The 112,815-nt window shown below is 70.3% G+C and carries 104 protein-coding genes, 1 pseudogene and 2 riboswitches (1 of these 107 only partly in view); of the genes and pseudogenes, 66 read left to right on the top strand and 39 right to left on the bottom strand.

Annotation, left to right across the window (positions count from 1 at the left end):
• The first annotated feature begins 148 nt into the window (after positions 1-148).
• From ABZ707_RS23265 to ABZ707_RS23300, 8 genes are all read left to right on the top strand, one after another.
• Positions 149-799 (top strand): HAD family hydrolase, encoded by a 651-nt coding sequence (locus ABZ707_RS23265; RefSeq protein WP_360178205.1) that lies wholly within the window; start codon positions 149-151, stop codon positions 797-799.
• 70 nt (positions 800-869) lie between these two features.
• The gene (locus ABZ707_RS23270) at positions 870-2,084 is read left to right on the top strand and encodes an MFS transporter (RefSeq protein ID WP_360178208.1); all 1,215 of its coding nucleotides are present in this window, start codon (positions 870-872) and stop codon (positions 2,082-2,084) included.
• Positions 2,053-3,225, top strand: a complete 1,173-nt coding sequence (locus ABZ707_RS23275; protein ID WP_360178211.1) for an acetoin utilization protein AcuC — start codon at positions 2,053-2,055, stop codon at positions 3,223-3,225. The genes ABZ707_RS23270 and ABZ707_RS23275 overlap by 32 nt, the downstream gene beginning before the upstream one ends.
• A 154-nt stretch (positions 3,226-3,379) precedes the next feature.
• Positions 3,380-4,195, top strand: a complete 816-nt coding sequence (locus tag ABZ707_RS23280) for a phosphatase (RefSeq protein ID WP_360178214.1) — start codon at positions 3,380-3,382, stop codon at positions 4,193-4,195.
• 128 nt (positions 4,196-4,323) lie between these two features.
• A complete protein-coding gene (locus ABZ707_RS23285; RefSeq protein WP_014046653.1) occupies positions 4,324-4,536 on the top strand; it encodes a helix-turn-helix domain-containing protein in 213 nt (70 codons plus the stop codon).
• A 275-nt stretch (positions 4,537-4,811) separates the two neighbouring features.
• Positions 4,812-4,910, top strand: coding sequence for an AURKAIP1/COX24 domain-containing protein (locus ABZ707_RS23290; RefSeq protein ID WP_003948845.1), 99 nt, complete (start codon positions 4,812-4,814; stop codon positions 4,908-4,910).
• A 322-nt stretch (positions 4,911-5,232) separates the two neighbouring features.
• On the top strand, positions 5,233-6,270 hold the full coding sequence (locus tag ABZ707_RS23295) for an NAD-dependent epimerase/dehydratase family protein (protein ID WP_360178217.1): 1,038 nt from the start codon (positions 5,233-5,235) through the stop codon (positions 6,268-6,270).
• Position 6,271: 1 nt separating this feature from the next.
• Positions 6,272-7,432 (top strand): lysophospholipid acyltransferase family protein, encoded by a 1,161-nt coding sequence (locus ABZ707_RS23300; RefSeq protein ID WP_360178220.1) that lies wholly within the window; start codon positions 6,272-6,274, stop codon positions 7,430-7,432.
• Between the two features lie 163 nt (positions 7,433-7,595).
• Here the strand turns inward: ABZ707_RS23300 and ABZ707_RS23305 are convergent, their stop codons facing one another.
• The 3 genes from ABZ707_RS23305 to ABZ707_RS23315 all read right to left on the bottom strand — a co-directional run bounded on the left by ABZ707_RS23305 (position 7,596) and on the right by ABZ707_RS23315 (position 11,191).
• A complete protein-coding gene (locus ABZ707_RS23305; RefSeq protein ID WP_360178223.1) occupies positions 7,596-8,801 on the bottom strand; it encodes a DUF5667 domain-containing protein in 1,206 nt (401 codons plus the stop codon).
• Positions 8,802-9,087: 286 nt separating this feature from the next.
• A complete protein-coding gene (locus ABZ707_RS23310; RefSeq protein ID WP_319679882.1) occupies positions 9,088-9,882 on the bottom strand; it encodes an ECF subfamily RNA polymerase sigma factor, BldN family in 795 nt (264 codons plus the stop codon).
• Between the two features lie 367 nt (positions 9,883-10,249).
• Complete coding sequence (locus ABZ707_RS23315; RefSeq protein ID WP_360178226.1) at positions 10,250-11,191, bottom strand: HAD-IB family hydrolase; 942 nt, start codon at positions 11,189-11,191, stop codon at positions 10,250-10,252.
• Positions 11,192-11,341: 150 nt separating this feature from the next.
• On the opposite strand from ABZ707_RS23315, the gene ABZ707_RS23320 reads away from it, so the two are divergent.
• The 6 genes from ABZ707_RS23320 (at position 11,342) to hemB (ending at position 17,756) form a co-directional block, all read left to right on the top strand.
• On the top strand, positions 11,342-11,629 hold the full coding sequence (locus ABZ707_RS23320; protein ID WP_360178229.1) for a glutaredoxin family protein: 288 nt from the start codon (positions 11,342-11,344) through the stop codon (positions 11,627-11,629).
• A 365-nt stretch (positions 11,630-11,994) separates the two neighbouring features.
• Positions 11,995-12,783 (top strand): redox-sensing transcriptional repressor Rex, encoded by a 789-nt coding sequence (locus tag ABZ707_RS23325; protein ID WP_360178232.1) that lies wholly within the window; start codon positions 11,995-11,997, stop codon positions 12,781-12,783.
• Positions 12,780-14,135 carry a glutamyl-tRNA reductase gene (locus ABZ707_RS23330; RefSeq protein ID WP_360178235.1) on the top strand — a complete coding sequence of 452 codons (1,356 nt, stop codon included), beginning with the start codon at positions 12,780-12,782 and terminating at the stop codon, positions 14,133-14,135. Before ABZ707_RS23325 ends, ABZ707_RS23330 begins: the two co-directional genes overlap by 4 nt.
• Entirely contained in the window at positions 14,132-15,109 is a 978-nt protein-coding gene (gene hemC / locus ABZ707_RS23335; protein WP_360178238.1) for a hydroxymethylbilane synthase, read from the top strand. The genes ABZ707_RS23330 and hemC overlap by 4 nt, the downstream gene beginning before the upstream one ends.
• Positions 15,106-16,761 carry a bifunctional uroporphyrinogen-III C-methyltransferase/uroporphyrinogen-III synthase gene (locus tag ABZ707_RS23340; protein ID WP_360178241.1) on the top strand — a complete coding sequence of 552 codons (1,656 nt, stop codon included), beginning with the start codon at positions 15,106-15,108 and terminating at the stop codon, positions 16,759-16,761. Before hemC ends, ABZ707_RS23340 begins: the two co-directional genes overlap by 4 nt.
• Entirely contained in the window at positions 16,758-17,756 is a 999-nt protein-coding gene (gene hemB / locus ABZ707_RS23345) for a porphobilinogen synthase (protein ID WP_360178244.1), read from the top strand. The genes ABZ707_RS23340 and hemB overlap by 4 nt, the downstream gene beginning before the upstream one ends.
• Before the next feature lie 100 nt (positions 17,757-17,856).
• Here hemB and ABZ707_RS23350 read toward each other — a convergent pair whose 3' ends face one another.
• Positions 17,857-19,635 carry an FG-GAP-like repeat-containing protein gene (locus tag ABZ707_RS23350; RefSeq protein WP_360178247.1) on the bottom strand — a complete coding sequence of 593 codons (1,779 nt, stop codon included), beginning with the start codon at positions 19,633-19,635 and terminating at the stop codon, positions 17,857-17,859.
• A gap of 380 nt (positions 19,636-20,015) precedes the next feature.
• Positions 20,016-21,779 (bottom strand): arginine--tRNA ligase, encoded by a 1,764-nt coding sequence (gene argS / locus ABZ707_RS23355; RefSeq protein WP_360178249.1) that lies wholly within the window; start codon positions 21,777-21,779, stop codon positions 20,016-20,018.
• A 164-nt stretch (positions 21,780-21,943) separates the two neighbouring features.
• Here argS and lysS point away from each other — a divergent pair, with 164 nt between their 5' ends.
• Entirely contained in the window at positions 21,944-23,689 is a 1,746-nt protein-coding gene (gene lysS, locus ABZ707_RS23360; RefSeq protein WP_360178252.1) for a lysine--tRNA ligase, read from the top strand.
• 76 nt (positions 23,690-23,765) lie between these two features.
• Here lysS and ABZ707_RS23365 read toward each other — a convergent pair whose 3' ends face one another.
• The 3 genes from ABZ707_RS23365 to ABZ707_RS23375 form a co-directional block, all read right to left on the bottom strand.
• Complete coding sequence (locus tag ABZ707_RS23365; protein WP_360178255.1) at positions 23,766-25,232, bottom strand: DUF2637 domain-containing protein; 1,467 nt, start codon at positions 25,230-25,232, stop codon at positions 23,766-23,768.
• A 250-nt stretch (positions 25,233-25,482) separates the two neighbouring features.
• Positions 25,483-26,229 (bottom strand): DUF3558 domain-containing protein, encoded by a 747-nt coding sequence (locus ABZ707_RS23370; protein WP_360178258.1) that lies wholly within the window; start codon positions 26,227-26,229, stop codon positions 25,483-25,485.
• A 124-nt stretch (positions 26,230-26,353) separates the two neighbouring features.
• Positions 26,354-27,136 carry a DUF3558 domain-containing protein gene (locus ABZ707_RS23375; RefSeq protein ID WP_360178701.1) on the bottom strand — a complete coding sequence of 261 codons (783 nt, stop codon included), beginning with the start codon at positions 27,134-27,136 and terminating at the stop codon, positions 26,354-26,356.
• Positions 27,137-27,377: 241 nt separating this feature from the next.
• Here ABZ707_RS23375 and ABZ707_RS23380 point away from each other — a divergent pair, with 241 nt between their 5' ends.
• Positions 27,378-28,571 carry an RtcB family protein gene (locus ABZ707_RS23380; protein ID WP_360178261.1) on the top strand — a complete coding sequence of 398 codons (1,194 nt, stop codon included), beginning with the start codon at positions 27,378-27,380 and terminating at the stop codon, positions 28,569-28,571.
• Between the two features lie 127 nt (positions 28,572-28,698).
• Here the strand turns inward: ABZ707_RS23380 and ABZ707_RS23385 are convergent, their stop codons facing one another.
• The 4 genes from ABZ707_RS23385 to ABZ707_RS23400 form a co-directional block, all read right to left on the bottom strand.
• On the bottom strand, positions 28,699-29,472 hold the full coding sequence (locus ABZ707_RS23385; RefSeq protein WP_360178264.1) for an SDR family oxidoreductase: 774 nt from the start codon (positions 29,470-29,472) through the stop codon (positions 28,699-28,701).
• A 126-nt stretch (positions 29,473-29,598) separates the two neighbouring features.
• Positions 29,599-29,949: a YnfA family protein gene (locus tag ABZ707_RS23390; protein ID WP_360178267.1), complete on the bottom strand. Its 351-nt coding sequence runs from the start codon at positions 29,947-29,949 to the stop codon at positions 29,599-29,601.
• Positions 29,950-30,032: 83 nt separating this feature from the next.
• Entirely contained in the window at positions 30,033-30,767 is a 735-nt protein-coding gene (locus ABZ707_RS23395; RefSeq protein ID WP_360178269.1) for a Mut7-C RNAse domain-containing protein, read from the bottom strand.
• Between the two features lie 64 nt (positions 30,768-30,831).
• On the bottom strand, positions 30,832-31,392 hold the full coding sequence (locus tag ABZ707_RS23400) for a GNAT family N-acetyltransferase (RefSeq protein WP_360178271.1): 561 nt from the start codon (positions 31,390-31,392) through the stop codon (positions 30,832-30,834).
• Positions 31,393-31,635: 243 nt separating this feature from the next.
• Between ABZ707_RS23400 and ABZ707_RS23405 the strand changes: the two genes are divergently transcribed.
• Complete coding sequence (locus tag ABZ707_RS23405; protein ID WP_360178274.1) at positions 31,636-31,899, top strand: GlsB/YeaQ/YmgE family stress response membrane protein; 264 nt, start codon at positions 31,636-31,638, stop codon at positions 31,897-31,899.
• A 37-nt stretch (positions 31,900-31,936) separates the two neighbouring features.
• Here the strand turns inward: ABZ707_RS23405 and ABZ707_RS23410 are convergent, their stop codons facing one another.
• Positions 31,937-32,596, bottom strand: a complete 660-nt coding sequence (locus tag ABZ707_RS23410) for a histidine phosphatase family protein (RefSeq protein ID WP_360178277.1) — start codon at positions 32,594-32,596, stop codon at positions 31,937-31,939.
• 192 nt (positions 32,597-32,788) lie between these two features.
• Positions 32,789-32,876, top strand: a riboswitch (cobalamin riboswitch).
• Positions 32,877-32,936: 60 nt separating this feature from the next.
• On the opposite strand from ABZ707_RS23410, the gene ABZ707_RS23415 reads away from it, so the two are divergent.
• The 4 genes from ABZ707_RS23415 to cobM all read left to right on the top strand — a co-directional run bounded on the left by ABZ707_RS23415 (position 32,937) and on the right by cobM (position 36,454).
• The gene (locus tag ABZ707_RS23415) at positions 32,937-33,161 is read left to right on the top strand and encodes a CbtB-domain containing protein (protein WP_360178280.1); all 225 of its coding nucleotides are present in this window, start codon (positions 32,937-32,939) and stop codon (positions 33,159-33,161) included.
• A gap of 13 nt (positions 33,162-33,174) precedes the next feature.
• Positions 33,175-33,984, top strand: coding sequence for a CbtA family protein (locus ABZ707_RS23420; RefSeq protein WP_360178283.1), 810 nt, complete (start codon positions 33,175-33,177; stop codon positions 33,982-33,984).
• A 440-nt stretch (positions 33,985-34,424) separates the two neighbouring features.
• Positions 34,425-35,705, top strand: coding sequence for a precorrin-6y C5,15-methyltransferase (decarboxylating) subunit CbiE (gene cbiE / locus ABZ707_RS23425; protein ID WP_360178286.1), 1,281 nt, complete (start codon positions 34,425-34,427; stop codon positions 35,703-35,705).
• Positions 35,702-36,454, top strand: coding sequence for a precorrin-4 C(11)-methyltransferase (gene cobM / locus ABZ707_RS23430; RefSeq protein ID WP_360178289.1), 753 nt, complete (start codon positions 35,702-35,704; stop codon positions 36,452-36,454). The genes cbiE and cobM overlap by 4 nt, the downstream gene beginning before the upstream one ends.
• Before the next feature lie 241 nt (positions 36,455-36,695).
• Here cobM and ABZ707_RS23435 read toward each other — a convergent pair whose 3' ends face one another.
• Positions 36,696-36,950 (bottom strand): hypothetical protein, encoded by a 255-nt coding sequence (locus tag ABZ707_RS23435; protein WP_360178292.1) that lies wholly within the window; start codon positions 36,948-36,950, stop codon positions 36,696-36,698.
• A gap of 343 nt (positions 36,951-37,293) precedes the next feature.
• Here ABZ707_RS23435 and ABZ707_RS23440 point away from each other — a divergent pair, with 343 nt between their 5' ends.
• Complete coding sequence (locus ABZ707_RS23440) at positions 37,294-38,061, top strand: helix-turn-helix transcriptional regulator (RefSeq protein WP_360178295.1); 768 nt, start codon at positions 37,294-37,296, stop codon at positions 38,059-38,061.
• Positions 38,058-38,276, top strand: coding sequence for a DUF397 domain-containing protein (locus ABZ707_RS23445; RefSeq protein WP_360178298.1), 219 nt, complete (start codon positions 38,058-38,060; stop codon positions 38,274-38,276). Before ABZ707_RS23440 ends, ABZ707_RS23445 begins: the two co-directional genes overlap by 4 nt.
• Positions 38,277-38,300: 24 nt before the next feature.
• On the opposite strand, the gene ABZ707_RS23450 is transcribed toward ABZ707_RS23445, so the two are convergent.
• The gene (locus ABZ707_RS23450; RefSeq protein ID WP_360178301.1) at positions 38,301-39,434 is read right to left on the bottom strand and encodes a cobalt-precorrin-5B (C(1))-methyltransferase; all 1,134 of its coding nucleotides are present in this window, start codon (positions 39,432-39,434) and stop codon (positions 38,301-38,303) included.
• 80 nt (positions 39,435-39,514) lie between these two features.
• Between ABZ707_RS23450 and ABZ707_RS23455 the strand changes: the two genes are divergently transcribed.
• Positions 39,515-40,333, top strand: a complete 819-nt coding sequence (locus ABZ707_RS23455) for a cobalt-precorrin-6A reductase (RefSeq protein ID WP_360178304.1) — start codon at positions 39,515-39,517, stop codon at positions 40,331-40,333.
• Here the strand turns inward: ABZ707_RS23455 and ABZ707_RS23460 are convergent.
• Genes ABZ707_RS23460 through cobG form a run of 3 tightly spaced genes read right to left on the bottom strand, consistent with a single transcriptional unit; the run spans position 40,303 to position 43,813 of the window.
• Entirely contained in the window at positions 40,303-41,838 is a 1,536-nt protein-coding gene (locus tag ABZ707_RS23460; protein WP_360178307.1) for a precorrin-2 C(20)-methyltransferase, read from the bottom strand. The two genes, ABZ707_RS23455 and ABZ707_RS23460, sit on opposite strands and share 31 nt — an antisense overlap.
• Positions 41,835-42,461 carry a precorrin-8X methylmutase gene (locus tag ABZ707_RS23465; protein ID WP_360178704.1) on the bottom strand — a complete coding sequence of 209 codons (627 nt, stop codon included), beginning with the start codon at positions 42,459-42,461 and terminating at the stop codon, positions 41,835-41,837. Before ABZ707_RS23465 ends, ABZ707_RS23460 begins: the two co-directional genes overlap by 4 nt.
• A 20-nt stretch (positions 42,462-42,481) precedes the next feature.
• Positions 42,482-43,813 carry a precorrin-3B synthase gene (cobG, locus tag ABZ707_RS23470; RefSeq protein WP_360178310.1) on the bottom strand — a complete coding sequence of 444 codons (1,332 nt, stop codon included), beginning with the start codon at positions 43,811-43,813 and terminating at the stop codon, positions 42,482-42,484.
• A gap of 143 nt (positions 43,814-43,956) precedes the next feature.
• Positions 43,957-44,029: riboswitch (cobalamin riboswitch) on the top strand.
• A gap of 54 nt (positions 44,030-44,083) precedes the next feature.
• On the opposite strand from cobG, the gene cobN reads away from it, so the two are divergent.
• On the top strand, positions 44,084-47,701 hold the full coding sequence (gene cobN, locus ABZ707_RS23475) for a cobaltochelatase subunit CobN (RefSeq protein ID WP_360178313.1): 3,618 nt from the start codon (positions 44,084-44,086) through the stop codon (positions 47,699-47,701).
• 264 nt (positions 47,702-47,965) lie between these two features.
• Here the strand turns inward: cobN and ABZ707_RS23480 are convergent.
• The 3 genes and pseudogenes from ABZ707_RS23480 to ABZ707_RS23490 all read right to left on the bottom strand — a co-directional run.
• Positions 47,966-48,082, bottom strand: a pseudogene (locus ABZ707_RS23480) (transcriptional regulator); the annotation flags it as partial.
• A gap of 11 nt (positions 48,083-48,093) precedes the next feature.
• A complete protein-coding gene (locus tag ABZ707_RS23485) occupies positions 48,094-48,621 on the bottom strand; it encodes a DUF6879 family protein (protein WP_360178316.1) in 528 nt (175 codons plus the stop codon).
• Between the two features lie 119 nt (positions 48,622-48,740).
• Positions 48,741-49,301 carry a hypothetical protein gene (locus ABZ707_RS23490; protein ID WP_319680056.1) on the bottom strand — a complete coding sequence of 187 codons (561 nt, stop codon included), beginning with the start codon at positions 49,299-49,301 and terminating at the stop codon, positions 48,741-48,743.
• A gap of 116 nt (positions 49,302-49,417) precedes the next feature.
• Here ABZ707_RS23490 and hemL point away from each other — a divergent pair, with 116 nt between their 5' ends.
• From hemL to ccsB, 7 genes are all read left to right on the top strand, one after another.
• Positions 49,418-50,749: a glutamate-1-semialdehyde 2,1-aminomutase gene (gene hemL / locus ABZ707_RS23495; protein ID WP_360178320.1), complete on the top strand. Its 1,332-nt coding sequence runs from the start codon at positions 49,418-49,420 to the stop codon at positions 50,747-50,749.
• Complete coding sequence (locus tag ABZ707_RS23500; protein WP_360178323.1) at positions 50,746-51,438, top strand: histidine phosphatase family protein; 693 nt, start codon at positions 50,746-50,748, stop codon at positions 51,436-51,438. Before hemL ends, ABZ707_RS23500 begins: the two co-directional genes overlap by 4 nt.
• Before the next feature lie 245 nt (positions 51,439-51,683).
• A complete protein-coding gene (locus ABZ707_RS23505; RefSeq protein ID WP_360178326.1) occupies positions 51,684-52,949 on the top strand; it encodes a hypothetical protein in 1,266 nt (421 codons plus the stop codon).
• Between the two features lie 67 nt (positions 52,950-53,016).
• Positions 53,017-53,637 (top strand): TlpA disulfide reductase family protein, encoded by a 621-nt coding sequence (locus ABZ707_RS23510; protein WP_360178329.1) that lies wholly within the window; start codon positions 53,017-53,019, stop codon positions 53,635-53,637.
• 31 nt (positions 53,638-53,668) lie between these two features.
• On the top strand, positions 53,669-54,406 hold the full coding sequence (locus tag ABZ707_RS23515) for a cytochrome c biogenesis protein CcdA (protein WP_360178332.1): 738 nt from the start codon (positions 53,669-53,671) through the stop codon (positions 54,404-54,406).
• A gap of 4 nt (positions 54,407-54,410) precedes the next feature.
• Positions 54,411-56,132, top strand: coding sequence for a cytochrome c biogenesis protein ResB (locus ABZ707_RS23520; protein ID WP_360178335.1), 1,722 nt, complete (start codon positions 54,411-54,413; stop codon positions 56,130-56,132).
• Entirely contained in the window at positions 56,129-57,220 is a 1,092-nt protein-coding gene (gene ccsB, locus ABZ707_RS23525) for a c-type cytochrome biogenesis protein CcsB (protein WP_360178338.1), read from the top strand. Before ABZ707_RS23520 ends, ccsB begins: the two co-directional genes overlap by 4 nt.
• 149 nt (positions 57,221-57,369) lie before the next feature.
• Here the strand turns inward: ccsB and ABZ707_RS23530 are convergent, their stop codons facing one another.
• On the bottom strand, positions 57,370-57,846 hold the full coding sequence (locus ABZ707_RS23530; protein WP_360178341.1) for a PLD nuclease N-terminal domain-containing protein: 477 nt from the start codon (positions 57,844-57,846) through the stop codon (positions 57,370-57,372).
• A 206-nt stretch (positions 57,847-58,052) separates the two neighbouring features.
• Between ABZ707_RS23530 and ABZ707_RS23535 the strand changes: the two genes are divergently transcribed.
• Positions 58,053-59,504 carry a menaquinone biosynthesis decarboxylase gene (locus ABZ707_RS23535; RefSeq protein WP_360178344.1) on the top strand — a complete coding sequence of 484 codons (1,452 nt, stop codon included), beginning with the start codon at positions 58,053-58,055 and terminating at the stop codon, positions 59,502-59,504.
• A complete protein-coding gene (mqnP, locus tag ABZ707_RS23540; protein WP_360178347.1) occupies positions 59,501-60,430 on the top strand; it encodes a menaquinone biosynthesis prenyltransferase MqnP in 930 nt (309 codons plus the stop codon). Before ABZ707_RS23535 ends, mqnP begins: the two co-directional genes overlap by 4 nt.
• A 25-nt stretch (positions 60,431-60,455) precedes the next feature.
• On the opposite strand, the gene ABZ707_RS23545 is transcribed toward mqnP, so the two are convergent.
• Positions 60,456-60,995, bottom strand: a complete 540-nt coding sequence (locus ABZ707_RS23545) for a rhomboid family intramembrane serine protease (protein WP_360178707.1) — start codon at positions 60,993-60,995, stop codon at positions 60,456-60,458.
• A 250-nt stretch (positions 60,996-61,245) separates the two neighbouring features.
• On the opposite strand from ABZ707_RS23545, the gene ABZ707_RS23550 reads away from it, so the two are divergent.
• A complete protein-coding gene (locus ABZ707_RS23550) occupies positions 61,246-62,025 on the top strand; it encodes a UbiX family flavin prenyltransferase (RefSeq protein ID WP_360178350.1) in 780 nt (259 codons plus the stop codon).
• 42 nt (positions 62,026-62,067) lie between these two features.
• Here the strand turns inward: ABZ707_RS23550 and ABZ707_RS23555 are convergent, their stop codons facing one another.
• A complete protein-coding gene (locus tag ABZ707_RS23555; RefSeq protein WP_360178353.1) occupies positions 62,068-62,217 on the bottom strand; it encodes a hypothetical protein in 150 nt (49 codons plus the stop codon).
• Between the two features lie 121 nt (positions 62,218-62,338).
• On the opposite strand from ABZ707_RS23555, the gene ABZ707_RS23560 reads away from it, so the two are divergent.
• The 7 genes from ABZ707_RS23560 (at position 62,339) to ABZ707_RS23590 (ending at position 69,882) form a co-directional block, all read left to right on the top strand.
• Entirely contained in the window at positions 62,339-62,791 is a 453-nt protein-coding gene (locus ABZ707_RS23560) for an Lrp/AsnC family transcriptional regulator (RefSeq protein WP_319679941.1), read from the top strand.
• Between the two features lie 107 nt (positions 62,792-62,898).
• Positions 62,899-64,062, top strand: coding sequence for an aminofutalosine synthase MqnE (gene mqnE / locus ABZ707_RS23565; RefSeq protein ID WP_360178357.1), 1,164 nt, complete (start codon positions 62,899-62,901; stop codon positions 64,060-64,062).
• A gap of 12 nt (positions 64,063-64,074) precedes the next feature.
• Positions 64,075-64,605 (top strand): GNAT family N-acetyltransferase, encoded by a 531-nt coding sequence (locus ABZ707_RS23570; RefSeq protein WP_360178360.1) that lies wholly within the window; start codon positions 64,075-64,077, stop codon positions 64,603-64,605.
• A 106-nt stretch (positions 64,606-64,711) separates the two neighbouring features.
• Positions 64,712-65,008, top strand: a complete 297-nt coding sequence (locus tag ABZ707_RS23575) for a DUF4229 domain-containing protein (protein WP_360178363.1) — start codon at positions 64,712-64,714, stop codon at positions 65,006-65,008.
• Positions 65,009-65,409: 401 nt separating this feature from the next.
• The gene (locus ABZ707_RS23580) at positions 65,410-66,765 is read left to right on the top strand and encodes a dicarboxylate/amino acid:cation symporter (protein WP_360178366.1); all 1,356 of its coding nucleotides are present in this window, start codon (positions 65,410-65,412) and stop codon (positions 66,763-66,765) included.
• Between the two features lie 206 nt (positions 66,766-66,971).
• Positions 66,972-67,637 carry a TetR/AcrR family transcriptional regulator gene (locus ABZ707_RS23585; RefSeq protein WP_360178369.1) on the top strand — a complete coding sequence of 222 codons (666 nt, stop codon included), beginning with the start codon at positions 66,972-66,974 and terminating at the stop codon, positions 67,635-67,637.
• A 292-nt stretch (positions 67,638-67,929) separates the two neighbouring features.
• On the top strand, positions 67,930-69,882 hold the full coding sequence (locus ABZ707_RS23590; protein WP_360178372.1) for an AMP-binding protein: 1,953 nt from the start codon (positions 67,930-67,932) through the stop codon (positions 69,880-69,882).
• 137 nt (positions 69,883-70,019) lie between these two features.
• Here ABZ707_RS23590 and ABZ707_RS23595 read toward each other — a convergent pair whose 3' ends face one another.
• A complete protein-coding gene (locus ABZ707_RS23595; RefSeq protein ID WP_017948713.1) occupies positions 70,020-70,223 on the bottom strand; it encodes a cold-shock protein in 204 nt (67 codons plus the stop codon).
• Between the two features lie 417 nt (positions 70,224-70,640).
• On the opposite strand from ABZ707_RS23595, the gene ABZ707_RS23600 reads away from it, so the two are divergent.
• From ABZ707_RS23600 to ABZ707_RS23615, 4 genes are all read left to right on the top strand, one after another.
• On the top strand, positions 70,641-71,453 hold the full coding sequence (locus ABZ707_RS23600) for a menaquinone biosynthesis protein (RefSeq protein ID WP_360178710.1): 813 nt from the start codon (positions 70,641-70,643) through the stop codon (positions 71,451-71,453).
• Positions 71,454-71,630: 177 nt separating this feature from the next.
• Entirely contained in the window at positions 71,631-72,845 is a 1,215-nt protein-coding gene (gene mqnC / locus ABZ707_RS23605) for a cyclic dehypoxanthinyl futalosine synthase (protein ID WP_360178375.1), read from the top strand.
• 7 nt (positions 72,846-72,852) lie between these two features.
• Positions 72,853-73,509 (top strand): hypothetical protein, encoded by a 657-nt coding sequence (locus ABZ707_RS23610; protein ID WP_360178378.1) that lies wholly within the window; start codon positions 72,853-72,855, stop codon positions 73,507-73,509.
• 103 nt (positions 73,510-73,612) lie between these two features.
• Positions 73,613-74,305 (top strand): demethylmenaquinone methyltransferase, encoded by a 693-nt coding sequence (locus tag ABZ707_RS23615; protein WP_360178381.1) that lies wholly within the window; start codon positions 73,613-73,615, stop codon positions 74,303-74,305.
• A gap of 54 nt (positions 74,306-74,359) precedes the next feature.
• On the opposite strand, the gene ABZ707_RS23620 is transcribed toward ABZ707_RS23615, so the two are convergent.
• Positions 74,360-74,869: a GNAT family N-acetyltransferase gene (locus ABZ707_RS23620; protein ID WP_360178713.1), complete on the bottom strand. Its 510-nt coding sequence runs from the start codon at positions 74,867-74,869 to the stop codon at positions 74,360-74,362.
• Positions 74,870-74,976: 107 nt separating this feature from the next.
• Between ABZ707_RS23620 and ABZ707_RS23625 the strand changes: the two genes are divergently transcribed.
• Positions 74,977-76,263 (top strand): geranylgeranyl reductase family protein, encoded by a 1,287-nt coding sequence (locus ABZ707_RS23625; RefSeq protein ID WP_319679949.1) that lies wholly within the window; start codon positions 74,977-74,979, stop codon positions 76,261-76,263.
• A gap of 60 nt (positions 76,264-76,323) precedes the next feature.
• On the opposite strand, the gene ABZ707_RS23630 is transcribed toward ABZ707_RS23625, so the two are convergent.
• Both ABZ707_RS23630 and ABZ707_RS23635 read right to left on the bottom strand, forming a co-directional pair.
• Complete coding sequence (locus ABZ707_RS23630) at positions 76,324-76,872, bottom strand: glycoside hydrolase family 25 protein (RefSeq protein WP_360178384.1); 549 nt, start codon at positions 76,870-76,872, stop codon at positions 76,324-76,326.
• A gap of 254 nt (positions 76,873-77,126) precedes the next feature.
• Positions 77,127-77,969, bottom strand: coding sequence for a C40 family peptidase (locus ABZ707_RS23635; protein ID WP_360178387.1), 843 nt, complete (start codon positions 77,967-77,969; stop codon positions 77,127-77,129).
• A gap of 803 nt (positions 77,970-78,772) precedes the next feature.
• Here ABZ707_RS23635 and ABZ707_RS23640 point away from each other — a divergent pair.
• Genes ABZ707_RS23640 through nuoN form a run of 14 tightly spaced genes read left to right on the top strand, consistent with a single transcriptional unit; the run spans position 78,773 to position 94,850 of the window.
• Positions 78,773-79,132 carry an NADH-quinone oxidoreductase subunit A gene (locus tag ABZ707_RS23640; protein WP_030379754.1) on the top strand — a complete coding sequence of 120 codons (360 nt, stop codon included), beginning with the start codon at positions 78,773-78,775 and terminating at the stop codon, positions 79,130-79,132.
• A 19-nt stretch (positions 79,133-79,151) separates the two neighbouring features.
• The gene (locus tag ABZ707_RS23645) at positions 79,152-79,706 is read left to right on the top strand and encodes an NADH-quinone oxidoreductase subunit B family protein (RefSeq protein ID WP_319679952.1); all 555 of its coding nucleotides are present in this window, start codon (positions 79,152-79,154) and stop codon (positions 79,704-79,706) included.
• Positions 79,703-80,425 (top strand): NADH-quinone oxidoreductase subunit C, encoded by a 723-nt coding sequence (locus ABZ707_RS23650; protein ID WP_360178392.1) that lies wholly within the window; start codon positions 79,703-79,705, stop codon positions 80,423-80,425. The genes ABZ707_RS23645 and ABZ707_RS23650 overlap by 4 nt, the downstream gene beginning before the upstream one ends.
• Positions 80,425-81,747 carry an NADH-quinone oxidoreductase subunit D gene (locus tag ABZ707_RS23655; protein ID WP_360178395.1) on the top strand — a complete coding sequence of 441 codons (1,323 nt, stop codon included), beginning with the start codon at positions 80,425-80,427 and terminating at the stop codon, positions 81,745-81,747. Before ABZ707_RS23650 ends, ABZ707_RS23655 begins: the two co-directional genes overlap by 1 nt.
• Positions 81,748-81,782: 35 nt before the next feature.
• A complete protein-coding gene (nuoE, locus tag ABZ707_RS23660; RefSeq protein ID WP_360178716.1) occupies positions 81,783-82,598 on the top strand; it encodes an NADH-quinone oxidoreductase subunit NuoE in 816 nt (271 codons plus the stop codon).
• Positions 82,598-83,959 carry an NADH-quinone oxidoreductase subunit NuoF gene (gene nuoF, locus ABZ707_RS23665; RefSeq protein WP_360178398.1) on the top strand — a complete coding sequence of 454 codons (1,362 nt, stop codon included), beginning with the start codon at positions 82,598-82,600 and terminating at the stop codon, positions 83,957-83,959. The genes nuoE and nuoF overlap by 1 nt, the downstream gene beginning before the upstream one ends.
• A complete protein-coding gene (locus ABZ707_RS23670) occupies positions 83,956-86,466 on the top strand; it encodes an NADH-quinone oxidoreductase subunit G (protein ID WP_360178401.1) in 2,511 nt (836 codons plus the stop codon). The genes nuoF and ABZ707_RS23670 overlap by 4 nt, the downstream gene beginning before the upstream one ends.
• Positions 86,463-87,863 carry an NADH-quinone oxidoreductase subunit NuoH gene (gene nuoH / locus ABZ707_RS23675; RefSeq protein ID WP_360178404.1) on the top strand — a complete coding sequence of 467 codons (1,401 nt, stop codon included), beginning with the start codon at positions 86,463-86,465 and terminating at the stop codon, positions 87,861-87,863. The genes ABZ707_RS23670 and nuoH overlap by 4 nt, the downstream gene beginning before the upstream one ends.
• Positions 87,856-88,500 (top strand): NADH-quinone oxidoreductase subunit NuoI, encoded by a 645-nt coding sequence (gene nuoI, locus ABZ707_RS23680; RefSeq protein ID WP_360178407.1) that lies wholly within the window; start codon positions 87,856-87,858, stop codon positions 88,498-88,500. Before nuoH ends, nuoI begins: the two co-directional genes overlap by 8 nt.
• The gene (locus ABZ707_RS23685; protein WP_360178410.1) at positions 88,497-89,309 is read left to right on the top strand and encodes an NADH-quinone oxidoreductase subunit J; all 813 of its coding nucleotides are present in this window, start codon (positions 88,497-88,499) and stop codon (positions 89,307-89,309) included. Before nuoI ends, ABZ707_RS23685 begins: the two co-directional genes overlap by 4 nt.
• Positions 89,306-89,605, top strand: coding sequence for an NADH-quinone oxidoreductase subunit NuoK (nuoK, locus tag ABZ707_RS23690; RefSeq protein ID WP_319679961.1), 300 nt, complete (start codon positions 89,306-89,308; stop codon positions 89,603-89,605). The genes ABZ707_RS23685 and nuoK overlap by 4 nt, the downstream gene beginning before the upstream one ends.
• Before the next feature lie 14 nt (positions 89,606-89,619).
• Positions 89,620-91,566 carry an NADH-quinone oxidoreductase subunit L gene (nuoL, locus tag ABZ707_RS23695; protein WP_360178413.1) on the top strand — a complete coding sequence of 649 codons (1,947 nt, stop codon included), beginning with the start codon at positions 89,620-89,622 and terminating at the stop codon, positions 91,564-91,566.
• Between the two features lie 6 nt (positions 91,567-91,572).
• Complete coding sequence (locus ABZ707_RS23700) at positions 91,573-93,201, top strand: NADH-quinone oxidoreductase subunit M (protein ID WP_360178416.1); 1,629 nt, start codon at positions 91,573-91,575, stop codon at positions 93,199-93,201.
• The gene (gene nuoN / locus ABZ707_RS23705; protein WP_360178419.1) at positions 93,198-94,850 is read left to right on the top strand and encodes an NADH-quinone oxidoreductase subunit NuoN; all 1,653 of its coding nucleotides are present in this window, start codon (positions 93,198-93,200) and stop codon (positions 94,848-94,850) included. The genes ABZ707_RS23700 and nuoN overlap by 4 nt, the downstream gene beginning before the upstream one ends.
• A 242-nt stretch (positions 94,851-95,092) precedes the next feature.
• Here nuoN and ABZ707_RS23710 read toward each other — a convergent pair whose 3' ends face one another.
• Both ABZ707_RS23710 and fahA read right to left on the bottom strand, forming a co-directional pair.
• Positions 95,093-95,392, bottom strand: a complete 300-nt coding sequence (locus ABZ707_RS23710) for a hypothetical protein (protein WP_360178422.1) — start codon at positions 95,390-95,392, stop codon at positions 95,093-95,095.
• Complete coding sequence (fahA, locus tag ABZ707_RS23715; protein WP_360178425.1) at positions 95,389-96,612, bottom strand: fumarylacetoacetase; 1,224 nt, start codon at positions 96,610-96,612, stop codon at positions 95,389-95,391. The genes ABZ707_RS23710 and fahA overlap by 4 nt, the downstream gene beginning before the upstream one ends.
• Positions 96,613-97,035: 423 nt before the next feature.
• Here fahA and ABZ707_RS23720 point away from each other — a divergent pair, with 423 nt between their 5' ends.
• From ABZ707_RS23720 to ABZ707_RS23735, 4 genes are all read left to right on the top strand, one after another.
• Entirely contained in the window at positions 97,036-98,046 is a 1,011-nt protein-coding gene (locus ABZ707_RS23720; protein ID WP_360178428.1) for a polyprenyl synthetase family protein, read from the top strand.
• 324 nt (positions 98,047-98,370) lie between these two features.
• Complete coding sequence (locus tag ABZ707_RS23725) at positions 98,371-99,600, top strand: DUF2092 domain-containing protein (protein WP_360178431.1); 1,230 nt, start codon at positions 98,371-98,373, stop codon at positions 99,598-99,600.
• A 174-nt stretch (positions 99,601-99,774) separates the two neighbouring features.
• The gene (locus tag ABZ707_RS23730; RefSeq protein ID WP_360178434.1) at positions 99,775-100,752 is read left to right on the top strand and encodes an ABC transporter ATP-binding protein; all 978 of its coding nucleotides are present in this window, start codon (positions 99,775-99,777) and stop codon (positions 100,750-100,752) included.
• Positions 100,739-101,644, top strand: a complete 906-nt coding sequence (locus tag ABZ707_RS23735; RefSeq protein ID WP_360178437.1) for an ABC transporter permease — start codon at positions 100,739-100,741, stop codon at positions 101,642-101,644. The genes ABZ707_RS23730 and ABZ707_RS23735 overlap by 14 nt, the downstream gene beginning before the upstream one ends.
• 127 nt (positions 101,645-101,771) lie before the next feature.
• Here the strand turns inward: ABZ707_RS23735 and ABZ707_RS23740 are convergent, their stop codons facing one another.
• From ABZ707_RS23740 to ABZ707_RS23755, 4 genes are all read right to left on the bottom strand, one after another.
• Positions 101,772-103,133 carry a M28 family metallopeptidase gene (locus tag ABZ707_RS23740; protein ID WP_360178440.1) on the bottom strand — a complete coding sequence of 454 codons (1,362 nt, stop codon included), beginning with the start codon at positions 103,131-103,133 and terminating at the stop codon, positions 101,772-101,774.
• A gap of 319 nt (positions 103,134-103,452) precedes the next feature.
• On the bottom strand, positions 103,453-103,677 hold the full coding sequence (locus ABZ707_RS23745; RefSeq protein WP_360178443.1) for a hypothetical protein: 225 nt from the start codon (positions 103,675-103,677) through the stop codon (positions 103,453-103,455).
• 261 nt (positions 103,678-103,938) lie between these two features.
• Complete coding sequence (gene rarD / locus ABZ707_RS23750) at positions 103,939-104,886, bottom strand: EamA family transporter RarD (RefSeq protein WP_360178719.1); 948 nt, start codon at positions 104,884-104,886, stop codon at positions 103,939-103,941.
• A gap of 255 nt (positions 104,887-105,141) precedes the next feature.
• Positions 105,142-106,002 carry an SDR family oxidoreductase gene (locus ABZ707_RS23755; RefSeq protein ID WP_360178446.1) on the bottom strand — a complete coding sequence of 287 codons (861 nt, stop codon included), beginning with the start codon at positions 106,000-106,002 and terminating at the stop codon, positions 105,142-105,144.
• Between the two features lie 158 nt (positions 106,003-106,160).
• On the opposite strand from ABZ707_RS23755, the gene ABZ707_RS23760 reads away from it, so the two are divergent.
• Complete coding sequence (locus ABZ707_RS23760; RefSeq protein ID WP_360178722.1) at positions 106,161-106,565, top strand: helix-turn-helix domain-containing protein; 405 nt, start codon at positions 106,161-106,163, stop codon at positions 106,563-106,565.
• A gap of 31 nt (positions 106,566-106,596) precedes the next feature.
• Here the strand turns inward: ABZ707_RS23760 and ABZ707_RS23765 are convergent, their stop codons facing one another.
• From ABZ707_RS23765 to ABZ707_RS23785, 5 genes are all read right to left on the bottom strand, one after another.
• Positions 106,597-107,655, bottom strand: a complete 1,059-nt coding sequence (locus ABZ707_RS23765) for a 2-oxoacid:ferredoxin oxidoreductase subunit beta (RefSeq protein ID WP_360178449.1) — start codon at positions 107,653-107,655, stop codon at positions 106,597-106,599.
• Entirely contained in the window at positions 107,648-109,612 is a 1,965-nt protein-coding gene (locus ABZ707_RS23770) for a 2-oxoacid:acceptor oxidoreductase subunit alpha (RefSeq protein ID WP_360178452.1), read from the bottom strand. The genes ABZ707_RS23765 and ABZ707_RS23770 overlap by 8 nt, the downstream gene beginning before the upstream one ends.
• 352 nt (positions 109,613-109,964) lie before the next feature.
• On the bottom strand, positions 109,965-110,624 hold the full coding sequence (locus ABZ707_RS23775; RefSeq protein ID WP_360178725.1) for a response regulator transcription factor: 660 nt from the start codon (positions 110,622-110,624) through the stop codon (positions 109,965-109,967).
• 175 nt (positions 110,625-110,799) lie between these two features.
• Positions 110,800-112,113, bottom strand: a complete 1,314-nt coding sequence (locus ABZ707_RS23780) for a sensor domain-containing protein (protein WP_360178455.1) — start codon at positions 112,111-112,113, stop codon at positions 110,800-110,802.
• Positions 112,114-112,273: 160 nt separating this feature from the next.
• A protein-coding gene (locus ABZ707_RS23785) for a sensor domain-containing protein (RefSeq protein ID WP_360178458.1) crosses the window boundary here: on the bottom strand, positions 112,274-112,815 show its end. Its footprint extends 637 nt past the window's final position; only the last 542 of its 1,179 coding nucleotides appear in the window; its start codon lies off the right edge, out of view — the gene reads right to left on this strand; the stop codon is at positions 112,274-112,276.

The following is a 112,815-nucleotide window of genomic DNA, read 5'->3' on the forward strand; positions in this document are numbered from 1 at the left end:
GCCTCACAGCGCCGATGGTACTGCAGGGGGGACCCTGTGGGAGAGTAGGACGCCGCCGAACTTTTGTTGTGGGAATGCCCTGTGCCTTTAGGTACGGGGCATTCCTGCGTTCAAAGCCAGTTTTTCAGGGCCGGTTTAGGGTCGAGGTATGCGCTACGAGCTGATCATTTTTGACAATGACGGTGTCCTCGTCGACAGCGAGCCCCTCTCCAACACGATCCTGGCCGGCTATCTCACCGAGCTCGGACATCCCACGTCCTACGAGGACTCCCTGCGGGACTACATGGGAGCCGCCGTACATCGCGTGCATGACTTCGTGGAGGCGCGGACCGGGCAGCGGCTGCCCGCCGACTTCGACGACACGCTGCACGCCAGGGTCTTCGCCGCTTTCGAAAGGGAATTGGAGCCGGTCGCCGGCGTGGTCGAGGTGCTGGAGAAGCTGGCCGCCGAAGGGGTGCCGTACTGCGTCGCCTCGTCCGGCAGCCATGAGCGGATCAGGGTCGGGCATCGGAAAACCGGCCTGGACCGCTGGTTCGGGGACGACATTGTCTTCAGCGCGCAGGACGTCGGACGCGGCAAGCCGGCACCGGATCTCTTCCTCCATGCCGCCGCGCGGATGGGGGTGGCCCCGGAGCGCTGTGCGGTCGTGGAGGACAGCCCGCTCGGGGTCGCGGCCGCCAGGGCCGCGGGCATGGATGTGTACGCGTTCACCGCGATGACGCCCGTGGAGAAGCTGACCGGGGCGACCGGTTACTTCTCCAGGATGGCGCACCTGCCGGAACTCCTGAGCCCTGTCTGAGACGGCATGGGCGGATCCGTTGCCCGATCCGTCTACCCACGAGTAGCGAGGCGCCCTACGCTGTCCGGCCATGACGGATGCGCGTGTACGGCACGGCAGGGTCTCGCTTGCGCTCAGTTTCCTTGTCCAGGGGGTGACCTTCGCCCTGCTGGTGACCCGTATCCCCGCCATCCAGGACCGGTACGGCATATCCGACGGGCTTCTCCCGGCGTTTCTCGCCGTGGTGCCGGTCCTGGCCGGGATCGGCAGCGTTCTCACCGAAAAGCTGGTGGCGCGGGTGCGGCCCGGAGTGCTGCTGCGATGGGCGCAGCCCCTCGTGCTGCTGGCTCTTCTCGGCGTCGGAGCGGGGAACCGGCTGTGGCATGTCGCCCTGGCCCTGGGGGTGTTCGGGCTCGCGGTCGGCGTGCTGGACGCGTCGATGAACATGCTCGGAGTGAGCCTTCAGCGGGCGTACGGCCGCAGCATCATGCTTGGCTTCCACGCGGCGTACAGCCTGGGCGGGATCATCGGGGCCTCGCTGGCCTGGGCGGGTGCGCACGGGGACTGGTCGTTGCCGCTGTCCTATCTGCCCCCGGTGGCGGTGCTGTTGGCGGCCGTGCTGGTGGGGAGCCGCTGGTATGTGGAGGCCGAACGTGAACAGGTAGGCGATGCCGCCGACAGCGAGGGGCAGAGCGACGGTGGGGGGCCGGTGGCGTTCAGGCTTCTGCTGCCGCTCTGCCTGGTGATGGCCTTCGCGTACATCGGTGATTCCACGGTGTCGAACTGGAGCGCGAAATATCTTCAGGATGTGCTGGGCGGTTCGGAGGAGCTGGCGACCGTCCCGTACAACGCCTATATGGTCACCACACTGCTGGGGCGGGCGGTCGGGGATCTCGGGGTGCGGCGGTTCGGGGCGGTGGCCGTTGTGCGGGGCGGGGCTCTGCTGGCGGCGGCCGGGTTCGCGGTGGTGGCGCTGGCGCCAGGGGCGTGGGTGGGGATCGCCGGATTCACGATGCTGGGGCTCGGGCTGTGTGTGATCGTGCCGGCGACTTTCGCGGCAGCCGGGCGGCTCTTTCCCGGTGCCAGCGACGCAGCCGTGGCCCGGCTCAATATCTTCAACTATGTGGGTTTTCTGATCGGGGCCCCGCTGGTGGGGGCGCTCGGGGACGTGTGGAGCTATCGGGGCGCGATGCTGGTGCCGATGGTGATGGTCCTGGTGACCCTGGTGTACGCCCGCTCGTTCGGGGCGGGTCCGGCCCGATACGGTGGCGGACATGAGCGGCCGTACACGGTTGATGTGGGATGACGCAGTAACGGGTTATGACTTCGGGGCCGGCCATCCGATGGACCCGGTCCGGTTGGCGCTGACCATGGGGTTGGTGCGGGCGTACGGGCTCGACAGAGCGGTCGACGTGGTGTCCGCGCCGGCCGCCGGGGATTCGACGCTCCGGCTCGTGCATCACCAGGACTATGTGGACGCGGTGCGGCGGGTCTCGCTGGATCCGCGGGTCGCCGACGGTTCGTACGGCCTGGGCACCATGGACGATCCGGCCTTCGCGGGGATGCATGAGGCGTCGGCGCTGATCGCCGGGGGATCAGTCGGCGCGGCCGAGGCGGTGTGGCGCGGTGAGGCCGCCCACGCCGTGAACTTCGCGGGCGGGCTGCATCATGCGATGCCGGGCTCCGCCTCCGGGTTCTGTGTCTACAACGACGCCGCCTTGGCCGTCGCGCGCCTGCTTGAGCTGGGTGCGGAGCGGGTCGCCTACATCGATGTGGATGTGCACCACGGGGATGGTGTGCAGGCGGTGTTCTGGGAGGATCCGCGCGTTCTGACGGTCTCGTTGCACGAGCATCCACGGACGCTTTTCCCGGGCACCGGCCGGCCGGAGGAGACCGGCGCCGGTGCGGGCGAGGGCAGCGCGGTCAATGTGGCGCTGCCGGCCGGGACGGGGGACGAGGGCTGGCTGCGGGCCTTCCACGCGGTGGTGCCCGAGCTGCTGGCGGACTTCCGGCCGCAGGTGCTGGTGACCCAGCACGGCGCGGACACGCATGTTGAGGACCCGCTGGCGCATCTGGCGGTGTCGCTGGACGCGCAGCGTGCGGTGCAGGCGGCCTGCCACGATCTGGCGCACGAGCACGCCGACGGCGGCAGGTGGGTCGCGCTCGGCGGCGGCGGTTACGCGGTGGTGGATGTGGTGCCCCGGTCCTGGACGCATCTGGTGGGCATCGCGGCGCACGAGCCGGTCGATCCGGAGTCGGTGATACCGGCGTCGTGGCGGGACGAGGTGTACGCACGGACACGCCAGTTGGGCCCCGGGCGGATGACGGACGGCCGGACGCCGGCCTGGCGGTCGTGGGAGAGCGGTTATGACCCTGCGGACCGGCTGGACCAGGCGATCCTGGCCACGCGGAAGGCGGTCTTCCCGCTGCGGGGGCTGCTGGCCTGAGGGCCCTCCCCTGACAGCCTCCGCGGCGGGAGGCCCGCCGGGGCAGGCGCGGGGCCTTCTGCGCGGGCCCCGGGACCGCCGGCTGTTACGCCAACTGTGCGGAGAATCCGGGGTTCCGCCCCGGAGAGACGCCGGAACCGGGAGCATCGGCAGGGTGTTGAGCACCGGAGCGCTGCGGGCGCATCTGCTGGCGGCCAGGCTGGCCGGTCCCGTGGCCACGTCGCGGGAGGAGAGCCTGCGCAGCTACCGTCTCTTCGCTGCCCGCGATCCCCGGGTGACGCTCGGGCTTGATCCCGAATGGGCATGGGCCGAAAGGGACTTGCTCCAGCTCATGGCCGAGAAGTGCGGGGTTTCGAGCGATCCCGATCATGTGTCGGGTCCGGATGTGATCGATCCGGAGCGGACGCTCAGCGCGCTGGACGCGTTCGCCGGGCGGCTGCGCCAAGCCGCGGCGCACCGGGTTCCGGTGTTGTTCGGAACGGGGCATCCGCACCGGTTGCTGGGGTTCTACGCAGGTCTCGCAGACGCTTTGTCGGCGGCGGGATGTCTCGTCCTCACCCCGGCGCAGGGGAGATGTATCGACATAACGACCCGGTTCGGCGTACGCACGTACCACCTCGGCTACGTAGGGGGTGTGGCGTTGGTGCGGGAACCAGGAGCCGGGTGCGCCGGGAGTGAGCCCGGCGCACACACCCATTCGCCGCTGCCGCTTCGGGTGGCGCTGGACGGGCTGGCCGAGGCCGGAGGGCCGCTTCCCGAGCTGGTCGTCGGGGACCATGGCTGGGTCTGCGGTGCAGGTCAGCTCGGGATTGAGGCCATTGGCCTGGCCGATACGGACGATCCCGCGCTGTTCGTCGGCGAGGCCGAGGGGCGAGTGTCCGTCGCTGTTCCGCTTGATGATGCGGTGCGATCTGCTTACTACCGGCCGCTTACTCGCTATGTACTCAATCGAGCGTGTCTGTCACAGTAGGCGGCCGAAGGCTACTCCTCTTCCCCACTCGTATCACCCGCCCCTAGTCTGGGGTGTGAGCGCACAGCGACGAAGAGTTACCGGAGGGGAAGCCGGTGGCCGTCGTGTGCGGAAGGTACAGGTGGGTCATGGCTGCTGGCAGCGAGAGGCCTCTCAACGAGGTCAAGTTCCTTACCGTGGCGGAGGTCGCCTCGGTGATGCGTGTGTCGAAGATGACCGTGTACCGGTTGGTGCACAGTGGTCATCTGCCGGCGATCCGGGTGGGCAGGTCTTTCCGGGTTCCGGAGCAAGCGGTTCACGAGTACCTCCGCGAGTCCTTTGTGGGGGTTGAGTCCGCCTGAGGGTTGTCCCGTAATCCCTGGTGGATCAGCGAGCGGCGCCGGATGCGGTCCGCCGCACGGCGGAGGGGCGCCCGCATACTGGATGTATTCGGGCGCTCCGACAACGCGGCGAGGTGCCGTAGCCGTCGTCGCGGGCCGGGCGAGACTTTCGCAACAGGCCCTGGGGTGTGCCCTCGGATTACGTCCCTCACTCGGCGACGGGTAGGCTAGGCCGACGTAGGTCGTGTGGGCCCAGACGCCCCGCACCGAGTGAAGAGAAGTGAGCGAGGGTAGTCGTGGGCTCTGTTATTAAGAAGCGGCGTAAGCGGATGGCCAAGAAGAAGCACCGCAAGCTGCTCAAGCGCACCCGCGTTCAGCGTCGCAACAAGAAGTAAGCGGCGGCTGTTCGTGTATTTCGCGGCCCTTCCACCGATCTGGTGGAGGGGCCGCGGTCTTTGTTCGGCCAATAAGCCGTCAAGCGTGCCGCGTGGTCATGCCCGTGCAATGCCGACCGGCTACGGTGACGCTCAGGCCCTGTCCGGTCGATCCTCACGGGCCGGCGAAGCCCGGTAGTGCCCGCTGTGTTGTCGGAGTCGTCCATGTACGTCCAGTACGAGGACGTTCTTTCGCCTTTCGCCGCGCCGCGCCGGACGCCGAGGGCTCATCCACGAACATCGGTCGATCAGGACCTGGAAGACCTAGGGGAAGGCGCGGATCTTGGGCAAGGTCGTGCTCGTGACCGGAGCGGCCCGGCAGCTCGGAGGCCGTTTTGTGCGGCGCGTTCAGCGCGATTCCGACGTGGACCGGGTGATCGCTGTGGACGCGGTCCCTCCTGAGCACCAGCTCGGTGCCGCGGAATTCATTCAGGCCGATATCCGCCAGCCCGCGATAGCGCGCGTCCTGGCGCAGCATCATGTCGACACCGTCGTCCATATGGATGTGACGGGTACTCCGCTGGGGACCGGCGGCCGTGCCACGGTCAAGGAGACCAATGTCATCGGCACGATGCAGCTCCTCGGCGCCTGCCAGAAGTCGCCCGCCGTGAAGCGTGTGGTGGTCAAGTCCAGTACGAGCGTGTACGGCGCGGCGCCCCGTGACCCGGCGGTTTTCACCGAGACCACGTCGCCCAAAGCGCTGCCGAGCGGCGGTTTCGCCAAGGACGCCGTGGAGGTCGAGGGATATGTACGCGGCTTCGCGCGCCGCAGGCCGGATGTGGCCGTCTGTGTGCTGAGGTTCGCGAACATCCTCGGGCCCGCGGCGGATTCTCCGTTCGCCGAATACCTCTCGCTGCCGGTTCTGCCGACGGTCTTCGGATTTGACCCGCGCCTGCAGTTCGTCCATGAGGACGATGTCATCGATGTGCTGCTGATCGCCTCGGACGAACCCCGGCGCGGGACGCTGAACAGCGGAACATTCAATGTCGCCGGTGCGGGCGTGCTGCTGCTCTCGCAGTGTTCACGGCGGCTGGGGCGGCCCACGGTGCCCGTCCCGCTGCCCGCCGTGACCTGGGTCGGCTCGGCGCTGCGCACGATCGGGATGACGGACTTCTCGCCGGAGCAGATCCGGCTGCTGACGCACGGCCGAGTTGTCAGTACGGACCAGATGCGCGAGACACTGGGTTTTGTGCCCACGTATACGACGGCGGAGACTTTCGCGGACTTCGCGCGCGGCCGGGGCGCCGGGCTGCTGCCGCCGGAGGCGGTGGCTCGTACGGTCGACCGGCTCTCCACTCTTGTCAGCAAGGAGCGCACCTGACATGGCCGATGCCAAGGTCATTCCCTTCGGTGACGAACCGAGGTCGAGGCGTGCCTCCGCCGGTGGCCGGCCCAAACAGGCCAAGGACGGTGCCGCGAAGCGTTCGCTGGGGCAGGGGCAGGGGCAGGGCCGCAAACAGGGTCCGCTGACGCCCGTACCGGAGCCCTCACCGGAGGAGCGGCCGGCGGACCGGGCCGCGGAGGACCGTACCGCGGGGGACCGGGCGGCCGACGAGCGGCCGCCGGAGGATGCCGGGGCCGGGGCTCCCGGCGGCCCCGAGGTCCCCGCGGAGACCGGCGAGGCCGGACCACGGGGCAAGGGGAGCGGCTGGGAGCGGCGGATCGCCGGCGGGCTGGCTTTTCTGCGCCGCCGGGTCACCGGTGATTACGAGGTCGACGAGTTCGGGTACGACAAGGAACTCACCGACCAGGTCCTGATGTCGTTGATCCGGCCGCTCTACGAGAACTACTTCCGGGTCGGGGTCAAGGGCATCGAGAACATCCCGTCGGACGGCGGGGCGCTGGTGGTGGCCAATCACTCCGGGACGCTGCCGCTGGACGGGCTGATGATGCAGGTCGCCGTCCATGACAACCATCCGGCGGGCCGGCATCTGCGGCTGCTGGCCGCGGACCTGGTCTTCCTGCTGCCCGTGGTCAACGAGCTGGCGCGGAAGGCCGGCCATACCCTGGCGTGCGCGGAGGATGCGGAAAGGCTTCTGCAGCGGGGTGAGGTCGTCGGGGTGATGCCGGAGGGCTTCAAGGGCCTCGGGAAACCGTTCGGCGAGCGCTACAAGCTTCAGCGCTTCGGCCGGGGCGGATTCGTCTCGACGGCTCTGCGGGCGGGGGTGCCGATCGTGCCCTGTTCGATCGTGGGGGCCGAGGAGATCTATCCGATGATCGGCAACGCGAGGACGCTGGCGCGGTTGCTGGGCATTCCGTACTTCCCGATCACTCCGACGTTTCCCTGGCTGGGTCCGCTCGGAGTGCTCCCGCTGCCGACGAAGTGGACGATCCAGTTCGGCGAGCCGATCTCCACGGACAACTATCCGCCGGAGGCGGCGGAGGACCCGATGCTCATGTTCAACCTGACGGATCAGGTACGGGAGCAGATCCAGCACACGCTCTACAAGCTGCTGGTGCAGCGGCGGTCCGTGTTCTTCTGACGTCCGTTTCTTCTGATGTCCGGCCGTCGGCATCCGGCGTGAGAAAAGGCCGAGGCGCGGTACTCCCCCGAGGAGTACCGCGCCTCAGCCATGTCTCTCGACCGGAGCCATGTCTCTTGACCGGACGACATCCGAACGGAAGCCCCGATCTGGAAGCCCCGATCTAGTTGTCGTCCTCTGCGTCGAAGCTCAGCCCGGGCAGCAGGTCGGGCAGCAGGGGCGGGATGGTGACGTCGGGACCGGGCTGGGCGGAGCCGTTTTCCGACGGCGACGGGGTGACGCTGTTCAGCGGCGGGTCGAGCAGACCGCCGGAGCCGTCGAAGAAACCGTCTCCGGCCGAGCTGTCCGAGCCCGTCCCCGACGGGTTCGGTCCGTCGCTGGCATGCGAGTGGCCGTCGTGTCCGCTCGGTGACGAGGGCGAGGGGCCGTTCGTACGGCCGGCGCCGGAGGTGTCCTGGGTGGAGCCGGGACGGGTGGCGCCCCGGGTCTCGCGGGCGGGCGGCAGCAGGGACTGCAGCGGAGCGACCTCTTGGTCTATGGCGTCGAACACCGAGTTGACCTCGTTGCCCACGTCCGTCAACTGGACCGGAAGCCGGTCGCGGAGCCCGTTCCACGCCTGGCGGTGTGAGGCGGAGAACGACGAGAGGGTGGCGATCGGGCCGAGCGAGCCGTCCCGTTCGTACGCCTGGTGGAGCAGGCGGTGGCCCTCGGTGGCGTCGTGCTTCATACCGCTCAGAGTGCGTCTGATCTCGCCCAGGGATTCATGGTCCAACTGGCCGGAACGGCCGCGCTCCATCAGTCGGCGGGCTTCGCTGAGCCGGGTCGAGGCGTGGTCGAGATACAGCTCGCCGCGGTCGGACTCGTCGTTTGCCAGATTGAGCTTGAAGTCCTCCATGCCGCGCTTCAGCCCGTACAGCGAGTCACCCGGCAGGGCGTCGGAGCTGGCGGCCGCCACCCCGCCGAACGCTCCGGCCGCGACACCGACCGTGAGTCCGCCGGCCGCGAGGCTCTTGGACCAGCGCGTTCTGGGGCGCAGTTTGCGGAGCGGGGAGGCCCGGTGGGCGCCCCGGCCCGGTTTCCGTTGCTCGGGCACGGCGGGGCCCGACGACGCGCCCCCGGTGGCTGCGCCCTCCAGCAGCATGGCCTCCATGGCTGCCACGAGCTGGGCCCGTTGCACCACTTTGACCTCGGGGTCCAGCGTGGGTTTCGGCAGCTCGCCGAGACCACTCGCCAGGGCCAACAGCCGCCCCTGTTCGGCCGGTTCGGCCGACTCGGCGGGCTGTTCGGCCGCCGCGCCCTGGACCGTCTGGTCTTCCAGGGCCTGGGCGAAGGCGTTCGCCCGCCGGTGTGCCGAAATGTTCGCGATCACTGGCGGCACCTCCTCTCGTCATGACGATCGACTCCCCTGGGGGTCCGGAAGGTTGCACGCCTTGAGCACATCCACACGATTGAGTGAGTGGGGGCGGGCATGGCGTGACCGCAGGGAGCCTGCATCCCGCACAACGAGCGGCGCGGCACATGGGTTACGCGCGACGGATGATCGGACCAGCGCGTCATCGAGGCGTCACCGACTGTGAGTTGAGTCCGTGGTGGAAGTGGACCGGGATACACGGAGGCGGACGGAGCGGGGCGGCGGTACGGGGGTGAGTGGGCGGTCAGCGGGCGTCTTCCGGGAGCAGCCGGGCGAGCGTGCGGACAGCCCGGTACTGCAAGGTTTTGATCGCTCCTTCGTTCTTCCCCATGACCCGGGCCGTTTCGGCGACCGAGAGTCCCTGCAGGAAGCGCAGAGTGACGCACTCCTGCTGCTGGGGGTTGAGTTTCCGTACGGCTTCCAGCAGGGCCGCGTTCGAAAGGGACTCCAGGACGGAGTCCTCGGGGCTGCGCTCGACCTCGTTGGCGTCGAGCATTTCGCCTGTGGTCACTTCCAGTCGGAAACGGCTCGACTTGAAGTGGTCGGCGACCAGATTCCTTGCGATCGTGACCAGCCAGGCACCGAAGTCGCGCCCCTGCCAGGTGAAGGTGGAGATCCGGCGCAGCGCGCGCAGGAACGTCTCGCTGGTGAGGTCCTCCGCGGTCGCCTTCCCGCCCACGCGGTAGTAGATGTAGCGGTAGACGGTGTCGCTGTACTGGTCGTACAGCCGGCCGAAGGCCTCGGCCTCACCGGCCTGGGCGCGCTCGACGAGTTCCATCATGCGGGCGCTGTCGCTGTCGGCGGTGGGCCGGCGAGCGGTGGTCGAGGCGGCGGCGCTGCTTCGGCTTCCCCGTCTGCCGACCGCCGCACCGCCGTTCGCCAGGGCATAGCAAGATCCGATAGGGCCGCTCACGGCAGGGGCCGGTGCGGCGAAGGCGGGTACGGCGTACGCGGTGGGGACGAAGCCGCGCAAGTGGTCGAGGACCGTTGCGCGCAGCGTAGCCAGGCCCGAGGCGTCAACCCCGACGTGTGGGTACACGGGACTCCCAGAGGCAGAGCTTCCATCACGTGCAGTGCGGGACCGTTCACTCGTCGTGGCGACGTGTGGGGTCCGGTATGCGTCTGAGGAGAATAACGCTTCGTACAGGCAGCGCTACACCCAGTTGCTCAAATCATCGATTACGTCGCTTCCGTGCCGCCTCGGCGACGCATCAAGTCGCACATGGTGACCGTTTATTAGTCAGATAGCGTCAAGATCTGTCTGGTCGCGTGATGGGTTGTGCCTGAGTGGGTGCGTCGGGAGTGTCGCGGGGGTCGTACGAGTAGAACGTCCTGACGGTCCGCGCGCACATGCGTACGGCCCCGGAACCGGGGCCGTACGGGGCGAGGGGTGGTGGCCGGCGGCGCTACCTGCGGCGGCGGTGCAGGGCCACGGCGGCGACGGTGCCCCCGGCGAGCGCGCCCACTCCGGCCGCCGCCGGGATGCCGACCTTGGCGGCCTTGCGGCCGGTCCGGTAGTCGCGCAGGCGCCATTCCAGCCGGCGCGCGTGCTTGCGCAGCTTGGCGTCCGGATTGATGGCGTAGGGGTGTCCGACCAGCGAGAGCATCGGGATGTCGTTGTGCGAGTCGCTGTACGCGGCGCAGCGGTCCAGGTCGAAGTCCTCGGCCGCGGCCAGGGCCCGGACGGCCTCGGCCTTGGCCGGGCCGTGCAGCGGTTCGCCGACGAGCTTGCCGGTGTACACGCCGTCGACCGATTCGGCGACGGTGCCGAGGGCGCCGGTCAGGCCGAGGCGGCGGGCGATGATCGTCGCGGTCTCCACCGGCGCGGCCGTGACCAGCCAGACCTGCTGGCCCGCGTCGAGGTGGGCCTGGGCGAGGGCGCGGGTGCCGGGCCAGATGCGGTCGGCCATGTATTCGTCGTAGATCTCCTCGCCGATCGACATCAGCTCGGAGACGCGATGGCCCTTGACGATGGACAGGGCGCTGTCGCGGGCGTCCTGCATGTGCTCGGGGTCCTCGACGCCGGCCAGCCTGAACCAGGCCTGCTGCCAGGCGAACCGGGCGAGCTCGCGGCGCTGGAAGAACTTCCTCTTGTACAGGCCGCGGCCGAAGTGGAAGATCGCCGCGCCCTGCATCACGGTGTTGTCGAGATCGAAGAAGGCGGCGGCGCGGGCGTCCCCGAACACGGGGAAGTCCGGCACCACGGCGGCCACGGCGGCGGCAGCGGTGTCGGTCTTGTGGGGCTCCTGTGTCGACTTGAGCCCGGCTTCGGCTGCGGCCTCGCCCGCGAGAACGCTCCTGGCTGTGGCGGAGCGCCTGCGGGGGGTGAGCCATCCCAGTGCGGCCATGTCGTGAGCATAGCCAGTCTGTTCGGGACTTCCTGACGGGCGGGGACGCGGTGGGGTGAACTCTCCGCGACCGGTACGTTAATCGGGCTATAGCGGCCGGGCTGTGGAGGACCGGCGACCCCGGGCCGCGCGGAGGCGGAGAATGGCTGTATGAGTCCTCTGTTGCGGCGTACGACGAAGAAGACCGGGAGAACGGCTGCCGAGCGGGTGGTGACGCTCCTCTCGAAGCCGGGGTGTCACCTCTGTGACGACGCCCGTGCGGTGGTCGAGGCGGTGTGCGCGGAGACCGGCGCGTCCTGGGAGGAGAAGGACATCACCCAGGACGAGGCGCTGAACCGCGCGTACTGGGAGCAGATCCCGGTGGTGCTGGTGGACGGGGAGCAGCACACGTTCTGGCGGGTGGACGCCGGCCGGCTCCGCCGGGAACTGGGGGCCTGACCGAAAAGACGGTTACCATCGTGGGCGCTTCGCCGGGTCTCTCCGGGAGGTCGCGGTCCGGATCCCGACGCGGTCCGGCAGTCGCCGCCGGAGATGCCGGGGCCGGTCCCGGAAGGACGCGGAGAGCGGTCGCGGGGGCGTATTCGTAAGGAGTGTGTACGGCTTTGCCCCCTTCGTATGTGCAACGGGACGATCCGGTCGCCGGTTCCGCGATCACGAGATCCGGACGCGTGACGCCGGTCACTTTGCACGGACAAAACGGACACAATCTTTGTGCACGCGTTCACAAAGACATAGCCTGCATTCGACGGGGCGGTCCTGGGACATACGGCCGCCTGCAGCCCCGCTCATCCCGCAGGAGCACCGTGGCAACTGGCCGAACTCACCGACCGGCGACCCGTAGCCGAGGAATCCCCGAGGCCACCGTCGCCAGGCTTCCGCTGTACCTGCGGGCGCTGACCGCTCTTTCGGAGCGGTCCGTCCCCACTGTCTCGTCCGAGGAACTCGCGACCGCGGCCGGGGTCAATTCCGCGAAACTGCGGAAGGACTTCTCGTACCTCGGTTCCTACGGGACCCGGGGCGTGGGCTACGACGTCGAGTATCTCGTCTACCAGATCTCCCGCGAACTGGGGCTCACCCAGGACTGGCCGGTTGTGATCGTCGGCATCGGTAATCTCGGCGCCGCCCTGGCCAACTACGGCGGTTTCGCGTCCCGCGGTTTCCGGGTGGCGGCACTGATAGACGCCGACCCCGCGATGGCCGGCAAGCCGGTCGCCGGAATGCCGGTCCAGCACACGGACGAGCTGGAGAGGATCATCAGCGACAACGGCGTCTCCATCGGCGTCATCGCCACCCCGGCGGGCGCCGCCCAGCAGGTCTGTGAGCGGCTGGTCGCCGCCGGTGTCACCTCGATCCTCAACTTCGCGCCGACCGTGCTCTCCGTGCCGGACGGTGTGGACGTGCGGAAGGTCGACCTCTCCATCGAGCTCCAGATCCTCGCCTTCCACGAGCAGCGCAAGGCCGGTGAGGAAGCCGCCACAGAGGTGGTCCCGCCGCCCGTCGAGCGGGACAGCGCCGTGGAGAGCGCGACGGACGCCGTCGCCGCGACCCGGAAGGGACCCGACGGGGACGTTCCCGCGGTGATGCCGGCATGAGTCTTCTGGTCGTCGGACTGAGCCATCGCACCGCACCGGTGAGTGTGCTGGAGCGTGCGTCGCTGCCCACCGACACGCAGGTCAAGCTGTTGCAGGACTCGCTCGCGGCGGAGCCCGCGACGGAGGCCGCCGTGCTCGCCACCTGCAATCGCATCGAGCTGTACGCCGACGTCGACAAGTTCCACGCCGGAGTGGCCGAGCTGTCCACGCTGCTCGCGCAGCACAGCGGTGTCGGCCTGGAGGAGCTCACTCCCTATCTTTATGTGCACTACGAGGACCGGGCCGTCCACCATCTCTTCTCGGTGGCCTGCGGCCTGGACTCGATGGTCGTCGGCGAGGGGCAGATCCTCGCGCAGATCAAGGACGCGCTGGCGCAGGGGCAGGAGCTGCACACCGCCGGCCGGCTGCTCAACGATCTGTTCCAGCAGTCGCTGCGGGTGGGGAAGCGCGCCCACAGCGAGACCGGCATCGACCGGGCCGGGCAGTCGCTCGTCACCTTCGGTCTGGAGCAGCTCGCCGCCGGTGCGGCCGTGGACGCCTGGGCCAAGCGCAAGCGGGCCCTGGTGATCGGCGCGGGCTCGATGTCCTCGCTGGCCGCCGCGACCCTCGCACGGGCCGGCGTGGACGAGATCGTCATCGCCAACCGCACGGCGGCGCGCGCCGACCGGCTCGTCCAGATCCTCACGGAGCCCGGCGGCACGGGCGTGACCGCGCGCGCCGTGGACATGGGCGCTGTCGCCGACGAGCTGGCGCGGGCCGATGTGGTGGTGTCCTGTACGGGCGCGACCGGTCTGGTACTGACCGCCGCCGACGTCGAGGCGGCGCTGTACGGGCGCAAGGCGCCGCTGGCGCTGCTCGATCTGGCCATGCCCCGGGACATAGACGCCGCCGTGCACCGCCTCGGCGGGGTCCGGCTCGTGGACATCGAGTCGCTGGCGGAGGCGTCGGCCGACGCGCCCATGGCCGCCGATGTCGACCAGGTGCGCACGATCGTCTCCGACGAGGTGGCCGCCTTCGGCGCCGCCCAGCGCGCCGCGCACATCACGCCGACCGTGGTCGCGCTGCGCGCGATGGCCGCCGATGTGGTGAGCAGCGAGGTCGCGCGGCTCGAAGGGCGGCTCCCCGATCTGGACGAGAAGCAGCGGGCCGAGGTCACCAGGACCGTGCGCCGCGTCGTCGACAAACTCCTGCACGCGCCCACCGTGCGGGTCAAGCAGCTCGCCAGCGAGCCCGGCGGCGCCGGATACGCGGACGCGCTGCGAGAACTCTTCGACCTCGACCCGCAGACGGTCGCCGCCGTCAGCCGGGCCGACCTGAATGACACCGACGGTGTAGGCAGAGGGCGAGTATGACCGAGAAGTCACTGAGGCCCGAGAAGCCATGGAGACTGGGAACCAGACGCAGCAAGCTCGCCATGGCCCAGTCCGGGCTTGTGGCGGAGGCGGTGCGCGAGCTGACCGGCCGGCCGGTGGAGCTGGTGGAGATCACCACGTACGGCGACAGGTCGCGCGAGGATCTCACGCAGATCGGCGGTACGGGCGTCTTCGTCACGGCTCTGCGCGAGGCGGTGCTGCGCGGCGAGGTGGACTTCGCCGTGCACTCCCTCAAGGACCTGCCGACGGCCCACCCCGACGAGCTGACGCTGGCCGCCGTGCCGCGCCGGGAGGACCCGAGGGACGTCCTGGTCGCACGGGACGGGCTGGCGCTGGACCGGCTGCCCCGGGGGGCCCGGGTGGGTACGGGGTCGCCGCGCCGGGCGGCGCAGCTCAACGCGTACGCCCGCGACCACGGCCTCGCCTTCGAGACCGTCCCGATCCGGGGAAACATAGACACCCGGATCGGTCATGTCCGCAGCGGGGAGTTCGACGCCGTCGTGCTCGCCGCGGCGGGGCTTCACCGGATCGGCAGGATCGGTGAGGTAACCGACTTCCTGCCGGTCGACACCGTCCTGCCCGCCCCCGGCCAGGGGGCCCTCGCAGTGGAGTGCGCCGCGGTCAACGCCGACCTCGCCGCCGTGCTCGCCGAGCTCGACGACCCGGGCACCCGGGCCGCCGTGACCGCCGAGCGTTCCCTGCTCGCCGCCCTGGAGGCCGGCTGCAGCGCACCTGTGGGTGCGCTGGCCGACCTGCTGGCCGACGGACAGGTTGTCAACGAAATGCGCCTGCGCGGCGTCGTCGGCACCACCGACGGCTCGACGCTGGTGCAGCTGTCCACCACCGGTCCCGTACCCACGTCGCTCGGCGACGCCGTCGCGCTCGGTCGCGAACTCGCGTCCGAGATGCTCGCCAAGGGTGCGGCCGGTCTTATGGGGGAGCGAGCACATTGAGCCCCACCACCTCTGACCTTTCGGCCTACTCCGCATCGGGGCACGTCACCTTCCTCGGTGCCGGACCCGGGGATCCGGGCCTGCTGACACTGCGCGCCGTAGAGGCGCTCGCGGGGGCGGATGTACTGATCGCCGAGCCGGATGTGCTCGACGTCGTACGCAGCCATGCCAGGGCGGGTGTGAGCACGCCTGCACTGACGGTTGTTGACGATGCGTCAAAAACCGCCGGGATCCCCGCGATCCGGGATGCGGTCAATCTTGTCATGGAGGCCGCGAGGGGCGGCAAGCGGGTGGTCCGTGCGGTCTCCGGGGACCCGGGGCTGGACGGCGACGCGGGCTCGGAGATGCTCGCCTGCGCCACCGCGGGCATCGCCTTCGAGGTCGTCCCCGGCATCGCGGCCGCGGTCGGTGTGCCCGCGTACGCCGGGGTCCCGCTGCGTGACGCGCAGGGCACGGACGTGCGTCTCGTGGACGCCAGGACCGCCAGCGACCGCTGCTGGGCCGAGGTCGGCGCGAGCGACGGCACGGTCGTCGTCTCCGCCACCCTGGAGTCGGTGGCCGGCGCCGCCGGTGAGCTGGTCGCGGCGGGCCGCAAGCCGGACACCCCGATGAGCGTCACCGTCGCCGGGACGACGACGCGGCAGCGCACCTGGACCACCACCCTCGGCACCGTCGCGCAGACACTCAAGCAGGCCAAGGTGCTGCCGTCGCCGGACGGGCACCAGCCCGTCATAGCCGTGGTGGGTGAGCGCAGCGCCGCCGCCCAGCGCGACCAGCTCGCGTGGTTCGAGTCCAAGCCGCTGTTCGGCTGGAACGTCCTTGTGCCGCGGACCAAGGAGCAGGCCGCCTCGCTCTCCGATCAGCTCAGATCGTACGGCGCGGTCCCGCACGAGGTCCCGACGATCGCGGTCGAGCCGCCGCGCACGCCCCAGCAGATGGAGCGCGCGGTCAAGGGCCTGGTCACAGGCCGGTACGAGTGGATCGCCTTCACCTCGGTGAACGCGGTGAAGGCGGTACGGGAGAAGTTCGAGGAGTACGGGCTCGACGCCCGTGCCTTCGCCGGGATCAAGGTCGCCGCGGTGGGCGAGCAGACCGCGGCCGCCCTGGTCGACTTCGGGGTGAAGCCCGACCTGGTGCCGTCGGGCGAACAGTCCGCCGCCGGGCTGCTGGAGGACTGGCCGCCGTACGACCCGGTGTTCGACCCGATCGACCGGGTGTTCCTGCCGCGCGCGGACATCGCCACCGAGACCCTGGTGGCGGGCCTGATCGAGCTGGGCTGGGAGGTCGACGACGTCACGGCGTACCGGACGGTGCGCGCTTCGCCGCCGCCCGCCGAGACCCGTGAGGCCATCAAGGGCGGCGGCTTCGACGCCGTCATGTTCACCTCGTCGTCGACCGTGCGGAACCTGGTCGGGATCGCGGGCAAGCCGCACAATGTGACGGTGATCGCGTGCATCGGCCCCGCGACGGCGAAGACCGCCGAGGAGCACGGTCTGCGCGTCGACGTTCTCTCGCCCGAGCCGTCGGTGCACAAGCTGGCCGAGGCGCTCGCCGCGTTCGGCGCGGCGCGCCGGGCCGCGGCGGTCGAAGCGGGGGAACACGTCACCAGGCCGAGCGAGCGCCGGCCCGGATCGCGCAGGAGGCGCACGTGATCACGCACGGTTCTTTCCCCGGTTCGCGGCCCCGGCGGCTGCGGGTCAATCCGGTGATGCGGCGGATGGTCGCGGAGACGCGGCTGCACGCGGCGGATCTGATCCTTCCCGCGTTCGTACGGGAGGGGATCGCCGAGCCCGTTCCCGTCTCCACGATGCCCGGGGTGGTCCAGCACACGCTGGACACCCTGCGCAAGGCGGCGGTGGAGGCAGCCTCCGCCGGGGTCTCCGGGATCATGCTCTTCGGGGTCCCCGAGGAGGCCAAGAAGGACGGTGCGGGGACGGCGGGCACGGACCCGGACGGCATCCTCCAGGTCGCTGTCCGCGCGGTGAAGGCGGAGGTCGGCGACGAGCTGGTCATCATGTCCGACCTGTGCCTGGACGAGTTCACGGACCACGGCCACTGCGGAGTGCTGGACGACCAGGGGCGCGTCGACAACGACGTGACGCTGGAGCGCTACGCCGAGATGGCGCAGGTCCAGGCCGACGCGGGCGTCCATGTGGTGGGCCCGAGCGGGATGATGGACGGCCAGGTCGGTGTGATCCGCGACGCGCTGGACACGATCGGCAAGGAGGATGTGTCGATCCTGGCCTACACGGCGAAGTACTCGTCGGCGTTCTACGGCCCCTTCCGGGAGGCCGTGGGCTCCTCGCTGAAGGGCGACCGCAAGACGTATCAGCAGGACCCGGCCAATGTGCGCGAGTCCCTGCGGGAGCTGGCGCTCGACCTGGCCGAGGGCGCCGACATGGTGATGGTCAAGCCGGCGCTGCCGTATCTGGACGTGCTGGCGCGCATCGCGGCCGAGGTGGACGTGCCGGTCGCGGCGTACCAGATCTCCGGTGAGTACGCGATGGTCGAGGCGGCGGCGGAGAAGGGCTGGATCGACCGCGACGCGGCGATCCTGGAGACCCTGACCGGCGTCAAGCGGGCGGGCGCGGGCATGATCCTCACCTACTGGGCGACGGAGGTCGCCCAGAAACTGCGCGGGCTCTGAGCGAGCCGCGGCGAGAGTCCTACGGCAGGGCGGCCGGCTTCCGTGCGGAAGCCGGCCGCCTTCGTACGCCCGGAGCCGGGCCCCGGCCGTACGAGAGGGCTCAGACCAGGTCCGGGTACTGGTTCCAGCCGCCCGTGCCGATCTTCACGCGCTCCTCGAACGGTGTGGCCGCCAGGCCGGTGCCCGCGTAGAAGTACAGCTCGCCCGCGGAGTTCGAGGCCAGCAGATCGGCGATGCCGTCGCCGTTGAGGTCGCCGGGCGCGGCGAGATTCGTGTACTGGCTCCAGCCGGTGCCGCCGACCTGTGCCTTGGCGCCGAAGGGCGAGGCCGCGTTGCCGGTGCCGGCGTAGAGGAAGAGACCGCTGGTGCTGCGGGCCACGAGGTCCGCGCGGCCGTCGCCGGTGAGGTCCCCGGCGCCGACGATCGTGTTGAACTGCATCCAGCCGCTGCCGCCGATCTCGACGCGGCCCTGTACCGACATGCCGTTGCCGTTGCCCGCGTAGAAGTACAGGTCGGTGGAGCTGCGGGCCAGCAGGTCGCTCTTGCCGTCGCCGTTGAGGTCGCCGGGGCCGAGGACGAGGTTGTAGAGCGTCGAGCCGCCCGCGATCTCCGGGTCGGACAGGGCGTAGGAGCCGGTGTTGTACAGGTGGCCGTCGTACGTGCTGTGCTCCAGCAGGTCGGAGATGCCGTTCGCGCGCAGCGACACCGCGTGGACGAGCTGTGAGCGTGAGCGGTCCCAGCCCCCGCTGATCAGGTATTTCGAGGAGAGGCGGCCGGTGCCGGTCGCCTCGTAGTAGTAGAGGGTGCCGTCGGCGGTGCGGGCGAAGACGCCGCTCTTGCCGAAGTTCGGCTGGTTGCCGGAGCCCGCGAACTGCGTCACCGTGCCCCAGTCCGTGCCCATCTCCGCCCGGGCGGCAAGGGTGCCGTCGCCGTTGCCCTGGTAGAAGTAGAGCGTGCCGTCGTACGAGCGGGCCACCAGGTCGGCGGTGCCGTTGCCGTCGTAGTCCGCGCCGCCGAGGAGCTGGTTGTACTGGAGCCAGCCGGTGCCGCCGATCTGGGTCCGGTCCCGGAACGGGTAGCCGGTGGCGCTGCCGTTGCCCGGGTAGACGAAGAGCCCGGTGGAGTTGCGCGCGACCAGGTCGGCCAGGCCGTCGCCGGTGAGGTCGTCGACGCCGACGAGCTGGTCGAACTGGCTCCAGCCGGCGCCGCCGACCTGGATCCCGGCGGCGAATCCGGTGCCCGTGCCCGGGAAGAGGAAGAGTCCCGCGGTGCTGCGGGCGAGCAGGTCGGGCGCGCCGTCACCGGTCAGATCGCCGGGGACGACCAGTTTGTTGTACGCCTGCCAGCCGGTGCTGAGCGTGGTGTACGACGTCATCCCGCCGTCGACGGTGGCGTCGGCCCCGCTGTGCAGCCGCAGTGCGCCGGTGGGCGTCAGGGTGAGGAGGTCGGGCCTGCCGTCGCCGGTCAGATCGCCCGGCAGCATCAGGTCCTTGACCTCGGAGTCGTCGGCGCCGATCGCCGCCACGGCGCCGTAGCCCCAGTCGGCGACCACATCGCCGTAGTTGAGGCGGTACACCAGGTCGCCGGAGCCGTCGCCGTTCAGGTCGGCGCGCTGGGCGGCGCTGTCCGCGGCGGCCCGCCCGGCGGCGAGGCGCCCGGACGCGGGTACTCCGGAGGTGGCGCGGCCCGGGACGGTGAAGGTGGGCCGGTCGGCGGCCGACGGAGCGGGAAGGGTGACGGTGCCCTGGGGCCCGCCCGGCTCGTCGGCGGAGGCCGGGACCGCCAGTGAGCCGCTGACCAGCAGCCCGGCGCAGCTCAGCGCGGCCGTGAGCGCGATCCGGCGGGACCACGGGGCCCCGGGTCTTGACTGGGTGGGCATGCTGCCTCCTGTGAGGACGTGAAGGAACCCGGGATCAGGAGCGGCTCATGCCGAGCACGGCGGTGCGCGTGGTCGCGTCGTGGAAAACCGCCGGCTCGGGGCACGGCGGGAACTGCCCCCCCCACAGCGTGGCGTCCCTCCCCAGGTCGTGAGGCAGGTGTATCCGGCCGGGCCTTCTGAGGGCAAGTCAATTGTGAACCTGGGGTGGATTTTTTGTTAACAGAGGGGGATGAATCGGTGGATGGCCGGGGCGATTCGCGGTGCCGTGCGGATGCCTCCGGGCGGCGGGGCGGGCCCTGACACCGACCGGGACGGGGACGGCGGCAGAAAGGCCCCCCGCCGGTCGGACCGGCGGGGGGCCTTCGGGGACCGGGGACCACTCAGAGGCGCTCGGGGGCCCGGATTCCCAGCAGGGCCAGGCCCTGCCGGAGGGTGCGGGCCGTGATGTCGCACAGGAAGAGGCGGTTCTCGACCAGCTCCGCCGGGTTGTTCTCGTCCAGCACCTTGCACTGGTCGTAGAACGTCGTGAAGAGCGAGGAGAGCTGGTAGAGGTACGCGGCCAGCTTGTGCGGCTCGTACCCGGACGAGACCTCGGCGAGCACCTCGCCGAACTGGTCCACATGGAGGCCCAGCGCCCGCTCCGCGGTGGCCAGGGGGAGTTCCGGGTGTGCGACGGGCACCGTGCCGCCCGCCTTGCGGAGGATGGACTGGATACGGGCGTGCGCGTACTGGATGTAGACGGAGGTGTCGCCGTGCAGCGAGACCATCTGGTCCAGGTCGAACTTGTAGTCGCGGGCCGCCGACGTGGACAGGTCCGCGTACTTGACCGCGCCGATGCCGACCTGCGTACCGCGCTCGGCGATCTCTTCCTCGCTGAGGTCCTTCGCCTTTTCCCGGACGACCGCGGTCGCCCGCTCGACCGCCTCGTCGAGCAGGTCCGCCAGCCGGACGGTCTCGCCCTCGCGGGTCTTGAACGGCTTGCCGTCCTTGCCGAGCACCGTGCCGAACGCGAGCTGGACGGCCTGGACGCCGTCGTTCAGCCAGCCGGCCCGGCGCGCGGTCTCGAAGACCATCTTGAAGTGCAGCGACTGGCGCGCGTCGACCACGTACAGCAGGGTCGTCGCGTCGAGGTTGCTCACCCGGTCGCGGATCGCGGAGAGGTCGGTGGCCGCGTAGCCGTAGCCGCCGTTGGACTTCTTGACGATCAGCGGTACCCGGTTGCCGTCGGGCCCCAGGACGTCGTCGAAGAAGACACAGAGCGCGCCCTCGGAACGGACCGCGACGCCGGAGTCCTCCAGCAGCCGGCAGGTCTCCTCAAGCATGTCGTTGTAGCCGGACTCGCCGACGATGTCGGGATCGTGGATCTCCATGTCCAGCTTGTCGAAGACGGAGTAGAAGTAGATCTTCGACTCGTCGACGAACCGCTGCCAGAGGCCGAGGGTCTCCTTGTCGCCCGCCTGGAGCGCGACGACCCGCTGCCGGGCGCGGGCCTTGAACTCCTCGTCGGAGTCGAAGACCGCCCGCGACGCCTTGTAGAGGCGGTTGAGATTCGACATGGCGGTCTCGCCCCCGAGATCCGCGCCGTCCTGGTGGTCCAGCTCGTGCGGGTGCTCGATCAGATACTGGATGAGCATGCCGAACTGGGTGCCCCAGTCGCCGATGTGATGGCGCCGCACCACCTTCTCGCCGGTGAACTCCAGGATCTCGACCATCGCGGCGCCGATCACGGCGGACCGCAGGTGCCCGACGTGCATCTCCTTGGCGACGTTGGGCTGCGCGTAGTCGATGACGGTCGTGCCCGGCTGCTCCGCGTACGGCACCCCGAGCCGGCTGTCCGCCGCGCGGGCCGCGAGGGTTTCGGTGATCGCCCGGTCCGAGACGGTGATGTTGAGGAAGCCGGGCCCGGAGACCTCGATGTCCTTGATCACGTCATTGGCCGGGAGCGCGGCGACAACCCGGGTGGCCAGCTCGCGCGGATTGCCCTTGAGCTTCTTGGCGAGCGCCAGGATGCCATTGGCCTGGAAATCGGCCCGGTCGCTGCGTCGCAGCAGCGGGTCCGCGGAACCGGCCTCCGGCAGAGCTGCCGAGAGGGCGTCCGCGATGCGCTGATCGACGGTCGAAGCGAGGGAGGTGACCGGGGCCATGGGCTGGTGCCGTTCCTGTCGGGTGCGGGGATCGTCCCCCAGTATCCCACGGGGTTCTCAACCGTTTTCGCTCTGTCGCGGGGACCTGGGAGAATGGCTGTCGTCAGACTTCGCCGGATGTGCCGGGCGTAAGAAAAGCCCTTGGGCGTACGAGAAAGAAGGACGTGCCGATCGTGGCTCAGAGCACCGAGACCGACTGGGTCTCCCGTTTCGCGGACGATGTCATCGCCGAGTCGGAGCGACGTGCGCCTGGCAAACCGGTCGTCGTCGCCTCCGGTCTGTCGCCCTCGGGCCCGATCCACCTGGGCAATCTGCGCGAGGTCATGACCCCGCACCTGGTCGCCGACGAGATCCGCAGGCGCGGCCACGAGGTCCGGCATCTGATCTCCTGGGACGACTACGACCGGTACCGCAAGGTGCCCGCGGGTGTCGCCGGTACGGACGAGTCCTGGGCCGAGCACATCGGCAAGCCGCTCACCTCGGTGCCCGCGCCCGCCGGATCCGCGTATCCGAACTGGGCCGAGCACTTCAAGGCCGCCATGACCGAGTCGCTGGCCGAGCTGGGTGTCGAGTACGACGGGATCAGCCAGACCGCGCAGTACACGTCGGGGGTCTACCGCGAGCAGATCCTGCACGCGATGAGACATCGCGCGGACATCGACGCGATCCTCGACCGCTACCGGACGAAGGACAAGCCCGCCCAGGCCAAGGGCGGGGCGCGGCAGCAGAAGAAGCCAGAGGAGGCCGAGCTGGAGGCCGCCGAGGGCTCCGGCGCGGCGGCGGAGGACGACGGCAGCGGCGGTTCCGCGGGTTACTTCCCGTACAAGCCCTACTGCGGTGGCTGCGGCAAGGACCTGACCACCGTCACCTCGTACGACGACGAGACGACGGAGCTGACCTACACCTGCGCGGCCTGCGGCTTCTCCGAGACGGTGCTGCTGAGCGAGTTCAACCGCGGCAAGCTGGTCTGGAAGGTCGACTGGCCGATGCGCTGGGCGTTCGAGGGCGTGATCTTCGAGCCGTCCGGGGTCGACCACTCCTCGCCCGGCTCCTCGTTCGTCGTCGGCGGACAGATCGTGCGCGAGATCTTCGACGGCGCCCAGCCGATCGGCCCGATGTACGCCTTTGTGGGCATCTCCGGGATGGCGAAGATGTCGTCGAGCAAGGGCGGTGTGCCGACCCCGGCCGACGCACTGAAGATCATGGAGGCGCCGCTGCTGCGCTGGCTGTACGCGCGGCGCAGGCCCAACCAGTCGTTCAAGATCGCCTTCGACCAGGAGATCCAGCGGCTGTACGACGAGTGGGACGCGCTGGAGCGCAAGGTCGCCGACGGCTCGGTCCTGCCGGCCGACGCCGCCGCGTACGCGCGCGCCACCGGCACGGCCGCCGGTGAGCTGCCGCGCACGCCGCGCCCGCTGCCCTACCGCACGCTCGCCTCGGTCGCGGACATCACCGCCGGTGCCGAGGAGCAGACACTGCGGATCCTGAGCGAGCTGGATCCGGAGCGTCCGCTGGCCTCGCTGGACGAGGTCCGCCCCCGGCTCGACCGGGCGGAGAACTGGATCACCAGCCAGGTGCCCGCGGAGGCGCGGACGATCGTGCGCGCGGAGCCGGACCAGGAGCTGCTCGGCTCGCTGGACGAGCGGGCGGGTGAGTCGCTGCGGCTGCTGCTGAAGGGGCTGGACAGCCACTGGTCGCTGGACGGGCTGACGACCCTGGTCTACGGCGTGCCCAAGATGATGGAGGGGCTGGCGCCGGACGCCAGGCCGACGGCGGAGCTGAAGGTCGCGCAGCGGACCTTCTTCGCTCTCCTGTACCGGCTGCTGGTGGGCCGGGACACCGGGCCGCGGCTGCCCACCCTGCTGCTGGCGGTGGGTGCGGAGCGGGTGCGCCGGCTGCTCGGCGCCTGACCGGCCGGTCCGTTCCGCTTGGGGGTTCTGGGCCCTCACCCGCTGAGCCGGGTGGGGGCCCGTCGCCGTCCGGCGGTCAGGCGATGTGTTCGGCGTCCAGCTCCGACTGGTAGCGGTAGCGGAAGTCGCGCAGATAGGTCCGGAGCGAACTCTCGCTCAGCGGGCCGCCGGTGCGCCCGGTGATGCCGTACAGGTCCATCAGGTACAGGCCGAACTGGCGGGCGTTGGGGAAGTCGCCGTGCTCACTCACGTACTTCCGGAAGGCGTTGAAATACGCCTCCTCGCGGGAGAGGTCGTCGGGCAGGCCGGGGACGGGCAGTTCCTCGGACGGGTCCTGGCCCGGAAGGTCACCGGGGACGGCCATGTCGGCGAGGTCGGTGATGTCGGTCCCGGGGCCGGTCCGGCCCTGGGGCCCCTGGCCGGACTCGGCGTACTGCGACGTCTGCTGCGGTCCCTGTCCGACGCCGCCGAGCGGGCGGCTGCGGCCGGGGCCCGAGGGGATCATCACCGGCGTGGGCTCCAGGCCCTCGACATAGGTCGGGTTGTACGCGCCCTCGTAGGCGCCCTCCGGCACCTGCGGCGCCGCGAACCAGGGGCTCACCTGGGGGGCGGGCGCGGCCTCCGGCTGGTCGGGCTGCTGGGGCCCGCCGTCCCGGCCCGGCTCGGCGGCCTGCGGCTGCTCACCGGTGCGCTGGGCCGGAATCTGGGGCTGGGCCGGTGTCGGGGCCTGCGGCGGTAGCTGTGCCTGCGGCTGTTCCTCGGGCCGGGGCGGTGTGCGCTGCTCGGCGGGGTCCGGCAGCGCGCCCTGTCCGCTGGGCAGTTCGGCCAGGACGGGCGCGGCCGGCAGCGACACCGGGTCGATACCGGCGGCGGCCAGGCCGGCCGGGGCGGTGTCGGCGAGCGGTACGCCGTACTTGGCGAGCCGCAGCGGCATCAGCGCCTCGACGGGCGCCTTGCGGCGCCAGTTGCGGCCGAAGCGGGCCTGGAGGCGCGACTGGTAGATCAGCCGGTCCTGTTCGAGCTTGATGACCTGCTCGTACGACCGCAGCTCCCACAGCTTCATCCGGCGCCACAGCTTGAACGTGGGCACCGGCGAGAGCAGCCAGCGGGTGAGGCGTACGCCTTCCATGTGCTTGTCGGCGGTGATGTCCGCGATCCGGCCGACCGCGTGGCGCGCGGCCTCGACGGAGACGATGAAGAGCAGCGGGATCACCGCGTGCATGCCGACGCCCAGCGGGTCCGGCCAGGCGGCCGCGCCGTTGAAGGCGATGGTGGCGGCCGTGAGGATCCATGCCGACTGGCGCAGCAGCGGGAAGGGGATACGGATCCAGGTCAGCAGGAGGTCGAGCGCGAGCAGGACGCAGATACCCGCGTCGATGCCGATCGGGAACACCAGCGAGAACCTGCCGAAGCCCTTCTCCTCGGCCAGCTCGCGTACGGCGGCGTACGACCCCGCGAAACCGATCGCGGCGATGATCACCGCTCCGGTGACCACCACCCCGATGAGTATTCGGTGCGTGCGTGTCAGCTGCATCGCGGCCACCCGCGATCCCCTCCCCGTATTCGACCCGTACTCGACCCGTTTTCGACCGGTACTCGACTCGTATTCGGTCCTGTGTGCGACATCAGGTACGCGGCCACGGGTACTCGCCGGCCCGACATCTGGCGGGCACAGCCTGGCACATGTGCGCGCACGGCGTGGCGCGGGGAGCGGAGCCGGACCCCCGGGAGAGGGCCCGGCTCATGGGAAAACGGGAGAAAACGGCTGCCCGCCGGAGACCGCCCGACGGGCCTCAGCTCGCCTTGGGGGTGTCCTCGGCGGTGGGCACCTGCCCGGCGCCGTCGGCGATCGCCGTCACCGCCTCCTTGGCCGCCTTCACAGCGCCCTCCGACATCTCGCCGACGCCGGGGGACTTCGCACCCGCGTAGCCCGTGCCGTTGTAGGTGAGCGTCACGACGACGTTCTCGGTGCGGGCCACGACGGTGGCGTACGCGAAGTCCTCACCGGTCTTCTTGAGCGTGTACGTGACCGTGGTCGCCTGGTCGCCGATGCCGCTTGCCGCAGCGGTCTTGACGTCCTTGGCACCCTCGGTGCCCCGCGCGGACGCGATCTCCTTCGTGTAGTACTCGCCGGCGCGCGCGGCACCGCTGCCGAGCGAGGCATCGGAGTCGTAGCGCATGAGGGAGACATCGAGCCAGCGGTACTGAGAGCCCTTGACGCCGTTGTCGTCCAGACCGTTCCACGAGCAGCGGCTGCGGGACGTCACATCGGTGGACTTGCTGGCCGTACCGCCCTTGACCTTCACCTTCGGCACGAGCGATCCGATCGTCTTGCCGCCGATCGTCTTGCAGACGTCGGGCAGCCCGCTGTACTTGGCGGGCGGGACGGTCGCGGACGGCTCGGCGCTCGGCGAGGCCGAGGAGGCGTCCGCGTCACCCTTGCTGTCGGATTCGTCGGACGAGCAGCCGGCGACGACGAGCATCACCGGAACGGCTGCGCAGGCGAGTATGCGAGTGAGTCGCGAGGCTGATCGGTGCATGGTTCCTTCACTCATTGGTCGTACGGTCCGATCGGCCACGGTAACCGCCAGGCCATGGTCCGCGGGCCCGGCCGCCGGACTCCGGCCGCCGGGGCCCAGGGGCTCCGGGCCGGGGCGCGGGCCGCTATTCGTTGAGCTGGTCGGCGAGGGTCCGGGCCAGTTGCCGCGCCTTTTCCTGCAGTTCTCTGCTGTCGGGCACCTCGGCGGGCCGGGCCGGCTGCTCGCTGTACCGGACGGTCACGATCACATTCGATGTGCGGAATACCACGCTCACCGTGCGGTGCCGGGCGGCCGAACCGGAACGGGCGAGGACATCGTTGAGGAAGGCCACATCGCCCAGACCGTCCAGGAGACGCGGTTCGAGCCCTTCTGCGGACGGAGTCTCCGAGGGAGGGGTCTCGGAGGGCGGTGCGGCGGTCTCCGAGCCGGGACCGGACTGCGTCGTCGTCTCCGTGTCGGCGTCCGTTCCGGGGGCCGGGCTGCTCGGCGGCGGGGACGAGGCGCCGCCGGCGCCGGGCACCGGCAGCGCCGCGGCGGTCTCCTTCTCCAGGTAGACCGCCTGCGCCCGGTCGTCGTCGCTCACGCCCGGGTCGTACGACACCACGCGTTCGAGATCGATCACGAGCTGGTGGGAGGCGTCGGGGGAGTCGGCCTTCCAGCTACAGCCGACGCGGCGGTCGGTGTCGTAGGTGACGGACGCGGTGCCGTCGTACACCTTCTCCTGCTGGTCCTCCGGGAGCGCGGCGGCGCCGGGCAGCAGGGCCTTGAGCGTGGAGCGCGGCACGGAACCGCAGGGCTCGCGGAGCGTGCGGTACTTGCCGGGGGGCGCGGCGGACGTGGTGGGGCCGCCGGGCTTGGCGTCGAGGGCGGGGCGGTCGGCGCCGGACGAGCAGCCGGCGACAACCATCGTGAGGAGCACCGCCAGGCCGGGTACGTACGCCTTTCGCGCCTTTGGCTGCAAGGTCCCGGGCTCCCTTCTGTACAGGGGTTCCACGCGGCGGCGCGCGCGAAAACCGTTTGCCGCCGGATGACGGCGGATGGACACAATGTCTACCGCACGCGAAGCCGTCGACGCTGGTCGGCCGTCTCTTTGGCGGCCCTGGTTCCGGTTTTTGCGCTATCTGACTTTTCTGGGGGATCGAGGAACTATGTCGTATGTCGAGCTGCCGGGCGCCAAGGTCCCGATCCGTATGTGGGCGGACCCCGCGACGGTCGAGGAGGGCGCGATGCGGCAACTGCGGAATGTCGCGACGCTGCCCTGGATCAAGGGGCTCGCCGTGATGCCGGACGTGCACTACGGCAAGGGCGCTACCGTCGGCTCGGTGATCGCGATGAGCGGCGCGGTCTGCCCGGCGGCGGTGGGCGTCGACATCGGCTGCGGCATGTCGGCGGTGAAGACGTCCCTGACGGCGAACGATCTGCCGGGCGATCTGTCCCGGCTGCGCTCCAAGATCGAGCAGGCCATTCCGGTGGGCCGGGGAATGCATGACGATCCGGTGGATCCCGGCCAACTGCACGGATTTCCGACGGCGGGCTGGGACGACTTCTGGGGGCGGTTCGGCGCGGTGGCCGAGGCGGTCCGATTCCGCCAGGACCGTGCCACGAAGCAGATGGGCACGCTGGGCAGCGGAAATCACCATCTTGAGGTCAGTCTCGATTCCGGGGGAGCCGTGTGGCTCACGCTCCACTCCGGATCCCGGAACATCGGCAAGGAACTGGCGGAGCATCACATCGGCGTCGCGCGGAAGCTGGCGCACAATCAGGGCCTGGTAGACCGTGACCTGGCCGTCTTTATCTCGGAGACACCGCAGATGGCGGCGTACCGCAATGACCTCTTCTGGGCCCAGGAATACGCGAAGCACAACCGCGCCATCATGATCGGGCTGCTCAAGGATGTGATCCGCAGGGAGTTCAAGAAGGCCCGGGTCACTTTTGAGCAGGAAATAAGCTGCCATCACAACTATGTCGCCGAGGAACGGTATGACGGCATGGACCTGCTGGTGACGCGGAAGGGCGCGATCCGCGCGGGTTCCGGTGAATACGGGATCATTCCCGGGTCGATGGCCACGGGCACCTATATCGTCAAGGGCCTCGGGAACACCGCTGCCTTCAACTCGGCCTCGCACGGCGCCGGCCGCCGGATGAGCCGCAGCGCGGCGAAGCGGCGTTTCTCGACGCGGGACCTGGAAGAGCAGACGCGGGGCGTGGAGTGCCGTAAGGACTCCGGCGTCGTGGACGAGATCCCGGCCGCGTACAAGCCCATCGAGCAGGTCATCGAGCAGCAGCGGGATCTGGTCGAGGTGGTGGCGAAGCTGAAGCAGGCCATCTGTGTGAAGGGCTGACGGGTGAAGGGCCTGGGAGTGAGGGCGGGCACCGGTCGCGGCGGCCGGGCGGCCTCGCCGTGCCACTGACCGGGTGCCACTGACCGGTGCCACTGACCGGCCCCCGTGGCCGGTCAGTGGCCGGCGGTCACAGCTCCCGGTGCACCTTGGAGTTGGACGCCTGGGCGCGTGGCCTGACCACCAGGAGGTCGATGTTGACATGGCTCGGGCGGGTCACCGCCCAGGTGATGGTGTCGGCCACATCGTCGGCGGTGAGGGGCTCGGCGACGCCCGCGTAGACCTTTGACGCCTTCTCGGTGTCGCCGTGGAAGCGGGTGGTGGCGAACTCCTCCGTCTTGACCATGCCGGGGGCGATCTCGATCACCCGGACCGGGGTGCCGACGATCTCCAGCCGGAGGGTCTCGGCGAGGACATGGGCGCCGTGCTTGGCGGCGACATAGCCCGCGCCGCCCTCGTAGGTGGAGTGGCCGGCGGTGGAGGAGAGGACAACGACGGTGCCGTCGCCGCTCTCGGTGAGGGCGGGCAGCAGGGCCTGGGTGAGGTTGAGCGTCCCGAGGACATTGGTCTCGTACATCTGACGCCACTCGGCGGGGTCGCCGGTCGCCACCGGGTCGGCGCCCAGAGCGCCGCCGGCGTTGTTGACCAGGACATTCACCGAGGGAAAGCGGCCGAGTCCGGCGGCGAAGGCGTCGACCGCGGGCCGGTCCGTGACATCGAGGGCGTACGCGGTTGCGTGCCGGCCGGCGTCGTTGATCTCCGCGGCGAGCGCCTCGATCCGGTCCTTGCGGCGGGCGGTGAGGACGACGTGGTAGCCGGCGGCGGCGAGCTGCCGCGCGGTGGCGGCACCGATTCCGCTGCTCGCTCCGGTGATGACGGCGGTCTGGGTGCCCGCGGCGGTCATGACGTACTCCTCGCGCGTGTGATCGATGTGTGGCCAGGATAGGCAGGGAGCCGGGGCGGACGTCGAGTGTGTCCGGCGCCAGGACCGGGCGGGGCAGGCGCGCCGTGGCGGGCCCGGGCCGGGCGGTCAGTGGCCGCGGGGTCCGTACATGATCAGTGCCATACCGGCCAGGCTGACCAGCGCGCCCGCGATGTCCCAGCGGTCCGGGCGGTAGCCGTCGGCGACCGCGGCCCAGGCGATCGAGCCCGCGACGAATACCCCGCCGTACGCGGCGAGGACGCGGCCGAAATCACCCTCCGGCTGGAGGGTGGCGACAAAGCCGTACGCGCCCAGGGCGATGACCCCGGCGCCGATCCAGATCCAGCCGCGTCCGCCGCCGCTGCCGTCTCCGCGAACGCCCTGCCAGACGAGCCAGGCGCCGCCGATCTCGAAGACGGCGGCGAGGACAAAGAGAGCGACGGAGCGGAGCACAAGCATCCGGACAGCGTGCCATGCGGCCGATCGGAGCCTGCCGGGCGGACGGACGCGCTGGTGGCGGGCGGCGCGGGGCGGCGCCGTGGTTACGCCGCCGCGCCACCGAATTCGCGGACCGCGTCCTCGACGATGGCCGCCAGCCGGGCGTGGTGCGCGCCCCGCCAGTACACCCGGCGGCAGTTCCCGCACTGGGCGAAGACGTCGTACGTACGCTGCGTGCCGTGCTCCAGACGCTCCTGGACGGTCTCCTTGTCGGCAGGTCCCAGCTCGCCGTTGCAGGCGGTGCAGCGGGTCCAGGGCGCGAGGGCGGGCGCGAAGCGTTCCAGGACGTCCCTGAGCTGGTCGTCGGGGCGGTCGCTGTAGACATAGGCCCCGGCCCAGATCTCGCGCCGCCGCAGCAGGCCCCGGTCCCGGGACAGCATCACCCGGCGCTGCGCGGCGGAGAGAGCGGCCAGCGCGGGATCTCCGAGGTCCTCGCTCTCGTACGCCGCGTCGATGCCGAGCAGCCGCAGCCGCCGCGCGAGCGTGCCGAGATGCACATCGAGCAGAAAACGCAGCGGCGCCCCGGGCACTCGCTGCGGCCGGGACACGGCCCGCACCTCGACGGACTCGCCCGCGGCCGGGATGTGGGCGAAGGCGACCTCGTGTCCGTCGACGAGCAGCGGACCGACTTCGGTGAGCGGGACACCCAGCGACTCGACGGCGTGGCCGAGGGTGGACGAGCCGTCGGTGAGAACGGCCGTGCGTCCCCGGCGCCGCTCGGACGCCACGAAAAGGCGCAGTTCGGGGGCGAAATCGATCTGGATCTCCGGTCCGTTCACGCCGTCAGGATGCCATCGGACCGGAGGCCCGGGCCAGGGCTTTCCGGGCCGGGCCCGGGGCGTGTCAGACCGGACCCGAGACCGGGATCTGAGACGTCCCGTCCAGGGAGCACAGGTCCAGCCGCCAGTCGTTGCAGCGCATGGGACGGCCCGCCGGATACTCCACCTCGCACTCGCCCCGCAGGATGAATCCCGCCTTGCGGCACACCGCGTTCGACGGAGGATTCCCGATGGACGGGAAGGCGTGCAGAGAGCGGTGCTTCTTCTCGGCCCGCGCCCGCTCCACGACGGCGGCGGTCGCGGCGGCCGCGACACCGCGCCCCTGGAAGGCCGCGAGCACGGTCCAGCCCGTCTCGTACACCTGCTCCCCCTGCCAGGTCTGCTCCCAGAACCCGATTGTGCCGACGGCCTCGCCGCCCGGCAGCAGCACGATCCGGAACATCCTCCCCCGGCCCGTACGGTCGGCGCTCAGGCCGACATACCGCCTGTGCCGCCCGATCAGTTGTTCCTCGGTCTCCGGCCCGCCGAGATGGGTCATCAGCTCCGGAGCGTTCGCCGCGCGGAGCAGACCGAGATCGCCCTCCGACCATGGTTCGATCCGGACCCGCGGTGCTTTCTTCTCCATGTCACGCACTGTAGGACGGGGGTCTGACACCCGGTCCTGGCCCGGCCGTCCGGCCGCCGGGACGGCGAGGCCGTCGGCGGCAGCCCCGACCGTCGTGGCGGCGTTCTGTGTCATCCGCAGATCACTTTCGCCCGTCAAACCGGAATGGCGAACAGTCGCTCTTGCGGAGTGGACATGAGTTCGGAGGGCAGACGTCCTGGCACAGATCACCACGCGTACCGGCTGTGGTGAGAAGGAGCGGACATGGAAATCTCCAGCATTCTCACGGCCATCGTGTTCGGCATCATCGTCGGCGTGCTGGGACGGCTCGTCGTGCCCGGCCGTCAGCACATCGGCGTGCTGTGGACCATCGTCGTCGGCATCGTCGCGGCCCTGATCGGTACGGCCATCGCGGCCGCCGTCGGTGTCGCCAACACGGACGGTCCCGACTGGATCGAGTGGATAATCCAGATCGCTCTGGCCGCGGTGGGCGTGGCCGCCCTGGACCGGTCGAAGGCCGGCCGCTGACCCGCGGCGGGGTCAGGGTCTGATCCGGGCGCCTCTTTCAGGACGCGGTGGTGGCCAGGGGACGGCCGCTGAGCAGATTCCAGCGGCCGTCCCGCCCGGTGAGTTCGGTGGCGGTGAGGGGCCTGACGTCGACCCTCCAGAACGCCTGCGGGGCCGCGCCGAGGGCGTGGACGGCGGCGGCGCGGATGATGTCCGGTTCCGTCACGGCGATGACATGGCCCCTGGGCTCCTCGGACCGCTCCCTCTCCGCCTCGGCGCCGGTGCCGAGGCCGTCGAGCCAGCGGCCCACGCGGGCGTGCAGGGCCAGCAGGGACTCTCCGCCGTGCGGGGCGGAGGCGGGGTCCGCCAGCCAGAGGGCCACCGACTCCGGTTCGGCGGCGGCCACTTCGCCGAGGGTCCTGCCCGCCCAGCGGCCCATCGCGCAGGGGGCGAGACCGGGCACCGGCCGCGCGTCCAGGCCGAGGATCTCGGCGGTCCGGCGGCAGCGCCGGGTGGGGGAGACACAGACGGCGGCGGCGCGGGGGAAAGCCTCCCGTACCGCCTCGGCGTGCCGCAGCCCGGCGGGGTCCAACTCGTCACCGCCGTCCCGGCCTTGGCCGCCGTCCGGCTGTTCGCCGTCGCCCCCGCTTCCGGCGAAGCGGGCCTCGCGCAGGAACCTGCTGACGGCGGGTGAGATGAACATCACTCGGGTGGTCATACGGCGCTCTCCTCGGCTGTCCTGGCTCAGGCCGGCGGCCCGGCACTGGTCAACTCCGGGAGCCGGCAGGGCGGTCGGTGAGCGGGGGACGGCGGAGAACCGCCGTCCCCCGATCGCCGTCGTCGGGTGGAGGGCCTCTTGGCCCGCCTGTCGGTTCGCGGTACCTTCACGTCGATATGACGACGGCGGGACGGAAGTCCGGTGAGAATCCGGCACGGTCGCGCCACTGTATGCCGGGTGCCGGCTGCGTACCGCGCAGCGGGGGCCCGGTGAGTCAGACCCGATGGCCGTCGTTCGAGCTCCACTGATTGGGACGCGAGTTCCCCGAGGAGGATGTGCCATGGCTCAGTCCATAGCGCCGCCGGCCGTTTCACCCACCAGCACCGCGGTGACCCCGCTTCCCCTGCGCGCGGTCCTGCCGTGGGCGGTGTTCGTGGGCACCCTGATGCTGGTGCTGTTGTACTTCGTCGGCGCGGAACAGGGTGCGACATCGGTGTTCTCCGGTGCGGGCGTGCATGAATGGGTGCATGACGGCCGTCATCTGCTCGGCTTCCCCTGCCACTGACGGAGACCCGCGCATGCATGCCTCCACCGTCAGAAATCTCCTGGTCCGCGGCATGATCGCCGGTGTGCTCGCCGGACTTTTCGCGTTCGCGCTGGCGTATGTGGCCGGTGAGCCCTCCGTACGGGACTCCATCGCTCTGGAGGAGACCCAGTCCGCTCCGGCGCATCAGCACGGCGCCGCGGCGCCGGGTGACGCACCGGCCGCGGCAGAGGAGGAGGAACTGGTCAGCCGACCGGTCCAGTCGACGTTCGGGCTGGCCACCGGTGTCCTGGTGTACGGGGTGGCCCTGGGCGGAATCGCCTCCCTGGTCTTCGCCGTGTCCCTGGGCAGGATCGGCCGGTTCGGCCCGAGGGCGACCGCTGCCCTGATCGCGGGCGCCGCCTTCGTCACGGTCTATCTGGTGCCGTTCCTGAAGTATCCGGCGACCCCGCCGGCGGTGGGCAATCCGGACACCATCGGCAAACGGACCGCGCTGTTCTTTCTGATGATCCTGGTCAGCGTGGGGCTGGCGGCCATCGCCGTCATCGCGGGACGACGACTCGCCCCACGCCTGGGCAACTGGAACGCGTCGGTGGCCGCCGGAGCCGGCTATGTCGTCGTTGTGGCGGTGGCCTGTCTTGTCCTGCCCGCCAACACCGATGCCGTCCAGCCCTCCTTCCCGGCGGCTCTGCTCTGGGAGTTCCGGCTCGCGTCCCTCGGCGTACAGGCGCTGCTCTGGACGGCCTTCGGGCTGATCTTCGGGGCGCTGGCCGAGCGGGTGCTGCAGCCGCGCACCGCCGCTCCGGCGGCCGGCGTCGGCTCGCCGGTCGGTACGGCCGGCTGACACCGGCAGGCGACCGCGATCCACGCGATCCCTGACGGGTGCCCGGGCGGCCGGGCACCCGTCAGGCGTTGTGGGCACCCCTCCGGGCACCGCTCCCGCCGCCGCACGCCCGGCACGGCGGCGATTCCGAGGGGCGGTCCCGCGGCCCCGACGAGAAGGCGGCGCCGAGCCCGGTCCTCCGACTTCGCCTCCCGGTGCCGGATCCTCGGGGATTCCGCCGTCCCCATGGCCCCCGGCCACTCCGACCTCCATGAGGCGTCCGTACTGACCGGTGGCGACCGGTACGCCTGAGGCCCTGACCGCCGCCCGGGCCCCCGGCCCCGGAAGGGCGCGGCCTTCCGCACGTCCCCGATGGGCGGTATGCCCCCGTCGGGGGCCGGGGGAGAGGCGGACAGTAGAGTGCGGCGTCCGGTCTTCTCCCAGTTCAGAGGTGTACGGCAGTGAGCCCCGAGCCCCCAGCGGCCCCCGTGTCCCCGGTCACGGTGGTCGGGATCGGCGCGGACGGCTGGCAGGGGCTCTCCGACCCCGCGCGCGCCGCTCTGCGGAGCGCGGAGGTACTGATCGGGGGCGCACGGCAGTTGGCGCTGCTCCCGGCGGACGAGTGCGCGGGCGAGCGGGTGGCCTGGTTTTCGCCGTTGCGGCCCGCCGTGCCCGGCTTGCTCGCCGCCCGCGCCGGACGCCGGATCTCCGTGCTGGCCAGTGGGGATCCGATGTTCTACGGGATCGGGCGGGCCCTGACCGAGGTGCTCGGGGCCGGGACGCCGCGTGTGCTGCCGCATCCCTCCTCCGTGTCGTACGCCTGTGCCCGGCTGGGCTGGCCGGTGGAGGACACGGAGGTGGTCACGCTGGTCGGCCGCCCCGTCGAGCAGTTGACCGCCGCGCTGCACGACGGCCGCCGGATCCTGGTGCTCAGCGCCGGAGCCGCCACGCCCGCCGAGGTGGCGGCGCTGCTGCGGGAGCGCGGCTACGGGCCGAGCCGTATGCGTGTGCTCGAACAACTCGGCGCGGAACGCGAACGCCGTACCGACGGGCTCGCGCGCGACTGGGCCGAGCCCGCCGGGGACGCGCTGAATGTCGTGGCGATCGAGTGCCGGCGCGCGCCGGACGCGCTCCGGCTCGGGGCCGTCCCCGGGCTGCCGGACGCCGCGTACGAACACGACGGCCAGCTCACCAAGCGCCATGTGCGCGCCGCCACGCTGGCCGCGCTGGCCCCGGCGCCGGGCGAGTCGCTCTGGGACATCGGCGGCGGGTCGGGCTCGATCGCCGTCGAGTGGATGCGTACGCACCGCTCCTGCCGGGCTGTTTCGGTGGAGCGCGACCCGGTCCGCGCGGAACGGATCGGCCGTAACGCCCGCGCCCTCGGCGTCCCCGGGCTGCGTGTCGTCAGCGGCCGGGCCCCGGCCGCGCTGGCGGGGCTGCCGGTGCCCGACGCGGTGTTCATCGGCGGCGGCCTGACCGCGCCGGGGCTGCTGGAGGCGTGCTGGGAGGCGCTGCCGGCGGGGGGCCGGCTGGTCGCGAACACGGTGACGCTGGAGTCGGAGGCGCTGCTGGCCGACTGGTACCGCCGCTTCGGCGGCGAACTGGTGCGCCTGGCCGTCGCGCACGCCGTGCCGGTGGGCGGATTCACCGGCTGGCGGGGCGCCATGCCGGTCACTCAGTGGGCCGTCACCAAGGCCCCCGCGCACATCCCCTCGGGCGAACCCTCAGGAGAAGAACGATGACGGTGTACTTCATCGGAGCCGGACCCGGCGCCGCCGACCTGATCACGGTGCGCGGCGCGCGCAGGCTGGCCGCCTGCCAGGTCTGTCTGTACGCGGGCAGTCTGGTGCCGCGCGAGCTGCTGGCCGACTGCCCGCCGGACGCGCGCCTGATCGACACCGCGCGGATGGACCTGGACGGCATTACGGCGGAGCTGGTCCGGGCGCACGAGGAGGGCCATGACGTGGCCCGGCTGCACTCCGGCGACCCCTCGGTCTTCAGCGCCGTGGCGGAGCAGATGCGGCGGCTGGACGCGGCGGGTGTGCCGTACGAAGTGGTGCCGGGGGTACCGGCGTTCGCGGCGGCGGCCGCCGCGCTGAAGCGGGAGCTGACGGTGCCGACGGTGGGCCAGACGGTGATCCTGACGCGGATCGCCCAGCGTGCCACCCCGATGCCGGAGGGGGAGGATCTGGCGACCCTCGGCCGGAGCGGGGCGCTGCTGGTGCTGCATCTCGCAGCGAGGTATGTGGACCGGGTGGTGGCGGAACTGCTGCCGCACTACGGGCCCGACTGCCCGGCCGCGGTGGTCGCGATGGCCAGCCGGCCCGACGAACTGGTCCTGCGCGGCACCCTGGACGACATCGCCGGGCAGGTGAAGGCGGCGGGTGTGGTGCGCACGGCGGTGATCATGGTGGGCCGGACGCTGGCGGCGGAGCAGTTCCGCGACAGTCACCTGTACTCGCCGGACCGGGAGCGCCGGGGCGCCTGCTGACGGAGCACGCGCGCGTCGGGGGACGTGCGCGTTCGCGGTCACCGCGGGTTCCCGTTCTCCGAAAGTCACCGAGGGTGCCCGTTCTCCGAAAGGAGAGGCTCGGCCGTCTCGCACGAGGCCGCCTCGTCCCACTGGCGGAGAGCCGCGAGAAAACCCTCGCGGTCTTCGTGTGCCGCGATGAACAGTCTCAGACTGGGCCGACGGTTGATTGCTCCGGCCCCGAACCAATGTCGAAAGCGACTCATGTGCCACCTCTGCTGCTGCGTTTGTTCTGTTCCGCCAATCGCGCGCTGAGTTCATCTCCCGGGGGTGCCGGAGGCTCGTAGTCCGGGCACTTCGGGCCCCCGCACTCGCACTTCGGCCATCTCAGCGCCGAGCCGGGGACGAGATCCGCTCCTTCCCCGCCGGGTTCGGTCTTCGGGACGATGAGGACGCCGTCCACGCCGAACACGTCCGACAGCAGGGACAGGAACCTGCGCGCGTCGCTTCTGGTCATCGCGTCAGCCGCCTCGGCCCGCGCTCCACGCGCTTCACCAACTCCCTTGTCGGTACGGGGAACTCATCAGATACCCGGTCGGGAACCAGGTGCCGGAAGCTCTCGGCTTCCCTCGGCTCCATTTCGGGGGCCGGGCGGGCGGCGGGTGCCATGGACGCAACGCCTTTCGTCAATTCGTTTGCTCTCTGTGACTAGTTGCTCACAGCATGGCTCCCATCGGCGTACCCTCGACAGCGGTTTCCGTACCGACCACGAATCTGGGAAAAATGGTGGTGCTCGTATGGCCCGGCCCGCACGTGAACTGACGCCCGACAGGTCCGCCCGACATTTGTTCGGTGCCAAGATGCGGAGCTTTCGCGAGAGAGCCGGTCTGACCCTGGAGGGCCTGTCCGGCGTGGTGCTCGTCAGTAAGAGCCACCTGTCCCGGATCGAGACGGCGGAGTACATGCCGCCCCGCGAACTGCCCGCTCAGCTCGATGTGGCATTCGGGACGGACGGAATCTTCGAAGAGCTGTACGGCCTGGCCCGCAAGGAAATTCATCCGGACAAGTACCGGCGGCGCATGGAACTGGAGGCCCGGGCCCGGGTCATTGACGAGTACTCGGGACACGTCGTCCCCGGACTCGTTCAGACGGAGGAGTACGCCCGCGCGCTTTTTCGCGTCAGCAACCCACGGGCGACACAGGACGAGATCGAGGAGAAAGTATCGGTCCGGATGGGCAGGCAGAGCTTGCTGAGGGCCGACCCACTGCCCGACCTGTCCCTGGTCCTCGACGAAGCGGTGGTACGGCGCCCGATCGGGGGCGCGGGCGTGATGCGGGCTCAGTTGGCCGCGCTGTTGGAGCTTGTCGACGGTCCCGCGAGCGTTGTCCAGATTCTGCCGTTCGAGCACGGGGAACATGCCTTCCTGGGCGGCTCATTGACGGTTCTCACGCTGGACAACGGCTCGGTCGTGGCCTACGAGGAGAGCATCAGCACGGGCCAACTCCTGGAAGACCAGGAAAGCGCTGGCGTTCGCAGGCGGGCCTACGATCTGATGAGGGCCTACGCCCTGTCGCCACGTAATACGGCGTCTCTCATCCGGTCCACGATGGAGGCCCTTTCCCCATGAGCACCATCCCGGATCTCTCCCAGGTGGAGTGGATCAAGTCGACTTACAGCAACGGAGACGGCGGCAACTGCCTTGAATGGGCGCCCACCGTCGTCGGCGCCGTCGTCCCCGTGCGGGACAGCAAGGACCCGAGCGGTCCGGCCCTCATGTTCCCGGCCGAGGGCTGGTCCGCGTTCGTCACCGCCGTGAGCAATGGCGGTTTTCCCGCTTCCTGAGGCACAACGCGCCAATCAGCCCCGTCACTCGCCGCCGGAGTGGCGGGGCTCGCTGCGTCCCACCACCGCGCCCGCCCGGTCGATGCAGATCACATCAACCTCCACCGGCGCACCGCGCAGTACCGCCAGCGCCTCGTCCCTGGCCCGCCTCGCCACCGCGTCCCCCAGCGCCACTCCCCGGGACTCGCAGAGCCGCAGCGCCTCCAGGCCGGTGTTGGCCGCAGCCACCCGCGCCGCCAGTGCCGCGTCCGCGCCTGCTCCGGTGGCCAGTTCCGCCAGGAACGCCTTGTCCACCTGTGAGCGCGCCGAGTGGAGGTCGAGGTGGCCGGCGGCCAGTTTGGAGAGTTTCGCGAAGCCGCCGCAGATCGTCAGGCGGGCCACCGGGTGGCGGCGGATGTACTTCAGGACCGCGCCCGCGAAGTCACCCATGTCCAACAGGGCGTCCTCCGGCAGACCGTGGGTGGCGACGACCGTCTTCTCCGACGTCGAGCCGGTGCAGCCCGCCACATGCGTACGGCCGGCGGCGCGGGCCACGTCCACGCCGCGTCTGATCGAGTCGATCCAGGCCGAGCAGGAATACGGGACGACTATGCCCGTCGTGCCGAGTATGGAGAGGCCGCCGAGGATGCCCAGCCTCGGGTTCCAGGTGGAGCGGGCGATCTCCGCGCCGTTGTCGACCGAGACGGTGATCTCCACATCGCCCGTGCCGCCGTGGCGGGCCGCGACCCGTGCCACATGGGCGCGCATGAGCCGGCGCGGCACCGGGTTGATCGCCGGTTCGCCGACCTCCAGCGGAAGGCCGGGCCGGGTGACCGTCCCCACACCGGGGCCCGCCCGGAAGACCACCCCCGAGCCCGGCGGCAGCAGCCGTACCGTCGCGCGGACCAGGGCGCCATGCGTGACGTCCGGGTCGTCGCCGGCGTCCTTGACCACGGCGGCCATGGCGTGGTCCCGGGAGAGTTCCTCGCGGGACAGTGCGAACGCCGGCGTCTGGCCCTTCGGCAGCTCGACCGTGACCGGGTCGGGGAACTCTCCCGTCAGCAGTGCCGTGTACGCGGCCGTCGTCGCCGCCGTCGCGCACGCACCCGTCGTCCAGCCGTGCCGCAGACCCGTGTGCTTGAGTTGGGCATCGCGCCCGCCCGTCACACCCTCAGCCATGGAGAGACCCCGAAGACCCGATGGACCTATCCCCGATGGACCTATCCCCGACGGACCTATCCCCGACGGACCCATCCCCGATGGACGTATCTCCTATGGACATAGCGCAGACGGACACATCTCCGGAGCACCGGCCGCCGCATGTGCTGGTCCTCGGCGGGACCACCGAGGCCCGGCTGCTCGCCGGGGCGCTCCACGGACGGCTGCGCGTCACCAGTTCCCTCGCCGGACGTGTCGCACGGCCCGTGCCGCTGCCCGGAGAGGTGCGGATCGGCGGGTTCGGCGGCGCGGAGGGGCTGGAACGCTGGCTGCGTGAGCATCGCGTGGACGCACTCATCGACGCCACCCATCCCTTCGCCGGAACGATCAGTTTCAACGCGGCGCGTGCCGCCACCGCCGCTCATGTTCCCCTGCTGGCCCTGCGCCGCCCCTCCTGGGTCCCGGTGCCGGGCGACGACTGGCACCGGGCCGGTTCGCCGGCGGAGGCGGCCGGGGCGCTCCGGGGGCTCGGCCGCCGGGTCTTTCTCACCACCGGGCGCATGGGCCTCGCCGCGTTCGCCCGGCCGGACCTCGACGACCACTGGTTTCTCGTACGGTCCGTCGACGCCCCCGACCCGGGGACGCCCACGCCCGCCAGGATGGAGACCCTGCTGGACCGGGGCCCCTTCACCCTGGAAGGAGAACGCGAGCTGCTGCGCCGCCACCGCCTCGACGTGCTGGTGACCAAGGACAGCGGCGGCGCCGCCACCGCGCCCAAGCTCGCCGCGGCCCGCGAGGCCGGCCTGCCGGTGGTCGTCATCAGCAGACCGCCGGTCCCGGACGGCGTGCCCGTCGTGACGACCCCGGACGAGGCGGCGCGGTGGCTGGCTCAGCTCTCCGGTGGCGAGCTTTCCGGATAGCGGCGCGGCGTCCAGACGATCTGTTCGCCGTCGCCCCGCCGGACGGTCACCGTCTGCGAGGAGCCGACAATCAGGATCGTCCGCATGTCGACCTGCGCCGGATCGAGGTCGGCGAGCCGCACGATCCGTACGCTCTCCTCCGGCCCGCCCACATCGCGGCCGAGGACGACGGGAGTGTCCGGGGCGCGGTGCTCCAGAAGCAGTTCACGCGCCTTGCCGACCTGCCAGGTACGGCTGCGTGAACCGGGGTTGTAGAGCGCCAGCACCAGATCGGCGGCGGCCGCCGCGTGCAGCCGTTCGGCGATGACCTCCCACGGCTTGAGCCGGTCGGACAGCGAGAGCACGGCGTAGTCGTGGCCGAGCGGGGCGCCGGCCCGGGCCGCGGCGGCGTTGGCGGCGGTCACGCCCGGCAGCACCCGCACCGGGACCTCGTCGTACGGCGGCCGGGACGCCACTTCCAGTACGGCCGTGGCCATCGCGAAGACGCCCGGGTCGCCGCCCGAGACCACGGCCACCCGCCGGCCCCGCCGGGCCAGGTCGAGCGCGAACTCGGCGCGCTCCGACTCGACCTTGTTGTCGGAGCCGTGCCTGATCTGGCCGGGACGGACCGGCACCCGGTCCAGATAGGTGGTGTAGCCCACGAGGACCTCGGCCGCGGCCAGTTCGCCGCGCGTCTCGGGGGTGAGCCACAGCGGTCCCGCCGGGCCGGTGCCGACGACCACGACCTCGCCGCGTCCGGCCGGCGCGGGCACGGCGTCGATCCGGCTCGGCAGGACGGCGACCGAGAAGTACGGCACGGACTCCGGGTCGGTCCCGGCCAGCGGGCCGGTGCGCTCGCCGCTCATGGTGGCGCGCTCGACATACCGGGCGTCCGCCAGCCGTCCGGCCCGTTCGACGGCCCGCCGTACGGTGGGGAAGGTGCGGCCGAGCTTCATGACGACGGCCGAGTCCGCCGAGGCCAGGCGGGCCGTCAGCTCCTCCTCGGGCAGGGTGCCCGGCAGGATCGTCAGCACCTCCTCGCCCTCGACGAGCGGGGTGCCGAGCCGCGCGGCGGCGGCGCTCACCGAGGTGACACCGGGGACGACCTCGGTCGGATAGCGGTCGGCGAGCCGCTTGTGCATATGCATGTACGAGCCGTAGAAGAGCGGGTCGCCCTCGGCGATCACGGCGACCGTCCGTCCCGCGTCCAGATGCGCGGCGAGCCGGGCGGCCGACTCGGTGTAGAAGTCCTCCATCGCGCCCCGGTATCCGCCCGGATGGCCGGTGGTCCCGGTGGTGACCGGGTAGACCAGCGCCTCCTCGATATGGTCCGGGCGCAGATGTCCGGCGGCGATGGAACGGGCTATGGAGCGGCCGTGCCGGGCGCTGTGATACGCGATCACATCGGCCTCGGCGATGACCTGCACGGCGCGTACGGTCATCAGTGACGGGTCGCCCGGGCCGAGGCCGACTCCGTACAGCCGCCCGGTGGCGGGCCCGGGGGCCGCGGGGGTGTTCGCGTTCACTCTTCCTCGCTCGCTATCGCGTTGATGGCGGCGGCGGCGATGGCGCTGCCGCCGCGCCGTCCGCGTACGACCAGGTGTTCAAGCCCGGAGGGGTGTCCTGCCAGCGCGTCCTTGGACTCGGCGGCGCCGACGAAACCGACCGGCACACCGATGACGGCCGCCGGGCGCGGCGCGCCGTCCTCGATCATCTCCAGCAGCCGGAAGAGCGCCGTCGGGGCGTTGCCGACGGCCACCACCGCGCCGTCCATCCGGTCCCGCCACAGATCGAGCGCGGCAGCGCTGCGGGTGGTCCCCGCCGCGGCGGCGAGCGCGGGCACCGAGGGGTCGGACAGGGTGCAGACGACCTCGTTGCCGGCGGGCAGCCGCTTGCGTGTGACCCCGCTGGCGACCATGGCGACATCGCACAGGATCGGCGCGCCCGCGCGCAGCGCCTCGCGGGCGCGCGCCACCACCCCGGGGGTGAAGGCGAGGTCGCGCACCAGGTCGACCATCCCGCAGGCGTGGATCATCCGCACCGCGACCTGCGAGACATCGGCGGGCAGCCCGGCGAGGTCCGCCTCGGCGCGGATGGTGGCGAAGGACTGGCGGTATATCGCCGCGCCGTCCTTCTCGTAGTCGAACACTGTGGACACTGTGGTCTCGCTCATCTCGTCACTGGGGTTGTGCGTGCCGTCGCCACCGCTTCGGCGAGCTCCGGTCCGGTCGCCGCCGTCCTCGGCGGCGCCGGAAGGTTTCCTGTCACGGAGACTACGGAGACGCTGTAGCCGCCTTCGCCGGTCGCCACCACGTCCACCCGGTCGCCCTCGGGACGGCCGCAGCGGCGCGCGCAGCCGGACCAGTACACGGGGAGTCCGCCGGGCGCGGTTCTCGTGGCCCCGGCCGCGTCGGACCGTATGTCGGAGAGGGCCTTGGCGCAGCCCGGCCGGCCGGTGCAGGCGCCGACGCCGTACCAGGGCGAGTCCGGGGCGGTGATCAGCCCGGCCGTACGGAGTCCGGCCAGCAGGCCCCGGGCCGCCGCCGGTTCGAGCCCCGGCACGATCACTCCGCGCCATGGAGTCACCCGCGGTTCGCCGCCGCCGGCCGTCAGCGCCCGCCAGCGCGCCACGCTCAGCCGTCCCAGCGGTGCGTACACGGAGACGGCCACGGTCCCTTCGGGGGAGTGGACCAGTCCGGGGGGCGGGGCCGCCGCCGGCGGCGGCGCCACCTGCGCGAGGGGCTCCGCCGCGATCCCGGCCCCGGCCAGTCGCGTGGCCACCGCCGCGTCCAGCCCATGGCCCGCGGGGAGTTCTCGTACCCGCCAGGCGCCCGAGCCGCCGGTCTCCGCGACCGTGAGAAAGGTCTCGGCCGCCAGCAGGGCCGCGCGCGGGGCGTCGGCGGCGGCCACCCGCAGCGCGGCCGGCGCGGACTCCCCTGCGGCTGTCTGGTTCGTCCCGGTATACAGCGCGGCCGTCCCGTCGCGCCGTGCGAGCAACGTCACATCCGCGCCGAGCGCCGCCATGTCGCCGCGGCCGTCGTCCAGCGCGAACAGGAAGCGTCCCGAGAGAGCCGTCGCGGTCTCGCTCGCGCACAGCAGCGTGTCCAGTTCCCGTGTCCACAACTGGACGTCCGCGCCGGGGACTCCGTCCAGTCCGGCGAGCGGCGAGGCGACGATGTTCCGTACGCGCTCATGCCGGTCGGAGGGGAGCAGACCGGCCTCGCCCAGCAGCTCCGCCAGCTCCGCGCCGCAGCTCTCGCCCAGCCCCCGAAGCTGCACATTGCCCCGCGAGGTGATGTCCAGATGCCCGTCGCCAAGCCGCTCCGCCGCCGAGGCCAGCACGTCGGCCTGATGGTGCGTCAGCAAGCCGCCGGGCAGCCGCAGTCGGGCCAGCCGTCCGTCGTCGGCCGGGTGCAGCCGGAGCGCGCCGGGGCAGGCGTCACCGCGCTCCCGCACGGGAGCTTCGTCCCGGTTCACGGGTGTTGGCGAGGTGGGCGGCATGGCGGCGAGCATACCCACGTGGCCGGACGCCCTCCCCTGCCGTTCCGGCCATCGTGCGGGCGCCCTCCCCGCCCGTGACCTGCACCACCTACTATGCAGACGGCGGGTCGACAGACCCGTCACCGCCAGCGACGGCGTCAGGGGAGGAAGCCCGGTGAGAATCCGGCGCGGTCCCGCCACTGTGAGCCCGGCAGCAGCCGGGTGAGTCAGGAACTCCCGCCGTCCTCACCACCGCCCGGGGCGCGGACCCCGAGGAAGGCGTGACGCCGCATGATCCTGCTCCTGTCGACGTCCGACACCGACCTGCTCAGCGCACGCGCGGCCAACGCGCTGGAGGGCCCGGTCCCGTACCGGTACGCCAACCCGGCCCGGCTCGCGCTCGACGAGCTGCCCGCGCTGCTGGACGGCGCCGATCTCGTCGTCGTACGGCTCCTCGGCGGGCTGCGCGCCTGGCAGGACGGCATCGATCTGCTGCTCGCCGGAGACCGCCCCGTCGTGGTCCTCACCGGTGAACAGGCCCCGGACGCCCAGCTCATGGAAGCCTCCACGGTGCCCATCGGCATCGCCGCGGAGGCGCACGCCTATCTCGCCCACGGCGGCCCGGCCAATCTGGAGCAGCTCGCCCGGTTCCTCGCCGACACCGTCCTGCTGACCGGCCACGGCTTCGAGCCGCCGGCAGCCGCGCCGTCCTGGGGCCGGGTCCACCGCCGGGTGGAGGCCCTCGACGCCCTCGGCAGCCGGCCGGTCATCGCCGTGCTCTACTACCGCGCCCACCACCTGAGCGGCAACACCGCCTTCATCGACACCCTGAGCGAGGCCATCGAGGAGGCGGGCGGCCGGGCCGTGCCGATCTTCGTCGCCTCGCTGCGCGCCCCCGAGCCCGAGCTGCTCGACGCGCTGCGCGGGGCCGACGCCATCGTCACCACCGTGCTCGCCGCGGGCGGCACCCGGCCCGCCGAGGCGTCCGCCGGCGGCGACGACGAGTCCTGGGACGCGGGCGCGCTCGCCGCGCTCGACGTACCGATCCTCCAGGCCCTCTGCCTCACCAGCAGCCGCGCCGCCTGGGAGGAGAGCGACGAGGGGTTGTCCCCGCTGGACTCCGCGTCGCAGGTCGCCGTGCCGGAGTTCGACGGCCGCCTGATCACCGTGCCGTTCTCCTTCAAGGAGATCGACGAGGACGGTCTGCCCGCGTATGCCGCGGACCCCGAGCGCTCGGCGCGTGTCGCCGGGATCGCCGTACGGCACGGGCGCCTGCGCCACATCCCGAATCAGGACAAGCGTCTCGCCCTGGTGCTCTCCGCGTATCCGACCAAGCACTCCCGGATCGGCAACGCCGTCGGCCTCGACACCCCCGCGAGCGCCGTCGCACTCCTGCGCGAACTGCGCGGCGACGGCTACGACTTCGGAGACGAAGAGGTGCCGGGGCTGGAGTCCGGCGACGGCGACGAGCTGATTTACGCCCTGATCGAGGCCGGCGGCCACGACCAGGACTGGCTCACCGAGGAGCAGCTCGCCCGCAACCCCGTCCGGATCCCGGCCGCCGACTACCGGCGGTGGTACGGACAGCTCCCGGCCGACCTGCGGGAAGCCGTCGAGCGCCACTGGGGTCCGCCGCCCGGCGAGATGTTCGTGGACCGGAGCCGGAATCCGGAGGGCGACATCGTGCTCGCCGCGCTGCGGCGCGGCAATCTGCTGATCCTCATCCAGCCGCCGCGCGGCTTCGGCGAGAATCCCATCGCGATCTACCACGATCCCGATCTGCCGCCCTCGCACCACTACCTGGCCGCCTACCGCTGGATCCAGGCGGCCCGGGCGGACGGCGGCTTCGGCGCCGACGCCATGATCCACCTCGGCAAGCACGGCAACCTGGAGTGGCTGCCCGGCAAGAACGCCGGGCTCTCCGCCTCCTGCGGCCCGGACGCGGCCCTGGGCGACCTGCCGCTGATTTATCCGTTCCTGGTCAACGACCCGGGCGAGGGCACCCAGGCCAAGCGCCGGGTCCATGCCACGCTGGTCGACCACCTGGTGCCGCCGATGGCGCGCGCCGAGTCCTACGGCGACATCGCGCGGCTGGAGCAGCTCCTCGACGAGCATGCCTCGATCGCGTCCATGGACCCGGCCAAACTGCCCGCGATCCGCGCCCAGATCTGGACACTGATCCAGGCCGCCAAGCTCGACCACGACCTCGGTGTGGCCGACCGGCCCGAGGACGAGGGCTTCGACGAGTTCATCCTTCATCTCGACGGCTGGCTCTGCGAGATCAAGGACGCGCAGATCCGCGACGGTCTGCATGTCCTGGGCGGCGCGCCCACCGGCGAAGCCCGGGTCAACCTCGTCCTGGCCATCCTGCGCGCCCGGCAGATCTGGGGCGGCACCTCGTCCCTCCCCGGCCTGCGCGAGGCCCTCGGCCTCGACGAGTCCGCCGCCACCCGCACCACCGCCGACGAGGCGGAGGAGCGGGCGCGCGCACTCGTCCAGGCCATGGAGGACGCGGACTGGGACCCGGCCGCCGTGCCGGAGGTGGCCGCCGGCCAGGCACCGGCCGTCCTGGACATCCTGGACTTCGCGGCCACCGAGGTCGTGCCGCGTCTGGCCGGCACGACCGCCGAGACCGATCACGTGCTGCACGCGCTGAGCGGCGGATTCGTCCCGGCGGGCCCGTCCGGCTCGCCGCTGCGCGGCCTGGTCAATGTCCTGCCGACCGGCCGGAACTTCTACTCCGTCGACCCCAAGGCCGTGCCCTCGCGCCTCGCCTGGGAGACCGGGCAGGCCCTCGCGGACTCCCTGCTGGAGCGGTACCGCACCGACAACGGCGACTGGCCGACCTCCGTCGGACTGTCCCTGTGGGGCACGAGCGCCATGCGCACCTCCGGCGACGACATCGCGGAGGCGCTGGCGCTGCTCGGGGTCCGGCCGGTCTGGGACGACGCCTCCCGCCGCGTCACCGGACTCGAAGCGATATCCCCGGCCGAACTCGGCCGCCCCCGTATCGATGTGACGCTGCGCATCAGCGGCTTCTTCCGCGACGCGTTCCCGCACGCCATCGGGCTGCTGGACGACGCCGTACGGCTGGCCGCCTCGCTGGACGAGCCCGACGACACCAACTTCATCCGCGCCCACGCCCGGGCGGACCTGGCCGAGCACGGTGACGAACGCCGTGCCACCACGCGTATCTTCGGCTCCCGGCCCGGCACCTACGGCGCGGGGATCCTCCAGCTCATCGACAGCCGCGACTGGCGCACCGACGCGGACCTCGCGGAGGTCTACACGGCCTGGGGCGGCTACGCGTACGGCCGGGAACTCGACGGCCGGCCCGCCCGCGCCGAGATGGAGACCGCGTACAAGCGCATCGCGGTGGCCGCCAAGAACACCGACACCCGCGAGCACGACATCGCGGACTCCGATGACTACTTCCAGTACCACGGCGGCATGGTCGCCACGGTGCGCGCGCTCAAGGGCACCGCCCCGGAGGCGTACATCGGTGACTCCACCCGGCCGGAGACGGTCCGTACCCGCAGCCTGGTGGAGGAGACGTCCCGGGTCTTCCGGGCCCGCGTGGTCAACCCGCGCTGGATCGAGGCCATGCGCCGGCACGGCTACAAGGGCGCCTTCGAGCTGGCCGCGACGGTCGACTACCTCTTCGGGTACGACGCCACCACGGGCGTGGTGGCCGACTGGATGTACGACAAGCTCACGGAGACCTACGTACTGGACCCGGAGAACCGCGAGTTCCTCCAGGAGGCCAACCCCTGGGCGCTGCACGGCATCGCGGAGCGGCTGCTGGAGGCGGAGTCCCGGGGCATGTGGGCGAAGCCGGACCCGGCGGTGCTGGACGCGCTGCGCGCGGTGTTCCTGGAGACGGAGGGGGAGCTGGAGGGCGAGGACTGACCCCCACCGCCCGAACCCCCCGGGCGTGCGCGCTCTGTCGTGAGCCGTCCGGCCCGTAGGTCTTGTCATGACGTGGCGTGGGTCGGCGTCCGGCACCGGAGCGCCCCGAAGACTGCCGGATTACGGCAATGCGCGAGGTGTCCGCCGGTCACACAATGGGCAGTGCACAGACGGGGGGAGTGCCCCGGATGCCGGGATGCGGAAACGCGGGGGAGGGGAAGGCCGAGGCGCGGGTGGTTGAGCGGCCGGAAGCGATACTGGTCGCTGCGTCATGTTCACCTGGGCCGACAGCAGTTCCACGGACACAAGGGTGTCGTCGTAGACGTGGAATGTCTCCTGCGGCCACTGTCGTCGCCTCGGTGTTGCCATCGGGACGACACCCGAGTTTCTGGTCAGTGGATCTTGTATTGGTCGTGCGGGACGGCTCGTGACCACGTCATCTCGAAGGCTTCGGCGCAGAGTTCCGCGGCGCGCGGGTCGTCGCTGATCTCCTCGCCCGTGGAGGTCCCGTCGCCGGCGAAGTGGTTCCAGTGGACCCACTGGTCGTCGAAGAGCCAGAAGTCATTGCCCGGCAACGCGATGTCCGAGGCGTTGCGGCGTGCCAGCCACCGCACCTGCTCACCGGCCGCCACGTTGGTGAAGGTCGCGGAGTGCTCGTACCGGATGTATTCGCTGACCGGCTCGGACACAATGCGGGCTCGGCGTACGGTGACTCCACGCGCCACGGTCGCCGACATCAGATCCAACCAGGGCCGCCACCATGAAGCCCGGTCCGCGGGGTCGAGCCGGACTCCGGCACGCCACTCGGCGAACGGTCCCTTCTCGTAATCGACGGCATATGAGTCGCGCATCTCCAGATGCACCGCTGAGTACCTGCATCGGCTGATCAGCTCATCGAAAGTCGGCACGTTCGACGGCATCGCACGCCTCCCTGATCAGGTGCGCCATCCGTGCGGGGATCCGGATCACAGCCTCGTTCTGGGGGATGCCCATGGCATGCCCCAGGACAGCCTCATGAAGAGATCACGGAAACTCGAAGTCAGGGCCACACCAGGCAATAGGGCTGATGCCCCGCGTCATGCAGTCTGTGGCTGAAGTCCTGCCATTCGTGCAGGAGTTGATAGACGTTGTACGCGTCCCGGGGGCCGCCCCGGTCCGGGACCGTCGACCATATGAACGCCGCCGCGCCCACCGACTCCTCGCCGATGCCCCGGAGGGGGTCGACGACCGTCATGGGAAGTTTCACCACCGCGTAGTCGGGGTGCAGCACGACCAGTTCCAGCGGGGGCACCTTGTGCAGAGGCATGCCCTGTATGCCGGTCAGGACCATCGCGGCTATGGTCTCGGGCTTGATCTTGGTGAACATGCCGCCCATGCCGAGTTCGTCGCCGCCCAGCTCTTCGGGGCGCATCGAAATCGGGACCCGTGCCGCCGTGGCGCCGTTGGGCGCGCCAAAGTATTTGTAGGTCACCCCCACCCGGCCACTACTCCTGCTCCCCGCGGGCTGCTCCCGGGCCTCGTGTCTCCGGTGCTTCCCCCGGCGGGCAGGCTCGGGACCCAGGTCGTCGGTCCCCTCGCCCAGTCCGCCACCGCGATGCATATCTCCACCCGACCACTCGCAGCCCTGGCCGCGCAACCCGATCATCGTGACAGTGACCTCCCCCACGGACGTGCGGTGAAACACCTGTCCGCAAGAACGTCTGAGCCTCTGACACCATGGATTGCGTGAGCTTCCCCTATGACGCCCCAGTTTCGCAGACGCTTTTCGACCGCGCGGCCCTCGTGACGCCCGGCGGCGTGAACTCTCCCGTCCGTGCCTTTCGCGCGGTGGGCGGTACGCCCCGGTTCATGGTGTCCGGTAACGGTCCATACCTCATCGATGCGGACGGCCGTGAATATGTCGACCTCGTATGTTCCTGGGGGCCGATGATTCTCGGTCATTCCCACCCCGAGGTGATCGAAGCGGTCCAGGCGGCGGTCGCGCGCGGTACGTCGTTCGGTACGCCGGGTGAGGGCGAGGTCGCGCTCGCCGAGGAGATCGTGGCCCGGGTCGCCCCCGTGGAACAGGTACGGCTGGTGTCGTCCGGCACTGAGGCGACCATGTCCGCGATCCGGCTCGCCCGTGGTTTCACCGGGCGTGCGAAGGTCGTGAAGTTCGCCGGCTGCTACCACGGCCATGTCGACGCGCTGCTCGCGGCGGCCGGCTCCGGGGTGGCGACCTTCGGGCTGCCCGACACGCCCGGCGTCACCGGTGCGCAGGCGGGCGACACCATCGTCCTGCCGTACAACGACCTCGACGCCGTGCGCCGGGCGTTCGCCGCGCATCCGGGTGAGATCGCCTGTGTGATCACGGAGGCGTCGCCGGGCAACATGGGTGTGGTGCCGCCGCGCGACGGTTTCAACGCGGGGCTCAAGGAGATCTGCGCCGCCGACGGCGCGCTCTACATCTCCGACGAGGTGATGACCGGGTTCCGTACGTCGAAGGCGGGCTGGTACGGCGTCGACGGCGTCGCGCCCGACCTGATGACCTTCGGCAAGGTCATGGGCGGCGGCTTCCCCGCCGCCGCGTTCGGTGGCCGCGCCGACATCATGGGCCGGCTCGCCCCGGCGGGACCGGTCTACCAGGCGGGCACGCTCTCCGGGAATCCGGTCGCCACCGCCGCGGGCCTGGCCCAGCTCCGGCTGCTCGACGACGCGGCGTACGAGAAGGTCGACGCGGTCTCGGAGGAGATCCAGGCGCTGGTGACGGAGGCCCTCGGCAAGGAGGGCGTCGCCCACCGGGTGCAGAGGGCGAGCAATATGTTCTCTGTCTTCTTCACGGCCGACGAGGTGTACGACTACGAGGGCGCGAAGAGGCAGGAGTCGTTCCGCTTCACCCCCTTCTTCCACTCGATGCTCGCCGACGGCGTCTATCTGCCGCCGTCCTCCTTCGAGTCCTGGTTCGTCTCCACCGCCCACGACGAGCGCGCGATCGAACGGATCGCCGCAGCACTGCCGGCGGCCGCCCGCGCCGCCGCCGAAGCCACGGACCCGGAGAGCGCGGCATGAGCGACAGCGACATCGGCAACGAAACGACCATCGTCCATCTGATGCGCCACGGCGAGGTCCACAATCCGGACGGTGTGCTGTACGGCCGCCGCGCCGGCTACCACCTCTCGGACCTGGGCCGTGAGATGGCCGACCGGGTCGCCGAGCATCTGGCGGGCCATGACATCGCTCACGTCGTCGCCTCCCCGCTGGAGCGCGCCCAGGAGAGCGCGGCTCCGCTCGCCAAGAGCCACGGTCTGACCCTCGACACCGACGACCGGCTGATCGAGGCCGCGAACATCTTCGAGGGCAAGTCCTTCGGCGTCGGTGACGGCGCGCTGCGCAAACCGGCCAACTGGAAGCACCTCACCAATCCCTTCCGGCCGTCCTGGGGCGAGCCGTACGTCGACCAGGTCGTACGGATGATGGGCGCCCTGGGCGCCGCGCGTGACGCGGCCCGCGGCCGGGAGGCGGTCTGTGTCAGCCATCAGCTTCCGATCTGGATCGTCCGGAGCTTTGTCGAGCGCCGCAGGCTCTGGCACGATCCGCGCCGGCGGCAGTGCACCCTCGCCTCGCTGACCAGCTTCACCTATCACGGTGACAAGATCATTTCCGTTGGCTACACCGAGCCGGCCCGTGATCTCGTGCCGGCCCATCTCCTCGCCGGTGCCAAGCCGGTGAAGGGAGGGGCCAAGGCATTCGGTGCCTGAGCCTCGGTCCGCGCTGCCGGACCGGTTGCTTTCCAGCCATATTCGGTCGCCTTCCGTACGCCTGTGGTCCTGTCCGGTCCATATCGGACAGGATGCAGGGGCCTCAATGAGCTCTGTCACATTCGTTGTTACATAACTAAAAACGGAACATCTCCTGGAACCTCCGCGTTCGGTACGACATCTCACGAGTTGCCGCTTGTAAGACTGTCAGAGCGGTATGACGAACGAGCGCGGATGGGAACGGTATGCGGGACATCAGCCGAAGGGCTCTGCTCGGAGCTGGAATGGGAGCCGCGGCCGCGGTGGGAATCGCGGCCTGCCGCCCCGGCGGCGGAGGCGGGTCCGATCGGTCCGGGACCGCCGCGAGCGGTGGCACGGGTGGAGGCGAAACCGCCGGCGCGCGCCCGGCGAGCCGTCCCCCGGGCCGGGAGGTCCGGCTCATCGGGGACGGTTCCACTTCCGACACCGGAAAGCAGCCGCACCAGCCGCCGCCGCCCGTCCCCCTCGAACCGGGCGAGACCCCGCCGCAGTTCGTGATCTTCTCCTGGGACGGGGCGGGCGAGGTCGGCAACGGCCTTTTCCCGCGATTCCTGGAACTCGCCAGGAATCATGGCGCGGCGATGACCTTCTTCCTCTCGGGTCTCTATGTGCTGCCCGAATCCAAGAAGACGCTCTACCGGCCGCCGAACAACCGCACGGGCGCGTCCGACATCGGCTATCTCACCGACGCGCATGCCAGGGAGACACTGAAGAACGTCCGTCAGGCATGGCTCGACGGCCATGAGATAGGCACGCACTTCAACGGGCACTTCTGCGCGGGCTCGGGCTCGGTGGCCCGCTGGACCCCCGAGCAGTGGCGCAGTGAGATAGACCAGGCTGTGTCCTTCGTCACGGAATGGCGGACGAACAGCGGCTGGACCGACCTCGAACCGCTGCCTTTCGACTACCGCAAGGAACTCGTCGGCGCCCGTACGCCCTGTCTGCTCGGCCAGGAGAATCTGCTGCCGACCGCGAAGAAGCTGGGCTGGCGTTATGACGCCAGTTCCCCCGGCGGCACCCAGAAGTGGCCGGACAAAATGGGCGGTGTCTGGAATCTCCCGCTCCAGGCCGTCCCATTCCCGGGGCATTCCTTCGAAGTCCTTTCCATGGACTACAACATGCTCGCGAATCAGTCGCACAACTCGACGCGCGGTATGCCCTCGCGCTACCCGGGGTGGCGCAAGCAGGCGACCGGGGCCTATCTCGCCGGTTTCCGGCGGGCGTACGAAACGAACCGCGCGCCGTTCTTCATAGGCAATCATTTCGAGGAATGGAACGGCGGGATCTACATGGACGCCGTGGAAGAGGCACTGAAGGGGATGGCGGGCAAGAACGACGTACGGCTGGTCTCGTTCCGCCAGTTCACCGACTGGCTCGACGTCCAGGACCCCGCCGTACTCGCCAAGCTCCGTACGCTGGACGTCGGACAGGCTCCGGCGGGCGGCTGGAACGCTTTCTTTAAGAGCGCCTGACAAGGGGCTTTCCGGGCACCCAGGGGGGTGCGCAAGATCCTCGAAACGCCCATGCGAAACTTTTCACATGAACTCAGGCCGCGCCCCCCGACGCCGCTCCGGCCGTCGACTCCGCGCCATCCTGCCGGTCACGGTCGTCGCGGCGGCGCTGACGCTTTCGGCGTGCAGCGGCGGCGGCAAGTCCGGTGGCGGCGGCAACAGTAATTTCGTGACGAACACCGGCGGTATCGCCACCGTCGCGAAGGCGGACCGTACGGCGGTCAAGGACATCGCGGGCGAGACCCTGGAGGGCGAGAAGCTCGATGTGGCCGACCTCCGGGGCAAGATCGTTGTGCTGAACGTCTGGGGCTCGTGGTGCGGGCCCTGCCGCGCCGAGGCGCCGTATCTGGTGAAGGTCGCCAAGGAGACCGAGGCCAAGGGCGTGGCGTTCGTCGGGATCAACACCCGGGACCCCAACAAGGGGCCGGCGCTCGCGTTCGAGAAGGACTACGGCGTCGGCTACCCGAGCCTGTACGACCCGGCGGGCAAGCTCATCGTCAACGGTTTCCCCAGGGGCAGTCTCAATCCGCAGGCCATCCCGTCCACGATCGTGCTCGACCGGGACGGAAAGATCGCGGCCCGCTCGCTGATGGCGCTCGACGCGGAGAAGCTGCGCAAGATGATCGACCCGCTGATCGCGGAGAAGTGATGCGCCGCACCTTCCCGCCGCGGAGCACGGCATGAACGAGACGGTCTACAGCGGCGCGCTGCTGCTCGCGCTGCCGATCGCGCTGTTGGGCGGGCTGGTCTCCTTCTTCTCGCCGTGTGTGCTGCCGCTCGTGCCCGGTTATCTCTCGTATGTCACCGGCGTCAGCGGGACCGATCTCGCCGAGGCGAAGCGGGGCCGGATGGCCGCCGGCGCCACCCTCTTCGTCATCGGCTTCACCGCCGTCTTTGTCTCCGGCGGCGCGCTGTTCGGCTACTTCGGCGCGACGCTCCAGGGATACCGGGACATCCTCTCCAAGGTCCTCGGCGCGCTGATGATCGTGATGGGTGTGCTCTTCCTGGGGCTGATGCCCTGGCTCACCCAGCGTGAATTCCGCTTCCACCGGCGTCCGGTGACCGGTCTGGCGGGCGCCCCGCTGCTCGGCGCGCTCTTCGGGATCGGCTGGACGCCCTGTCTCGGCCCGACCATCTCGACCGTGAACGCGCTGGCGATCGATCAGGCGAGCGCGGGCCGCGGGGCCATACTCACCGTCGCGTACTGCCTCGGGCTGGGCGTGCCGTTCGTGCTGGCCGCGGTGGCGTTCCGCAAGGCGCTCGGCGCCTTCGGCTGGGTCAAGCGCCACTACATGTGGGTGATGCGGATCGGCGGCGCGATGATGATCGTGACCGGTCTGCTGCTGCTGACGGGTGCCTGGGACAGCATCATGCAGCAGATGCAGGGCTGGTCAGACGGCTTCACGGTGGGGATCTAGTGCCATGAGCAAGACAGAGACCGACAGCACGGCCGAGGCATCGGCGGCGGGAGCCGCTTCCGAGGCCGGGGACGCGCGCGACCTCGGCGCCGCCGGCTCCCAGCTCTCCACCGCGCCCCGCGAGGAGACCTACATCGGTGGCCCGGTCCTGGGGGTCGTCGGCTGGCTCCGCTGGTTCTGGCGGCAGCTCACCTCGATGCGCGTCGCGCTGATCCTCCTCTTCCTGCTCTCCCTCGGCTCCATCCCCGGCTCGCTGATCCCGCAGACCAGCGTCGACGAGCTCAAGGTGCAGACCTTCAAGGACCTGCACAAGACGCTTGCCCCGATCTACGACAGGCTCCAGCTGTTCGAGGTCTACAGCTCGGTGTGGTTCTCCGCGATCTACATCCTGCTGTTCATCTCCCTCATCGGCTGTATCGTCCCGCGCACCTGGCAGTTCGCCGGTCAGCTCCGCTCCAGGCCGCCCGGCGCGCCCAAGCGGCTGACCCGGCTGCCCGTCTACACCACCTGGCGCACCGCGGCCGAGCCCGAGGCCGTCCGTGAGGCCGCGCTCGCGATGCTGCGCAAGCGCCGCTTCCGTGTCCATGTCGCGGGAGACGCCGTGGCCGCCGAGAAGGGCTATCTCCGCGAGGTCGGCAATCTGGTCTTCCATGTCGCCCTCATCGTGCTGCTGGTGGCCTTTGCCACCGGACAGCTCTTCAAGTCGGAGGGCGGCAAACTGGTCGTCGAGGGCGACGGCTTCTCCAACACCCTCACGCAGTACGACGACTTCACGTCGGGGTCGCTGTTCAGCACGGACAACCTGGCGCCGTTCAGCTTCACCCTGGACACGTTCACCGCGACCTACGAGCGCAGCGGTCCGCAGCTCGGCACCCCCCGTACCTTCGAGGCCGCGATCCGCTACTCCACGGGCGACGGCGGCACGGAGCGGAAGTCGGTCATCCAGGTCAACAAGCCCCTGGTGGTCGACGGCTCCAAGGTCTATCTGATCTCCCACGGCTACGCCCCGGTCGTGACCGTCAGGGACGGCCGCGGCCAGGTGGTCTTCAAGGGCGCGGTCCCGCTGCTGCCCATCGACAACAACTTCTCGTCCACGGGCGCCATCAAGGTGATGGACGGCTACCGGGACAGGAACGGCAAGAAGGACCAGCTCGGCTTCGCCGCGTTCTTCGTGCCGACGTACGGGGGCAAGGGCTCCGGGCAGATGTTCTCGCGCTTCCCCGCGCTGGACTTCCCGGTGCTCAATGTGGGCGCGTACCACGGCAGTCTGGGCGTCGACTCCGGGCTGCCGCAGAACGTGTACCAGCTCAAGACCGACAAGATGAAGGCTTTCAAGGACGCCAAGGGCGATGTCCTGAAGAAGACCCTGCTGCCGGGCGAGAGGCTCACGCTCCCGGACGGTGCCGGCTCGATCACCTTCGAGAAGGACGTCAAGGAGTGGGCGAGTTTCCAGATCTCGCAGCAGCCCGGTGGCCTCTGGGCCCTGATCGGGGCGGTCGCCGCCATCGGGGGTCTGGCCGGTTCACTCTTCATCCAGCGGCGCCGGGTCTGGGTCCGGGCCGTGCGGGGCGCCGACGGCGTCACCGTCGTCGAGATGGCGGGACTCGGCCGCAGCGAGTCCGCCAAGCTCCCTGAGGAACTGGCCGATCTGGCCGTCACCCTCAATTCAGAGGCGCCCACCGCGCCTGATCCCGCAGAAGAGATTGTCGAAGGGGCTGAGAAGTGAGTCTCGCCGCCGCAGCAACCAATGAGAGCCTGGCGAACACCAGCAATGTGCTGATCTATTCGTCCATGGCCGTCTACACGCTCGCCTTCTTCGCCCATATCGCGGAGTGGCTGCTCGGCAGCCGGAGCAAGGTCGGCCGCACCGCCGCCGCGCTCACCGGCGACGCCCGCGCGGCCGGCGGGGGTCCGGTCACGATCCAGGTCGCCCAGAAGGGCGGCGCCACGGCCGTCCTGGAGCGGCCGAAGATCATCACCCGCTCAGCCGCCGGCGCCCGTGATGTCCCGGACGGCCCCGGCGCGCACGGCGGCGACGCCAAGGGGGATCTGTACGGCCGCATGGCCGTGTCCCTCACCGTCCTCGCCTTTGTCATCGAGGCGGCCGGTGTGGTCGCCCGCGCGCTCTCCGTACAGCGGGCCCCCTGGGGCAACATGTACGAATTCAACATCACCTTCTCCACCGTGGCCGTGGCCGTGTATCTCACGCTGCTCGCGCTGAAGAAGAACGTCCGCTGGATCGGACTGCCGCTCGTCACCACGGTCCTCCTCGATCTCGGGCTCGCCGTCACCGTCCTGTACACCGACAGCGATCAGTTGGTTCCCGCCCTTCACTCGTACTGGCTGTGGATCCATGTCTCCACCGCGATCTTCTGCGGCGCGGTCTTCTATGTGGGCGCGGTCGCCACGCTGCTCTACCTCTTCCGTGAGCGGTACGAGTCCAAGCTGGCCGGGGGCGGCACACCGGGCTCCTTCGCCACTTCCGTCATGGAGCGGCTCCCGGCGTCCGCGACGCTCGACAAGTTCGCGTACCGCGTCAACGCCGCCGTCTTCCCGCTCTGGACCTTCACGATCATCGCGGGCGCGATCTGGGCCGGCGACGCCTGGGGCCGCTACTGGGGCTGGGACCCCAAGGAGGTCTGGTCCTTCATCACCTGGGTCGCGTACGCCGCTTATCTGCACGCCCGCGCCACCGCCGGCTGGAAGGGCCGCAAGGCCGCCTATCTGGCGCTGATCGCCTTCGGCTGCTGGCTGTTCAACTACTACGGCGTGAACATCTTCGTCACCGGCAAGCACTCGTACGCGGGCGTCTGACCGGCGGACGGCGCAGCGGAACGCCCCGCGCGGGACCGACCCCGCGCGGGGCGTTTCCTTGGCTCACGCCTCATCAGTTCTCCGGGCGTCCCGGAAGACACACGGGACGGCATGGACGACCCGTCGGCCGGACGGGCGGTCCCGGGGGGTCAGGACGTCGGCGGGGTGTCCTCCGCGCTGCCGCCGCCCTTCTCGCGGCGCTCGATCTCCTCCTCGCGACGGCGCAGATCCGCTTCCCACTGCTCCAAGTGGGCCGCGGCCTCCTTGTCGTCGAGAGGCGATGCGGCCTTCGGCTCCACCGGGGCGGCGGCTGCCGGCCCGCCCCGCCCGTCCGCGCGGCCCCGGTCGTCCCTCAGGGAGCTGTCGTCCTTCAGGGAGTTGAGGAAGTCCGGATTGTCGTCCGGCGCGACCCAGCCGCCCCGACGGCCCGCCGCCGCGCGGCCGGCCGTACGGTCCCGTCCCACGATCAGCCAGGAGATGGAACCCACCAGCGGGAAGAGAAGCACCAGAATCGCCCAGATGGGCTTCGGGAGATAGCGGATGTCTTTCTCTTCGGTCGTGATGCAGTCGATGAACGCATAGATGCTGAGAGCCAACGGCACCAGAATCATCAGCACCCGAAGCATGGAGCTCCCTCTGCGTACGGAGATTCGGGACCGGATCGGCGGTCCCCGGACAGTCCCAGAGTAGCGAGTGGCCGCTCGGACGTGTCCGAAGTCAACCAGCCGCCGTCCACGGCGAGTAAGGGGTGCCCCGTCATCCGTACCGGATCGGCGGGCTGATCAGGGAAGCCCAGGGAGACCGCGCCGGGGAGGATGTCACACTGGACCGCATGGCTTACGACGATCTCCGCTCGCTGCTCCGGGCACTGGAGCGCGAGGGTGACCTCAAGCGCATCAAGGCCGAAGTCGACCCGTATCTGGAAGTCGGAGAGATCGTCGACCGGGTGAACAAGGCCGGCGGGCCCGCGCTGCTTTTCGAGAACGTCCGGGGTTCCTCGATGCCCCTGGCCATGAATGTGTACGGCACCGACCGGCGGCTGCTCAAGGCGCTCGGCCTCAGGTCGTACGCCGACATCAGCGAGAAGATCGGCGGCCTGCTCAAGCCGGAACTGCCGCAGGGCTTCATCGGAGTGCGCGAGGCATTCGGAAAGCTCGGCGCGATGACGCACGTACCGCCGAAGAAGGTCAAGGACGCGCCGGTCCAGGAAGTCGTCCTCACCGGTGACGACGTGGATCTGGACCAGCTCCCCGCGCTGTTCACCTGGCCGCAGGACGGCGGCTCCTTCTTCAACCTCGGTCTGACGCACACCAGGCACCCGGAGACCGGCGTCCGCAATCTCGGGCTCTACCGGCTCCAGCGCCATGACCGGCGCACCATCGGAATGCACTGGCAGATCCACAAGGACAGCCGCAATCACTACCAGGTGGCCGCGAAGCGCGGCGAACGGCTGCCCGTGGCGATCGCGTTCGGCTGCCCGCCGGCCGTGACCTATGCCTCCACGGCGCCGCTGCCCGGCGACATCGACGAGTACCTCTTCGCGGGTTTCGTGCAGGGCCGGCGGATCGAGATGGTCGACTGCAAGACCGTGCCGCTCCAGGTCCCGGCCAACGCCGAGGTCGTCATCGAGGGCTGGCTGGAGCCCGGCAAGACGCTGCCGGAGGGCCCGTTCGGTGACCACACCGGTTTCTACACGCCGCAGGAGCCGTTCCCGGCGCTCACCATCGACTGTGTGACGATGCGGAAGCGGCCGTTGCTCCAGTCGATCGTGGTGGGCAGGCCGCCCACGGAGGACGGCCCGCTGGGACGGGCGACGGAACGGTTCTTCCTGCCGCTGCTGAAGATCATCGTGCCGGACATCGTCGACTATCACCTGCCGGAGTCGGGCGGCTTCCACAACTGTGCGATCGTCTCGATCGACAAGAAGTACCCGAAGCACGCCCAGAAGGTGATGCACGCCATCTGGGGCGCGCACATGATGTCGCTGACCAAACTGATCGTGGTCGTCGACGCGGACTGCGATGTGCACGATCTGCACGAGGTGTCCTGGCGGGCGTTGGGCAACACGGACTACGCGCGCGATCTCACCGTCGTCGAAGGGCCGGTCGACCATCTCGACCACGCGTCCTATCAGCAGTTCTGGGGCGGCAAGGCGGGGATCGACGCGACGAGAAAGCTGCCCGAGGAGGGATACACCCGGGACGGCGGCTGGCCGGAGATGGTCGAGTCCGACCCGGAGATCGCCGACCGGGTGACAAAGCGTTGGAAGGAGTACGGGCTGTGACCGGCGAGGCCATTCTGGGCGAGGGCAGCGCGAAGGTGCCCGCTCCGCGCCATGGCGGAGGTGTACCGGCGTTTCTGCGGCTGGTGATGATCGAGCACTCGGTCTTCGCGCTGCCGTTCGCGTACATCGCCGCGCTGACCGCGATGTTCCAGCTCGACGGGAACATCCACTGGGGCCGGCTGCTGCTGGTCACGCTCGCCATGATCGGGCTGCGTACCTTCGCGATGGCCTGCAACCGGATCATCGACCGCGAGATCGACGCCCGCAACCCGCGGACCGCGGGCCGCGAGCTGGTGACGGGCGCGGTGTCGGTGCGGTCCGCGTGGACCGGTGCGCTGGTCGCCGTCGTGGTCTTCCTCGGTGCTGCCGCCGCGCTGAACCCGCTCTGCCTCGCCCTCGCGCCCATCGCGGTCATCCCGATGGTCGTCTATCCGTACGGGAAGAGGTTCACGAACTTCCCGCATGTGATTCTGGGCCTCGCCCAGGCCATAGGCCCGGTCGGAGCCTGGATCGCGATCACCGGGGCGTGGTCCTGGGACGCGGTGATCCTGGGCTTCGCCGTCGGGATCTGGATCGGCGGCTTCGATCTGATCTTCGCCTGCCAGGACGTCCAGGCGGACCGCGCGCACGGCGTGCTGTCCGTACCGGCCCGCTTCGGTATCCCGGCCGCGCTGTACGGGGCGCGCGCGGCCCACGCCGTGACCACGCTGCTGCTGGTCTGGTACGCGCTGGCCACCGACGCCGGAGTGGCCTTCTGGGCCGGTCTGGTGATCGTCGTGGCGGCCTTCCTCTATGAGCACACCATCGTGAAACCCCACGATCTGTCGCGGCTGAACAGGGCGTTCTTCAGCGTCAACGGCTTCATCGGGATCGCGCTGTTCGTCTGCGCGCTGCTGGATCTGCTGGCGCGCGGTCTGACGGTCTGACCGGACGCTCTCCCCGGCCCGGCGGTCAGCGCCCCGGCGCGGTGGCGGGCAGCCGCCTCCTGCGGAACAGGAACGCGGCCAGTATTCCGCCGATCAGTCCGAACAGATGGCCCTGCCAGCTAATGGCCGGATTGGTCGGCAGCACGCCCCACAGCGCGGAGCCGTACACCGCGAGAACGACCAGGCCGACCACGATGTCCCTCGCGCTCCGGTCGACGAAGCCGCGGACCAGCAGATAGCCCAGCAGGCCGAAGACCACCCCCGAGGCGCCCGCCGTGGTCGAGTTGTCGGCGGCGGTCAGCCAGACGCCGAGTCCCCCGAGCACCATGATCGTGAGGACCACGGCCGCGAAGCGGCGGAGACCGCTCAGCGCGGCGAGGAATCCGAGGACGAGCAGCGGCACGGTGTTGGAGGCGAGATGCCCGAAGCCGTGGTGCAGGAAGGCCATCGGGATCACATCGCGCAGCTCGCCGAACCGGCGCGGGCTGAGACCGTAGGTGTCCAGCGCCCCGGTCGCGGCGTCCACCGCCTCCAGCACCCAGAGCAGCGCGACCCAGCCGGCCATCACGGCCGCGGCCGCCTTCACCCGGCCGGCCCGGCTCCCCGCGGTCTTGTCGGTGGTCGGATGCGGCATGGCGGCCCCCTGAGGCCCACGGCGTCCGGAACGGGACGCGCGGTGTGCGGACATGGCTGGCGGTGCGAGCGGACGGGGACGCGCGACCCCGGCGGTCGCGGTCGTTCGCGCCCGCCCCTCGGGGAACGTCCCGGGCACGGTACTCGGTTCCGGCCGGGGGCCGCCGGATAGGCTCGGATCCGTGAAGCCCGGACAGTACACAGACCAGCAGGGCCCGCGACAGCCGAGGAGGCCCTGGGTCGTCGGGGTCTCCGGAGCGTCCGGCACGCCGTACGCCGCTGCCGTGCTGCGCGGGCTGCTGGACGCGGGGGAGAGCGTCGATCTCGTGGTGAGCAGGGCGTCGCGGCTGACCCTGCTGGACGAGACGGGGATCGCCTTCCGGGACGCGTACTGGCGGGACGATCTGCGGAGCTGGCTGGCGCGCGGCGCGGACGGCAAGCCGGACGCCTTCGTCCCCAACCTGCCGCCGGAGTCCGCGCCGGAGGCGCCGGGGAGCCTGCCGGGCGGCGCGCCGGACGTACGGCACTGGAGCGCCGGGGATCTGGCCGCGGGACCGTCCTCGGGGTCGTACCCGGTCAAGGGGATGCTGATCGTGCCGGCGTCCACCGCCTGTGTGGCCGGGGTGGCGCTCGGTCTGTCGAAGGATCTGCTCCAGCGGGCCGCGAGCGTGACGCTCAAGGAGCGGCGGAAGCTCGTGGTCGCGGTGCGGGAGACCCCGCTGAACGGGCAGACGCTGAAGCACCTGGTGACGCTGGACGAGGCGGGCGCCGTGGTGCTGCCCGCCTCTCCGGCGTTCTACGCGGGGGCGACGCACATCCAGGACCTGGTGGACTTCGTCGCCGGGCGGGTGCTCGACGCGGCGGGAGTGCCGCACCGGCTGTACCGCCGCTGGGAGGGGGAGCTCGGTGGCTCCCGCGGTGACGCGGACGGGCCCGGTGCCGTTCGCGGGCCCGCGAGGTGACGGGGTGAAGGGCGGCCGGGCCGGGGCCCGCCGGCCCGCCGGTCAGTGCTTCCTGGCGCGGCGGGGGGAGCGGTTGGCCTTGTCGACGCGCTGCGCGGCGGCCGGCTGGTGGGCACGCGAGCGGTTGGCCAGCTCCTGGAGCGCACGCATATGGGCGTAGGCCATCTCGATCGTGTACACGGTACGACTCACTCCTGACAGTGTGAAGAATTATCGTTGATCGTTCGAAAGATTCGCAGGGCTTCAGCCTTGCATGCCTTAGATTCTACACCTAATCTTGCGAGATCGCTGAACAATGGAAGGCTTCAGGCATATGGACGCCGTGGATAGGCAGCTCATCCAGGCCCTCAGAGAGAACGGCAGGGCCTCGTACGCCGAACTCGGCCGGCTCGTCGGGCTCTCCGGGCCCAGCGTCACCGATCGCATCAACCGCCTCGAAGCGGCGGGCGTCATCACGGGCTACCGCGCGACGGTCGACTCGGCCTCGCTCGGCCTCGGTGTCACCGCGCTGATCGGTATCTCGCTGTCCGACGCGGCCGACCACGAGGACGTGGCCCGCCGGATGCGTGACCTCGGAGAGATCGAGGACTGCTGGTTCATCGCGGGCGACGACTCGTACATGCTCAAGGTGCGGGCGAGCGACGTGGACGGCCTGGAGAAGACGATCGGCCGGCTGAGCGGTACGAAGGGCGTCTCCCGGACGCGCACCACCATCGTGCTCTCCACCAAGTGGGAGAACAGGGTCGGCGAACTGCCCGAGGAATGAGCCCGGCGGCGGGCCGGGGGCGGAGGCGGAGGGCCGTGTCCGTTCCGGCGCGCGGGGGAGCGTAGGCTCGACAGGCCCGATTGGTAGACGTATGGGAGGCGGCCGGTATGGACGCGGGGCTCAAGCGCGAGCTGGAGGAGAAGGTCCGGGCCGGTGAACGGCTGAGCCGCGAGGACGGTATCGCGCTGTACGCGTCGGACGACCTGGCCTGGCTCGGCGGTCTCGCCCACGAGGTGCGGACGCGCAAGAACGGCGACGTGGTCCACTTCAACGTCAACCGTCACCTCAATATGACCAATGTGTGCACCGCGTCCTGTGCGTACTGCTCGTTCCAGCGCAAGCCGGGCGAGAAGGACGCGTACACGATGCGCATCGAGGAGGCCGTCCGGCTCGCCAAGGCGATGGAGGGTGAGAACCTCACCGAGCTGCACATCGTCAACGGCCTCCACCCGACGCTGCCCTGGCGTTACTACCCGCGCTCGCTCAGCGCGCTCAAGGAGGCCCTCCCGCAGGTCTCCCTGAAGGCGTTCACCGCCACCGAGATCCACCACTTCGAGACGATCTCGGGGCTGTCGGCCTCCGACATCCTCGACGAACTGATCGACGCCGGGCTGGAGTCGCTGACCGGCGGCGGCGCCGAGATCTTCGACTGGGAGATCCGCCAGCACATCGTCGACCACAACACCCACTGGGAAGACTGGTCGCGCATTCACCGGCTCGCGCACTCGAAGGGGCTCAAGACCCCGTCGACGATGCTGTACGGGCACATCGAGGAGCCGCGCCACCGCGTCGACCATGTGCTGCGGCTGCGTGAACTCCAGGACGAGACCGGCGGTTTCCAGGTCTTCATCCCGCTGCGCTACCAGCACGACTTCGTGGACATGAAGGACGGCAAGATCCGCAACCGGCTCCAGGCCCGGACGACGATGGCCACGGGCGCGGAGGCGCTGAAGACCTTCGCGGTCTCCCGGCTGCTCTTCGACAACGTCCCGCATGTGAAGGTGTTCTGGGTGATGCACGGCGTCCAGACCGCGCAACTCGCCCTCCAGCACGGCGCGGACGACATGGACGGCTCGGTCGTGGAGTACAAGATCACGCACGACGCGGACAACTACGGCACGCCCAACAAGCTCGGCCGGGAGGACCTGCTCGACCTCATCCGGGACGCGGGCTTCCGTCCGGTCGAGCGCAACACCCGTTACGAGATCATCCGCGAGTACCCGGGGCCCGACGCGGACCGCCGCGAGTCCCCGCAGCCGATGCGCGTCTGAGGAGCCGGGGCAGTGGCACTCATATTCGAGCTGGATCCGCGGGTGGACCGCGCCCTGACCGACGGTCTCGTCGAGCTCTGGACGGATGTCTCCAACGCCGGCGGCGCCGTCGGATTCGTACCGCCGGTGACGGCCGACGACATACGGCCCGAGCTGGTCAGGCATCTCACCGCGATGGCCGAGGGCCGTTGCCGGCTGCTGGTCGGGTACGACGAGGAGGGCGCCGTCTCCGCGACGGCGTTCCTCACGCTCAACTCCCACCGGCTGATGCGGCACTGGCTCTGGGTCTACACCGTGATGGTCCACCCCAGGCACCAGGGCAGGGGGTACGGCCGCGAGCTGATGGCCGCGGCGGCGGACGCGGCCCGGGGCTTCGAGGGCATCGAGGCCCTCAGGCTCACCTGCCGCGGGGGCACGGGCGCGGACAGGTTCTACGCCTCGTGCGGTTTCAAGGAGGTCGGCCGGGTGCCCGACGCCATCCGCGTCGCCCCAGGTGACGACCGTGACGACATCACCATGCTGCTCCCCCTGAACCGGTACTGAACGGGGCGTGCTTCACTGTTCGGGCATGCCCTGCCCCGGGGGGAAGCGCCATGCGAGGCGTGGTGCGGTACGACACCAGGAACACCAGGAAGAGAGAAGGCCCGCTGTGACCGCTGCGAAGCCGAGCGCCACGATCCGTTACACCGCGATGCGCATCGGTATCTTCATGGGCTGCCTGGTCTTCGTCGCGCTCCTGGTCCACTTCGGGGTGCTGCCCAAGGGCCTCGGCGACTCCAACGTCGTCTGGGTGCTGCTGCTCGCCATCGTCATCTCCGCGCCGCTCAGCTTCGTCCTGCTGCGCAGGCAGCGTGACGAGATGTCCGAGCAGATCGTCACCAAGGTCGACGAGGCCAAGGCCAAGCTGGACGCCAGCCGGTCCCGGGAGGACCGCGCCGCCCAGTAGGCACCGCGTACGTCTTCTCCCAACCCCCTTCTCCCAGCCCCTCTCAATACCACCCCAGCGCGACACCCCGGCCCGGAGCCGTCCCTCCGGTGCCGGGGTGTTGTCGTTCCCGGTCCCGTGGACCGGGCGCGTCCGCTCCCGCAGGGGCCGGTCCCAAAGAAATACTTTGAGATACTCAAAGTTGAAGTGTTAATGTGTCGACATGAAGACAGCAGCGTGCCCCCACCACGGCGTGAGTTTCCCGCTTGTGGCGCGCCTGCATGTCGATCTCTGCCGCTGTCTGTCCGCGGTCTGTTGCCGCTCCGTCTGACCCGGCATCATTCAGCGGCGCCTTCCCTGACACACGGGCGCCGCACCTCTGTCCCCGTATTTCCCCGATACGTCATGTCTGGAGTGTGTTCGTGTCCGCGAATTCCGCGCCCCCCACGACCGAGAACCCGTCCGGCTCCGGTGCCGGCGCCCGCATACCGAAGGTCCCGTTCTGGGCCCAGATCGTCGCCGGTCTGATCCTCGGTGTCCTGCTCGGATGGCTCGCCCGCAGCCAGGACATCGGCTGGCTCTACACCACCCTCGACAAGGTCGGCGGAATCTTCGTCCAGCTTCTGAAGCTGGCCGTCGCGCCGCTGGTCTTCTTCGCGATCCTGGTGTCGATCACCAATCTGCGCAAGGTCGACAACGCCGCCCGGCTGGCCTCCCGCACCTTGCTCTGGTTCATGATCACGTCACTGATCGCGGTCGCCGTCGGCCTGGTGATCGGCCTGATCACCAACCCGGGGGCGGGCACCGGCCTCACTCCGAAGGACGGCAAGGCGCCGCACAACACCGGCTCCTGGATCGACTTCCTGACCGGCATCGTGCCGACCGACGTCATCACGCCCTTCACCGAACTGAACGTGCTGCAGATCGTCTTCATGGCCGCCGTCGCGGGCATCGCCGCGCTCAAGCTCGGCGACCGGGCCATGCCGGTCCTCGCGCTGAGTGAGGCCGTGCTGGAACTGCTCCAGAAGGCGCTGTGGTGGGTCATCCGGCTCGCTCCGATCGGCACGATCGGCCTGATCGGCTTCGCCATCGCCGACTACGGCTGGGACCTCATCGGCAAGTACGCGACCTTCACCGCCGATGTCTACATCGGCTGCGCGATCGTCCTCTTCGGTGTCTATCCGCTGCTGCTGGCGACGGCCGCCAAGGTCAACCCGCTCCAGTTCTACAAGGGCGCCTGGCCCGCGATCCAGCTCGCCTTCGTCTCGCGTTCCTCCGTCGGGACGATGCCAGTCACCCAGAAGGTCACCGAGCGGCTGGGCGTCCCGAAGGAGTACACGTCCTTCGCCGTGCCGTTCGGCGCGACGACCAAGATGGACGGCTGCGCCGCCATCTACCCGGCGCTCGCCGCGATCTTCATCGCGCAGATCTTCGATGTGCAGCTCGGCGTCCAGGACTATCTGCTGATCGCCTTCGTCTCGGTCGTCGGCTCGGCCGCCACCGCCGGTCTCACCGGCGCGACGGTCATGCTGACGCTGACGCTCTCCACGCTGGGCCTCCCGCTGGAGGGCGTGGGCCTGCTGATGGCGATCGACCCGATCCTGGACATGATGCGTACGGCCACGAATGTCGCGGGCCAGGCGCTGGTCCCGGTCGTCGTCGCGGCGCGCGAGAAGATCCTCGACCATGACGCGTACAACTCGGCCTCGGCCTCGCCCGTGGACGACGTCGACAGCGACAGGGCCGAGCCCAGGGTGAACGTCCCGGTCGCCGCCTGACGGGCCGCCGCACTGGGACGGGCCTCCTCCTCCGGACACGGGGGAGGAGGCCCGTCCGCGTGCCCCGCCCGGCGGTCCCGGACCGGCACCGACGAGCACGGGACAGCCCTTAGGCTGGTCCGGCTCGGGGGTCGTGGGGTGGGAGGAAGCCTGACGTGGGTGCGGTAAGTGCCGTGGAGAACACGGGAGTTCGCAGGGCGAGACGGATGCCCCGGGCGGAACGCGAGCGGCAGATGATGGCCGCCGCCGTGCGGACCTTCGGCCGGCGCGGGTACCGGGCCGCTTCGATGGATGAGATAGCGGAGCTGGCGGGTGTCTCGAAACCGCTGGTGTATCTCTATCTGAACTCGAAGGAGGAACTCTTCACCGCCTGTGTACGGCAGGAGGCGGCGGCCCTTCTCGCGGCGGTGGAGGCGGGTGTCGATCCGGGGCAGCCAGCCGACCGGCAGCTCTGGTCGGGGCTCACGGCGTTCTTCAGCCATACGGCGGAGCACCCGGACGGCTGGGTGGTGCTGAACCGGCAGGCGCGTACGCAGGGCGAGCCGTTCGCGGGCGAGGTCGCCGGGCTGCGGGACGAACTGGTCGCGTTGGTCGCCGGACTGATCGCCGCGGCGGCCCGCGAGGCGCGCGCCGCCTGCCCGGCCTCCGCCGGATCCGGCCCGGCGGACCTGGCCGGCCGGGAGCTGCCCGGCCAGGACTTGACCGGACTGGCGCAGGCGCTGGTGGGGGCGGCCGAGTCGCTCGCCGGATGGGCGAACGAGACACCGGGCGTCTCGCCCGAGGAGGCCGCGGCGACGCTGATGAACTTCGCCTGGACGGGCCTCGGGAACCTCCTGGACGGGGAGCGCTGGCCGCCGCCGTCGGCGCGGTGACGCGGTCGGTGGGCCGCGCCCGGCCGGCCGCGCCGCTCCCGCTCCCGGTTCCGGTTCCGGTTCCGGTTCCGGTGAGGAAACGGCCGGGTGCTGTGCCGGAGACGTGCAGATGGCGGACGGCCATTGTCCTGATTCCCCGCGCGGTCATACATTCACGAGTCGCCCTCGCGGGGGCGGCCGTGCGAGCCGCCGTACGGCCACCGCGCGAGCCGTCCGTACGACCTGTTCCCGCACGACCTGTTCCCGCACGACCCTCTGTGTTCCGCAGAGCCGCTGAGACGAGGAGCCGCACGTGTCCTTCGCCGTGTCCGCCGACGCCCAGTCCCCGTCCGTATCGCCGGTCGAGCCCGAGAAGGTGTTGGTGGACGGGGTCGTCAGGGAGGTGTCCGTACCGCCGCTGGTGCCGCCCGCCGGACGCGGCTCACTCGCCGACATCCCCTTCGACAACGCACGCGAGGCCCCGGCCGAGGCCGTCATCAGCCGCAAGGGGCCGGACGGCGGCTGGCGGGACCTCTCGGCCGCCGCCTTCGCGGATGAGGTGCGGGCCGTGGCCAAAGGACTGGTGGCGCAGGGTCTGCGGCCCGGCGACCGGCTCGTGATCATGTCCCGCACCACCTATGAGTGGACCCTGCTCGACTTCGCGGCCTGGGCGGCGGGGCTGGTCACGGTGCCCATCTATCCGACCTCCTCCGCCTTCCAGGCCCGCTGGATCCTCCAGGACTCGGGCGCGGTCGCCTGTGTGGTGGAGGACAGGCAGCAGGCACTGCTGATCGGACAGGAACGCAAGCAGCTCCCCGGGCTCACCCATCTCTGGACGTTCGACTCGGGGGCGGTCGAGGAGCTGCGCGCGGCGGGCGAGGACACCCCGGACGAAGCCGTGGACGCGCGCCGCGCCGCGCTCGGCCCGGAGTCCGTGGCGACCCTGATCTACACCTCGGGGACCACCGGCCGGCCCAAGGGCTGCGTCATCACGCACGCCAACTTCTTCGCCGAGGTGGACAACGCCGTCGAACTGCTCCACCCGGCCTTCAGGTCGGTGACCAACGAGCCCGTCTCCACCCTGCTCTTCCTGCCGCTCTCGCATGTCCTCGGGCGGATGGTCGCGATCGGCTGTCTGCGCGCCCGGATGCGGCTCGGGCACGCTCCCTCCATCAGGACGGAGGACCTGCTCGCGGATCTGGCCGCCTTCCGCCCGACCTTCCTGCTGGCCATCCCGTATGTCCTGGAGAAGATCTACAACACCGGCCGCGCCACCGCCGAGAAGATGGGCCGGGTCTCGTCCTTCGACCGCGCGGCGCGGATCGCCCGGCAGTACGGCGAGGCCGTGGAGGCGGCGGAACACGGCACCGGCCCCGGGCCCTCGTTCGGCCTGCGGACCGCCCGCGCGCTGTACGACCCGCTGGTCTACCGGCGTATCAGGGCCGCGCTCGGCGGCCGGGTGAAGTACGCGATCTGCGGCGGCTCCCCGCTGGGGCGCAGGCTGGCCTCGTTCTACGCGGGAGCGGGCATCGAGATCTTCGAGGGATACGGCATGACCGAGACCACGGCCGCCTCGACCGTCACCCCGCCGCTCAGGCCCCGGCTGGGCACGGTGGGCTGGCCGCTGCCCGGCACGGCGGTACGGATAGCCGACGACGGAGAGGTGCTGCTGCGCGGCGGGCAGCTCTTCGCCGGCTACTGGGACGCGGAGCGCGGCGAGGCGGTACGGGAGCCGGATCCGGAGCAGGGATCCGGCTGGGGGTGGGGGCAGGAGTCCCAGGACGGCTGGTTCGCGACGGGCGATCTGGGCGCGCTGGACGACGACGGCTATCTCACGATCACCGGCCGGAAGAAGGACATCATCATCACCTCGGGCGGCAAGAACGTCATGCCGACCCCGCTGGAGGACTGGGTGCGCGCCCATCCGCTGGTCAGCCAGTGCATGGTGGTCGGCGACAACCGCTCGTACGTCGCCGCCCTGATCACCCTGGAGCCGGACGGACTGGCCCACTGGCGGCGGATGAAGAAGAAGCAGGATGTGCCACTGGCCGCCCTGGCCGAGGACGACGAACTGCGCGGGGCGCTCCAGCGGGCGATAGACGAGGCCAACCGGCTGGTCTCCCGCGCCGAGTCGATCCGCCGCTTCCGCGTGCTGACGGTCGACTTCACCGAGGCGGCGGGCCATCTGACGCCCTCGCTGAAGATGAGGCGATCGGCCATCGCGGAGGACTTCGCGACGGAGATCGAACAGCTCTACGAGCGGTGAGGCGTGCTGCCTCGGACCCGCCGCCGGGCCGTCCGGCGGCCGGCCACGGGCAGGAGCCCTGCTTCCCCACCCGAGTGGGGGAGCAGGGCTCCTTGGGTACTGCTACTCACGTTGTTCGCGATCACCTGACCGGGCAACTAGGCCGGGGTGACGTTCTCCGCCTGCGGGCCCTTGGGGCCCTGGGTGACGTCGAAGTTCACGACCTGGTTCTCCTCGAGGGAGCGGAAGCCGGTCGCGTTGATCGCGGAGTAGTGGACGAAGACATCCGGGCCGCCGCCGTCCTGGGCGATGAAGCCGAAGCCCTTTTCAGCGTTGAACCACTTGACGGTTCCGGTAGCCATAAGCCCTCCTTGGGCCAAAGGGTTGCCCTGCTCCAGAACCTGCAAACAAGTCTGAAAAACAAAAGCCTGCGGGTCACATGCTCCGCAGGCTCTGTACTGCAAGGGAAACCAAACTGCAACTTGCGGCGAGCCTAGCACGCAGCGTGTGCGCAGCGGTAGAGGGAAAGATCACTTCACCCGGACGTTTGATAAGGGCTTGACGTGCTGACGAACCGCGCCCCCGGGGCTGCCCCGCGTACGCCGCGGGTCTAGCCTCGCGATGTGGACAGTCCAGTGGAAAACACAGCGACAGAAGCGGTAGAAGCAGCGGCGGAAGAAGCAGCGCGGGCGGCCGAATCCGCCGGAGCCGACGGAAACGCCCGATCCGCGGGGGACGACAGAACCGGCCACGGCCGGAGCCGGCCACGTGTCGGCCATATCCAGTTCCTGAACTGTCTGCCTCTCTATTGGGGACTCGCCAGGACCGGAACCCTGCTCGATCTGGAGCTGACGAAGGACACCCCGGAGAAACTCAGCGAACAGCTCGTGCGCGGCGAGCTGGATATCGCCCCCGTCACCCTGGTGGAATTCCTCCGCAACGCCGACGAGCTTGTCGCCTTTCCCGATCTCGCGGTCGGCTGCGACGGGCCCGTCATGTCCTGCGTGATCGTGTCGCAGGTCCCGCTGGACCAGCTCGACGGCGCCCGGGTGGCCCTCGGTTCCACCTCCCGCACCTCGGTACGGCTGGCACAGCTCCTGCTGACCGAGCAGTACAAGGTGGAGCCGGACTACTACACCTGCCCGCCGGACCTCGGCCTGATGATGCAGGAGGCGGAGGCGGCCGTCCTGATCGGGGACGCCGCGCTGCGCGCCTCGCTGCACGACGCGCCGCGGCTCGGTCTCCAGGTCCACGATCTCGGGCTGATGTGGAAGGAGTGGACCGGCCTGCCGTTCGTCTTCGCGGTGTGGGCGGCCCGCAAGGACTACGAGGCGCGCGAGCCGGCGGTCGTGCGCAAGGTGCACGAGGCGTTCCTCGCGTCCCGCGATCTGTCCCTGGAGGAGGTCGCGAAGGTCGCCAAGCAGGCGGCGCGCTGGGAGTCCTTCGACGCGGAGCTGCTGGAGCGCTACTTCACGACGCTCGACTTCCGCTTCGGGCCCGAACAGCTCGCGGGCGTCACGGAGTTCGCGCGCCGGACCGGGCCGACGACGGGGTTCCCGGCCGATGTGCGGGTGGAACTGCTCAGAGGCTGAACGGAGCGCGGGCCCGCCGGGTCAGTCCGTGTCTCCCGGCGGGCCGGCGGGTCCGGGGCCGCGCCCGCGCCTGCGCGGGGCCCCGCCTCCCGCCGGGACGACGCACCGGAGGAGGTGTCAGAGCGCTGGCGTAGGCTGGATCGGTCGTCACAGCCCCCTGGGGAAGGACCCGCACCGGTGACCGAGAAGGCCGATCTCACGTCCGAACACGTCACTGGCGTCCTCGACCGTGCCGCCGCGGGTGGCCGCGTCACCCCCGAGGAGGCGCTGGTCCTGTACCGCTCGGCGCCGCTGCACGCGCTGGGCGCCGCGGCCGACGCGGTGCGCCGCCGCCGGTACGCCGGGACCGAGCACATCGCGACGTACATCATCGAGCGGAACATCAACTACACCAACGTCTGTGTGACGGCCTGCAAGTTCTGCGCGTTCTACGCCGCGCCCAAGGACACCGCCAAGGGCTGGAGCCGCGACCTCGACGACATCCTGCGCCGCTGCGCCGAGACCGTCGAGCTGGGCGGTACACAGATCATGTTCCAGGGCGGACACCACCCCGACTACGGCGTGGAGTACTACGAAGAGCACTTCGCGGCGATCAAGAAGGCGTTTCCGCAGCTTGTCATCCACTCCCTCGGCGCCTCCGAGGTGGAGCACATGGCGCGGATCTCCAAGGTCTCCGTCGAGGAGGCGATCCGGCGGATCCACGCCGCCGGGCTCGACTCCTTCGCGGGCGCCGGCGCGGAGCTGCTGCCCGCGCGGCCGCGCAAGGCGATCGCACCGCTCAAGGAGTCCGGCGAGCGCTGGCTGGAGATCATGGAGACCGCCCACGGGCTGGGTGTCGAGTCGACCTCCACGATGCTCATGGGCACGGGCGAGACCAACGCCGAGCGCATCGAGCACCTCCGGATGATCCGCGACGTACAGGACCGGACGGGCGGCTTCCGCGCGTTCATCCCGTACACCTACCAGCCCGAGAACAACCATCTGAAGGGCCAGACGCAGGCCACGCTCTTCGAGTACCTGCGCATGATCGCGATCGCCCGGATCTTCCTCGACAACGTCGCCCACATCCAGGGCTCCTGGCTGACCACGGGCAAGGAGGTCGGCCAGTTGTCGCTGCACTACGGCGCGGACGACCTCGGCTCGATCATGCTGGAGGAGAACGTCGTGTCGTCGGCCGGAGCCAGGCACCGCTCCAACCGGCTGGAGATCATCGACCTGATCCGCAAGGCGGGCCGGGTCCCGGCGCAGCGCGCCACCACGTACGAGCACCTCGTCGTGCACGACGACCCGGCGAACGACCCGGTCGACGACCGCGTGGTCTCGCACATCTCGTCGACGGCCATCGAGGGCGGCACGGCCCATCCCGAGCTGAAGCTGCTCAGCACCAACTGACCCCGCCGTGCTGACTATTCACCGGGCCGGACTGCTGCTGCCGGGGGCCGGGCGAGAGCCCGTGCCCGGCGGCGCGGTGCTGGTCGAGGGACGGCAGATCGCCGCCGTCGGTCCGTACGGGAAGCTGGCGGCCCTGAGCCCGGCGGCCCGGGTCCGGAGCTGGCCGGGGATCATCACGCCCGGGCTGTGCAATCCGTACGGCCCCGAGCTGCTGGAGCGGGCCTACCACCCCGATCCGCGTGAGGCCGGCGAGCTGGGCACCGAGCCCCTCACCGGCGAGGCGCTCGCCGAGCTGGAGATGACGGACACCCGGTGGGGAGCGAGCGCGCGGCGCGGCCTCCAGCGGATGCTGGCGCACGGCACGGTGGCGGTCGCCGGAGAGCTGCGGCGGGACACTGTGCTGGACGCGGTGGCACGGGTGGGGCTGAGGGCCGGGAAACGCCTCACCGGTCCGCCGGGGCCGCCCACGCTCGACCCCTTCGCGGGACGGCCGCCCGAGGAGGCGTTCCACGGCGCCGTGCTGGAGGGCGAGGGACTCGACGCGGACTTCGCGGTGTTCGCCGTGGAGCCGGCCGGCGATCCTCGCGCGGCGCTGGCCGGGCGCGGGGCGGGCAGTTGCGTCGCCACCGTCCTCGGCGGCCGGCTGGTCCACCGGCGCGCGTGACTCCGGGGCCGCCTGCGAGAATGGCGCGCGTACCGCGACCGAGGTGCGGCGCGCCGGGGACCGTCCGCGCCGCACCGGACCCCAGACAAGCGAGGCCGACGCCGTGACCCGGGCAACCCTGGACAAGCAGCCGCACGAAGTCGCGTCGATGTTCGACGACGTGGCGGCGAACTACGACCTCACCAACGACGTGCTGTCGCTCGGCCAGGCCAGGCTGTGGCGCAGGGAGGTCGCCAGGGCCGTGCGCGCCCGCCCGGCGGAGAAGGTCCTGGACCTGGCGGCGGGCACCGCCACCTCCTCGCTGCCGTTCGCCGCGACCGGTGCGTATGTCGTGCCCTGCGACTTCTCCCAGGGCATGCTGCGGGAGGGCAAGAAGCGGCACTCCTGGATGCCGTTCACGGCAGGGGACGCGACACGGCTGCCGTTCGCCGATGAGGTCTTCGACGCGGTGACGATCTCCTTCGGGCTGCGCAATGTCCAGGACACGGATCTCGCGCTGCGTGAGCTGTACCGGGTGACCAAGCCCGGCGGCCGTGTGGTGATCTGCGAGTTCTCGCATCCGACCTGGGCGCCGTTCAGGACGGTCTACACGGAGTATCTGATGCGCGCGCTGCCGCCGGCCGCGCGGGCCGTCTCCTCCAACCCCGACGCGTACGTCTATCTCGCCGAGTCGATCCGGGCCTGGCCCGATCAGCCCGCCCTGGCGGCGCGGCTGCGGGACGCGGGCTGGTCCAAGGTGGCCTGGCGCAATCTGACGGGCGGGATCGTGGCGCTGCACCGGGGCGTACGGGCCTGAGCGTACGGGCCTGAATGTACGGCCGGCGGCCGGGCCGGCTCCCCGGCCGGAGCGTCAGAGCGCCAGCCGGAAGCAGTACGCCTCCTGGCCCGAGCCCGGCGGCACATAGGTCTCCGCCGCCGCCATGCCCAGCCGCCGGGTCACCGCGAGGGACCGGGTGTTGCGGGAGTTCACCAGGGCCACGACCTCGCCGACGCCCGCCGCGCGCACCCGCTCCAGGGTGGTCCGCGCGGCGGCGGTGGCGTAACCGCGGCCCCAGTGCCCCCGGCCGAGCCGCCAGCCGATCTCGATCTCCCCGACCGGCCCGTAGGACTGGTGCGGCCACGGCTGCGCGCCGGTGAAGCCGATGACCTCGCCGTGGTCGTCCAGCATCGTCCAGAGGCAGAAGCCGTGCACGGCGTCGTGCCTGCGCTGGCGGGCGGTCAGCTCTTCGTACACCGACATCTCCGCCGCCGCTCCGCCGTGGAACTCCATCACCTCGGGATCGTCGAACACCCGGTGCCAGGCGAGCGCGTCCTCCTCCGTGGGGACACGGAGCTGGACCACGGGGAGCGGCTTGGTCATGTTGCTCACGGGGGCAGCCCTTCAACTGGTGGATCAGTACGCACCCATAGACTGCACACGTCGAGTGCCGTCCGGTACGCAATTTCGAGTCTTCGGGAGAACCCGCTGTGACCGAGCCCCTCTCCGAAAACACCGCAGATGTGATCGTCGTCGGGGCCGGCCCTGCGGGCTCCACGACCGCGTACTACCTCGCCAAGGCGGGCCTGGACGTGCTGCTGCTGGAGAAGACGGCGTTCCCGCGCGAGAAGGTCTGCGGTGACGGTCTGACCCCGCGGGCCACCAAACAGCTGGTGTCGATGGGCATTGACATCTCGGAAGAAGCCGGCTGGCTGCGCAACAAGGGCCTGCGGATCATCGGCGGCGGTGTACGGCTCCAGCTCGACTGGCCGGATCTCGCCAGTTACCCGGACTACGGACTGGTCCGCAAGCGCGACGACTTCGACGAACAGCTCGCCAGGCAGGCGCAGAAGGCCGGCGCGCGGCTGTACGAGCGGTGCAATGTCGGGGCGCCGATCACCGACGAGCGCACCGGCCGTATCACCGGTGTGCACGCCAAGCTCGGCGAGGAGAAGACACCGGTCACCTTCCACGCGCCGCTGGTCGTCGCCGCGGACGGCAACTCGACCCGGCTGTCGCTCGCGATGGGGCTGCACCGGCGTGAGGACCGGCCGATGGGCGTCGCCGTCCGTACGTACTTCACCTCGCCCCGCCACGACGACGACTATCTGGAGTCCTGGCTGGAGCTGTGGGACCGGCGCGGCCCCGGCGAGGACCGGCTGCTGCCCGGCTACGGCTGGATCTTCGGTATGGGCGACGGCACGTCCAATGTCGGCCTGGGCGTCCTCAACACCTCCGACTCCTTCAAGGAGCTGGACTGGCGGGAGGTGCTCAAGGCGTGGTGCGCGTCGATGCCGGAGGACTGGGGCTACACCCCGGAGAACATGACGATGCCGATCCGCGGTGCCGCGCTGCCGATGGCGTTCAACCGCCAGCCGCACTACACCAAGGGTCTGTTGCTGGTCGGTGACGCGGGCGGGCTGGTCAATCCGTTCAACGGCGAGGGCATCGCGTACGCCATGGAGTCGGGCCAGATCGCGGCCGATGTCATCGTCCAGGCGCATGCCCGTGCCACGCCCGCGCAGCGCGAGCTGGCCCTGCACCACTATCCGAAGATCCTCAAGGACACCTACGGCGGCTACTACACGCTGGGCCGCGCGTTTGTGAAGCTGATCGGCAACCCGAAGGTCATGAAGATCGCGACGCAGCGCGGTCTGACGCATCCGCTGCTGATGAAGTTCACGCTGAAGATGCTGGCGAATCTGACGGACCCGACGGGCGGCGACGCCATGGACCGCATCATCAACGGCCTCTCCAAGGTGGCTCCGAAGGCCTGAGGTACGGACGGCGGCGGCGCGGCGCCGGAGCACCGCCGCCGCACGGGATCCGCTCCGGCATCACACGTCGGTCCACTCGCGCAGCGCCGTCCGGTTGTCGAACCGGCCGAGGTTGGTGTCGACGGGGCTGTCGGTGTACTGGTGGAACTTCCACGCGGCCTTGATGCGGGGCTTTCCCGCGGTGACGTAGTCGGCGATCCAGAGGGCGTCGCCCGCGTTGCTGGTGGTGTCGCGGTTGAGCCAGTAGTACTGGCCGCAGTACAGCCCGACCCGGTGGGTGGCGCCGCGCAGCCGCTTCACCTCCGCGAGGAACGCGTCCTTCTGGGCGCAGGAGACCCCGTCGTCCTCCCAGTCGGCGAAGAGCGGGTCGCCCTCGATGCTGGCGCACTCCTCGACGAAGTACGCGGCCTGCGCCTTCATGCTGCCGGGACGCAGGAAGTGGTAGAAGCCGACGACCAGCCCGGCGGCGCGGGCGCGGGCGGCCTGCGCGGTCATGCGCGGGTTGATGTACGACGTGCCCTCGGTGGCCTTGACGAATACGAAGTCGAGGCCGGCGGTGCTGTAGGTCGAGCTCTGGTAGGACGAAACATCGATGCCTTTTACCGTCATGGGTGGTGCCTCCTGGGCTGAAGCACGCCCGCGGTCGCGGGGTGGTTCCCGGGGCTTCTACCCACTGGCCGTTGGCATCAGTTCGGCCTGGCGGTGAAGGCCCGTCTCATGCTCAGGGGCCCGGGTCGGCGCGGACAGCCCGGCCTTCTTCACAAGAGGCGTCAAAGTGAACGAATAAGACAAAAGCCCGCATCCCCCCGAGCGGGTTGCGGGCTTTCGTCATATCGGTTGTATCGCTACCGCGGCGTTTTGTGTCAGAGGACGCGGACCGCGCCGCTCGGCTGGTCCCAGTCCAGAGACCTGAGGACCACACCGGTGCTGGGGTTCTGCGCGCCGACGAACTGGCCGCCGCCCACATAGATGCCCACGTGGTAGGCGCTGCCCGCGCCGCCCCAGTAGAGGATGTCGCCCGCCTGGAGGTTGCTCAGGGAGACCTGGGTGCCGGCCGTCGACTGGTCGCCGGAGACCCGGGGGAGGTCGATGCCGATCTGGCGGTACGCGGCCTGGACGAGGCCGGAGCAGTCCCACGCGTTGGGGCCCGTGCCGCCCATGACGTAGGCGTCGCCGACCTGCGCCTTGACGAAGGAGACGAGCGCGGCGGCCGATCCGGTGGCCTGGGAGGTGCTCGGCGCGGCGGCGCGGGCGCCGGAGTCGGAGCTGGAACCGGAGCTCTTGGAGACCGCGGCGAGCGTAGTGCGCTCGGCGGACCGGGAGGCGCGCTCGGCGGACGCGGCCTTGGCGCGAGCCGCCTCCTCGGCCTTCTTCTTCTTTTCCTTCGCCGTGCGCTCCGCCTCGGCCTTGGCCTTCTTGGCGGTCTCGGCGGCCTTGGTGGCGGCCGCGTCTTCCTGGGCACGTGACTCGATGGCGAGCGCGATCTGCTGCGTCGCGTCGGCGGACCGTTCGAAGCTGCTCGCGAGCCCGGAGGTGAGCGTCGGCATTTCGATGGTCTCGGTCACAGGCTCGGCGTTCGCCGGGGCGGCGGCACCGGCTACCGCGATGGTGCTGAGTACGCCACCGGCAACTCCGGCGCGGAAGGCGACCTTCGACGCTCTCCGGCGGGGCTTCCGGTGGCTGGGTATGTGAGCGGTGTGGGACATGAGTACTACGGCTATCAGGCGTGCCCGGGTTGCCGTCAAGGGACGTGTGTTGCGCCACAGTTACTTTCGGAATATCTGAATCCGCTTAGCAGCGACCTTTATTGACGCCGTAAGGGTCAAATCGGGCATCAGTGATCATGGACGTGATCACGGGCTTTCCGAGAAACGTCCGAATTGCCCGCCACTTACCACCCCTTCACCTCCATGGCCAAGCCCGCTTCTTCTGTGGATGGGGTGGAGTGGTAGGGGTCACAGGGTGGCCGGGGCCCGGAGGGCGGACGCGCCGCGGAACCGCCCCGGACGGCCGCGCGAGTGAAAACGCCGGCCGGTCACGGTGCGGATCTGGTCGGTCACGGGTCCGTCTGGTGGCCTCGTGAACGCGCGCACGTGTCCACATCGGTCCCCGCGTGCCCCTCGCCCGGGTGAGGTGCTTCCCCTTATCACTCGAAAGCGTTCCACCGCCAATTTGCTTGCACGGGCCATCCCTTGGTAGGCCGCACGCCTTCTACCAGCACTGATGGGCCCGGATGTCACATATGGTGACCGGGCTGCCGCTTTGCGTGCGAAGGGCACCGCTCATCCGGCTTCATGATCCTTCGCGCGGTGGTGGAGATCACAAAGGCGGTGTCGTATCCCGTGTCGCAGATCACAGACCGACAGGCATAGGATGCGGGGCAGTCGGGCTTGTGAACTGCCTCACATGTAGACGATCTTCAAGGATCTTCGGCATTCTCCGGCGAGGCGGTGACGTGGTTGCCCGGTGCGGTCCAACGGTCAAGGACGACTGGAAGGAGCTGAGGGGCGTGAATGCCTACGCACCCATCCTCGTGCTCGGCGCCCTCGGGGCTGGGTTTGCGATCTTCTCCGTGGTCATGGCCACGCTTATCGGCCCAAAAAGGTACAACCGGGCGAAACTTGAAGCGTACGAGTGTGGCATCGAGCCCACGCCGACGCCGGCCGGAGGCGGCCGTTTCCCGATCAAGTACTACCTGACGGCGATGCTCTTCATCGTCTTCGACATCGAGATCGTCTTCCTTTACCCCTGGGCCGTCACCTTCGACTCCCTGGGGATTTTCGGGCTCGTGGAGATGCTGCTCTTCGTGCTCACCGTCTTCGTCGCCTACGCGTATGTGTGGCGGCGCGGCGGTCTGGAATGGGACTAAAGGGGCTGAGGGGCCACCAATGGGACTCGAAGAGAAGCTGCCGAGCGGTTTTCTGCTGACCACCGTCGAACAGGCCTCGGGCTGGGTGCGGAAGTCGTCCGTCTTCCCCGCCACCTTCGGCCTCGCCTGCTGCGCCATCGAGATGATGACGACCGGCGCGGGGCGGTACGACCTGGCGCGGTTCGGTATGGAGGTCTTCCGCGGTTCGCCGCGCCAGGCCGATCTGATGATCGTGGCCGGGCGGGTGAGCCAGAAGATGGCGCCCGTTCTCCGGCAGGTCTATGACCAGATGCCCAACCCCAAGTGGGTGATCTCCATGGGGGTTTGCGCATCATCGGGTGGAATGTTCAACAATTACGCGATTGTGCAGGGTGTTGACCACATTGTCCCAGTAGACATCTATTTGCCGGGCTGTCCGCCGCGCCCCGAAATGCTGATGGACGCGATTCTCAAGCTCCACCAGAAGATCCAGGGCACCAAGCTCGGGGTCAACGCGGAGGAAGCGGCCCGTGAGGCGGAGGAAGCGGCCCTCAAGGCGCTCCCGTTGATCGAGATGAAGGGGCTGCTGCGGTGAGCGACGAGCAGCGAACGGGAAACAACGTCCCCACCCCGCGCGACGACACCGGCGAGGTCATCGGCGTACGGAAGGGCATGTTCGGCGCCCGCAACGGCGGAGACACCTCCGGCTACGGCGGTCTCGTACGGACGGTCACCCTGCCGGGCGCGTCCGCCCGGCCGTACGGCGGCCCCGGCGGCGTCTTCGACGAGATCGCCGACGAGCTCGAAGGCGCTCTGGAGGAGCAGGGCCTCGTCCCGGGCAACGCCATCGAGAAGACGGTCGTCGACCGCGCCGAACTCACCTTCCACATCGCGCGCGAGCATCTCGTCCAGGTCGCGCGCACCCTGCGCGACGACCCGGCGCTGCGCTTCGAGCTCTGTACCGGCGTGTCGGGCGTCCACTTCCCCGGCGACAAGGGCCGTGAGCTGCACGCCGTCTACCATCTGCGGTCACTCACGCACGGCCGGCTGATCCGGCTGGAGGTGTCCGCCCCGGACGCCGACCCGCATGTGCCGTCCCTGGTCGCGGTCTATCCGACCAACGACTGGCACGAGCGCGAGACGTACGACTTCTTCGGCCTGATCTTCGACGGCCACCCCGCCCTGACCCGGATCATGATGCCGGACGACTGGCAGGGCTTCCCGCAGCGCAAGGACTATCCGCTCGGCGGGATCGCCGTCGAGTACAAGGGCGCCCAGATCCCGGCTCCGGACCAGCGGAGGTCGTACTCCTGATGTCTGCTCCCCACGCAACGCCCCGTGCGACGACCGAGGGCACCGTATACACCGTCACCGGCGGGGACTGGGACGAGGTCGTCCAGTCCGCGGCCAAGGCGGACGACGAGCGGATCGTCGTCAACATGGGTCCCCAGCACCCCTCCACCCACGGAGTGCTGCGGCTGATCCTGGAGATCGAGGGCGAGACCGTCACCGAGGCCCGCTGCGGCATCGGCTATCTGCACACCGGTATCGAGAAGAACCTCGAATTCCGCAACTGGACGCAGGGCACCACCTTCGTCACGCGCATGGACTATCTGACGTCGTTCTTCAACGAGACGGCGTACTGCCTGGGCGTGGAGAAGCTGCTCGGTATCGAGGACGAGATCCCGGACCGGGCCACCGTCCTGCGCGTGCTGCTGATGGAGCTGAACAGGCTCTCCTCGCACCTGGTCTGCATCGCCACCGGCGGTATGGAACTGGGCGCGACGACGATCATGATCTACGGCTTCCGCGATCGTGAACTGATTCTCGACGCCTATGAGCTGATCACCGGCCTGCGGATGAACCACGCGTTCATCCGGCCCGGCGGACTCGCCCAGGATCTTCCTCCGGGCGCCGTCGACGCGCTGCGCGAGCTGCTGAGGACCCTGCGGAAGAACCTGCCGGAGTACGACAAGCTCGCCACCGGCAACCCCATCTTCAAGGCCCGCATGCAGGACGTCGGCTATCTCGACCTGGCCGGCTGCATGGCGCTGGGCGCCACCGGACCGATCCTGCGCTCCGCCGGTCTCCCGCACGACCTGCGCAGGTCCGACCCGTACTGCGGCTACGAGACCTACGAGTTCGACGTCCCGACCGCCGAGACCTGCGACGCGTACGGCCGCTTCCTGATCCGTCTGGAGGAGATGCGGCAGTCGCTGCGCATCGTCGAACAGTGCCTGGACCGGCTGGAGCCGGGCCCGGTGATGGTCGGTGACAAGAAGATCGCCTGGCCGGCGCAGCTCGCGCTCGGCCCGGACGGACTGGGCAACTCGCTCGACCACATCAAGAACATCATGGGCACGTCCATGGAGGCTCTGATCCATCACTTCAAGCTGGTGACGGAGGGCTTCCGGGTGCCGCCGGGGCAGGCGTACGCCGCCGTGGAGTCGCCCAAGGGCGAACTCGGCGCGCATGTCGTCTCCGACGGAGGCACGCGCCCCTACCGGGTCCACTTCCGTGACCCGTCCTTCACCAATCTGCAGTCCATGGCGGCGATGTGCGAGGGCGGCCAGGTCGCCGATGTCATCGTCGCCGTGGCGTCCATCGACCCCGTGATGGGAGGCGTCGACCGGTGACAGTCACACCGTCCAGTTCCGAGGTCAGCTTGGGGATGCCGCAGCTCCCCGCCCCCGAGTATCCGGCCGAGGTACGGGCCAGGCTCGAAGCGGACGCCAAGGAGATCATCGCCCGCTATCCCGGGGTGCGGTCCGCCCTGCTCCCGCTGCTGCATCTCGTGCAGTCGGAGGAGGGTCATGTCTCGCGCACCGGCATGGCCTTCTGCGCGCGGCTGCTCGATCTGACCACCGCCGAGGTCACCGCCGTCGCCACCTTCTACTCCATGTACCGGCGCAGGCCCGGCGGCGACTACCAGGTCGGCGTCTGCACCAACACGCTCTGCGCGGTGATGGGCGGCGACGCCATCTTCGACGAGCTGAAGGAGCACCTCGGCGTCGGCAACGACGAGACGACCGAGGACGGCAAGATCACCCTTGAGCACATCGAGTGCAACGCCGCCTGCGACTTCGCGCCCGTGGTGATGGTCAACTGGGAGTTCTTCGACAACCAGACGCCCGAGAGCGCCAAGCGTCTTGTCGACGATCTGCGGGACGGACGTCCCGTCGAGCCCACCCGCGGCGCGCCGCTCTGCACGTACAAGGAGACGGCGCGCATCCTCGCGGGCTTCCCCGACGAGCGCCCCGGCGCCGTCGAGGCCACCGGCGGCGCGGGACCGGCGTCGCTCACCGGACTGCGGCTCGCCAAGGGCGAGGGACCCCAGCCGCGCGTGGTCCGCCCGCGCGACGCGAGGACCCCGCACGACGAGGCACAGCCGGGCTCGCGCCATCTCAGCTCGCACGACGCACCGCAGCAGACGTCGGCCTCCGACCCCTCGCACCCGGCCGGACCAGCCGCAGAGGAGGGGGAGTGATGACCATGGCAGCCGAGCTCAACGAGAACGGGACCAGCCCCGAGAAGCTTCTCGCGCCCGTCCTGTCCGCCTTCTGGGACCAGCCGGAGTCCTGGACCCTGGCCACCTATGAGCGGCACGAGGGATACGAGGGGCTGAAGAAGGCCCTCGCCATGACGCCCGACGACCTCATCGCGTACGTCAAGGACGCGGGTCTGCGCGGCCGGGGCGGCGCCGGCTTCCCCACCGGGATGAAGTGGCAGTTCATCCCGCAGGGCGACGGCAAGCCGCACTATCTGGTGGTCAACGCGGACGAGTCGGAACCGGGCACCTGCAAGGACATCCCTCTTCTCTTCGCCAATCCGCACTCGCTCATCGAGGGCATCGTGATCGCCTGCTACGCGATCCGGTCGCAGAACGCGTTCATCTATCTGCGCGGCGAGGTCGTCCCCGTTCTGCGCAGGCTGCACGAGGCGGTCCGCGAGGCGTACGCGGCGGGCTACCTCGGCAAGAACATCCTGGGCAGCGGACTCGATCTCGATGTCGTCGTGCACGCGGGCGCGGGCGCGTACATCTGCGGTGAGGAGACCGCGCTGCTCGACTCGCTGGAGGGCCGTCGCGGACAGCCCCGGCTGCGTCCTCCCTTCCCTGCCGTCGCGGGGCTCTACGCGTGCCCCACCGTGGTGAACAACGTCGAGTCCATCGCGTCCGTTCCCGCGATCCTGAACCGCGGCAAGGACTGGTTCCGGTCGATGGGCAGCGAGAAGTCCCCGGGCTTCACGCTGTACTCGCTCAGCGGCCATGTCACCAACCCCGGCCAGTACGAGGGCCCGCTCGGCCTCACCCTGCGCCAGCTCCTCGACATGGGCGGCGGCATCAGGGCCGGCCACCGGCTCAAGTTCTGGACGCCCGGCGGATCCTCGACGCCGATGTTCACCGACGAACACCTGGATGTCCCGCTGGACTACGAGGGCGTCGGCGCCGCCGGCTCCATGCTCGGCACCAAGGCGCTCCAGTGCTTCGACGAGACGACCTGTGTCGTACGGGCCGTGACGCGCTGGACGGAGTTCTACGCCCATGAGTCCTGCGGCAAGTGCACCCCCTGCCGGGAAGGCACCTACTGGCTGGTCCAGCTCCTGCGCGACATCGAGGCCGGCAAGGGACGGCTGTCCGACCTCGACAAGCTGAACGACATCGCCGACACCATCAACGGCAAGTCGTTCTGCGCGCTCGGTGACGGCGCCGCCGCCCCGATCTTCTCCTCGCTCAGGTACTTCCGCGAGGAGTACGAGCAGCACATCACCGGCAAGGGCTGCCCCTTCGACCCCGCGAAGTCCACCGCGTGGGCAGACCAGAACCCGCACCTGGAGGTGAACGCATGACAGTCACCACGTCTGCCCCCTCCGGCGGCGGCGAGGCGGCGGTCCCGCCCGAGGATCTTGTCTCGCTGACGATCGACGGCATCGAGATCTCCGTCCCGAAGGGGACCCTGGTGATCCGCGCCGCCGAGCTGCTCGGCATCGAGATCCCGCGATTCTGCGACCATCCGCTCCTCGACCCGGTCGGCGCCTGCCGCCAGTGCATCGTCGAGGTGGAGGGCCAGCGCAAGCCGATGGCCTCCTGCACCATCACCTGCACCGACGGCATGGTCGTCAGGTCGCAGTTCACCTCGCCGGTCGCCGAGAAGGCCCAGCGCGGTGTGATGGAGCTGCTGCTGATCAACCACCCGCTGGACTGTCCCGTCTGCGACAAGGGCGGTGAGTGTCCGCTGCAGAACCAGGCCATGCAGGTCGGCGAGGCGGACACCCGCTTCGAGGGCAGGAAGCGGACCTTCGAGAAGCCCGTGCCGATCTCCACCCAGGTGCTGCTCGACCGCGAGCGGTGTGTGCTGTGCGCGCGCTGCACCCGGTTCTCCAACCAGGTCGCGGGCGACCCGATGATCGAGCTGATCGAGCGGGGCGCGCTCCAGCAGGTCGGCACCGGTGAGGGCGACCCGTTCGAGTCGTACTTCTCCGGGAACACCATCCAGATCTGCCCGGTGGGCGCGCTGACCTCGGCGGCGTACCGATTTCGCTCCCGCCCGTTCGACCTGGTGTCCTCGCCGAGCGTCTGCGAGCACTGCGCGGGCGGCTGCGCCACCCGTACCGACCACCGGCGCGGCAAGGTCATGCGGCGCATGGCGGCGGACGACCCCGAGGTCAACGAGGAGTGGATCTGCGACAAGGGGCGGTTCGGCTTCCGCTACGCGCAGCGGCCCGACCGGCTGACGACCCCGCTCGTACGGAACGCGGACGGTGTCCTCGAACCGGCGAGCTGGCCCGAGGCGCTGGAGGCGGCGGCCCGTGGTCTGAGCGCCGCGCGCGGCCGGGCCGGTGTGCTGGCGGGCGGCCGGCTGACCGTCGAGGACGCCTACGCGTACGCCAAGTTCGCCCGGGTCGCCCTCGACACGAACGACATCGACTTCCGCGCGCGCGTGCACAGTGCCGAGGAGGCCGACTTCCTGGCCGCCCAGGTCGCCGGCCGGGGCCGTGACCTGGACGGTACGGGGCTGACGTACACCACGCTGGAGAAGGCCCCGGCCGTCCTGCTGGTGGGCTTCGAGTCCGAGGAGGAGGCGCCCGGCGTCTTCCTGCGGCTGCGCAAGGCCCACCGCAAGCACGGCCAGCGCACCTTCTCGCTGGCGACGCATGTCACCCGAGGTCTGGAGAAGGCCGGCGGCACCCTGCTCCCTGCCGCGCCCGGCACCGAGCCCGACTGGCTGGACGCCCTGGCGTCCGGCGCGGATCTGGACGGGGACGGTGCCAGGGCCGCCGAGGCGCTGCGCGCGCCGGGCGCCGTGATCCTCGTCGGCGAACGGCTCGCCGCGGTCCCCGGCGGGCTCACCGCCGCCGTCCGGGCCGCCGGTGCCACCGGCGCCCGGCTCGGCTGGATCCCCCGGCGGGCGGGCGAGCGCGGCGCCGTCGAGGCGGGCGCGCTCCCGTCGCTGCTGCCGGGCGGCCGGCCCGCCACCGACCCGCGGGCCCGTGAGGAGACCGCGGCGGTCTGGGGCGTACGCGAACTGCCGCAGCGGTACGGCCGCGACACCGGCCAGATCGTGGCGGCCGCCGCCACCGGCGAGCTGGCCGCGCTGGTCGTCGCCGGTGTCGAGGTCGCCGATCTGCCCGACCCGGTGGCCGCGCGGGCCGCGCTGGACGCGGTCGGCTTCCTGGTCTCGCTGGAGCTGCGGCCGAGCGAGGTCACCGACCGGGCGGACGTGGTCTTCCCGGTCGCGGCCGTCGCCGAGAAGCCCGGCGCCTTCCTCAACTGGGAGGGCAGGGCGCGGCTGTTCGAGGCCGCGCTGAAGCCGGAGCAGATGACGCGGCGCCTGCCGCCGAGCGACGCGCGGGTCCTGCACATGCTGGCCGACGCCCTCGACGTGCACTTCGCGCTGCCGGACCTCAGGGCGGTACGCGCCGAACTGGAGCGGCTCGGCGGCTGGGACGGGACGTACGCCGCGGGGCCGCGCGAGTCCGCCCGGCCGGTGCCCCGGCCCGGTGACGGCGAGGCGGTCCTCGCGGGCCACCGCCTCCTGCTCGACCAGGGCCGGCTTCAGGACGGCGACGAGGCCCTCGCGGGCACCCGGCACGCGGCGGTCGCCCGGCTCTCCGCCGCGACGGCCGCGGAGACCGGCGTCAAGGACGGCGACGAGCTGACCGTCACCGGCCCGGCCGGCACGGTGTCGCTGCCGCTGCGGGTGACCGAGATGCCCGACCGGGTCGTCTGGCTGCCGCTCAACTCCACCGGCGGCGGTGTCCTCGCGGACACCGGATCCCGTCCCGGGACGCTCGTCCGTATCGGCCCCGCCGAACCGGCGGACGCGGCCCCCGCCACTCCGGAGGTGCACGCATGACCGCCCTCGCCCAGCTCGCGGCGGACCCGGTGAGTGTTCTCGCCGCCGAGGACCTGTCGTTGTTCGGCCGCGACCCGTGGTGGCTCGTGGTCGTCAAGGCGGTGTTCTGCTTCGCGTTCCTGATGGTGACCGTGCTCTTCTCCATCGTGTGGGAGCGCAAGGTCGTCGCCTGGATGCAGTTGCGCATCGGTCCCAACCGGCACGGCCCCTGGGGCATGCTCCAGTCGCTCGCCGACGGCATCAAGCTGATGCTGAAGGAGGACCTGGTCGTCAAGCGAGCCGACAAGGTCGTCTACATCCTCGCGCCGATCATCGCCGCGGTGCCGGCCTTCATGGCGATCGCCGTGATCCCCTTCGGCCCGGCGGGCAACGAGGTCTCGATCTTCGGCCACCGCACCACGATGCAGCTCACCGACCTGCCGATCGCGATGCTCTACATCCTCGCGGTCGCCTCGGTCGGGATCTACGGCATCGTCCTCGCGGGCTGGTCCTCGGGGTCGACGTACCCGCTGCTCGGCGGTCTGCGCTCGTGCGCGCAGATGATCTCGTACGAGATCGCGATGGGCGCCGCGTTCGCCTCGGTGTTCCTCTACTCCGGGTCCATGTCGACGTCGGCGATCGTCGAGGCGCAGGCGGACCGCTGGTACATCGTGCTGCTGCCGGTCTCCTTCATCATCTACATCGTCACGATGGTGGGCGAGACCAACCGCGCCCCGTTCGACATGCCGGAGTCCGAGGGCGACCTGGTCGGCGGCTTCAACACCGAGTACTCGTCGATCAAGTTCGCGATGTTCATGCTCGCCGAGTACGTCAACATGGTCACCGTCTCGGCCGTCGCGACGACGCTCTTCCTCGGCGGCTGGCGCGCTCCCTGGCCGGTCTCCACCTTCTGGGAGGGCGCGAACCACGGCTGGTGGCCGCTGCTCTGGTTCGTCGTCAAGGTCCAGCTCCTGCTGTTCTTCTTCATCTGGCTGCGCGGCACGCTGCCCCGGGTCCGCTACGACCAGCTCATGAAGCTCGGCTGGAAGGTCCTGATCCCGGTCTCGGTGGTCTGGCTGATGCTTGTGGCGACCGTGCGGGCGCTGCGGAACGAGAACTACGCCTTCCAGTCGATCGTGCTGTACGTCGGCGGGGCGGTCGTCGCGGTCCTGCTGCTCTCCCTCGTCGTGGACGTCTTCCGCGACAGGAAGGAGCGGGCCGAGGCGGCGAAGGAGCCCGAGCCGCCCGCCTTCGACCCGATGGCCGGCGGATTCCCCGTGCCACCGCTGCCGGGGCAGACACTGCCACCGGTGCCGCGCAGGCGTCCGCGCCAGGAGCGGGAGCTGATTGTCAGTGGCGGGGTCAATACTGTGAGTGACGGTACCGAGAGTGACGGAAAGGAGGCTGACGGTGTCTGACTCTTCGCAGGGGGACGCCCCCCGTACCCCCCGGAATCCGGTGGCCGGCTTCGGCGTGACCTTCAAGGCCATGTTCAAGAAGCGGCTGACCGAGCAGTATCCGGAACAGCAGAAGGTGACGGCGCCGCGTTTCCACGGCCGGCACCAGCTCAACCGGCATCCGGACGGCCTGGAGAAGTGCATCGGCTGCGAGTTGTGCGCCTGGGCCTGCCCGGCGGACGCGATCTATGTGGAGGGCGCGGACAACACCGACGAGGAGCGTTACTCGCCGGGTGAGCGGTACGGCCGCGTCTACCAGATCAACTACGCCCGCTGCATTCTGTGCGGACTGTGCATCGAGGCCTGCCCGACCAGGGCGCTCACGATGACCAATGACTTCGAGCTGGCCGACAGCTCCCGCGAGAGCCTCATCTACACAAAGGAACAGCTCCTCGCGGGACTTGAGGAAGGCATGGTCGAGTCGCCGCACTCGATCTTCCCGGGCACCGACGAGCAGGACTACTACCGGGGCCTGGTCACCGAGGCCGCGCCCGGCACGGTCCGGCAGGTCGCCCTGACCAAGGGCGAGCGCCCGCAGGAAGGCGCCTCGGACTTCGGCGAGGACGAGCCGGCGTCGAGGAAGGTGATCGGCGGATGAACTCCATCGCCGCCTCCCTCACCTCGACCGGTGAGGCCGTCCAGTTCTGGATCCTCGGCACCGTCGCCGTGGTCGGCGCGCTCGGCACGATCCTGATGAAGAAGGCCGTGCACAGCGCGCTGTCCCTCGCCGGGACGATGATCGTCCTGGCGGTCTTCTATCTGGCCAACGGCGCCTATTTCCTGGGCATCGTCCAGATCGTCGTCTACACCGGCGCGATCATGATGCTGTTCCTCTTTGTCGTCATGCTGGTCGGCGTCACCGCCGCCGACTCCCTCAAGGAGACGCTCCGGGGCCAGCGCTGGTGGGCCGCGGTCTGCGGGCTCGGCTTCGGCGCCCTGCTGGTCGCCGGGATCGGCAATGCCTCGCTGAACTCGTTCACCGGGCTCGGCCAGGCCAACGCCGGAGGCAATGTCGAGGGACTGGCCGCCCTGATCTTCACCAAGTACGTCTTCGCCTTCGAGATCACCGGCGCGCTGCTGATCACCGCGGCCGTCGGCGCGATGGTGCTCACGCACCGGGAGCGCACCGAACGGGCCAAGACCCAGCGGGAGATGGCCGAGGAGCGCGTTCGCAAGGGGCAGCATCTGCCGCCGCTGCCCGCTCCGGGTGTCTACGCGAGGCACAACGCGGTGGACATCGCGGGTCTGCTGCCGGACGGCACCGCGTCCGAGCTGACGGTCAACAAGACGCTGAAGGACCGCGGCCAGATCCGCGATGTGTCGAACGAGGCCATCGCGGACCTCAAGGCGCTGGAGCAGCGGTCGGCGGAGCGGCTGGGCCGCAAGGAGGATGAGATCAAGCGATGAACCCGGTCTACTACCTCTATCTCGCCTCGCTGCTCTTCACCATCGGCGCCGCGGGTGTGCTGATCCGGCGGAACGCGATCGTGGTCTTCATGTGCGTCGAGCTGATGCTCAACGCCTGCAATCTCGCGTTTGTGACCTTCGCCCGGATGCACGGCAATCTCGACGGCCAGATCATCGCCTTCTTCACGATGGTCGTCGCCGCCGCGGAGGTCGTGGTCGGGCTCGCGATCATCGTGTCCGTGTTCCGCTCCCGCCACTCGGCCTCGGTCGACGACGCCAGCCTGATGAAGCTCTGAGGGGTCGCTGAATCGTGGAGAACTTGATTGCGCTGCTTGTCGCGGCGCCTCTGCTCGGAGCTGCCGTCCTGCTGTGCGGCGGGCGCCGGCTCGACCGCACGGGCCACTGGCTCGGCACAGCGCTGGCCGCCGCGTCCTTCGTCATCGGCGTGGTGCTCTTCAGCGGCATGCTCGGCAGGAGCGGCGAAGAACGCTCCCTGCACCAGCACCTGTTCAGCTGGGTCCCCGTCGAGGGCTTCCAGGCGGACATCGCCTTCCAGCTCGACCAGTTGTCGATGACGTTCGTGCTGCTGATCACCGGTGTGGGCACTTTGATCCACATCTACTCGATCGGATACATGGAGCACGACGAGCGGCGCCGCCGCTTCTTCGGCTATCTGAATCTGTTCCTGGCGGCGATGCTGCTGCTGGTCCTCGCCGACAACTACCTGCTGCTGTACATGGGCTGGGAGGGCGTCGGTCTCGCCTCGTACCTGCTCATCGGGTTCTGGCAGCACAAGCCCAGCGCGGCCACGGCGGCCAAGAAGGCGTTCCTGGTCAACAGGGTCGGTGACGTGGGTCTGTCGATCGCGATCATGCTGATGTTCACCACGTTCGGCACCTTCGCCTTCGGGCCGGTGCTGGAGGCCGCGGGGGACGCGACCGAGGGCAAGCTGACGGCGATCGGCCTGATGCTGCTGCTGGCCGCCTGCGGCAAGTCGGCGCAGGTGCCGCTCCAGTCCTGGCTGGGCGACGCGATGGAGGGCCCGACCCCGGTGTCGGCCCTGATCCACGCGGCGACGATGGTGACCGCCGGCGTCTATCTGATCACCCGGTCCGGTGCGATCTTCAACGGCGCTCCGGACGCTCAGCTCGCGGTCGTGGTGGTCGGCGCGGTGACGCTCCTCTTCGGTGCGATCGTCGGTTGCGCGAAGGACGACATCAAGAAGGCCCTCGCGGGTTCGACGATGTCGCAGATCGGCTACATGATCCTGGCGGCGGGCCTCGGCCCGATCGGCTATGTCTTCGCGATCATGCACCTGGTGACCCACGGCTTCTTCAAGGCGGGGCTCTTCCTGGGCGCCGGATCCGTCATGCACGGCATGAACGACGAAGTCGACATGCGGAAGTACGGCGGCCTGCGGAAGTACATGCCGGTCACCTTCGTCACCTTCGGTCTCGGCTATCTGGCGATCATCGGCTTCCCGGGTCTGTCCGGCTTCTGGTCCAAGGACAAGATCATCGAGGCGGCGTTCGCCAAGGGCGGCACGGAGGGCTGGATCCTCGGCGCGGTCACCCTGCTGGGCGCGGCGATCACCGCGTACTACATGACGCGCGTGATGCTGCTGACCTTCTTCGGCGAGGAGCGCTGGCGCAGGACGGCCACCGCGTCCCCGGCGGAGCCGGGCGCCGAGCCCGCCGCCGAGGAGCGCGGCGAGCACGCCGAGCCGCATCCGCACGAGTCGCCCAGGTCGATGACCATCCCGATGATCGTGCTCGCCTTCGGTTCGGTCTTCGCCGGTGGCCTCTTCAGCATCGGCGAGTCCTTTGTGAAGTGGCTGGAGCCGGTGACGCGGTTCGAACACGGTGAGCCGCCGATCAGCGCCGGGGCGGTCACCGCCTCGACGGTCGTGGTGCTGCTGATCGGCGTCGGGATCGCCTGGGTCCAGTACGGCCGGCGCCCGGTGCCCCGGGTCGCGCCGCGCGGCTCCCTGCTCACCCGCGCCGCCCGCCGCGACCTCCTCCAGGACGACTTCAACCATGTGGTCCTGGTGCGCGGCGGCGAGCATCTCACCCGCTCTCTCGTCTATGTCGACCACACCCTGGTGGACGGAGTGGTCAACGGCACCGCGGCGTCCTTCGGCGGGCTCTCCGGCCGGCTGCGCACACTGCAGAACGGCTACGCCCGCACCTACGCGGTCTCGATGTTCGGAGGTACGGCAGTGATCATCGCCGCGACCCTGCTGATGAGGGCGGTGTAATCGGATATGTCGTTCCCTCTTCTGACGGTGACGGCCGCGCTTCCCGCGGTCGGCGCGATCGCCACGGCGGCCGTCCCGGCCGCCCGGCGCACCGCCGCCAAATGGCTGGCGCTGCTCTTCTCGCTCGCCACGCTGGTGCTGGCCGCCATCGTGCTGGTCCGCTTCGAGCCCGGCGGTGACCGCTATCAGCTCACCGAGTCGCATGCCTGGATCGCGGACTTCGGTGTGCGGTACGAGCTGGGCGTGGACGGCATCGGGGTGGCCCTGCTCGCGCTGACCGCGCTGCTGATCCCCTTTGTGATCCTGGCGGGCTGGCACGACGCCGACCCGCTGGAGAAGGACTCCGCGGGCCGCTCGGCGGTGAGCGAGGCGAACCGCCGCTGGCGCCCGACGCAGGGCTTCTTCGCGCTGATCCTGATGGTCGAGGCGATGGTGATCCTCTCCTTCGAGGCCACCGATGTCTTCCTCTTCTACATCCTCTTCGAAGCCATGCTCATCCCGATGTACTTCCTCATCGGAGGCTTCGGGGACCGCGCGGCGCCCGCCCAGTTCGCCGCCACGACGGCGGGCGGCGGCGACGACGCCGCGGCCACCCAACGCTCGTACGCGGCCGTGAAGTTCCTCCTCTACAACCTGGCCGGCGGTCTGATCATGCTGGCCGCGGTCATCGGGCTCTATGTGGTCGCCGGGAGCTTCTCGCTCTCCGAGATCGCCCAGGCGCGGGCCGACGGCTCGCTGTCCATCGCGACCAGCACCGAGCGGTGGCTCTTCCTCGGCTTCTTCTTCGCCTTCGCGGTGAAGGCGCCGCTGTGGCCGCTGCACACCTGGCTGCCCAACGCCATGGGCGAGGCCACCGCGCCGGTCGCCGTGCTGATCACCGCGGTGGTCGACAAGGTCGGCACCTTCGCGATGCTGCGCTTCTGCCTCCAGCTCTTCCCGGAGGCGTCCACGTGGGCCACGCCGGTGATCCTGGTGCTGGCGCTGATCAGCATCGTCTACGGGGCGCTGCTGGCGGTCGGCCAGCGTGACATCAAGCGTCTGATCGCCTACGCGTCCATCTCGCACTTCGGCTTCATCATCATGGGCATCTTCGCGATGACCAGCCAGGGCCAGTCGGGCGCCACGCTCTACATGGTCAACCACGGGATCTCGACGGCCGCCCTGATGCTGGTGGCCGGCTTCCTGATCTCGCGGCGCGGCTCGCGGCTCATCGAGGACTACGGCGGTGTGCAGAAGGTCGCCCCGGTCCTCGCGGGTACGTTCCTGATCGGCGGCCTCGCCACCCTCTCGCTGCCGGGACTCTCGCCATTCGTGAGTGAATTCCTGGTCCTGGTCGGGACGTTCAGCCGGTATCCGGTGATCGGCGTCATCGCCACCACCGGCATCGTGCTGGCCGCCCTCTATGTCCTCGTGCTCTACCAGCGCACGATGACCGGCGCGGTGAAGGCCGAGGTCCGGAGCATGCCGGATCTGCGGGTCCGGGAGCTGGTGGTCGTCACTCCGCTGATCGCGCTGCTGCTCTTCCTGGGCGTCTATCCGAAGCCGCTGACCGAGATCGTCAACCCGGCGGTGCAGCACACGCTGTCCGACGTACAGAAGACCGATCCCAAGCCCGAGGTGGAGGCCGCTCCGTGAGTGCGACTGCTGTCCACAGCCCCTGGACAACCATGGCGGCCGACGGGATCAACAAGATCCCGGCCCCGGACATCGAATACGCGCAGCTCGCGCCGGCGCTGATCGTGGTGGGCGCCGCGATCCTGGGGGTGCTGGTCGAGGCGTTCGTCCCGCGCAAGGGGCGCTACCACGCGCAGCTCTTCCTCTCGGTCGTGGCCCTGGCCGCCGCCTTCGCCGCGGTGATCGCGCTCGCGGCGGGCGGGTACGGCTCGACCAAGGCGCATGTGGCCGCGATGGGCGCCATCGCCATCGACGGTCCGACGCTCTTCCTTCAGGGCACGATCCTGCTGTCCTCGGTCGTCGCCGTGTTCACCTTCGCCGAGCGCAGGCTCGACCCGGAGAGCCACGGCGGCCGTGTCGACTCCTTCGCCGCGCAGGCCGCCTCCGTGCCCGGCAGCGACAGCGAGAAGGCGGCGGTCAAGGCCGGGTTCACCACCACCGAGGTGTTCCCGCTGGCGCTGTTCGCCGTCGCGGGCATGCTGGTCTTCCCGGCGGCCAATGACCTGCTGACGCTCTTCATCGCGCTGGAGGTCTTCTCGCTCCCGCTCTATCTCCTCTGCGCCCTCGCCCGCCGCAAGCGGCTGATGTCGCAGGAGGCCGCGGTCAAGTACTTCCTGCTCGGCGCCTTCTCGTCGGCGTTCCTGCTCTTCGGGATCGCCCTGCTGTACGGGTACGCGGGCTCCGTGTCGTACGCGCGGATCGCCGAGGTGGTCGACGGCACCGTCCAGAACATCAGCCCGGCGCTCGCCGACACCATGGGGAACGACGCGCTGCTGCTGATCGGCGGCGCGATGATCCTGACGGGTCTGCTCTTCAAGGTCGGCGCGGTGCCGTTCCACATGTGGACCCCGGACGTCTACCAGGGCGCTCCGACCCCGGTCACCGGCTTTATGGCCGCCGCGACCAAGGTGGCCGCCTTCGGGGCGCTGCTGCGCCTGCTGTATGTCGTCCTGCCGGGCCTGCGCTGGGACTGGCGGCCGGTGATGTGGGCCGTCGCCATCATCACCATGCTGGGCGGCGCGATCGTCGCCATCACGCAGACCGACATCAAGCGGCTCCTGGCGTACTCCTCGATCGCGCACGCCGGCTTCATCCTGGCCGGTGTGATCGCGGCGACGCCCGACGGGATCTCGTCCGTCCTCTTCTACCTCGCGGCCTACTCCTTCGTCACGATCGGCGCGTTCGCGGTCGTCACGCTGGTGCGGGACGCGGGCGGCGAGGCGACGCACCTCTCCAAGTGGGCCGGCCTGGGGCGGCGTTCGCCGCTGGTGGCGGCGGTCTTCGCGGTCTTTCTGCTCGCCTTCGCCGGTATCCCGCTGACCTCGGGCTTTTCCGGGAAGTTCGCGGTCTTCAAGGCGGCGGCGGACGGCGGCGCGGGAGCACTGGTGGTGGTCGGTGTGATCGCGTCGGCGATCGCGGCCTTCTTCTACATCCGTGTGATCGTGCTGATGTTCTTCAGCGAGCCGAAGGCCGACGGCCCGACGGTGGCGGTGCCGTCGCCGCTGACGATGACGGCCATCGGGGTGGGCGTGGCGGTCACGCTGGTGCTGGGTGTCGCCCCGCAGTACTTCCTGGACCTGGCGGGACAGGCGGGCGTCTTCGTCCGGTAGGCGATACGCACACGGACGTGCGGGGGGCCCGGCACGCTGGTGCCGGGCCCCCCGCACGTCCGCTGCGCCAGCCCGGCGGCGCGGGGTGATGGCGGTGAAATCCAGATCGACGGGGAAGGGGACCGAGACCTTCATCCGGACGGAGTCTCGCGGGTTCCGCCGGCGTAACCGGCGGATACAAGATCAAGCTCCCTCGTACGGGGAACGCGGCGTGTGGCGTTGACGCGTCCTGCGGCGCCCGCTCATTCCTGCCGGGCGGGCAGTCCGCGGGCCGCGTCCGTGCAGCCGTCCATCCACTCGGGGTTGGTGTCCACGCCGTCCGTCTCCGCGTGTTCGCCGCACTCCGACTCGGCGGCGCCGAGCGACACCTCGCCGCCGCCGCCGAGATGGCCGGCCGGCCCCTCGTCCCGGCCGAAGCGGTAACCGTCCTCGTACCGGGCCGCCGGGGTCCGCTCCTCACCGCAGCCCGTGAACGCGGGGGCGGAGAGGAGGAGGGAGAGGGCGAGGAGGGCGGTACGGGCGCCGCCGTGCCGGCCGGTCACGGGGCCACGATCCGGCCGGCCACCTCGCCCAGGCCGACTCGGGTGCCGTCGGGGCCGGGGGCCCAGGCCGTCAGGGTGACCTCGTCGCCGTCCTCCAGGAACGTGCGCTTGCCGGTGGACAGTTCGAGGGGTTCGGTGCCGTTCCAGGTGAGTTCGAGGAGGGAGCCGCGCTGCTCGCGCGCGGCGCCGCTGACCGTACCGGAGGCGTAGAGGTCTCCCGTACGGAGCGAGGCGCCGTTGACCGTCAGATGGGCGAGCTGCTGGGCGGCCGTCCAGTACATGGAGGAGAACGGCGGCTCGGAGATCACCTCGCCATTGAGCGCGACGGAGATTCGCAGGTCGAAGCCGCCAGGCTGCTCGTCGTCCGTGTCGTCCAGATAGGGGAGCGGCTTCTCGGTACGGGCCGGAGGGGTCACCCGTGCCGCGTCCAGGGCCTCCAGCGGGGTGACCCAGGCGGAGACGGAGGTGGCGAAGGACTTGCCGAGGAACGGGCCGAGCGGCACGTACTCCCAGGCCTGGATGTCGCGCGCGGACCAGTCGTTGAGAAGGGAGAGCCCGAAGACATGATCGCGGAAGGACGTCAGCTCCACCGGCGAGCCCTGCCGGGAGGGCGTGCCGACCACAAAGCCGACCTCCGCCTCGATGTCGAGCTTGGCGGACGGCCCGAAGACGGGCGCCGGGTCGGCGGGGGACCTGCGCTGGCCGGAGGGGCGCGCCACGTCCGTACCGGAGACGACGACCGTGCCGGCCCTGCCGTGGTAACCGATCGGCAGGTGCTTCCAGTTGGCGGGCAGCGCGTCCCCGTCGGGGCGGAAGATCCGGCCCACATTGGTGGCGTGCTGCTCGCTCGCATAGAAGTCGGCGTAGTCGGCGACCTCGTACGGCAGATGCAGTGTGACGGCGCTGAGCGGATGCAGGAGCGGCTCTATGTCCGCCCGGTGCGCGGGGACGGTGACCCACGCGGTGAGGGCGCGGCGCACATCGCGCCAGGCCGTGCGCCCGGCCGCCATCAGCGGGTTGAGACTCGGACGGTCCAGCAGCGCGGCATACGGAGAGCCCAGGACGTGTGCCGCGGCTCCCGCGTCGAGCACGTGATCGCCGATGCGGACCCCGAGCCGGCGGCGGTCGGGCTCGTCGGCGGTGGAGAAGACTCCGTACGGCAGATTGTGCGGACCGAAGGGATCGCCCTCGGCCGGTTCGAGCGGGCTCTGCTCGGGCATCGGTGCTGCCTCGCTTTCCGGATCGGTGCAGGACACGTTACGTCGGTGTTGCCCGGCGACGGCAGTAGTGAAAAATCCGCATTGCCCGAAAAGCGGCAAGCGTACCGGACCGGTTGGCGGATCTACCGGCGGTAGCCCCCAACGGGCTCTCGGCGCGGGCCGACCGGGCAAGGAATCCGGGGCCTAGGAGGGGCCGGAGCGGGCATGATCATCGCCGGGCGTGGCCGCTCGCCGTTCGCTCGGGTGTCGGGCCGCCGTTACCGGACAAAAGTTCTAGCACTGGTCGTACGGCCGATCTCGAACATACCGGCGGTGCCGGGAAGGCGCCCATGGTGATCGAAAGGCGACCGGATACGCTGACTTGAGTGAAGACAACGACACATCGACAATCCGTGTGAGCGTCAGTAGACAGGAGTACCTCTCGTGACCGTCGTCGGGCCGTTCGGGCTGAGCGTGCGGGACCAGGCTCTTGAGGCCGATGTCCAGACCGGATTGGCGGGTGTCGAGGCGGGGTTGCTCGAAGCCACCAAGAGCGAGGTGCCCTTCATCACCGAGGCCGCGCAGCATCTGGTGCGGGCCGGTGGCAAACGCTTCCGTCCGCTGCTGGTGATGCTCGCCGCGCAGTTCGGGGACCCGTACGCACCCGGTGTCGTCCCGGCGGCCGTTGTCGTCGAGCTGACCCATCTCGCGACGCTGTACCACGACGACGTGATGGACGAGGCGGAGGTCCGCCGCGGGGTGGACAGCGCCAACGCCCGCTGGGGCAACTCGGTCGCCGTCCTCACGGGTGATTTCCTCTTCGCGCGCGCCTCGCACATCCTGGCCGACCTCGGCCCCGAGGCCGTCCGTATCCAGGCGGAGGCGTTCGAACGGCTGGTCACGGGGCAGATCCTGGAGACGGCGGGGCCGCGTGACGGCCGGGACCCCGTCGACCACTACCTCGATGTCATCTCGGGCAAGACCGGCTCGCTGATCGCCGTTTCCGTGCGGTTCGGCGCGATGATGTCGGGCGCGGACGAGTCGGTCGTCGACATCCTCACCCAGTACGGCGAGCGGCTCGGCGTCGCCTTCCAGCTCGCCGACGACGTCCTCGACATCGCCAGCGACTCCCACGAGTCGGGCAAGACGCCCGGCACCGACCTGCGCGAGGGCATCCCCACGCTGCCGGTGCTGCTGCTGCGCGCGCAGGCCGAGGCGCACGGCAAGCAGGAAGACCTGGATTTGGTCGAGCTGCTGGACGGCGATCTGGCCGACGACGCCCTGCACGCCAAGGCGCTGGGTCTGCTGCGCGCGCACCCGGCCCTGGAGCGGGCGCGACGCGACACCGTGCGGTACGCGGAGGCGGCCAGGGACACGCTCGCGCCGCTGCCGGAGGGCTACGCGAAGTCCGCGCTGATCGAGCTGTGCGACGCGGTGGTGCACCGCGCGGGCTGACCCGCGCGAGCGGATGCGCCGGGCGCCGTGAGCCGGCCGGGGCTTCCCCGGCACTCCCCACACCATCCGCCGGGCGGACCGGCGCTCACCCACGTGGCGGAGGCGCCGGCTCGTTTCTGCGCCATCCCCTACTGGACGGGGCAGCCATCTCATCGGTTTGTCATCCCAGAGCAGTACGGGAAGTTGCTCCCGGGGTCTGACGCTTGGAGACGGCTGATTTGGTCAGATGGACAACACCACTCCTGACCAATTCGGGTGAGAATGGCGGCAAGGAGTGGACGAGCGCAACGACGGAAGGCCGCCGACCACGGAGGTAGGGCACACATGGCACCGAAGGACAGCGCACAGACCACCGACGACGACATGGGCCCGGGCGCGGGCCGTCGCAAGGCGGCGCGCTACGCGGTCCCGGTCGCGGTGGCCGGAGTGGCCGCGGCGACCATCGGGCTCGTCCCGGCACTCGCGGCACAGGGCGAACCCGAGCTGCCGAAGATCAGCGCACAGCAGCTCATCGAGAAGATCGCCGCATCGGGCACCGAGCAGCTCTCGGGCTCGGTGAAGATCACCACGGATCTCGGTCTCCCCTCGCTGGGCGGCCTCGACGGGGCGGCCGGAGGCGCGTTCGCGTCCGGAGGCGGCGAAGGCGCCCGCGGTTCGTCGGCCGACCCGAACGCGAAGCTGATGGAGCTCAGCTCCGGCACGCACACGCTGCGGGTCGCGGCGGACGGCCCCGGCAAGCAGCGCGTGTCGATCCTGGAGGACGCGGCCGAGTACAGCCTCGTCCACAACGGTGACGAACTCTGGGCGTACGACAGCGCCTCCAACGAGGTGTACCACGCGACCGCGCCGAAGGACGCGGCCGGGGACGGGAAGCAGCGGCTTCCGAGGGACATGCCGGCCACGCCCCAGGAGTTCGCCGCACAGGCGATCAAGGCCGCCGGTGACACCACCTCGGTGAGTGTCGACGGTACGTCCCGGGTCGCCGGGCGTGACGCGTACCAGCTTCTGATCAAGCCCCGGCAGGCCGCCGATTCCACGGTCGGCTCGATCAGGATCGCGGTCGATGTGAAGACCGGCACTCCGCTGAAGTTCACCCTGTCGCCGAGCAGCGGCGGCAAGGCCGTTGTCGACGTGGGCTTCACCAAGGTCAGCTTCGCCAAGCCCGCCGCGGCCACGTTCGACTTCGAGCCGCCCAGGGGCGCGAAGGTCACACGGGGCGCCGAGCACAAGGCGCCGGAGATCGCGCCGGGTGACGACGCCAAGGGGTTCCGGGGCGCCAATGAGCCGAAGGTCATCGGCGAGGGCTGGAACGCGGTCTACGAGCTGGCGTCTCCGGAGGGCAAGGGCTCGCCCGGCCCGGCCAAGGCCGGTGAGATGCCGCAGGACGCGCAGAAGTTCCTGGACGCGCTGGGCGACAAGGTCACCGGGAAATTCGGCACCGGCCGGGTGTTCCAGACCCGTCTGGTCAACGCGCTGATGACGGAGGACGGCACGGTCTATGTCGGCGCGGTGACGAGGGACGCGCTGGTCAGGGCCGCCAACCAGGCCGGCTGACGCGACAGCGGCCCGCCCCGTCGTACGCTCCGTACGGCGGGGCTCAGCCCTGACTGGGCTGACCGGGCCGGCAGGGTCGGCAGGGCTGATCTGCACCGGTCCGTTCCGCCGGGGAGAGCACGGCCGTTCCGCCGGGGAAACCACGGCCCCGACCCGGAGAATGGGGAGAGCGAGATGACAGCCGTCAGTGCCTTCGGCGCCGTCAGCGACGTGAGCGGGGCCGTCATCGAGACGCACGGACTCACCAAGCGCTACCGCGGCGGACAGCTCGCCGTGGACCGCCTCGACCTGTCCGTACCGGCCGGCAGCGTCTTCGGCTTCCTCGGGCCCAACGGCTCGGGCAAGACCACCACCATCCGGATGCTGATGGGCCTGATGGAGCCGACCGCCGGCACGGCCACCCTGCTGGGACGGCCCGTGCCGCGCGCCGCCCGAGGTGTACTGCCACAGGTGGGCGCGCTGATCGAGGGGCCCGCGCTGTACGGGTTCCTGAGCGGCCGGGACAATCTCGTACGGTACGACGCGGCCGACCCCACGGCCGATCCCCGCACCCGGCGCGCCCGGGTCGCGGAGGCGCTGGACCGGGTCGGTCTGACCGCCGCCGGGGGCAAGAAGGCGAAGGCGTACTCCCTCGGTATGAAGCAGCGGCTCGGGCTGGCGGCGGCGCTGCTCCAGCCGCGCCGTCTGCTGGTGCTCGACGAGCCGACGAACGGTCTCGATCCGCAGGGCATGCGGGAGATCAGGACGCTGGTGCGGGAGCTGACGGCGGACGGCACGACCGTCTTTCTCTCCTCGCATCTCCTCGACGAGATCGAGCAGGTCTGCACCCATGCCGCGGTGATGTCCCGGGGCCGGCTGCTCGTCCAGGGGCCGGTCGCCGATCTGGCGGCCGGGACCCGGGGCCGGCTGGCCGTCACCACCCCCGATCCCGGCGAGGCCGTCCGCGTATTGAAGGAGCAGGGGGTCACCGATGTGGCCGTGGTGGAGGAACGTGTGAGCGGGGAGCTCCCGGCGGGCGAGACGGAGCCCGCGGATCTCAACGCCGCGCTCGTACGGGCCGGGGTACGGGTGCGGTCCTTCGGCGTGGAGCGGGTCTCCCTGGAGGACGCCTTTGTCGCGCTGACCGGGGAGGGCTTCGATGTCGTCGGCTGAGGCACTCGACGCGGCGGACGTCCCGCCGGGGCGGCCGGGCGGCCGGGAGCCCCGGCTGTGGTGGACCCTCGGCCTCTTCCGCTCCGAGCTGGCCATCACGTTCGGACGATGGCGCACGTTGGCACTCCTGGCCGTACTGGCCGCCGTCCCCGTGCTGATCGGCGTCGCCGTGAAGATCGAGACGAGCGACGGCGGCGAGATCGGCCGCGGCCAGGGGGGCGGCCCCGCCTTTCTCACCCAGGTCACCAACAACGGACTGTTCCTGGTCTTCGCCGCGCTCGCCGTGACGCTGCCCGTCTTCCTCCCGATGGCGGTCGGAGTCGTCGCGGGCGACGCGATCGCCGGTGAGGCCAACAGCGGGACACTGCGCTATCTGCTGGTCGCACCGGCCGGACGCACCCGGCTGCTGCTCGCCAAGTACACGTCCGTCCTGGCGTTCTGCCTGGCCGCCACGGCGGCCGTGGCGGCCTCGGCGCTCGCCGTCGGCGCGCTGCTCTTCCCGCTCGGTGAGGTCACCACGATCTCCGGCACCCGGATCCCGTTCGGGGAGGGACTGGCCAGGGCCGCGCTGATCGCGGTGATCGTCGCCGCGTCGCTGGCCGGGCTCGCGGCGCTGGGCCTGTTCGTCTCCACCCTGACCAACAGCGGGATCGCGGCCATGGCGGCGACGGTCGGGCTGCTGATCACCGTGCAGATCCTGGACACGATCCCGCAACTGCACGCGATCCAGCCGTATCTCTTCTCGCACTACTGGCTGTCGTTCGCGGATGTGCTGCGCGAGCCGGTCTACTGGGACGGGCTGGTCAGGAATCTGGGACTGCAGGCGCTGTACGCGGCGGTGTTCGGCTCCGCGGCCTGGGCGAGATTCACCTCGAAGGACATCACGGTCTGAGCCGGCGCGAGCGCGGCGCCCTCCCGGGCGGGGGCTGCGGGATCCGCGCCGGCCCGGACGGACGCGCGTGCGCGCGCTGTCCGCACGCACACGCGTCCGCCGAGAAGACTTCTGCTGGAAGACGTCCTCAGAAGGTCAGCCGCCAGCTGTCGATGTAGCCCGTGTCCGAGGACGCGACGTCCTGCACCCGGAGCCTCCAGACACCATTGGCGACCTCGCTCGACGCGTTCACCGTGTAGGTGGCGACCACATTGTCCGCCGAGTCGCTGCCGCTGGAGTTCTTCAGCCGGTAGGCGGTGCCGTCCGGGGCGACCAGGTCGATGACCAGATCACCGCGCCAGGTGTGCTTGATGTCCACGCCCACCTTGAGCGCGGTGGGCGCGTTCCCCGTCAGACCGGAGACGGTCACCGACGAGGTGATGGCGGCGCCGTTGTCCGGGACGCTGACATCGCCGAGGTTCTCGAAGACCGTGCCCGCCGGCGGCACGGTGGTGGCCGCCGAGAGCGTCCAGACCGCGTAGGCGATGGCGTCGCTGTTGCGGTCGAGCGCCGTGTCGTTGATGTTGGCGGTGGTGTCGCAGGACGAGTGGTAGCAGCGGTCGAACGCCTGCCCGGAGGTGCCGCCCCACTTCTGTGCCTGAGCGGCGGTCTTGGTGTAGTCCGCGCCGCTGAAGAGGCCGCCGACCGGGATGCCGACGTTCTTGAACGGGGCGTGGTCGGAGCGGCCGTCGCCCTCGGTCTCGATCTCCGTCGGGATGCCGATGCCCGCGTAGTAGTCCTTGAAGGTCTGCTCGATCTCCGGATCGTCGTCATAGACGAAGTAGCCGGGGTTGGGAGATCCGATCATGTCGAAGTTCAGATAGCCGCTGATCTTCGCGCGCTCGGCGGACGGCAGGTTGGTGACGTAGTACTTCGAGCCGATCAGACCCAGCTCTTCCGCGCCCCACCAGGCGAAACGCAGATGTTTCGCCGGCTGGAGCTGCGCCCGGGAGACGGCGAGCGCGGCTTCGAGGGTGGCGGCGGACCCGGAGCCGTTGTCATTGAGGCCGGCGCCCGAGGTGACCGAGTCGAGATGGGCGCCGGACATGACGACCTGGTTCGGATCACCGCCGGGCCAGTCGGCTATCAGGTTGTAGCCGGTGGCGCCGCTGGAGGTGAACTGCTGGACGGAGGTGGTGAATCCGGCCGCGTCCAGCTTGCCCTTCACATAATTGACCGACGCCAGATAACCGGGGCGGCCATGAGCGCGGTTGCCGCCGTTGGCGGCGGCGATCGACGACAACTGCGTCAGATGCGCCTTGACGTTGGCGAGCGGGATGTCGGGTGCCGCGAGGGCGGCGGACGGCGCGGATCTGAGTGTGGGCGGCGTGGACATGGGCGCCGCTGTCGCGGCCGGGGCGGCGGTGACGAGCAGCCCGGCGAGGGCGAGCCCGGCCGCCGTGGCCGTGCGGGTGGATATTCGGCGTGCTCCGGGAACGGAGATTTTCATGTGGGGGCTCCGGATTCCGTACGGGGACAGGACGGAACGTGCGAGACGCCCCACGACGGCTGTGGCGCGGGGCGTTTGGAGCTGCCGGCGCGTCGCGTGTGGATCGTGCGTGCGCTGTGCGTGCTGAATGGTGAGTGACAGGCTGACTCACCGTCAAGGGCGCGAACCGGTCACGGGAGTTCGCTGACCAGACATCCGCTGTCCCCGGCCCCGCCCCCCGCAGGTCGCTGCCCGGCACCCTGAGGTCGCGCTCAGAAACCGGGCGCCGCCCGGAATATGCCCGGGGCCTGGTGAATTGCCCAGGGGCCTGGTGCAGTGATCAGGGCACCTGGTGAATGTAGAGGGCGCCGCACGCGTGGCAGAGGGGCTGTCCGGCGGGAGTGCCCCAGGCGTCGGCCGACTGGGTGAGGGCGGCCGGGTCCAGGTCGCGTCCGCACAGGCCCGTCGATTCGCCGGCTCTTGTCATGTGCCACACCTCACGCCGGGCGTTCCGGTCCTGGGGCGATTCGCCCTCCGCGTACTCCGCGCGCATTTCGTAGTGCATGGTGCACCTCCTGATCGTGTGTTGACCCATGGCCGCCACCCGGGGAGCGATGGCCAGCAGGGGCGCGCGGTGGCGACGCGACCTGTCGCGGCCCGCGAAGGATCGCCCCGGCGCACGGGTCGGTGGAAACAGAATCAGCCTTGCCCGGGCCGGAGTGCGGGAGCGCGCCCCGTTACACGGACGGGCGCTGCTGAAACGTTCCTGCGGTCGGCCGTTCGGCGGCGGACCCACGGGCCGGGCGGCTTCGCCGGTGGCGGGCCCTCAGCTCGCGGGTTCCCGGGGGCCGGGAGCCAGGTCCGGCGCCCGGTCCGGAGCCGGGGCGAGCGGCCCGGCGGCCGGTTTCGCCGCCGCGATCGCGGACAGCCGCTGGGCCTCGGCCCTCGTACGGTGGGCCGTGCGCAGCGCGTCCCAGGTGAGCAGCGTCAGCGCCAGCCAGACCAGCGAGAAGCCCGCCCACCGCTCCGCGGGCATCGCCTCGTGGAAGTACGTGACGCCCAGCAGGAACTGGAAGACCGGGGCCAGATACTGCAGCAGTCCCAGGGTCGACAGCGGGACCCGTATCGCCGCCGCGCCGAAGCAGATCAGCGGCACGGCAGTGACCACGCCCGTCGCGGCGAGCAGAGCGGAATGGCCCGCGCCCTCGGTGGTGAAGGTGGACGAGCCCGAGGCGCTCAGCCACACCAGATAGCCCAGCGCCGGCAGGAACAGGACGGCGGTCTCCGCCGCCAGTGACTCCAGACCGCCAATGTTGATCTTCTTTTTGACCAGGCCGTAGGTCGCGAACGAGAAGGCCAGGGTCAGTGAGATCCAGGGCGGCCGGCCGTATCCGATCGCGAGCACCAGTACGGCGGCCACACCGACGAGGACCGCCGTCCACTGGGCGGGCCGCAGCCGTTCCTTGAGCAGGAGGACGCCCATGGCGATGGTCACCAGCGGGTTGATGAAGTAGCCCAGGGACGCCTCGACGACCCGGCCGGTGTTGACGGCCCAGATGTAGAAGCCCCAGTTGACGGTGATCACTACGGCGGCCACGGCGATCAGCCCCAGCTTGCGCGGCTGCCGTACCAACTCCCGCACCCAGCCCCAGCGGCGCAGCGCAAGCAGCCCGATCGCCACCAAGACCAGCGACCAGACCATCCGGTGGGCGAGGATCTCCATCGCGGCGGCCGGCTTGAGCAGCGGCCAGAAGAGCGGGACCAGTCCCCACATCCCATAGGCGCCGATCCCGTACAGCAGTCCTGACCGCTGTTCGCCGTCCGCCTTCTTCACTGGCCCTCCCGCACTCCGCACGCCGCCACGGCGTCGCACCGTCCCGACATCCTGTCGAAGGTAGCGCTGCGCGGGCCAAGATGTCATGTTCGTATCGTCATACGGTCATGACACGTGAGCGGGAGGGCCGGGGGACACGGATCCCGGGGCATCCGGTCCGGGCCCCGGATCCCGGACCGGTGCCGGCCCCGGGTCTCAGCCCTTGAGCGCCTCCGCGATCGAGTCGGCGAGCGGTGTCGTCGGACGGCCGATGAGCCGGCCCAGGTCGCCCGTCCTGCGGCTGAGCAGCCCCTGGCCGATGGCCGTGTCCACACCGACGAACACCGCGGCCACCGGCTCGGGCACGCCCGCGCCGGTGAGGATTTTAAGGCGCTCCTCGGGGGTGACCTCGGTGTAGGTGATGGTCCGGCCCGTCTGCCGGGAGAGCTCCGCGGCGTACTCGGCGAAGGACCATGCCGCGTCGCCGCTCAGCTCGTAGGCGACGCCCACATGCCCGTCACCGGTCAGCACGGCGGCGGCCGCCGCCGCGTAGTCCGCGCGGGCGGCGGAGGCGATACGGCCTTCGCCCGCGTTGGCCACGACGGCTCCGCTCTCCAGCACGGGGGCGAGGTTCTCGGTGTAGTTCTCCGTGTACCAGCCGTTGCGCAGGAAGGTGTACGGCAGCCCGGAGGCGAGGATCGCCTGTTCGGTGACCTTGTGCTCGGCGGCCAGTTCGAAGTCGGCCTGCGGTCCGCCCAGTACGCCCGTGTACGCGAGCTGGGCCACCCCGGCCGCCCGCGCCGCGTCGATGACGGCGGTGTGCTGCGCCACCCGCCGGCCGACCTCGCTGCCCGAGATCAGCAGCACCCGGTCGCCGGCCCGGAAGGCCTCGGCCAGGGTCTCGGGCCGGTCGTAGTCGGCGAGGCGCAGCTCGACACCGCGCGCCGCCAGATCCGCCGCCTTCTCCTTGTTCCGTACGGCGGCGGCGATCTCCGAAGCCGGGACATCGGCGGACAGCAGGGACTCGATGACAAGACGGCCGAGGTGTCCGGTCGCTGCCGTGACAACGATGCTCATGGGGGGTTTTCTCCAGTCCTGTGGTGTTGTGGCGCTCCGCCCGCCACCCTACGATGGGCACTTACCAAGGGAAAGTACCCACCTTCAAGTAAGGTACCGATGTGAAGGTAAGCAGCGAGTCCGGGCCGGAGATCAAGTCGCCCCATGTCAACCTGCCCATGTGCCCCTCCCGGCTGGTCCTGGAACACGTCACCAGCCGCTGGGGTGTGCTGGTGCTGGCCAGCCTGCTGGAACGCTCGTACCGCTTCAGCGAACTGCGGCGCGAGGTCGGCGGTGTCAGCGAGAAGATGCTCGCCCAGACCCTCCGGACGCTGGAGCGCGACGGCTTTGTCCACCGTGATGCCAAGCCCGTGATCCCGCCGCGCGTGGACTACACGCTCACCGAGCTGGGACGGGAGGCCGCGGAGCAGGTCTGGGGCCTGGCCCGGTGGACGGAGCGGCGGCTGGACGAGGTGTTCGAGGCGCGCGCGTCCTACGACGCGGCCCGGCTCGCGGAGACCGGCCAGGCCCCGGCGCGGGAAGCGGCCCGGGCCGGGGCACAAGGCGAGGCCCGGACCTCCTGAGAGATCCGGGCCCCGGCGCGTGGCGCTCGGCTCAGCCGACGACGGTCCAGGTGTCGCCACCCGCGAGCATCGAGGACAGGTCACCCTTGCCGTGCCGCTCGACGGCCGCGTCGAGCTGGTCCGACATCAGGGTGTCGTAGACGGGCCTTTCGACACTGCGCAGCACGCCGATGGGCGTGTGGTGCAGGGTGTCCGGGTCCGCGAGGCGGGACAGGGCGAACGCGGTGGTGGGGCTCGCCGCGTGGGCGTCATGGACGAGGATCCGTGACTCGTTCTCGGAGGTGACGGCCACCACCTCCAGGTCGCCGGTGGCCGGATTCCGGACCACGCCCTTCGAGCCCTCGGCGCCGAAGCGGATCGGCCGGCCGTGCTCCAGCCGGATCACCGCCTCTTCGGCCTGCTGCTTGTCCTTGAGGACGTCGAAGGCGCCGTCGTTGAAGATGTTGCAGTTCTGGTAGATCTCCACCAGGGCGGTGCCGGGGTGGTCGGCGGCCTGGCGCAGGACCTCGGTGAGGTGCTTGCGGTCGGAGTCCACCGTCCGGGCCACGAACGACGCCTCCGCGCCGATGGCCAGCGACACCGGGTTGAACGGCGCGTCGAGCGAGCCCATCGGGGTCGACTTGGTGATCTTCCCGACCTCGGAGGTGGGGGAGTACTGGCCCTTGGTCAGACCGTAGATCCGGTTGTTGAACAGCAGGATCTTGAGGTTGACGTTCCGGCGCAGCGCGTGGATGAGGTGGTTGCCGCCGATGGAGAGCGCGTCGCCGTCGCCGGTGACGACCCAGACGGACAGATCGCGGCGCGAGGTGGCCAGGCCGGTGGCGATGGCCGGGGCCCGGCCGTGGATGGAGTGCATCCCGTAGGTGTTCATGTAGTACGGGAAGCGGGAGGAGCAGCCGATGCCGGAGACGAAGACGATGTTCTCCTTGGCGAGGCCCAGCTCGGGCATGAAGCCCTGGACCGCCGCGAGAACGGCGTAGTCACCGCAGCCGGGGCACCAGCGGACCTCCTGGTCCGACTTGAAGTCCTTCATGGACTGCTTGGCCGCGGCCTTGGGGACCAGCGTCAGCAACTCGTTCGTATCAGACATCGATGGCCTCCTTGAGTGCCGTGGCGAGCTGCTCGGCCTTGAACGGCATGCCGTTGACCTGGTTGTAGGAGTGCGCGTCGACGAGGTACTTCGCTCTCAGCAGCGTGGCGAGCTGGCCGAGGTTCATCTCCGGCACAACGACCTTGTCGTAACGCCCGAGGATCTCACCGAGGTTGCGCGGGAACGGGTTGATGTGGCGCAGATGCGCCTGCGCGATGGGCGTGCCGTCCTTCCGCAGCCGGCGGACGGCGGCGGTGATGGGCCCATAGGTGGAGCCCCAGCCCAGCACCAGGGTGCGGGCGCCGTCCGGGTCGTCGACGGCCAGATCGGGCACCTCGATGCCGTCGATCTTGGCCTGGCGGGTGCGCACCATGAAGTCGTGGTTGGCCGGGTCGTACGAGATGTTGCCCGTGCCGTCCTGCTTCTCGATCCCGCCGATGCGGTGTTCGAGGCCGGGTGTGCCGGGCACCGCCCAGGGGCGGGCGAGGGTCTCCGGGTCACGCTTGTACGGCCAGAACACCTCCGTCCCGTCCGCCAGCTCGTGGTTGGGCCCGGTCGCGAACCGCACCCGCAGGTCGGGGAGTTCCTCCGGCTCCGGGATGCGCCAGGGCTCGGAGCCGTTGGCGAGATAGCCGTCGGAGAGCAGGAAGACCGGGGTCCGGTAGGTCAGTGCGATCCGGGCCGCCTCCAGCGCGGCGTCGAAACAGTCCGCCGGGGTGCGGGGCGCGACCACCGGGACGGGCGCCTCGCCGTTGCGTCCGTACATCGCCTGGAGCAGATCGGCCTGTTCGGTTTTGGTGGGCAGGCCGGTGGAGGGGCCGCCGCGCTGGATGGCGACGACCAGCAGGGGCAGCTCCAGGGAGACGGCCAGGCCGATCGTCTCCGACTTGAGGGCCACCCCAGGACCCGAGGTGGTGGTGACGGCCAGTGAGCCGCCGAAGGCCGCGCCCAGCGCCGCGCCGATGGCGGCGATCTCGTCCTCGGCCTGGAAGGTCCGTACGCCGAAGTTCTTGTGCCGGGACAGCTCGTGCAGGATGTCGGAGGCCGGGGTGATCGGGTACGAGCCCAGGTAGAGCGGCAGCTCCGCCTGGTGGCCGGCGGCGATCAGGCCGTACGACAGGGCGAGATTGCCGGAGATGTTGCGGTACGTGCCGGCCGGGAACGCGGTGCCGGCCGGGGCGACCTCGTACGAGACGGCGAAGTCCTCGGTCGTCTCACCGAAGTTCCACCCCGCGCGGAACGCGGCCACATTGGCCTCGGCGATCTGCGGCCTCTTGGCGAACTTGGTCCGCAGGAACTTCTCGGTCCCCTCCGTCGGCCGGTTGTACATCCACGACAGCAGGCCGAGCGCGAACATGTTCTTCGAGCGCTCGGCCTCCTTGCGGGAGAGACCGAACTCCTTGAGGGCCTCGATCGTCAGCGTCGTCAGCGGCACCGGGTGGACCTGGTAGCCGTCGAGCGAGCCGTCTTCGAGCGGCGAGGTGAGATAACCGACCTTGGCCATCGGGCGCTTGGTGAACTCGTCGGTGTTCACGATGATTTCGGCGCCGCGCGGCACATCGCCGATGTTCGCCTTCAGCGCGGCCGGGTTCATCGCGACCAGCACATTGGGTGCGTCGCCCGGGGTGAGGATGTCGTGGTCGGCGAAGTGGAGCTGGAACGAGGAGACGCCCGGCAGCGTCCCCGCGGGCGCCCTGATCTCGGCGGGGAAGTTCGGCAGCGTCGACAGGTCGTTCCCGAACGACGCCGTCTCCGAGGTGAACCGGTCACCCGTCAACTGCATCCCGTCGCCCGAGTCACCCGCGAAACGGATGATGACCCGGTCCAGACGGCGGACCTCCTTCGGGCCGGCACCTTCCGGTCCGGACAGAGGGGCACGCTCTTCCCCGACGGCGCCGTCGCTGGCGTCGTCGGCCTCATCGGCACGCTCGGCTGGGCTACTGACCTGGCTGGTCACTGAACTGGACCTCCCTCGAGGCGGCGGCTCGGGACTGACCGGCCACCCGGCAGTCCCGGAGGCCACCCTACGTCGGTAAGGGTCGCCTTCCCTGGACCGGTCGCATGGTGGACGTCAGCATGAGACGCCACGGTGTACCGAATTGTCATACTTTGCCCGCCCCTGGATTCTTGCGTGAAGGTGCTCCGGCCTCGTCCTTTGGTGCTAGGTCCTGTCCGATGACAAGACTGTTTCTCCGCCGTGCGCTCGCAGCCACCGGGCCCTGCGGGCGGACGCCGCCATGTGCCGGACAGGGCCTCGGGCTCTCGACCCGCCGCACATCTGACGCGGTGGCAGGCGGGGTGCCCGGCTGTCAGGTCTTCAGATACGTCAGCACGGCCAGGACCCGGCGGTGATCCCCGTCACTGGGGGAGAGGCCGAGCTTCAGGAAGATATTGCTGACGTGCTTCTCCACCGCGCCGTCGCTCACGACAAGCTGCTTGGCGACCGCCGAATTCGTCCGTCCCTCGGCCATCAGACCGAGGACCTCCCGCTCGCGGGGCGTCAGCCCGGCCAGCACGTCCTGCTTCCGGCTGCGGCCCAGAAGCTGGGCCACCACCTCCGGGTCCAGCGCGGTCCCGCCCCTGGCCACCCGCACCACGGCGTCCACGAATTCCCTGACGTCGGCCACCCGGTCCTTGAGCAGATATCCCACGCCCCGGCTGCTGCCTGCCAGCAGCTCGGTGGCGTACTGCTCCTCGACGTACTGGGACAGCACCAGGACGCCGATCGCGGGGTGGTCCCGCCGCAGCCGCACGGCTGCCCGCACCCCCTCGTCGGTGTGGGTCGGCGGCATCCGAACATCCGCGACCACCACATCCGGCAGCGCGTCCTGGTCCGCCAGCTCGCCCACGGTTTTGATCAGCGCCTCGCCGTCCCCGACACCGGCGACCACGTCGTGCCCGCGGTCGGTCAGCAGCCGGGTCAGGCCCTCCCGAAGCAGCACTGAGTCCTCGGCGATGACCACCCGCACCCTGTCCTCCACGACGTCGCAGCCCCACTGTCGATGTTTACCGTTTACTCGCCCCTGTGCCCTCCAGCATCCCAGTATTCGGATCGCTCCGCGCCCGTCTGTGCGGAAAGAGGACGGTCCAGCCCGCGAGCGGGACCGTCCGGCGGGCGGGGCTCGGCCCCGTCGCTCCGTACGGTCAGCCACGCCAGGGCAGCTCCGCCGTCACCGACGTCGGACCGCCGGCGGGGGAGTCGACGACCAGGATCCCGTCCACCGCGTCCAGCCGCTCCGCCAGTCCGGCCAGGCCGCTGCCCGTGGCGGCGTCCGCTCCTCCCTCGCCGTCGTCCGTGACCTGAAGCATCAACCGGTCGTGCGTCTGCCACACATCCACCGACGCCCGGCTCGCCCGCGCGTGCTTGCTGACGTTCTGCAGCAGCTCGGAGACCGTGAAGTAGGCGATGCCCTCGATCGCGGCGGCCGGCCTGGCAGGCAGATCGACCTCCACATTCACCGGGACCGTGCAGCGGGAGGCGACAGCGGACAGCGCCGCGTCCAGGCCGCGGTCGGTGAGGACGGCCGGATGGATGCCGCGCGCCAGGTCGCGCAGCTCCTGGAGCGCCGTCTTCACTTCCCCGTGCGCCTCGGCGACCATGCGCGCCGCGGCCTCCGGGTCCTCGCTCAGCTTCTCCTTCGCCAGCCCCAGGTCCATGGCCAGGGCCACCAGACGAGCCTGTGCGCCGTCGTGGAGGTCGCGCTCGATCCGGCGCAGATCGGCCGCCGCCGTGTCCACGACCACACCCCGGTCCGACTCCAGCTCCGAGACCCGAGTGGCCAGCCGGGAGGGCCCGAGCAGCCCACTGACCATCAGCCGGTCCACGCTCGTCAGACCGCGTATCAGCCAGGGCGAGGCGAGCACCAGCACCAGCCCGACCGCGCTGGCGACACCCGTCTCGAACGGGGTGTCGAGATAGAAGCCGTTGGCGTCGCCGTCGCCGTAGACCGCGATGCCCGGCTGGTCCAGGTGGTTCGGGAACACCCACCGCCAGAGCGGATAGAGGAACAGCGCCCAGCCCGTCGTCCAGAAGGTCACCGCGACCGTGAAGGCGAACGTCGCCCAGGGGAAGTGCAGCACCGCGTACAGCAGATGGCGCCAGGACGCCCCGCTCTTCAGGACCGCGCCGACCCATGACATCAGCCCGCGCTTCTTGCCGCGGACCGGCTCCGGATCCGCGACCTTCAGCCCGAGCAGCCCCCGGGCCCGCGCGCGCTCCATCACACCGAAGGCGCGGCAGCCGGCGAGCCCCATGGCGAGCACCGGCACACCGAGGAAGGTGACCAGCAGTCCCGCGCCGACCGAGATCGTCGCTATCGCGTAGGCGAACAGCACGGCGGCGATCGGCAGGCTGAGCAGCAGATAACCGAACTCGCGCCAGGTGCGCGCCTCCAGCGGCGCGCGCAGAGCGGGCGGCAGGACGTGGGGCCGCGACTGCGATCCGTAATCGATGGCCATCGGTGTTGTCCGTTCTGAGGGCGTCCGGGTGGGTGCGGGCCGTGTGCTCCCGTGTACTCCATGCTGCTGGGGCCGGGACCTCCGCACCATGAGGACGGTCTCCGTTTTCGCCCTGGGGTTTTCCCCACCTCATAGCTGTGGTTCCGCCCCGCGTGGGACGTCAGACCTTGCCGCGCGGGCGCCAGGGCAGCTCGGCCGTGACGACCGTCGGCCCGCCGACCGGGGAATCGAGGACGAACAGCCCGTCGACCGCGCCCAGCCGCTCGGCCAGCCCGGACATGCCCGTACCGCCGTCCAGCCGCGCGCCGCCGCGCCCGTCGTCCTGGACCTGCACCAGCAGCCGGTCGTCCGCCCGCCACACATCGACGGCCGCGGTCCGCGCCGCACTGTGCTTGCTGACGTTCTGGAGCAGCTCGGAGACGGTGAAATAGGCGATGCCCTCGATCGCCTCGGCCGGCCGCTCGCCCAGATCCACCGTCACCTTCACCGGGACCGTGCAGCGGGAGGCGATCGCCGACAGCGCCGCGTCCAGGCCGCGGTCGGTGAGGACCGCCGGGTGGATGCCGCGCGCCAGGTCGCGCAGCTCCTGGAGGGCCAGCTTCACCTCTCCGTGCGCCTCGTCGACCATGAGGGCGGCCCCCGCCGGGTCCTCCGTCAGCTTCTCCTTGGCGAGGCCGAGGCCCATGGCCAGGGCCACCAGAC

Origin of the sequence: Streptomyces sp. NPDC006923 (genome assembly GCF_040635655.1) — a bacterium.
Lineage (GTDB): Bacteria > Actinomycetota > Actinomycetes > Streptomycetales > Streptomycetaceae > Streptomyces.

Excerpts from the sequence above, each read along its gene's own strand:
- ABZ707_RS23740 (WP_360178440.1), bottom strand. The coding sequence starts at position 103,133 with ATGAAAATCTCCGTTCCCGGAGCACGCCGAATATCCACCCGCACGGCC.
- ABZ707_RS23645 (WP_319679952.1), top strand. The coding sequence starts at position 79,152 with ATGGGACTCGAAGAGAAGCTGCCGAGCGGTTTTCTGCTGACCACCGTC.
- cobM (WP_360178289.1), top strand. The coding sequence starts at position 35,702 with ATGACGGTGTACTTCATCGGAGCCGGACCCGGCGCCGCCGACCTGATC.
- ABZ707_RS23490 (WP_319680056.1), bottom strand. The coding sequence starts at position 49,301 with ATGCATCGCGGTGGCGGACTGGGCGAGGGGACCGACGACCTGGGTCCC.
- ABZ707_RS23730 (WP_360178434.1), top strand. The coding sequence starts at position 99,775 with ATGACAGCCGTCAGTGCCTTCGGCGCCGTCAGCGACGTGAGCGGGGCC.
- ABZ707_RS23735 (WP_360178437.1), top strand. The coding sequence starts at position 100,739 with ATGTCGTCGGCTGAGGCACTCGACGCGGCGGACGTCCCGCCGGGGCGG.
- ABZ707_RS23370 (WP_360178258.1), bottom strand. The coding sequence starts at position 26,229 with ATGCACCGATCAGCCTCGCGACTCACTCGCATACTCGCCTGCGCAGCC.
- ABZ707_RS23410 (WP_360178277.1), bottom strand. The coding sequence starts at position 32,596 with ATGACCACCCGAGTGATGTTCATCTCACCCGCCGTCAGCAGGTTCCTG.
- cobG (WP_360178310.1), bottom strand. The coding sequence starts at position 43,813 with ATGCCGCCCACCTCGCCAACACCCGTGAACCGGGACGAAGCTCCCGTG.
- ABZ707_RS23510 (WP_360178329.1), top strand. The coding sequence starts at position 53,017 with ATGAACTCAGGCCGCGCCCCCCGACGCCGCTCCGGCCGTCGACTCCGC.
- ABZ707_RS23275 (WP_360178211.1), top strand. The coding sequence starts at position 2,053 with ATGAGCGGCCGTACACGGTTGATGTGGGATGACGCAGTAACGGGTTAT.
- ABZ707_RS23635 (WP_360178387.1), bottom strand. The coding sequence starts at position 77,969 with ATGTCCCACACCGCTCACATACCCAGCCACCGGAAGCCCCGCCGGAGA.
- ABZ707_RS23630 (WP_360178384.1), bottom strand. The coding sequence starts at position 76,872 with ATGACGGTAAAAGGCATCGATGTTTCGTCCTACCAGAGCTCGACCTAC.
- ABZ707_RS23380 (WP_360178261.1), top strand. The coding sequence starts at position 27,378 with ATGTCGTATGTCGAGCTGCCGGGCGCCAAGGTCCCGATCCGTATGTGG.
- ABZ707_RS23760 (WP_360178722.1), top strand. The coding sequence starts at position 106,161 with ATGTGCCCCTCCCGGCTGGTCCTGGAACACGTCACCAGCCGCTGGGGT.
- ABZ707_RS23485 (WP_360178316.1), bottom strand. The coding sequence starts at position 48,621 with ATGCCGTCGAACGTGCCGACTTTCGATGAGCTGATCAGCCGATGCAGG.
- ABZ707_RS23520 (WP_360178335.1), top strand. The coding sequence starts at position 54,411 with ATGAGCAAGACAGAGACCGACAGCACGGCCGAGGCATCGGCGGCGGGA.
- ABZ707_RS23505 (WP_360178326.1), top strand. The coding sequence starts at position 51,684 with ATGCGGGACATCAGCCGAAGGGCTCTGCTCGGAGCTGGAATGGGAGCC.
- ABZ707_RS23285 (WP_014046653.1), top strand. The coding sequence starts at position 4,324 with ATGGCTGCTGGCAGCGAGAGGCCTCTCAACGAGGTCAAGTTCCTTACC.
- ABZ707_RS23655 (WP_360178395.1), top strand. The coding sequence starts at position 80,425 with ATGTCTGCTCCCCACGCAACGCCCCGTGCGACGACCGAGGGCACCGTA.
- ABZ707_RS23620 (WP_360178713.1), bottom strand. The coding sequence starts at position 74,869 with ATGACCAAGCCGCTCCCCGTGGTCCAGCTCCGTGTCCCCACGGAGGAG.
- ABZ707_RS23685 (WP_360178410.1), top strand. The coding sequence starts at position 88,497 with ATGAACTCCATCGCCGCCTCCCTCACCTCGACCGGTGAGGCCGTCCAG.
- nuoE (WP_360178716.1), top strand. The coding sequence starts at position 81,783 with ATGCCGCAGCTCCCCGCCCCCGAGTATCCGGCCGAGGTACGGGCCAGG.
- ABZ707_RS23670 (WP_360178401.1), top strand. The coding sequence starts at position 83,956 with ATGACAGTCACCACGTCTGCCCCCTCCGGCGGCGGCGAGGCGGCGGTC.
- ABZ707_RS23440 (WP_360178295.1), top strand. The coding sequence starts at position 37,294 with ATGCGGAGCTTTCGCGAGAGAGCCGGTCTGACCCTGGAGGGCCTGTCC.
- ABZ707_RS23415 (WP_360178280.1), top strand. The coding sequence starts at position 32,937 with ATGGCTCAGTCCATAGCGCCGCCGGCCGTTTCACCCACCAGCACCGCG.
- ABZ707_RS23265 (WP_360178205.1), top strand. The coding sequence starts at position 149 with ATGCGCTACGAGCTGATCATTTTTGACAATGACGGTGTCCTCGTCGAC.
- ABZ707_RS23330 (WP_360178235.1), top strand. The coding sequence starts at position 12,780 with ATGAGTCTTCTGGTCGTCGGACTGAGCCATCGCACCGCACCGGTGAGT.
- ABZ707_RS23270 (WP_360178208.1), top strand. The coding sequence starts at position 870 with ATGACGGATGCGCGTGTACGGCACGGCAGGGTCTCGCTTGCGCTCAGT.
- ABZ707_RS23405 (WP_360178274.1), top strand. The coding sequence starts at position 31,636 with ATGGAAATCTCCAGCATTCTCACGGCCATCGTGTTCGGCATCATCGTC.
- ABZ707_RS23350 (WP_360178247.1), bottom strand. The coding sequence starts at position 19,635 with ATGCCCACCCAGTCAAGACCCGGGGCCCCGTGGTCCCGCCGGATCGCG.
- ABZ707_RS23545 (WP_360178707.1), bottom strand. The coding sequence starts at position 60,995 with ATGGCCGGCTGGGTCGCGCTGCTCTGGGTGCTGGAGGCGGTGGACGCC.
- ABZ707_RS23700 (WP_360178416.1), top strand. The coding sequence starts at position 91,573 with ATGTCGTTCCCTCTTCTGACGGTGACGGCCGCGCTTCCCGCGGTCGGC.
- ABZ707_RS23435 (WP_360178292.1), bottom strand. The coding sequence starts at position 36,950 with ATGACCAGAAGCGACGCGCGCAGGTTCCTGTCCCTGCTGTCGGACGTG.
- ABZ707_RS23390 (WP_360178267.1), bottom strand. The coding sequence starts at position 29,949 with ATGCTTGTGCTCCGCTCCGTCGCTCTCTTTGTCCTCGCCGCCGTCTTC.
- ABZ707_RS23585 (WP_360178369.1), top strand. The coding sequence starts at position 66,972 with ATGCCCCGGGCGGAACGCGAGCGGCAGATGATGGCCGCCGCCGTGCGG.
- nuoF (WP_360178398.1), top strand. The coding sequence starts at position 82,598 with ATGACCATGGCAGCCGAGCTCAACGAGAACGGGACCAGCCCCGAGAAG.
- argS (WP_360178249.1), bottom strand. The coding sequence starts at position 21,779 with ATGGCCCCGGTCACCTCCCTCGCTTCGACCGTCGATCAGCGCATCGCG.
- ABZ707_RS23745 (WP_360178443.1), bottom strand. The coding sequence starts at position 103,677 with ATGCACTACGAAATGCGCGCGGAGTACGCGGAGGGCGAATCGCCCCAG.
- ABZ707_RS23445 (WP_360178298.1), top strand. The coding sequence starts at position 38,058 with ATGAGCACCATCCCGGATCTCTCCCAGGTGGAGTGGATCAAGTCGACT.
- ABZ707_RS23420 (WP_360178283.1), top strand. The coding sequence starts at position 33,175 with ATGCATGCCTCCACCGTCAGAAATCTCCTGGTCCGCGGCATGATCGCC.
- ABZ707_RS23515 (WP_360178332.1), top strand. The coding sequence starts at position 53,669 with ATGAACGAGACGGTCTACAGCGGCGCGCTGCTGCTCGCGCTGCCGATC.
- hemC (WP_360178238.1), top strand. The coding sequence starts at position 14,132 with ATGACCGAGAAGTCACTGAGGCCCGAGAAGCCATGGAGACTGGGAACC.
- rarD (WP_360178719.1), bottom strand. The coding sequence starts at position 104,886 with ATGTGGGGACTGGTCCCGCTCTTCTGGCCGCTGCTCAAGCCGGCCGCC.
- ABZ707_RS23560 (WP_319679941.1), top strand. The coding sequence starts at position 62,339 with ATGGACGCCGTGGATAGGCAGCTCATCCAGGCCCTCAGAGAGAACGGC.
- ABZ707_RS23725 (WP_360178431.1), top strand. The coding sequence starts at position 98,371 with ATGGCACCGAAGGACAGCGCACAGACCACCGACGACGACATGGGCCCG.
- ABZ707_RS23455 (WP_360178304.1), top strand. The coding sequence starts at position 39,515 with ATGGACGTATCTCCTATGGACATAGCGCAGACGGACACATCTCCGGAG.
- ABZ707_RS23300 (WP_360178220.1), top strand. The coding sequence starts at position 6,272 with ATGGCCGATGCCAAGGTCATTCCCTTCGGTGACGAACCGAGGTCGAGG.
- ABZ707_RS23535 (WP_360178344.1), top strand. The coding sequence starts at position 58,053 with ATGGCTTACGACGATCTCCGCTCGCTGCTCCGGGCACTGGAGCGCGAG.
- cobN (WP_360178313.1), top strand. The coding sequence starts at position 44,084 with ATGATCCTGCTCCTGTCGACGTCCGACACCGACCTGCTCAGCGCACGC.
- ABZ707_RS23755 (WP_360178446.1), bottom strand. The coding sequence starts at position 106,002 with ATGAGCATCGTTGTCACGGCAGCGACCGGACACCTCGGCCGTCTTGTC.
- nuoH (WP_360178404.1), top strand. The coding sequence starts at position 86,463 with ATGACCGCCCTCGCCCAGCTCGCGGCGGACCCGGTGAGTGTTCTCGCC.
- ABZ707_RS23450 (WP_360178301.1), bottom strand. The coding sequence starts at position 39,434 with ATGGCTGAGGGTGTGACGGGCGGGCGCGATGCCCAACTCAAGCACACG.
- ABZ707_RS23530 (WP_360178341.1), bottom strand. The coding sequence starts at position 57,846 with ATGCTTCGGGTGCTGATGATTCTGGTGCCGTTGGCTCTCAGCATCTAT.
- ABZ707_RS23595 (WP_017948713.1), bottom strand. The coding sequence starts at position 70,223 with ATGGCTACCGGAACCGTCAAGTGGTTCAACGCTGAAAAGGGCTTCGGC.
- fahA (WP_360178425.1), bottom strand. The coding sequence starts at position 96,612 with ATGCCCGAGCAGAGCCCGCTCGAACCGGCCGAGGGCGATCCCTTCGGT.
- ABZ707_RS23315 (WP_360178226.1), bottom strand. The coding sequence starts at position 11,191 with ATGGCCGCACTGGGATGGCTCACCCCCCGCAGGCGCTCCGCCACAGCC.
- ABZ707_RS23375 (WP_360178701.1), bottom strand. The coding sequence starts at position 27,136 with ATGGTTGTCGCCGGCTGCTCGTCCGGCGCCGACCGCCCCGCCCTCGAC.
- hemL (WP_360178320.1), top strand. The coding sequence starts at position 49,418 with ATGGATTGCGTGAGCTTCCCCTATGACGCCCCAGTTTCGCAGACGCTT.
- ABZ707_RS23765 (WP_360178449.1), bottom strand. The coding sequence starts at position 107,655 with ATGTCTGATACGAACGAGTTGCTGACGCTGGTCCCCAAGGCCGCGGCC.
- ABZ707_RS23400 (WP_360178271.1), bottom strand. The coding sequence starts at position 31,392 with ATGGAGAAGAAAGCACCGCGGGTCCGGATCGAACCATGGTCGGAGGGC.
- ABZ707_RS23385 (WP_360178264.1), bottom strand. The coding sequence starts at position 29,472 with ATGACCGCCGCGGGCACCCAGACCGCCGTCATCACCGGAGCGAGCAGC.
- nuoK (WP_319679961.1), top strand. The coding sequence starts at position 89,306 with ATGAACCCGGTCTACTACCTCTATCTCGCCTCGCTGCTCTTCACCATC.
- ABZ707_RS23500 (WP_360178323.1), top strand. The coding sequence starts at position 50,746 with ATGAGCGACAGCGACATCGGCAACGAAACGACCATCGTCCATCTGATG.
- mqnE (WP_360178357.1), top strand. The coding sequence starts at position 62,899 with ATGGACGCGGGGCTCAAGCGCGAGCTGGAGGAGAAGGTCCGGGCCGGT.
- ABZ707_RS23320 (WP_360178229.1), top strand. The coding sequence starts at position 11,342 with ATGAGTCCTCTGTTGCGGCGTACGACGAAGAAGACCGGGAGAACGGCT.
- ABZ707_RS23780 (WP_360178455.1), bottom strand. The coding sequence starts at position 112,113 with ATGGCCATCGATTACGGATCGCAGTCGCGGCCCCACGTCCTGCCGCCC.